This is a genomic window from Daejeonella sp. (genome assembly GCF_030695525.1).
Classification (GTDB): Bacteria; Bacteroidota; Bacteroidia; order Sphingobacteriales; family Sphingobacteriaceae; genus Daejeonella.
The window spans coordinates 115,343-230,685 of sequence record NZ_JAUYSS010000032.1 but is presented as its reverse complement, the minus strand read 5'-3'; the positions used below and the strand labels follow the sequence as shown (position 1 = coordinate 230,685).

Annotated in this window: 109 protein-coding genes, 3 tRNA genes, 1 pseudogene and 1 riboswitch; of the genes and pseudogenes, 60 read left to right on the top strand and 53 right to left on the bottom strand. The window is 37.6% G+C overall.

What is annotated here, in order from left to right:
* Window positions 1–131: 131 nt before the first annotated feature.
* From Q8S11_RS08105 to Q8S11_RS08075, 7 genes are all read left to right on the top strand, one after another.
* Entirely contained in the window at window positions 132–593 is a 462-nt protein-coding gene (locus tag Q8S11_RS08105; RefSeq protein ID WP_305661580.1) for a helix-turn-helix transcriptional regulator, read from the top strand.
* A gap of 145 nt (window positions 594–738) precedes the next feature.
* On the top strand, window positions 739–1,014 hold the full coding sequence (locus Q8S11_RS08100) for an AlpA family transcriptional regulator (RefSeq protein WP_305661579.1): 276 nt from the start codon (window positions 739–741) through the stop codon (window positions 1,012–1,014).
* A 288-nt stretch (window positions 1,015–1,302) separates the two neighbouring features.
* On the top strand, window positions 1,303–1,947 hold the full coding sequence (locus Q8S11_RS08095) for a DUF6266 family protein (RefSeq protein WP_305661578.1): 645 nt from the start codon (window positions 1,303–1,305) through the stop codon (window positions 1,945–1,947).
* 145 nt (window positions 1,948–2,092) lie between these two features.
* On the top strand, window positions 2,093–2,461 hold the full coding sequence (locus tag Q8S11_RS08090) for a hypothetical protein (RefSeq protein WP_305661577.1): 369 nt from the start codon (window positions 2,093–2,095) through the stop codon (window positions 2,459–2,461).
* A 27-nt stretch (window positions 2,462–2,488) separates the two neighbouring features.
* Window positions 2,489–3,127, top strand: coding sequence for a DUF6266 family protein (locus tag Q8S11_RS08085; protein WP_305661576.1), 639 nt, complete (start codon window positions 2,489–2,491; stop codon window positions 3,125–3,127).
* Between the two features lie 11 nt (window positions 3,128–3,138).
* The gene (locus tag Q8S11_RS08080) at window positions 3,139–3,795 is read left to right on the top strand and encodes a CHAP domain-containing protein (RefSeq protein WP_305661575.1); all 657 of its coding nucleotides are present in this window, start codon (window positions 3,139–3,141) and stop codon (window positions 3,793–3,795) included.
* Between the two features lie 657 nt (window positions 3,796–4,452).
* Window positions 4,453–4,950 (top strand): hypothetical protein, encoded by a 498-nt coding sequence (locus Q8S11_RS08075; RefSeq protein WP_305661574.1) that lies wholly within the window; start codon window positions 4,453–4,455, stop codon window positions 4,948–4,950.
* 240 nt (window positions 4,951–5,190) lie between these two features.
* Here the strand turns inward: Q8S11_RS08075 and Q8S11_RS08070 are convergent, their stop codons facing one another.
* Window positions 5,191–9,033: a hypothetical protein gene (locus tag Q8S11_RS08070; RefSeq protein WP_305661573.1), complete on the bottom strand. Its 3,843-nt coding sequence runs from the start codon at window positions 9,031–9,033 to the stop codon at window positions 5,191–5,193.
* Between the two features lie 949 nt (window positions 9,034–9,982).
* On the opposite strand from Q8S11_RS08070, the gene atpD reads away from it, so the two are divergent.
* The 11 genes and pseudogenes from atpD to Q8S11_RS17830 all read left to right on the top strand — a co-directional run.
* Window positions 9,983–11,401, top strand: a complete 1,419-nt coding sequence (gene atpD / locus Q8S11_RS08065) for a F0F1 ATP synthase subunit beta (protein ID WP_305661572.1) — start codon at window positions 9,983–9,985, stop codon at window positions 11,399–11,401.
* Window positions 11,401–11,787 (top strand): F0F1 ATP synthase subunit epsilon, encoded by a 387-nt coding sequence (locus Q8S11_RS08060; RefSeq protein ID WP_305661571.1) that lies wholly within the window; start codon window positions 11,401–11,403, stop codon window positions 11,785–11,787. The genes atpD and Q8S11_RS08060 overlap by 1 nt, the downstream gene beginning before the upstream one ends.
* A gap of 1 nt (window position 11,788) precedes the next feature.
* Complete coding sequence (locus Q8S11_RS08055) at window positions 11,789–12,115, top strand: AtpZ/AtpI family protein (protein ID WP_305661570.1); 327 nt, start codon at window positions 11,789–11,791, stop codon at window positions 12,113–12,115.
* On the top strand, window positions 12,108–12,422 hold the full coding sequence (locus Q8S11_RS08050) for an ATP synthase subunit I (RefSeq protein WP_305661569.1): 315 nt from the start codon (window positions 12,108–12,110) through the stop codon (window positions 12,420–12,422). Before Q8S11_RS08055 ends, Q8S11_RS08050 begins: the two co-directional genes overlap by 8 nt.
* Complete coding sequence (locus tag Q8S11_RS08045) at window positions 12,412–13,110, top strand: F0F1 ATP synthase subunit A (RefSeq protein ID WP_305661568.1); 699 nt, start codon at window positions 12,412–12,414, stop codon at window positions 13,108–13,110. Before Q8S11_RS08050 ends, Q8S11_RS08045 begins: the two co-directional genes overlap by 11 nt.
* A gap of 3 nt (window positions 13,111–13,113) precedes the next feature.
* Window positions 13,114–13,383: a F0F1 ATP synthase subunit C gene (locus tag Q8S11_RS08040; RefSeq protein WP_305661567.1), complete on the top strand. Its 270-nt coding sequence runs from the start codon at window positions 13,114–13,116 to the stop codon at window positions 13,381–13,383.
* 7 nt (window positions 13,384–13,390) lie between these two features.
* Window positions 13,391–14,173 carry a F0F1 ATP synthase subunit B gene (locus tag Q8S11_RS08035; protein ID WP_305661566.1) on the top strand — a complete coding sequence of 261 codons (783 nt, stop codon included), beginning with the start codon at window positions 13,391–13,393 and terminating at the stop codon, window positions 14,171–14,173.
* A 1-nt stretch (window position 14,174) separates the two neighbouring features.
* Window positions 14,175–15,716 carry an alternate F1F0 ATPase, F1 subunit alpha gene (locus Q8S11_RS08030; RefSeq protein ID WP_305661565.1) on the top strand — a complete coding sequence of 514 codons (1,542 nt, stop codon included), beginning with the start codon at window positions 14,175–14,177 and terminating at the stop codon, window positions 15,714–15,716.
* Window positions 15,716–16,600 carry a F0F1 ATP synthase subunit gamma gene (locus tag Q8S11_RS08025; protein WP_305661564.1) on the top strand — a complete coding sequence of 295 codons (885 nt, stop codon included), beginning with the start codon at window positions 15,716–15,718 and terminating at the stop codon, window positions 16,598–16,600. Before Q8S11_RS08030 ends, Q8S11_RS08025 begins: the two co-directional genes overlap by 1 nt.
* Before the next feature lie 209 nt (window positions 16,601–16,809).
* Window positions 16,810–16,950, top strand: coding sequence for a chemotaxis protein CheB (locus tag Q8S11_RS17835; RefSeq protein ID WP_371135138.1), 141 nt, complete (start codon window positions 16,810–16,812; stop codon window positions 16,948–16,950).
* Window positions 16,950–17,057 (top strand): annotated as a pseudogene (locus tag Q8S11_RS17830) (cupin domain-containing protein); the annotation flags it as partial. The gene Q8S11_RS17835 and the pseudogene Q8S11_RS17830, both read left to right, overlap by 1 nt.
* 49 nt (window positions 17,058–17,106) lie before the next feature.
* Here Q8S11_RS17830 and Q8S11_RS08020 read toward each other — a convergent pair.
* The 7 genes from Q8S11_RS08020 to Q8S11_RS07990 form a co-directional block, all read right to left on the bottom strand.
* Window positions 17,107–17,478 (bottom strand): PleD family two-component system response regulator, encoded by a 372-nt coding sequence (locus Q8S11_RS08020; protein WP_305661563.1) that lies wholly within the window; start codon window positions 17,476–17,478, stop codon window positions 17,107–17,109.
* Between the two features lie 152 nt (window positions 17,479–17,630).
* A complete protein-coding gene (locus Q8S11_RS08015) occupies window positions 17,631–18,173 on the bottom strand; it encodes an ORF6N domain-containing protein (protein WP_305661562.1) in 543 nt (180 codons plus the stop codon).
* A 51-nt stretch (window positions 18,174–18,224) separates the two neighbouring features.
* A complete protein-coding gene (locus tag Q8S11_RS08010) occupies window positions 18,225–18,551 on the bottom strand; it encodes a hypothetical protein (RefSeq protein WP_305661561.1) in 327 nt (108 codons plus the stop codon).
* Window positions 18,548–18,679, bottom strand: a complete 132-nt coding sequence (locus tag Q8S11_RS08005; RefSeq protein WP_305661560.1) for an ORF6N domain-containing protein — start codon at window positions 18,677–18,679, stop codon at window positions 18,548–18,550. The genes Q8S11_RS08010 and Q8S11_RS08005 overlap by 4 nt, the downstream gene beginning before the upstream one ends.
* A gap of 549 nt (window positions 18,680–19,228) precedes the next feature.
* Window positions 19,229–19,315, bottom strand: a tRNA-Ser gene (locus Q8S11_RS08000).
* A gap of 247 nt (window positions 19,316–19,562) precedes the next feature.
* Window positions 19,563–21,644 carry an HD family phosphohydrolase gene (locus Q8S11_RS07995; RefSeq protein ID WP_371135137.1) on the bottom strand — a complete coding sequence of 694 codons (2,082 nt, stop codon included), beginning with the start codon at window positions 21,642–21,644 and terminating at the stop codon, window positions 19,563–19,565.
* 148 nt (window positions 21,645–21,792) lie between these two features.
* Window positions 21,793–21,866 (bottom strand) — tRNA-Arg (locus tag Q8S11_RS07990).
* 673 nt (window positions 21,867–22,539) lie between these two features.
* Here Q8S11_RS07990 and Q8S11_RS07985 point away from each other — a divergent pair.
* Window positions 22,540–24,123 (top strand): M81 family metallopeptidase, encoded by a 1,584-nt coding sequence (locus tag Q8S11_RS07985; protein ID WP_305661559.1) that lies wholly within the window; start codon window positions 22,540–22,542, stop codon window positions 24,121–24,123.
* A 264-nt stretch (window positions 24,124–24,387) separates the two neighbouring features.
* Here Q8S11_RS07985 and Q8S11_RS07980 read toward each other — a convergent pair whose 3' ends face one another.
* A complete protein-coding gene (locus Q8S11_RS07980) occupies window positions 24,388–25,488 on the bottom strand; it encodes a bile acid:sodium symporter family protein (protein ID WP_305661558.1) in 1,101 nt (366 codons plus the stop codon).
* Window positions 25,489–25,711: 223 nt separating this feature from the next.
* Here Q8S11_RS07980 and Q8S11_RS07975 point away from each other — a divergent pair, with 223 nt between their 5' ends.
* From Q8S11_RS07975 to Q8S11_RS07950, 6 genes are all read left to right on the top strand, one after another.
* Complete coding sequence (locus tag Q8S11_RS07975) at window positions 25,712–28,936, top strand: DUF1553 domain-containing protein (RefSeq protein ID WP_305661557.1); 3,225 nt, start codon at window positions 25,712–25,714, stop codon at window positions 28,934–28,936.
* A 2-nt stretch (window positions 28,937–28,938) separates the two neighbouring features.
* A complete protein-coding gene (locus Q8S11_RS07970; protein ID WP_305661556.1) occupies window positions 28,939–30,459 on the top strand; it encodes a DUF1501 domain-containing protein in 1,521 nt (506 codons plus the stop codon).
* A gap of 219 nt (window positions 30,460–30,678) precedes the next feature.
* Complete coding sequence (locus Q8S11_RS07965) at window positions 30,679–31,788, top strand: twin-arginine translocation signal domain-containing protein (protein WP_305661555.1); 1,110 nt, start codon at window positions 30,679–30,681, stop codon at window positions 31,786–31,788.
* 3 nt (window positions 31,789–31,791) lie between these two features.
* The gene (locus Q8S11_RS07960) at window positions 31,792–33,123 is read left to right on the top strand and encodes a DUF2231 domain-containing protein (RefSeq protein WP_305661554.1); all 1,332 of its coding nucleotides are present in this window, start codon (window positions 31,792–31,794) and stop codon (window positions 33,121–33,123) included.
* 59 nt (window positions 33,124–33,182) lie between these two features.
* Window positions 33,183–33,572: a hypothetical protein gene (locus Q8S11_RS07955; protein WP_305661553.1), complete on the top strand. Its 390-nt coding sequence runs from the start codon at window positions 33,183–33,185 to the stop codon at window positions 33,570–33,572.
* A gap of 174 nt (window positions 33,573–33,746) precedes the next feature.
* Window positions 33,747–34,136: a hypothetical protein gene (locus Q8S11_RS07950; RefSeq protein ID WP_305661552.1), complete on the top strand. Its 390-nt coding sequence runs from the start codon at window positions 33,747–33,749 to the stop codon at window positions 34,134–34,136.
* Between the two features lie 222 nt (window positions 34,137–34,358).
* Here Q8S11_RS07950 and Q8S11_RS07945 read toward each other — a convergent pair.
* From Q8S11_RS07945 to Q8S11_RS07920, 6 genes are all read right to left on the bottom strand, one after another.
* Window positions 34,359–34,448: transfer RNA gene (locus Q8S11_RS07945), tRNA-Ser, on the bottom strand.
* A 108-nt stretch (window positions 34,449–34,556) separates the two neighbouring features.
* Window positions 34,557–35,549 carry a YihY/virulence factor BrkB family protein gene (locus tag Q8S11_RS07940; protein ID WP_305661551.1) on the bottom strand — a complete coding sequence of 331 codons (993 nt, stop codon included), beginning with the start codon at window positions 35,547–35,549 and terminating at the stop codon, window positions 34,557–34,559.
* Between the two features lie 9 nt (window positions 35,550–35,558).
* Window positions 35,559–35,966 carry a thioesterase family protein gene (locus Q8S11_RS07935; protein WP_305661550.1) on the bottom strand — a complete coding sequence of 136 codons (408 nt, stop codon included), beginning with the start codon at window positions 35,964–35,966 and terminating at the stop codon, window positions 35,559–35,561.
* Window positions 35,966–37,045, bottom strand: coding sequence for an endolytic transglycosylase MltG (gene mltG / locus Q8S11_RS07930; protein ID WP_371135136.1), 1,080 nt, complete (start codon window positions 37,043–37,045; stop codon window positions 35,966–35,968). Before mltG ends, Q8S11_RS07935 begins: the two co-directional genes overlap by 1 nt.
* Complete coding sequence (locus Q8S11_RS07925) at window positions 37,042–37,359, bottom strand: rhodanese-like domain-containing protein (RefSeq protein WP_305661549.1); 318 nt, start codon at window positions 37,357–37,359, stop codon at window positions 37,042–37,044. Before Q8S11_RS07925 ends, mltG begins: the two co-directional genes overlap by 4 nt.
* Window positions 37,346–38,110: a PASTA domain-containing protein gene (locus Q8S11_RS07920; protein ID WP_305661548.1), complete on the bottom strand. Its 765-nt coding sequence runs from the start codon at window positions 38,108–38,110 to the stop codon at window positions 37,346–37,348. The genes Q8S11_RS07925 and Q8S11_RS07920 overlap by 14 nt, the downstream gene beginning before the upstream one ends.
* Before the next feature lie 404 nt (window positions 38,111–38,514).
* Between Q8S11_RS07920 and Q8S11_RS07915 the strand changes: the two genes are divergently transcribed.
* Entirely contained in the window at window positions 38,515–39,510 is a 996-nt protein-coding gene (locus Q8S11_RS07915) for a D-alanine--D-alanine ligase (protein ID WP_305661547.1), read from the top strand.
* Here the strand turns inward: Q8S11_RS07915 and Q8S11_RS07910 are convergent.
* Window positions 39,507–39,929, bottom strand: coding sequence for a thioesterase family protein (locus Q8S11_RS07910; protein WP_305661546.1), 423 nt, complete (start codon window positions 39,927–39,929; stop codon window positions 39,507–39,509). The two genes, Q8S11_RS07915 and Q8S11_RS07910, sit on opposite strands and share 4 nt — an antisense overlap.
* A 330-nt stretch (window positions 39,930–40,259) precedes the next feature.
* On the opposite strand from Q8S11_RS07910, the gene rpsO reads away from it, so the two are divergent.
* From rpsO to Q8S11_RS07865, 9 genes are all read left to right on the top strand, one after another.
* A complete protein-coding gene (gene rpsO, locus Q8S11_RS07905) occupies window positions 40,260–40,538 on the top strand; it encodes a 30S ribosomal protein S15 (protein ID WP_305661545.1) in 279 nt (92 codons plus the stop codon).
* Window positions 40,539–40,661: 123 nt separating this feature from the next.
* Window positions 40,662–42,809, top strand: coding sequence for a polyribonucleotide nucleotidyltransferase (pnp, locus tag Q8S11_RS07900; RefSeq protein WP_305661544.1), 2,148 nt, complete (start codon window positions 40,662–40,664; stop codon window positions 42,807–42,809).
* Window positions 42,810–42,903: 94 nt separating this feature from the next.
* Window positions 42,904–43,086 carry a hypothetical protein gene (locus tag Q8S11_RS07895; protein ID WP_305661543.1) on the top strand — a complete coding sequence of 61 codons (183 nt, stop codon included), beginning with the start codon at window positions 42,904–42,906 and terminating at the stop codon, window positions 43,084–43,086.
* 6 nt (window positions 43,087–43,092) lie between these two features.
* Entirely contained in the window at window positions 43,093–43,584 is a 492-nt protein-coding gene (locus Q8S11_RS07890) for a nucleotidyltransferase (protein ID WP_305661542.1), read from the top strand.
* Window positions 43,585–43,638: 54 nt separating this feature from the next.
* Window positions 43,639–44,310 carry a ribulose-phosphate 3-epimerase gene (gene rpe, locus Q8S11_RS07885; RefSeq protein ID WP_305661541.1) on the top strand — a complete coding sequence of 224 codons (672 nt, stop codon included), beginning with the start codon at window positions 43,639–43,641 and terminating at the stop codon, window positions 44,308–44,310.
* 13 nt (window positions 44,311–44,323) lie between these two features.
* Window positions 44,324–46,819, top strand: a complete 2,496-nt coding sequence (locus Q8S11_RS07880) for a TonB-dependent receptor (RefSeq protein WP_305661540.1) — start codon at window positions 44,324–44,326, stop codon at window positions 46,817–46,819.
* 86 nt (window positions 46,820–46,905) lie between these two features.
* A complete protein-coding gene (gene serC / locus Q8S11_RS07875) occupies window positions 46,906–47,973 on the top strand; it encodes a 3-phosphoserine/phosphohydroxythreonine transaminase (protein ID WP_305661539.1) in 1,068 nt (355 codons plus the stop codon).
* Window positions 47,974–48,051: 78 nt separating this feature from the next.
* The gene (locus Q8S11_RS07870) at window positions 48,052–49,008 is read left to right on the top strand and encodes a D-2-hydroxyacid dehydrogenase (protein ID WP_305661538.1); all 957 of its coding nucleotides are present in this window, start codon (window positions 48,052–48,054) and stop codon (window positions 49,006–49,008) included.
* A 41-nt stretch (window positions 49,009–49,049) separates the two neighbouring features.
* Window positions 49,050–50,285: a DUF1015 domain-containing protein gene (locus Q8S11_RS07865; RefSeq protein ID WP_305661537.1), complete on the top strand. Its 1,236-nt coding sequence runs from the start codon at window positions 49,050–49,052 to the stop codon at window positions 50,283–50,285.
* Between the two features lie 4 nt (window positions 50,286–50,289).
* Here the strand turns inward: Q8S11_RS07865 and Q8S11_RS07860 are convergent, their stop codons facing one another.
* The 5 genes from Q8S11_RS07860 to Q8S11_RS07840 are packed head-to-tail and all read right to left on the bottom strand — an operon-like array spanning window position 50,290 to window position 55,262.
* Complete coding sequence (locus tag Q8S11_RS07860) at window positions 50,290–51,681, bottom strand: MBL fold metallo-hydrolase RNA specificity domain-containing protein (RefSeq protein WP_305661536.1); 1,392 nt, start codon at window positions 51,679–51,681, stop codon at window positions 50,290–50,292.
* A 39-nt stretch (window positions 51,682–51,720) separates the two neighbouring features.
* Window positions 51,721–53,598: an ABC transporter ATP-binding protein gene (locus Q8S11_RS07855; RefSeq protein WP_305661535.1), complete on the bottom strand. Its 1,878-nt coding sequence runs from the start codon at window positions 53,596–53,598 to the stop codon at window positions 51,721–51,723.
* Window positions 53,599–53,650: 52 nt separating this feature from the next.
* Window positions 53,651–54,190 (bottom strand): hypothetical protein, encoded by a 540-nt coding sequence (locus Q8S11_RS07850; protein WP_305661534.1) that lies wholly within the window; start codon window positions 54,188–54,190, stop codon window positions 53,651–53,653.
* Window positions 54,187–54,486: a putative quinol monooxygenase gene (locus Q8S11_RS07845; protein WP_305661533.1), complete on the bottom strand. Its 300-nt coding sequence runs from the start codon at window positions 54,484–54,486 to the stop codon at window positions 54,187–54,189. The genes Q8S11_RS07850 and Q8S11_RS07845 overlap by 4 nt, the downstream gene beginning before the upstream one ends.
* Entirely contained in the window at window positions 54,483–55,262 is a 780-nt protein-coding gene (locus Q8S11_RS07840; protein ID WP_305661532.1) for an S-adenosyl-l-methionine hydroxide adenosyltransferase family protein, read from the bottom strand. Before Q8S11_RS07840 ends, Q8S11_RS07845 begins: the two co-directional genes overlap by 4 nt.
* 104 nt (window positions 55,263–55,366) lie before the next feature.
* Here Q8S11_RS07840 and Q8S11_RS07835 point away from each other — a divergent pair, with 104 nt between their 5' ends.
* The 4 genes from Q8S11_RS07835 to Q8S11_RS07820 all read left to right on the top strand — a co-directional run bounded on the left by Q8S11_RS07835 (window position 55,367) and on the right by Q8S11_RS07820 (window position 58,689).
* Entirely contained in the window at window positions 55,367–56,329 is a 963-nt protein-coding gene (locus Q8S11_RS07835) for a PhoH family protein (RefSeq protein ID WP_305661531.1), read from the top strand.
* A gap of 64 nt (window positions 56,330–56,393) precedes the next feature.
* Window positions 56,394–57,341 (top strand): phosphoribosylaminoimidazolesuccinocarboxamide synthase, encoded by a 948-nt coding sequence (locus tag Q8S11_RS07830; protein ID WP_305661530.1) that lies wholly within the window; start codon window positions 56,394–56,396, stop codon window positions 57,339–57,341.
* Window positions 57,342–57,384: 43 nt separating this feature from the next.
* Complete coding sequence (locus Q8S11_RS07825; protein ID WP_305364498.1) at window positions 57,385–57,756, top strand: STAS domain-containing protein; 372 nt, start codon at window positions 57,385–57,387, stop codon at window positions 57,754–57,756.
* A gap of 21 nt (window positions 57,757–57,777) precedes the next feature.
* Window positions 57,778–58,689, top strand: coding sequence for a ribonuclease Z (locus tag Q8S11_RS07820; protein ID WP_305661529.1), 912 nt, complete (start codon window positions 57,778–57,780; stop codon window positions 58,687–58,689).
* Between the two features lies 1 nt (window position 58,690).
* Here the strand turns inward: Q8S11_RS07820 and Q8S11_RS07815 are convergent, their stop codons facing one another.
* Both Q8S11_RS07815 and Q8S11_RS07810 read right to left on the bottom strand, forming a co-directional pair.
* On the bottom strand, window positions 58,691–59,635 hold the full coding sequence (locus Q8S11_RS07815; protein WP_305661528.1) for an MlaD family protein: 945 nt from the start codon (window positions 59,633–59,635) through the stop codon (window positions 58,691–58,693).
* An 88-nt stretch (window positions 59,636–59,723) separates the two neighbouring features.
* Window positions 59,724–60,641: an N-acetylmuramoyl-L-alanine amidase gene (locus Q8S11_RS07810; protein WP_305661527.1), complete on the bottom strand. Its 918-nt coding sequence runs from the start codon at window positions 60,639–60,641 to the stop codon at window positions 59,724–59,726.
* A gap of 65 nt (window positions 60,642–60,706) precedes the next feature.
* Here Q8S11_RS07810 and Q8S11_RS07805 point away from each other — a divergent pair, with 65 nt between their 5' ends.
* Genes Q8S11_RS07805 through Q8S11_RS07790 form a run of 4 tightly spaced genes read left to right on the top strand, consistent with a single transcriptional unit; the run spans window position 60,707 to window position 66,603 of the window.
* Window positions 60,707–63,265: a putative LPS assembly protein LptD gene (locus tag Q8S11_RS07805; protein WP_305661526.1), complete on the top strand. Its 2,559-nt coding sequence runs from the start codon at window positions 60,707–60,709 to the stop codon at window positions 63,263–63,265.
* Window position 63,266: 1 nt separating this feature from the next.
* Window positions 63,267–64,517, top strand: a complete 1,251-nt coding sequence (locus Q8S11_RS07800; RefSeq protein ID WP_305661525.1) for a competence/damage-inducible protein A — start codon at window positions 63,267–63,269, stop codon at window positions 64,515–64,517.
* Between the two features lie 49 nt (window positions 64,518–64,566).
* Window positions 64,567–65,895, top strand: a complete 1,329-nt coding sequence (locus tag Q8S11_RS07795; protein WP_305661524.1) for a dihydrolipoamide acetyltransferase family protein — start codon at window positions 64,567–64,569, stop codon at window positions 65,893–65,895.
* 36 nt (window positions 65,896–65,931) lie between these two features.
* The gene (locus tag Q8S11_RS07790; protein ID WP_305661523.1) at window positions 65,932–66,603 is read left to right on the top strand and encodes a GDSL-type esterase/lipase family protein; all 672 of its coding nucleotides are present in this window, start codon (window positions 65,932–65,934) and stop codon (window positions 66,601–66,603) included.
* 55 nt (window positions 66,604–66,658) lie between these two features.
* Here the strand turns inward: Q8S11_RS07790 and Q8S11_RS07785 are convergent, their stop codons facing one another.
* The 4 genes from Q8S11_RS07785 to Q8S11_RS07770 form a co-directional block, all read right to left on the bottom strand.
* Complete coding sequence (locus Q8S11_RS07785) at window positions 66,659–67,891, bottom strand: homoserine dehydrogenase (RefSeq protein WP_305661522.1); 1,233 nt, start codon at window positions 67,889–67,891, stop codon at window positions 66,659–66,661.
* A 7-nt stretch (window positions 67,892–67,898) separates the two neighbouring features.
* Window positions 67,899–68,960, bottom strand: a complete 1,062-nt coding sequence (gene metX / locus Q8S11_RS07780; protein WP_305661521.1) for a homoserine O-acetyltransferase — start codon at window positions 68,958–68,960, stop codon at window positions 67,899–67,901.
* Between the two features lie 69 nt (window positions 68,961–69,029).
* Window positions 69,030–70,334, bottom strand: coding sequence for an O-acetylhomoserine aminocarboxypropyltransferase/cysteine synthase family protein (locus Q8S11_RS07775; RefSeq protein WP_305661520.1), 1,305 nt, complete (start codon window positions 70,332–70,334; stop codon window positions 69,030–69,032).
* Window positions 70,335–70,589: 255 nt separating this feature from the next.
* Window positions 70,590–70,695: riboswitch (SAM riboswitch) on the bottom strand.
* Window positions 70,696–70,834: 139 nt separating this feature from the next.
* Window positions 70,835–71,950 (bottom strand): PLP-dependent aspartate aminotransferase family protein, encoded by a 1,116-nt coding sequence (locus Q8S11_RS07770; RefSeq protein WP_305661519.1) that lies wholly within the window; start codon window positions 71,948–71,950, stop codon window positions 70,835–70,837.
* A 231-nt stretch (window positions 71,951–72,181) separates the two neighbouring features.
* On the opposite strand from Q8S11_RS07770, the gene mqnE reads away from it, so the two are divergent.
* The 3 genes from mqnE to Q8S11_RS07755 are packed head-to-tail and all read left to right on the top strand — an operon-like array spanning window position 72,182 to window position 74,714.
* Window positions 72,182–73,375: an aminofutalosine synthase MqnE gene (gene mqnE, locus Q8S11_RS07765; RefSeq protein WP_305661518.1), complete on the top strand. Its 1,194-nt coding sequence runs from the start codon at window positions 72,182–72,184 to the stop codon at window positions 73,373–73,375.
* Window positions 73,372–73,992, top strand: coding sequence for a histidine phosphatase family protein (locus Q8S11_RS07760; protein ID WP_305661517.1), 621 nt, complete (start codon window positions 73,372–73,374; stop codon window positions 73,990–73,992). The genes mqnE and Q8S11_RS07760 overlap by 4 nt, the downstream gene beginning before the upstream one ends.
* A 2-nt stretch (window positions 73,993–73,994) precedes the next feature.
* Window positions 73,995–74,714 carry a menaquinone biosynthetic enzyme MqnA/MqnD family protein gene (locus tag Q8S11_RS07755; protein WP_305661516.1) on the top strand — a complete coding sequence of 240 codons (720 nt, stop codon included), beginning with the start codon at window positions 73,995–73,997 and terminating at the stop codon, window positions 74,712–74,714.
* On the opposite strand, the gene Q8S11_RS07750 is transcribed toward Q8S11_RS07755, so the two are convergent.
* The 4 genes from Q8S11_RS07750 to ribD form a co-directional block, all read right to left on the bottom strand.
* A complete protein-coding gene (locus Q8S11_RS07750) occupies window positions 74,709–75,575 on the bottom strand; it encodes a nucleoside phosphorylase (RefSeq protein ID WP_305661515.1) in 867 nt (288 codons plus the stop codon). The genes Q8S11_RS07755 and Q8S11_RS07750 overlap by 6 nt on opposite strands.
* A gap of 102 nt (window positions 75,576–75,677) precedes the next feature.
* Window positions 75,678–76,277 (bottom strand): YigZ family protein, encoded by a 600-nt coding sequence (locus Q8S11_RS07745; RefSeq protein WP_305661514.1) that lies wholly within the window; start codon window positions 76,275–76,277, stop codon window positions 75,678–75,680.
* Between the two features lie 2 nt (window positions 76,278–76,279).
* Window positions 76,280–77,128 (bottom strand): EamA/RhaT family transporter, encoded by an 849-nt coding sequence (locus Q8S11_RS07740; protein WP_305661513.1) that lies wholly within the window; start codon window positions 77,126–77,128, stop codon window positions 76,280–76,282.
* 1 nt (window position 77,129) lies between these two features.
* A complete protein-coding gene (gene ribD, locus Q8S11_RS07735; protein WP_305661512.1) occupies window positions 77,130–78,179 on the bottom strand; it encodes a bifunctional diaminohydroxyphosphoribosylaminopyrimidine deaminase/5-amino-6-(5-phosphoribosylamino)uracil reductase RibD in 1,050 nt (349 codons plus the stop codon).
* 116 nt (window positions 78,180–78,295) lie between these two features.
* Between ribD and prmC the strand changes: the two genes are divergently transcribed.
* Both prmC and Q8S11_RS07725 read left to right on the top strand, forming a co-directional pair.
* Entirely contained in the window at window positions 78,296–79,165 is an 870-nt protein-coding gene (prmC, locus tag Q8S11_RS07730; protein WP_305661511.1) for a peptide chain release factor N(5)-glutamine methyltransferase, read from the top strand.
* A gap of 47 nt (window positions 79,166–79,212) precedes the next feature.
* Window positions 79,213–80,265 carry a nucleoid-associated protein gene (locus tag Q8S11_RS07725; protein ID WP_305661510.1) on the top strand — a complete coding sequence of 351 codons (1,053 nt, stop codon included), beginning with the start codon at window positions 79,213–79,215 and terminating at the stop codon, window positions 80,263–80,265.
* A 2-nt stretch (window positions 80,266–80,267) separates the two neighbouring features.
* Here Q8S11_RS07725 and xerD read toward each other — a convergent pair whose 3' ends face one another.
* Window positions 80,268–81,167: a site-specific tyrosine recombinase XerD gene (gene xerD / locus Q8S11_RS07720; RefSeq protein ID WP_305661509.1), complete on the bottom strand. Its 900-nt coding sequence runs from the start codon at window positions 81,165–81,167 to the stop codon at window positions 80,268–80,270.
* 73 nt (window positions 81,168–81,240) lie between these two features.
* Between xerD and aroQ the strand changes: the two genes are divergently transcribed.
* Complete coding sequence (gene aroQ / locus Q8S11_RS07715) at window positions 81,241–81,654, top strand: type II 3-dehydroquinate dehydratase (RefSeq protein ID WP_305661508.1); 414 nt, start codon at window positions 81,241–81,243, stop codon at window positions 81,652–81,654.
* Here aroQ and Q8S11_RS07710 read toward each other — a convergent pair.
* Window positions 81,637–82,665, bottom strand: a complete 1,029-nt coding sequence (locus Q8S11_RS07710) for a glycosyltransferase family 2 protein (RefSeq protein WP_305661507.1) — start codon at window positions 82,663–82,665, stop codon at window positions 81,637–81,639. The two genes, aroQ and Q8S11_RS07710, sit on opposite strands and share 18 nt — an antisense overlap.
* A complete protein-coding gene (locus tag Q8S11_RS07705) occupies window positions 82,658–83,542 on the bottom strand; it encodes a lysophospholipid acyltransferase family protein (protein WP_305661506.1) in 885 nt (294 codons plus the stop codon). The genes Q8S11_RS07710 and Q8S11_RS07705 overlap by 8 nt, the downstream gene beginning before the upstream one ends.
* Before the next feature lie 118 nt (window positions 83,543–83,660).
* Between Q8S11_RS07705 and Q8S11_RS07700 the strand changes: the two genes are divergently transcribed.
* The 4 genes from Q8S11_RS07700 (at window position 83,661) to bioB (ending at window position 87,912) form a co-directional block, all read left to right on the top strand.
* On the top strand, window positions 83,661–84,269 hold the full coding sequence (locus Q8S11_RS07700) for a WbqC family protein (protein WP_305661505.1): 609 nt from the start codon (window positions 83,661–83,663) through the stop codon (window positions 84,267–84,269).
* Between the two features lie 2 nt (window positions 84,270–84,271).
* Window positions 84,272–85,396, top strand: coding sequence for a magnesium/cobalt transporter CorA (corA, locus tag Q8S11_RS07695; protein WP_305661504.1), 1,125 nt, complete (start codon window positions 84,272–84,274; stop codon window positions 85,394–85,396).
* A gap of 103 nt (window positions 85,397–85,499) precedes the next feature.
* Window positions 85,500–86,849 carry a magnesium transporter gene (mgtE, locus tag Q8S11_RS07690; RefSeq protein WP_305661503.1) on the top strand — a complete coding sequence of 450 codons (1,350 nt, stop codon included), beginning with the start codon at window positions 85,500–85,502 and terminating at the stop codon, window positions 86,847–86,849.
* 73 nt (window positions 86,850–86,922) lie between these two features.
* The gene (gene bioB / locus Q8S11_RS07685; protein WP_305661502.1) at window positions 86,923–87,912 is read left to right on the top strand and encodes a biotin synthase BioB; all 990 of its coding nucleotides are present in this window, start codon (window positions 86,923–86,925) and stop codon (window positions 87,910–87,912) included.
* Between the two features lie 32 nt (window positions 87,913–87,944).
* Here bioB and Q8S11_RS07680 read toward each other — a convergent pair whose 3' ends face one another.
* Window positions 87,945–90,074 carry an FUSC family membrane protein gene (locus Q8S11_RS07680; protein WP_305661501.1) on the bottom strand — a complete coding sequence of 710 codons (2,130 nt, stop codon included), beginning with the start codon at window positions 90,072–90,074 and terminating at the stop codon, window positions 87,945–87,947.
* Between the two features lie 1,508 nt (window positions 90,075–91,582).
* Between Q8S11_RS07680 and Q8S11_RS07675 the strand changes: the two genes are divergently transcribed.
* A complete protein-coding gene (locus tag Q8S11_RS07675) occupies window positions 91,583–92,926 on the top strand; it encodes a PhoH family protein (RefSeq protein ID WP_305661500.1) in 1,344 nt (447 codons plus the stop codon).
* 79 nt (window positions 92,927–93,005) lie between these two features.
* Here the strand turns inward: Q8S11_RS07675 and Q8S11_RS07670 are convergent, their stop codons facing one another.
* The 15 genes from Q8S11_RS07670 to Q8S11_RS07600 form a co-directional block, all read right to left on the bottom strand.
* Window positions 93,006–93,206, bottom strand: a complete 201-nt coding sequence (locus tag Q8S11_RS07670; RefSeq protein ID WP_276362073.1) for a cold-shock protein — start codon at window positions 93,204–93,206, stop codon at window positions 93,006–93,008.
* Window positions 93,207–93,461: 255 nt separating this feature from the next.
* Window positions 93,462–94,637 carry a lipopolysaccharide assembly protein LapB gene (locus Q8S11_RS07665; RefSeq protein WP_305661499.1) on the bottom strand — a complete coding sequence of 392 codons (1,176 nt, stop codon included), beginning with the start codon at window positions 94,635–94,637 and terminating at the stop codon, window positions 93,462–93,464.
* A gap of 4 nt (window positions 94,638–94,641) precedes the next feature.
* On the bottom strand, window positions 94,642–95,760 hold the full coding sequence (locus Q8S11_RS07660; RefSeq protein WP_305661498.1) for a lipopolysaccharide assembly protein LapB: 1,119 nt from the start codon (window positions 95,758–95,760) through the stop codon (window positions 94,642–94,644).
* A gap of 6 nt (window positions 95,761–95,766) precedes the next feature.
* Window positions 95,767–98,322 (bottom strand): DNA gyrase subunit A, encoded by a 2,556-nt coding sequence (gyrA, locus tag Q8S11_RS07655; protein ID WP_305661497.1) that lies wholly within the window; start codon window positions 98,320–98,322, stop codon window positions 95,767–95,769.
* 241 nt (window positions 98,323–98,563) lie between these two features.
* Window positions 98,564–99,877 (bottom strand): deoxyribodipyrimidine photo-lyase, encoded by a 1,314-nt coding sequence (locus Q8S11_RS07650; protein WP_305661496.1) that lies wholly within the window; start codon window positions 99,875–99,877, stop codon window positions 98,564–98,566.
* Between the two features lie 24 nt (window positions 99,878–99,901).
* Window positions 99,902–100,828 carry a TIGR01777 family oxidoreductase gene (locus Q8S11_RS07645; protein WP_305661495.1) on the bottom strand — a complete coding sequence of 309 codons (927 nt, stop codon included), beginning with the start codon at window positions 100,826–100,828 and terminating at the stop codon, window positions 99,902–99,904.
* 38 nt (window positions 100,829–100,866) lie between these two features.
* Entirely contained in the window at window positions 100,867–101,328 is a 462-nt protein-coding gene (locus tag Q8S11_RS07640; protein ID WP_305661494.1) for an SRPBCC family protein, read from the bottom strand.
* Window positions 101,325–101,876, bottom strand: coding sequence for an isopentenyl-diphosphate Delta-isomerase (gene idi, locus Q8S11_RS07635; protein ID WP_305661493.1), 552 nt, complete (start codon window positions 101,874–101,876; stop codon window positions 101,325–101,327). Before idi ends, Q8S11_RS07640 begins: the two co-directional genes overlap by 4 nt.
* Window positions 101,876–102,298 carry a hypothetical protein gene (locus Q8S11_RS07630; protein ID WP_305661492.1) on the bottom strand — a complete coding sequence of 141 codons (423 nt, stop codon included), beginning with the start codon at window positions 102,296–102,298 and terminating at the stop codon, window positions 101,876–101,878. Before Q8S11_RS07630 ends, idi begins: the two co-directional genes overlap by 1 nt.
* Before the next feature lie 44 nt (window positions 102,299–102,342).
* Window positions 102,343–103,179, bottom strand: coding sequence for a phytoene/squalene synthase family protein (locus tag Q8S11_RS07625; RefSeq protein ID WP_305661491.1), 837 nt, complete (start codon window positions 103,177–103,179; stop codon window positions 102,343–102,345).
* Window positions 103,176–104,654, bottom strand: coding sequence for an NAD(P)/FAD-dependent oxidoreductase (locus Q8S11_RS07620; protein ID WP_305661490.1), 1,479 nt, complete (start codon window positions 104,652–104,654; stop codon window positions 103,176–103,178). Before Q8S11_RS07620 ends, Q8S11_RS07625 begins: the two co-directional genes overlap by 4 nt.
* Entirely contained in the window at window positions 104,654–105,565 is a 912-nt protein-coding gene (locus tag Q8S11_RS07615; RefSeq protein ID WP_305661489.1) for a MerR family transcriptional regulator, read from the bottom strand. The genes Q8S11_RS07620 and Q8S11_RS07615 overlap by 1 nt, the downstream gene beginning before the upstream one ends.
* Window positions 105,566–105,658: 93 nt before the next feature.
* Window positions 105,659–106,060: a hypothetical protein gene (locus tag Q8S11_RS07610; RefSeq protein ID WP_305661488.1), complete on the bottom strand. Its 402-nt coding sequence runs from the start codon at window positions 106,058–106,060 to the stop codon at window positions 105,659–105,661.
* 13 nt (window positions 106,061–106,073) lie between these two features.
* On the bottom strand, window positions 106,074–106,985 hold the full coding sequence (gene hemF, locus Q8S11_RS07605) for an oxygen-dependent coproporphyrinogen oxidase (protein ID WP_305661487.1): 912 nt from the start codon (window positions 106,983–106,985) through the stop codon (window positions 106,074–106,076).
* Window positions 106,986–107,048: 63 nt separating this feature from the next.
* Window positions 107,049–108,278 (bottom strand): MFS transporter, encoded by a 1,230-nt coding sequence (locus Q8S11_RS07600; protein ID WP_305661486.1) that lies wholly within the window; start codon window positions 108,276–108,278, stop codon window positions 107,049–107,051.
* 127 nt (window positions 108,279–108,405) lie between these two features.
* Between Q8S11_RS07600 and Q8S11_RS07595 the strand changes: the two genes are divergently transcribed.
* Genes Q8S11_RS07595 through Q8S11_RS07585 form a run of 3 tightly spaced genes read left to right on the top strand, consistent with a single transcriptional unit; the run spans window position 108,406 to window position 110,947 of the window.
* Window positions 108,406–108,891 carry a DUF4442 domain-containing protein gene (locus Q8S11_RS07595; RefSeq protein ID WP_305661485.1) on the top strand — a complete coding sequence of 162 codons (486 nt, stop codon included), beginning with the start codon at window positions 108,406–108,408 and terminating at the stop codon, window positions 108,889–108,891.
* On the top strand, window positions 108,836–109,528 hold the full coding sequence (locus tag Q8S11_RS07590) for an RNA-binding domain-containing protein (RefSeq protein ID WP_371135135.1): 693 nt from the start codon (window positions 108,836–108,838) through the stop codon (window positions 109,526–109,528). Before Q8S11_RS07595 ends, Q8S11_RS07590 begins: the two co-directional genes overlap by 56 nt.
* 54 nt (window positions 109,529–109,582) lie before the next feature.
* A complete protein-coding gene (locus tag Q8S11_RS07585; RefSeq protein WP_305661484.1) occupies window positions 109,583–110,947 on the top strand; it encodes an MATE family efflux transporter in 1,365 nt (454 codons plus the stop codon).
* Window positions 110,948–111,185: 238 nt separating this feature from the next.
* Here Q8S11_RS07585 and Q8S11_RS07580 read toward each other — a convergent pair whose 3' ends face one another.
* From Q8S11_RS07580 to Q8S11_RS07570, 3 genes are all read right to left on the bottom strand, one after another.
* Window positions 111,186–112,088, bottom strand: coding sequence for a histone deacetylase (locus tag Q8S11_RS07580; RefSeq protein ID WP_305661483.1), 903 nt, complete (start codon window positions 112,086–112,088; stop codon window positions 111,186–111,188).
* 5 nt (window positions 112,089–112,093) lie between these two features.
* Window positions 112,094–112,897: a hypothetical protein gene (locus Q8S11_RS07575; protein WP_305661482.1), complete on the bottom strand. Its 804-nt coding sequence runs from the start codon at window positions 112,895–112,897 to the stop codon at window positions 112,094–112,096.
* A 71-nt stretch (window positions 112,898–112,968) separates the two neighbouring features.
* Complete coding sequence (locus tag Q8S11_RS07570; RefSeq protein ID WP_305661481.1) at window positions 112,969–113,448, bottom strand: GAF domain-containing protein; 480 nt, start codon at window positions 113,446–113,448, stop codon at window positions 112,969–112,971.
* Window positions 113,449–113,640: 192 nt separating this feature from the next.
* On the opposite strand from Q8S11_RS07570, the gene Q8S11_RS07565 reads away from it, so the two are divergent.
* The 3 genes from Q8S11_RS07565 (at window position 113,641) to Q8S11_RS07555 (ending at window position 115,190) form a co-directional block, all read left to right on the top strand.
* Window positions 113,641–114,090 (top strand): hypothetical protein, encoded by a 450-nt coding sequence (locus Q8S11_RS07565; protein ID WP_305661480.1) that lies wholly within the window; start codon window positions 113,641–113,643, stop codon window positions 114,088–114,090.
* Window positions 114,091–114,213: 123 nt separating this feature from the next.
* A complete protein-coding gene (locus Q8S11_RS07560) occupies window positions 114,214–114,936 on the top strand; it encodes a DUF3291 domain-containing protein (RefSeq protein ID WP_305661479.1) in 723 nt (240 codons plus the stop codon).
* A complete protein-coding gene (locus Q8S11_RS07555; RefSeq protein WP_305661478.1) occupies window positions 114,933–115,190 on the top strand; it encodes a hypothetical protein in 258 nt (85 codons plus the stop codon). The genes Q8S11_RS07560 and Q8S11_RS07555 overlap by 4 nt, the downstream gene beginning before the upstream one ends.
* The last annotated feature ends 153 nt before the right edge of the window (window positions 115,191–115,343 follow it).

Sequence of the window (115,343 nt, the reverse complement as noted above, 5' to 3'; positions counted from 1 at the left end):
GGGTAGTTTTTATTGTTTCAATTTATCACACTAGTCGTAAACCAGGAAAAACAATACCTGGGCTTAATTCCGGCGTGCAGGCCGCTCAATACTCAATAAGTTTTTGATCCTTATTAAAAAAATGTAAGGCTATGAACCCCAAAAAACTCGAAGAGAAACTGTATCAAAGGCGTAAATTCCTTGGCTTAGATCAGGAATACATGGGCGCCAAAATGAATATGACCCAGTCGGGTTATTCATGGATTGAGAATGGGAAAGTTAAGTTCAGCGATGAATTGCTAAATAAAATAAAGGCCATTGATGGATTTGCTGATTTCGATGCTGAAACACCTGAACCAAAAGTAAAAGCAGGCCGATGGGAATTGATCCAACAGATTTGGCCCTGGAATATCCTTTCCTTATATTTTTTACTCTTTATTATAGTTGTGCTGCTTCTTGAGCAGGCCTATCGGATAGCTATTGTCAGTTACGAGGGTATCTACGCGGGATTTGGACCTGATCATACTGTAGATATTCCTTTATTACTTATTTTCCTCCTTCCATTTGCATTACTAACCTGGTATTACTGGCCAAAGAAAGCTGATAATCAATAATTGGTTTATTAGTGTGCAATGGGCGAATATGAGTGAATATGAGTGAATTACTCATGCGATTTTTTTCCCTTACTCATACTTTATGAGTGAATATGAGTAAGTTTTTTAGTTTGAGTATTGACATTTGTGCTGCAATTGTATCCTAATGTCAGATCTTGAACATATAAACCGGAAGCTTGATATCATCGGGACAAAGCAGGAAGAGATCCTGCGATTTCTCGATGAGCTTGCATTGGCTATTGAAGGCCATAATCCGGCCCTCTGGATAGACTCTCTTGAAGTAATGAAAATATTGCGCATCAGTACCAGCACCTTTTACCGCAGGCGTAAAAAAGGCGATCTGGTTCCCCACCCTGTTGGGGGAGGCAAACTCTACTATGCCCCCGATATCTACAGTAAAAGAAATCATTTCCTGAAATAACATTACACCATCTTCGTACCATGTTCGTACCAAGTAGTGTCCATGTTCGTACCATGTTCGTATAAGAGTGCCCTGGCGGTGGTCTGGAGGGGGTCTTGTACGAACATCGTACGAAGAAGGTACGAACAAAACCTAATGTTGGTATACACCTGTGTCAGATTTTGACCGGTTTTTCGGTCAATTTCGGTCAATTTCGGTCATTTTTTTGTCGACTAACCACTTCTCTTCAAGTTTGTGCTGTACCGGTACACAAGTAATTCAATGTTTCACTTTAAAAATTTATCAATTATGGGAAAATTCATTAAAGGACTAATGGGTGGTTTCTCCGGCAAGGTCGGAAATATCATCGGAAGCACCTGGAATGGGATCGACTACATGAGGAGTCTTCCAAGACCATCCTCCAAGGCACCCTCGGATCTTCAGCTCGTGCAACGTGCTAAGTTCGGCTTTGCCAATGGCTTCCTCGGCCCGGTCGGATCATTGATCAACCTGGGCTTTAGAACTCAGGCATCTAAGAAAACCGGATTTAACATGGCCATTGCTCATGTTATTGCCGAGGCAATCACCGGGACCTATCCCGACTTTGAACTCGACTACACCAAAGTGTTGTTCAGTAAGGGTTCATTGGAAGGGATCTGGAACATGGTAGGTTCGTCGACTGAAGCGGGGGAGATCAATTTTGTCTGGCAGAATAATACCGGAATCGGTACCGCCAAAGAAACAGATAAGGTTGTAATCCTGATGTACAATGCGGCTAAGTCGAAGTTCGTGTACAGCCTTGAAAACGCAGTGAACCGAAGTGCAGCAATGGTCAGCATTGCGGTTCCTGATTCATTTTCAGGGGATACACTACAGGTCTGGGTCGCTGCGATGACACCAGATAAAGCCAACTTCTCCACAAGCATTCATGCGGGTGAAATTGTTATGGCTTAAGTAAACAGGGGGGTATCAATATCCTCCTTTGCGGGAGCTGCAGCGAAGCAATCGGATTTGAGATTGCTTCGCTCGCCTCGCAAAAACAAATAAAGACCGGTACTAATTGATCCGGTCAATTCATCAAGCTTAAAAACCAATAAAAATGAAACTCATTCAAAAATATCAGCAACCCTTGTTTTTTCCTTTAAGAAAGGAATTTATGGGCATTATAATTTTAATAACTGTTTTTTTCCTGTTCCCATACCTTATCCGTCAACTGGATGTTAGCGCTGCAGCCATTGATCCGGGAATTATCAGTGCAGTTATCCTGGCGGCTATAGCCATCCTGGTATTTAAAGCCCTGACCTGGTGGCTTATCAAAGTGATCTGGCCTGTGTTTGCAGAATATTCAGAACAGCAGTTCGAAAGTAATTTCAGATCCATGCGAACAGGGCAGAAAGTGATCATCTACCTCAGCTTTTATTTGCTGATACTGTATGCATTCATTCTGGTACTGGCAGCGCTTATTTAATGAATCATTAACAAAAATTCAGAAATCATGGCACAACAATCAGGCATTCTATATCCGATATCCGGCAGGATAGGGGATAAAATCTACTGTAATCTAAACGGGAAAACCTATATAAGAAGCTTAGCAAAGAAATCAGGAAAAGCTCCAAGCGAAAAACAATTGATACAAAGGGCAAAATTCTCTTTGGTCTCAGGTTTCCTTTTTCCACTAATAAGGGTGATCAATGAATCTTACCGGAAAATAAACCCTAAGAAAATAGGGATGAAAATGGTCTTCGGTCCAATCTATTCGGATGCGATCCGGGGTGAATATCCGGACTTTGAACTTGATTATTCCAGGATCACTCTGATTCGTGGTAATCTGCAAAGGCCTTATTGCAGCATGAACTATGTCGCAGGGACAAATGAACTGGACTTTAGCTGGATTGTTGCTAATCCCGGCTATGAGGATGGAGGGGATGTATTATGGCCACTGATCCACTGCAGTGCGCTGAACGAATTTTGGTATGAACTTGACTCAGGCATTCGCCGGGACGATGAATTTTGTACCATCCGCATACCGCAGCTTTTTATAGGCCACGAAATTCAGGTATGGCTGGCTTATCGTTCAGCCAATGGAAAAGCCTTTTCTGACAGCTCTTACATCGGAAAAGTATTCACTCATTAATACCAGCGATCATGAAAAGATTCAAACCAAATCCCGACACATTGATCCTGCTTGGAATCATATTGTCTGTCTTTTACATGCTATGTCTCAGCGTAGTAAAGGGCAGTAATGCACAAGTGCAATCCGTTCCTTTTAACAGCACAATTAAGCTCAGCAATACTGTGCAGCATAAAATTCGCCTGATTTATACTTCCCAGATAGGTGTACGCGAAAAGCAATCAAATTCAGGACCAGCAATAGAAACATACCTCCGCTACGTCGGCCTTCCGAAAGGAAACCCCTGGTGTGCAGCTTTTGTCTGCTGGGTTTTAGGGCAGGCCGATGTCGATAATCCCAGGACAGGCTGGTCGCCCGCCCTGTTTCCCGAGAATAGAGTGATTTGGAAGAAGAATGAAAACCTTTACAACGAACCGGGAATCAGGAAGCAGGAATTATTCAGAACTGATAAGCGTGAAGCGCTGATTCCACGCACAGGGGATGTTTTTGGCATTTATTTTACCGATAAAAAGCGTATTGCCCATGTGGGTTTTGTGGATCAATGGTTAGGTGACTGGCTAATCACAGTGGAGGGCAATACCAATGATCCAGGCAGCAGGGAAGGGGATGGGGTGTACCGGAAGCGGAGGCAGGTTAGGTCGGTTTATCGGGTGGCGAGGTATGGGGAATGAGGTATGAGGCCTGAGGTATGAGGCAAGAAGAGCTATGCTTTGATGGTTTCTGCTTAGGCCTAGACAATTTTGCTGCACCTACTCCGGATGGCTATCGGGACGGAATAAAGGTTATTTATGGGGGCTGCTAGCGCCGCGTAAAATAAAAATATTTGGTGTCATTAGCAGGATATCATAGTTGTTTCGCCATCGCAAGCACATTCATATACTTTTTTTTGCGGCATTGGACAGGGCGGTAAATTCAGCTTTGCCAAAGCACCGACTTTAATAGCCCTGTACGCAGCCGTTGATGGATGAATATTCCTAAACCTCTAACGTTAATCTTAGCAACCTTCAAATCTTAATAAAGAGAAATTAATTTGAATGAATATGTATTCCCTGTGCGCTGGGAGGACAAAACGGCGGGCCGGGTGTATGGCCTCTAGTGGTGGGAGCTTCGTTTTGTCTTGATTTTTTGGTTACTTTTTCATCAAGGAAAAAGTGAATAGGCCTCCGCGGCTATGAGCGGTATAAATTTGAAAACACACGGAATAATTATACCTGGATAATTACAAAGTACTATATATTAAGTATTTAAAACGATCACTTAATGATATTGGGCTTTCGCCAGAATGACGCAGGGATCAGATACCCTGTCTGACAAAATAAAAACAGCAAATGAAAACACTAATTCAATTCGGAGCTATGGCTCTGATCATATTCTGCGGTGCTGCTTGCCATAGCAGCAAATTGATGAATCGGCAACAAGCGCGCTTAGCTTTAAAGGAGCAGTCCAATAGTAAAAGCCGGGTGCTGGAACACAATCAGTTCGAGCGCTTTGAATACCTGATAGACTCCAGCGGACATAGCTATCAGTTGAGCATTTTTCCTACCGATACATTCAAATTCTCCCTGCAGGAGGGTTTTATCGGGAAAGCTTCAAAAGTGCTTATCAAAGGCTCAGGTAATCAGGTTATACGTATAACTGATACTTCTAAGACCTCCGGAACGGTAAGTTCTGAGCTGGAGGAGAAGGTAAGGAATGAAGTCCTTGCGAAGAGCACCGAGCGATCTGTTTCGGTGGAACGAAAGGGGGGTTTATGGATCGGGATTGCAGCGGGATTGATTGTAGGGTTGGTTGTTGTAGGGGTGTGGTGGAGGGTTGGGAGAGGGTGAATTTAATATTGAATGTAAGAGATATTAGTTTCATTGATTCTGTTGGGGGAAGAGGGAATTGTACTCTATTATTTCGATGATGGTTTTGATATTTTAAGGGGGTGATACTTTACTCACCGAATTACCCACCACTCAATTTTTGCTATGGTATAGCTGCAGATGCTATACCTAAATGTACTGAATGTTAGTATATTATCAAATCAAAATACATTATTTAATCGGTAGTGGATGGTATGTTAATTACCTAAGTCGCATTTCCTGATCCCTAATTGTTTCTCTCTTAATATCCTCCAATAAATAATTAATTTTTTGAATTGCCCAATCTGAAACTAATGGTATAGGATGATCTTTAATCTGCTCCATCAGTTCTATCTGCATTTCATAATATGGCACTACACTTCCTGTCCAGGAGAACGTACCTAGATTAGCTGATAATTCTGATAACACATCTTCATAATTACCGAAATTATCAATCAGTCGCTTTGCAATGGGATGCCATGTAGGATGCCCATCTTCTGTTTTGTTCCCAAACACAGGAATAAGCTGAGCCAGTCTTTTTGGCGCCAAAGGGGCATTTTGATCGGCCCATTGAAACATGATATCAATATCTCCTGTAACTATTACGCCATTTCCCCTTCGACGTCTTCCAATAGACGATCCCAAAATATGTTTTAGTCCATAAAATTTAATATAATGCTCCTCATTTCCCAATAAATTAGCTGCAATTTCCGGCCAGACCACATCAAAATATTCATTTAATAGCAGTTCATATGTCCTCTCCATATCATGGTCCAGATGATACATATTTTCCCAAGTGATAGATTCAATAACAGCATGGTTTACAAGAGCAGCGAATTGAGAGTCATCTTGATCTTTTAGAATGGTGCGAACTAGTTCCCACCACTGATATTCATCTAGCTGGTTTCGTTGCTTAATAATTCCAAGTTCGACTATGCATTCCTTTAAAATCGGTAATGCCAGACTTTTTTTATCAGGTTCAAAAAACACAAAAGAGCTTAAAATTTTATATGCAACCATATATCCGTCGGTGCCGTACTCAAATAGTCTTTGACAAAATGAGATAATAACGTGAATATCCGTCCCTGAATAACCATATCGACTAAATACGACAAAATCACTAACCGGGGCTTTGCCTCGATCGACCAGTTGGAACAACACCTCTGTTTCTTCGTAGCCAGTTTTACTAAGAGATATAAGATAAAATAGGATATAGATCAGATCATCATGTTTGGCAACTTTCGAAAAAATGTAATCCCTGATTTCTTTATCCCCTTCAGCAAATATACCCCCTAAAACAGATTCATCCCTTTGTTCTTTTGGAATCGAAAGTAGTGTGTCAACAGATAGATCAATGAAGGACTGGATTCTTTCTTTGTCGGATTTCAACTGGTCGTAGATACCTTTTCCAAAATAAAAAGCGTAATACTGATTCTTGGAGAAAAACATAGGTATAGCTTTCTTCCAATCTACATCTGCAGTTACGAACTCATGTCCTAGTGCCTCTATTAGCTTTGTAATCTTTTCATGTGGAACAATTTCCAATACATCCATTTGCTGTTGCTGAAGCATTCGCTTATATCTCGAGAAAAAATCGTTCTTTGTAAGTTTTGAGAGCAAGCTTTTAAATTGTTCAATTTTTTCTTCAGTTAGAATTTTCTCCTCATATCGTAGTGTTTGTTTTAAGGGAACCAAAGCCTCGTCCCAGTCTTCGTTTTTATGTAAAGCGATTTTTGTAAGTATTGGCAATATCAATTGTGTATATCCAGCCCTAACAATGCCGCGTAGCGAACCTAAGAGAATTGAACTCGCTTTTTCTGAAAGAACAGACTCCGTTTTAACGAAGTCCAACAATTTGTTCAATATGTATGTCCAATATTGTTCAATCTCTTGGGAGGTAGGTACATTATCTTGTAGCACCTTCGTTCCCTGCAGTTCCGATCCCCCCATTCGTGTAAAATGCCCGAAGCTTAAACCTCGCTCCATTGCTAATAAAGCAAGGTCATGAAACCTACTGTCGTCTTTCGCTAAGCCCCATTCTATAATCTTGATGCGCTCTTGCAAAGGAGCTTCCGTGCCCGCAAGCATGATCTTAAACAAGTGTAAAAACTGACCTGTTGCATTATTTGTCCATGTTTCGTTTTCCGCGACCGCAAACGCATATAATACTTTTATTCCTTTTTCAAAAGTATTGCAATCAAAACACAGTTTTTCTAACACCCACACCAGATTTCTGCGTCCAGTCTTAATATTAATGGGGTTAACTGTAGCTCTCTCCAAAAAATTACGGTATAAATTGTTCGCAATAGCAACAGGGTTCACTTCAACAAACGCGCGGAAGAGGCGTGACCCAAGTTCTGTATTTAAAACTTCCGCATTGTCAAAAGGGCTTCCATTTCCCGTAATTCTTTCAACTATTTCGATGGCCTTGTCATCCCAGCCGAGATATTTCATCTGTTCGGCTAATGCTTCTGAAAGTTGCTTTCGATGTGGCTCTTCTAATTGTGCAATAGCAACAATCATATTAATCATTCTATCGGGAGTACACGTCATCAGCCATTCTTGAGCAAGATACATAGCTAAGGGGAAGGGCCGAATAGTAATTAACCGACCTTTTGGTTCAAAAATTTCCCTACTCAGATAGTGGTTTACTACTAGATGAAACTTGTCTACTATAACGTCCGGATTACTATTTGTGATAGTAATATCCTTATTAGTAGCAATAAAAGTTAACTGTGGAAGTAGTTCATCCTTATATCCGAAATAGTTAAACAGTGAACTTGACTTAAGTAAAGTTTTCGTCTCGGGATCTTTCGCAAAATCCCCTAAAAGACTGTCCAGCAAAAATTTATCATCAAGTCTGCCTATGAATTTCTCGCCTCTTTTGGCGCTATCGCCTAAGAGAACTGCCATCATTGGAATGCCCTGAGCAAACTCTTTGATCTTTTCAATACTCTCTCTGGAAAGATCTTTAAAATCCTCGCTTACAATCTCCTCAACTACACTAAACATATCTTCCTTCTTGATCACATAATACGATACATCTGATATTAAATTAGTCTCTGCTTCTTCGGGATTATTATCAATTGTAATGAGGGAGATCTTACTAGTCTTACTCTTAACCATTGGCTGGAGCTTTCTACATAAGCTTGCTGGACAGTTATCCAGAATTATAAAATGCTCGTCTCCAGAATTTACAACCTCTTCAATTTTAGCAACAATGGGATATGACGGATCAAGATTACAATCAAAATATAAAAGTCTAGCCGTTAGCATAGCAGATTGAGTATTATCTGCTATTGGCCTAAATAGCTCAAAAAGAATTCTTGTTTTGCCTAGCCCAGATAGCCCTAGCAGCCTAATTACAATTCTGTTCGTGGAAACAGCAGTTTTGATTACTTTTCCTATCTCGTTTATTTTCTCATTTGAGATATATCTCTGTGTTTGTGGAATAATAGCTTCCCATGAATCCCATACTAAGAGTGGATGATACTTTTGCTTATAATGATTAAGTGCATATACTGTTATATCTTTAATTGCAGTCCGCAGGTCATTTACGAAATTCTCTTGTATATCTGTCTTTTTGTGTTTGGAACTATAGTTAAATTCTATAGGAAAGCGGAGATGCTTGATATCAAAAGGTATATTATCTGGATTATCCTTCGGCGACCCGTAAGCTTTATTTAATACGCCTATCAACCTTTCATATTTAATTGCATCGAGGGCGACACCGTATTCCAGAATCACATTTGTATTTTGAGACGGTCGGTAAGGGAGCTTGAATTTTTTTAATATCCAGACAACAGGCGATGGCATCTTATTGGTTACAGAAAGGTCTGCAATAAAAATATCGCAATTCGGTATACGCTCATCGGTAATCTTCCCGGCGACTGGAGGTGAGCCGGGTTCGTTGGAAATTCCTTCTTGAAGAACATATTCAATGTCTTTTGTTTCAGGAATTTTTTTAAGTTTCCTAATGGCTTTTTCAATACTGTCCTGAATAAAATTCTTATTGTACTTCGTAGATGTAGAAGTTTGCCAAGAATAAAAAATTTTAATTTTCATGACCAAAATTAGTGATTGATTTTACCAATATAAGGACTATAGTCGGTGAAATAAATATTTCGCTAACAAGTGTTTAGAGTTCTTATACATCTCGATAGCTTCCTGCTTTTTTCCTAAAATGACCAATGCTTCACCATAAGTATTGAAATGCTGTGGGACCAGGAGTAAGTTAAGTTAAAAACCTATCCTTTTTCTTGGCTTGGGTTTTATTTTTCGCTCAATCAGTTCATCCAGATAGCGGAAAAAAATCTCCATATTTTTGCCCTGCCTATCCAGTTTGGTTTTGATCTTTTCGATCTCCAATCGTATTCTGTATTATCCATCAGCATTTGACGCATTCGGGTAAATGTGCCTAGATAGAATTGAGCCTTATTAAATTAAATTAAAATTTAGACATAATTAAGCTCAAGCAGCTCTTTCCCCAATTCCTTCAATCCGGCTGTTATTTTCTCCCTTTGTTTAACTGAAGGGTCCTTAATTCCCTTTACGTATTGATTTAATAATTGAGGATTGATTTTTATTCGCTTACTAAATGCTGACACATTGATTAATTGTAATATTCAAAAAATTGAGCCAGGTCAACCTGGATTTCGATATTCAAGACGTTTTACCTACTGAAAGGTAATTCTTATTTCTTTGCGTTCAAGTAAGGACTTTTTAAGGCCTGACTATTTTGTCGAGGCTTTTTTAGCTGCTTTATCATCGGAAATTGGTCAATGATAAAAACCAATATTCCTTTCCAACCCGGAATAGTTTTCTTATTTTGCAAGATGGTTTAATTGCTTAATAACAAAAGGGACAGATAATCAGGCATTTTTTGTTCAGCATAGAACCACGTTTCAAGAATAGAATTCTGTAGAAGAAAGAATTCTGAAGCATAGCCATATCCCAATCGGTTTTCATGTTCATTCGTGTCTTTCCGGGGATGGCTGATTTTATTAAATTAATAATGAAGACAATTTCAAACCAAAAATCAATTGCATTCACTCAGGGAAAAATTGTCTCTGTGCGCAGCAGCGTAGTGGATGTACGGTTTGAAAATAATCTTCCACCAATCAATTCATTGCTGCTTACGGGCAGGAATAAAGAAATTTTTATTGAAGTTCTTTCTCAGCTGGATCATAATCGGGTGCGTTGTATTGCTTTAACACCTACGCAGGGACTTGCCCGTGGCATGGTTGCAGAATCGCAGGGTAGAGAACTGACAGTACCAGTTGGCAAATCCATCCTGGGTCGTATGTTCGATGTGTTCGGCAATACAATTGATCAGAAGGAACCCTTAGCTAATATGGAGAGGCGTAACATCCATCAGTCTCCGCCGCATTTAACAAAACGTTCAACCAAGTCGGAAGTTTATGAAACCGGAATTAAGGCCATCGATGTACTGATTCCCTTAGAGCGTGGAGGAAAAGCGGGATTGTTTGGTGGGGCCGGTGTTGGTAAAACGGTTTTGCTCACTGAGATGATTCGCAACATGATAGGCGACAATAAAGGTGTAAGTATGTTTTGTGGTATTGGTGAAAGGTGCCGCGAAGGGCATGAATTATATCATGAGATGAAGGATGCTGGTGTTTTAAAAGATATGGTAATGATGTTCGGGCAGATGAATGAACCTCCCGGAGCACGCTTTCGGGTGGGTCATGCCGCTCTAACAATGGCTGAATATTTCAGGGATGATGAGCAGCGGGATGTGCTACTATTGATAGATAATGTATTTCGGTTTATTCAGGCAGGTATGGAAGTGTCAGGTTTGATGGGGCAAATGCCTTCCCGACTGGGATATCAGCCTACTATGTCAACAGAACTTTCGAAATTGCAGGAACGAATTGCTAATACCGATGCAGGAGCGATTACCTCTATCCAGGCAGTTTACGTACCGGCCGATGATCTGACAGATCCTGCAGCAGTTCATACCTTTTCACATTTATCAGCTTCAATTGTTCTTTCAAGAAAGAAAGCCAGTGAAGGTCTTTATCCCGCTATTGATTTGCTTCAATCTAATTCAAAAATGGCAACACCCACAACAATTGGGAAAAGACATTATGAAATAGCTCAGCAAACCCGTCAAACCCTGGCACAGTACGAGGAGCTAAAGGATATTATTTCTATGCTTGGATTGGAACAACTTTCATTGCAGGATCGCAATGTGGTAAATCGGGCAAGACGACTGGAAAGGTTTCTTACACAGCCTTTTATTGTTACTGAACAATTTAGTGGTATCCCGGGCAAAGAGGTCAGTTTGAATGATGCGCTAGATGGTTGTGAACGAATTTTGGCGGACGAATTTAAGGATTTGCCAGAAAGTTCTTTTTATATGATCGGAAAGATTGAGGAAGCTTTTGCAAAGAGTAATGAAAGAAAAACATAATGAACTTAAAAATTCTCCTTCCATTCAAAGTTTTTGCTGATATAAACAATGTCATCAGCATTATTATGGAGACCTCTGAGGGTTCATTTGGTTTATTGCCTCATCGGTTGGATTGTGTGGCTGCCCTGGTACCTGGAATATTAACTTATGAAACAGAATCGGGCACACATTATTTAGCCATTGATGAAGGTGTGTTAGTCAAAACAGACCAACAGGTATTGGTATCTGTTCGTAATGCTATTGGTGGAGCGGACCTCGGTAAACTTCATGAATTGATCGAGAAAGAATTTTTGAGTTTACATGAAAGTGAGACTAGCTTACGATCAGTAATGTCGAAGATAGAGGTGGGATTTATGTTCACGCTTGAAAAATTTCGCAAACAATAATATGGAATCAACAGAGTCAGAAAAATCAAAGTTGTTTATCCAACAAGTTGCTGAAAAAGAAAAGCGGAAACTAAAAGCACTACGTAATAATAAACGCAGTGTCTGGTATGGAATAAGTATGTTTGGAATGATTGGCTGGTCGGTAGCAGTGCCCACATTGCTTGGGACATTGTTAGGATTATGGTTAGATAAAAACTATCCGCAAACATTTTCATGGACGCTCTCTTTTATTGTACTCGGAATTGTAAGCGGTGGAATGGTAGCGGCTAACTGGATTTCAAAAGAAGATAAAGAAATACATCACTCTGACACAAAAGACAATGAATGAAGTATTGTATATGATCCTCGCCTTCGCAGCAGGAATAGTTTTAGGGACATTATTCTACGGTGGGCTCTGGCTTACGGTAAAAAGATCAATCAGTGCAAAAGTACCTGCAATATGGCTTATTGCCGGGTTTATAATTCGTGTCAGTATTACCCTCATTGGATTTTATTATATATCCAGGGGGAATTGGATGAGGCTGCTGATCTGTCTTTTAGGATTTATAGTAGCGCGTGTGCTGGTTTTTTGGATTACAAAAAAATACGAACAGAAAAAGATATCCATAAACATGAATACCGATTATGAAGCTTAGTCCTGACCAAACTATTTTTTGGGAGTATGGTTTCGTTACGATTAACCTAACCATTGTTACCACCTGGGCCTTGATCCTTGTGCTTGTCATTGCAGCCCGGTTGATTACAAAAAATTTAAAAACTGATATACATATTTCACGATGGCAGTGTTTTCTTGAAATGGTGGTAACCCTCATCAGTAATCAGATTAAAGAAGTTGGTTTAAAGAATCCCAGGGAATATATTGCATTCATCGGATCACTTTTTCTTTTCATCGCATTTGCCAATATCTGTATCATATTTCCATGGTATGTACCACCTACCGGATCACTTTCGACAACCGCTGCATTGGCTATCTCTGTATTCCTGGCGGTTCCGTTTTTTGGAATAATTAAGCTTGGGTTTCCGAGCTACCTCAAGTCGTACATTAAACCAACTTTCATTATGTTACCTTTTAACATAATCAGTGAAGTATCACGTACCCTTGCTTTAGCAATTCGATTATTTGGCAATGTAATGAGTGGGGGCATGATTGCAGGCATATTATTAAGTGTAGCACCTTTTGTATTTCCGGTTATTATGAATGCGCTCGGTTTACTTACAGGTATTGTACAAGCCTATATATTTAGCATTCTTGCCACTGTATATATAGCTGCGGCCGTGCAAGGGATAAAATCAGATGAAGAAAAATTAACAATAAATATATAAATTATGGATAGTATATCAATTATCGGAGTCGTTTCTATTATCACGGCAGGGTTCACCACAGCGATAGGAACCATGTTTCCAGCAATAGGCGAAGGAAAAGCAGTATCAACCGCATTAAGCTCACTGGCGCAGCAACCGGATGCTGCACCAACTATAACCAGAACACTTTTTGTTGGACTCGCCATGATTGAGTCAACTGCTATCTACTGTTTCGTTTTGTCGATGATTCTCATTTTCGCCAATCCATTCTGGAATCATGTTATAGGTAACTAACACAATCATGCAAATCAATTGGTTCACTGTCATCGCACAAGTTGTTAACTTCCTGATCCTGGTTTGGTTGCTCAGACGATTTCTGTATAAACCTATTCTTGATGCTATAGATGAAAGAGAAAATAAAATTAATTCCCAGCTAAACGAGGCAGAAGCAAAGCAAGCTGAAGCCATCAAAGCAAAAGAGGAATTTATTCATAAAAATAACTTGTTTGATCAGCAGAAAGAGGAACGCATGAATAGCGTAGTCAACGAAGTAAAGGAGACAAAAAGTAAACTGCTGGAGGAGGCCCGAAGCGAAGCAAATATCCTGCGTAAAAAACTGGAGGCTACGTATAAAGCCATGCAGGAAAGTGCGCATGGTGAGATTGCTCAAATGACTCAGCAGGAAGTATTTGACATTGCACGGAAAACACTTGCAGATCTGAGTACAGTGAGTTTGGAGGAACAGGCAACGCTTGTTTTTATCAGCAAGCTAAAAGATTTAAATACAAAAGAACGGGAACAATTTATCGAAGCCTTCAACACTGATGATCAGTCCATTCTAGTGCAAAGTACATTCGTCTTACCTGATCTGATGCAAGGTAATATTAAAGATACCGTTAACGAAATTCTGGGGCTTGAAACAACTATTCAGTTTCAAACATCCCCTAATTTAATCAGTGGTATTGAGCTAAGTACCAGCGGTTATAAAGTGGCCTGGAGTATCGACGAATATCTAAATTCTCTTGAAAATAGTATCTACAAAACAACGATGGAGAAAACTGAAGTAATTTCTGAAAATAAATAATATGGCCTCAGTTAAAGAGAACGATACCATTACAAATGCATTCGGGCAATTGCGGGAAAACAGGGAAATGCATAGTTTCTCGTTAAAACCCGTAGAAACCGGTACGGTCATCAGTGTATCAACGGGTATTGCAAATGTGTCGGGTTTACCTGGTGTCGGTTTTGAAGAACTGTTAAAATTTCCTAACGGATTATTTGGAATTGCCTATAATATTGATGAGGAAGAGATTGGTGTAATTCTTCTGGGGGAAGCCTCATTGCTAAATGCGGGAGATAAGGTAATACGAACAGGACGGGTAATGGATATACCGGTTGGAGATATATTGCTCGGACGCGTAATTAATCCATTGGGAGAGCCCATGGACAATAAGGGCCCTATTCCTCAGGGTCAGCGCCTTCCCATTGAACGACCCGCTGTGCCCATCATGGATCGTTCTGCAGTAAATGTTCCATTGCAAACCGGACTAAAAGTGATTGACACGCTCATTCCTATTGGTCGTGGGCAACGTGAACTGATTTTGGGAGATCGCCAGACCGGAAAAACTGCGATTGCTGTTGATACCATCATCAACCAACGTGATAAAAACGTACTGTGTATATATTGTGCTATTGGTCAACGGGCTGATTCGGTTGCTAAAGTAATTTCCATTCTCAAAGATCATAATGCACTGGAATACACTGTAGTAATGGTTACAGAGGGAAATAATGCACCGGGACTCAAATATATAGCACCTTACGCTTCCACTAGTATTGCTGAATATTTTATGGAGCAGGGGCACGATGTACTTATTGTATATGATGACCTTACGCATCATGCCCGTGCATATCGCGAACTTTCACTATTGTTGAGAAGACCACCGGGCAGGGAAGCATTTCCGGGTGACATTTTTTATATTCATTCCCGGCTGTTGGAAAGAGCTACCCATTTGAGTGAAGAACTTGGGGGAGGATCACTTACTGCTCTGCCCATCATTGAAACCGAAGCGCAAAATATTTCTGCCTATATTCCAACCAATCTTATTTCAATGACAGATGGTCAGATTTATTTATCACCTAAATTATTTGAGCTAGGAATTTTGCCGGCTGTAGATGTTGGTAAATCAGTATCACGGGTAGGAGGTAAGGCGCAATTGCCGGTATACCGGTCGATGGCTAATTTAAAACTTGAGTATGCTCAGTTTGAAGAACTCGAAACCTTTGCTCGTTTTGGTACCCGTTTAGATATACATACCCGAAAGGTTATTGAACATGGTAAGAGGATCCGTATTTGTCTGAAGCAACAGGAACTGAAACCCATGTCCGTTTCCGAACAGGTAATTGTTCTGCTATCCTTAACCAGCGGACTCTTTGATACTGTACCAATTGAAAAAATGTTTGAGGCTGAGATGGCTTTATTGCAACACCTGGAAGAGCTTCCTGATGAAATTGTACAGCGGCAATATTCGGGAAAAAAGCTTAGCGCTGAGGATCGTGAAACAATTTTATCAATTGTTATTAATGTCCTTAAACCTTTTCAGGATGAGCCTGATCAAATCAATAGATAGTGGAAACTTTAGAAAGTCTGCGAAGAAAACTTGATGGGGCATCTGATCTCAAGTCAGTTGTCAGTACCATGAAAGCTATGGCAGCTTCCAATATCCATCAGTATGAAATGGCAGTAATTGCACTGAGCGACTATTACCGAACCTTAAATCTGGGTATTGTCGCTTATTTCAGACAAGCTGAAATGGAAACTGTGACTATTAAAGAGACATTGCGAAAAAATATTGAACCGGTTACTTATGCAATCGTGTTCGGATCTGATCAGGGCCTGGTGGCACAGTTTAATGACTCACTCACTGAATTTGTATCGCATTCACTTCAATCTTTCCCAGGCACAAAGGAAATATGGACAGTAGGGGAACGTGTTGAATTACTATTGTCGGATGCAGGTTTTGCTACCACCCGTTCTTTTCATGTACCTCATTCAGTTCATGCAATTACACCTCTGGTAGCCGAAATCCTAAAGGAATGTTTGGAAAAAAATATGGATGAAAGTCAATTCTATATTTTTCATAATATGCCCAAAGAAAGGCGTGGATATGATCAGGTAATGCAAAAATTATTGCCTTTTGATAAAAAATGGATGGATTCCCTGAAATCTAATCCCTGGCCAACAAATAAAATACCACAGGTGGCTGGAAGTATGAAGTCAACATTAGAGGCTCTTATACGCGAGTATCTGTTTTTAGCCTTATATAAAGCATGTGCAGAATCATTGGCAAGTGAGAATGCCAGCCGTTTAGATGCTATGCAACGGGCAGAAAAAAGCATTGAAGAATTGCTGGAGGATTTGGGTTTCGAATTTCACCGCCTTCGACAAAGTTCCATTGATGAAGAGCTGTTTGATGTTGTTTCTGGATTTGAAACTTTGAGAAAAAATAGTTAAAAATTCGGGAATCAGGAATTCCGGACATGGATTGATTACCTGAATAGCGTATTTTTTTTAGGGCTAAGATAAACTATCTAATAGCTTTTCCCAGACTTTCGATCTAGGGTGGAGCGAACGCGATCTACAAAGCGCAAAGATAATTTATGGCAGTCATTAAAATGAAACGAATATGAAAAAGCTATTGGTCTTCAACGATTTTATAGCCCATGCCGCAAGAACCTTCAAGCGCCAAAGAGGAGAGTATGCCGCAAGAAGCGATTGATTCGGGGTACGCAGATTTTGTCCTAAACCCAAAACAGATGCCGGACCAGATAATTAAAATCGTTAAAGAGTTTGACAACAAGTAATCACAATAAAAGAAGAAATCGGGATCGAAACCCATGAAAAAAACGATCAATTCTTTCGGTTTGATAGTGGTATAGGTAAATGCATTATTGATGGCAATGAATATGAGGTTAAAGATGGTGATGCTGTAATTATTCCTGCAGGTGCAAAACACAATATCATAAATAAACTACCCTGTCCCCATCAACAAGGCAGACTGCATGGATCAGATCTTCAATACCAAATGGTTTGGCTATATAAGCGTCAGCATAACTGTCGTTCGCTATCGATGAAATTTCCGGATCTGTAGAGATGAGAACAATTGGAACATTCTCAAATAATGGGTTTGCCTTCAGTTCGCTGCATAATTCCGCTCCGGATCCGCTCCTTAGCCTGTGGTCAATGAGTATGATGTCAGGATTGATCCCAATAATCTGATTGACCGGAATGATATCAGAAAATGAAACCACTTGATAACCCACATCCTCAAGAATGTATTTGATCATCATTAGGGCATCACAAACATCTTCTAATAGCAACGTCACCTTCATAATTAGGATTTTAAATACCTTGTATATTTTAAAGAACCTTATAAACGCTTGCAGCAATTATTATGTTAACAGGAAATTATTAATTAAATATAGGGAACAGGTCGAAAAAATTTAATGACGCTGATCACTATGAAAGCTGTTTTCCGTCATAATTATAAATCATCGGATTTAAAGCCAATCCTTTTCCTTGGTTTTGGTTCTGCTTTTCGTTCAATCAGTTCATCCAGATAGCGGAAAACAAGCTCTATATTTTTGCCCTGTTTATCCAGTTTGGTTTTGATCTTATCGATCTCCAATCGTAATTCTGTATTGTCTACCAGCATTTGACGGATGCGTGTGAATATCCGGATGATCTGAATGTTTACTTTTATCGCTCTGCTGCTGTTTAATACGCTGGATAACATGGCTACCCCTTGCTCGCAAAATGCCATTGGAAGATACTTAGTGTGTTCACCTCTCTTTAAGGTGCCAATTTGGCTCCTTAAAGAATTGTACTCTTCTGGAGTTAATTCAAACATGAAATCCTCGGGAAAACGTTCTGCATTTCGTCTTACCTGTCTTTTAAGCTGCTTGGTTTCTACCTCATAAAGTGCTGCCAGGTCGGTATCCAACATCACTTTCTGACCACGGATATAATAAATCTGGTTCATTATTATTTCATCTGGTATTGCCGGGTGAGATGATAGATTGCTCATGCTTGGTGCGTTAATTATAATATTGATTAGAATACAAGGAACAAGTTTGCTTCATAAATCATCCGATTTGTAACCGATGCGCTTTCTTGGTAAGGGTTCTATTTTTCGCTCAATCAATTCATCCAGATAGCGGAAAATAATCTCCATATTTTTGCCCTGGCTATCCAGTTTGGTTTTAATCTTTTCGATCTCCAATCGTAACTCTGTATTATCCATCAGCATTTGACGGATTCGGGTAAATATCCGGATGATCTGAATGTTAACATTTAGTGCCTGCTGCTGCTCAATACACTGGATAACATGGCTACTCCTTGTTCGGAAAATGCCTTTGGAACCTTTCTTCTGCCTCCCCAAATGATTCACAAATTGTGACTTCATTTGGACCATTCCTGCTCATCTAATTGAAACATGAAATCGGTTGGAAACCTCTCGAAATTTCTACAAATGGCTTGGTTTAATACCTTCGTTTCTACACCATAAAGTTCAGCCAAATCACTATCCAGCATAACTTTTTGCTCCCGTATATAGTAGATTTTGTTTATCACTCATTCATCAGGAATGATGAATGAGGTCTTTTCTTTCATGTTTTATCCTTTAATTTATCATTCTTATTTAAGAGACCTTATAAAGAGGCTTTGCTGCAAAAGCTCTTCCTGATCCGGATTTGAGATATCGTTCGAATTCATAGGCATTAACTTGGTCGGGAAAGGAACATGACCAAACTAGTTTAGTTGGGCTTTGGTGGCCGGGACATGACCTTTTGAATGACCTGAATATCTTTATGTGATTGAAAATAATACTCTTAAGTTTGATAGAAATCAAAACTTAGTATGCGGATGCTTTAAATGAAGGAACGGTTATTGTTATAAGTGGCGGCTGAAAGCGGGGTTTTATGGGATTAATTTCATTGATCCACAATGGGGGAACCAGCAAAGAAATGCTGCCGCTTCGTTGCACTTCGCTACCGGCATTTTTTGCTCCCGGCTTTTACGAGCTAAGGCTCGTAACGCTAGAAACAAAAAATGCCGCCCGCTTAGGCGGGCAGCATTTCTTTGCGGAGAGAGAGGGATTCGAACCCTCGGTACCGTTGCCAGTACGACAGTTTAGCAAACTGTTCCTTTCGGCCACTCAGGCATCTCTCCGTATTATTATTTACTCCATTGTGGATACTTGCTTTGATTGACAGTTTAGTCCCGAACTTTCGGGATTCCTTTCGGCCAACAGGCATCTCTCCGTTAAAATAAAAAACCCTCTTTCGAGGACTGCAAATATAGTAATTCACACAGGCTGTCAAAAAATATTTTCAATGAATCTGCTTTTTATTTATTGTTTAAGATGCAGTACTTTCTGATGGCTATATAAAGCTTTGAATTGCAGGCAGATGCAGAATTAATTATCTAAAACATATTCGATCCTCACATGGTAAATACCCATGAGCATGGTCTTAAAAATCATTTTGATTGTATTAATATCTTTTAGGGTGATGTCGCTGTCGATTAACTGATCCTGGTTTAGTTTATAATCGATGATTCGCTCCACAAGATCACTGATACTGAGTGCATCAGGCTCTTTCAGACTCCTTGATGCTGCTTCAACCGAATCGGCCAGCATCAATACTGCTGTTTCTTTTGAAAATGGGATGGGGCCCGGGTATCTGAAGATGTTTTCATCAACAAACTTTTCAGGAAAATTCTTTAAAAATGACTGATAGAAATAATCTACCCTGGTATTTCCATGATGGGTTCGGATGAAATCGATTAGCATCTCAGGAATTTGATGCTTTCGGGCAATCTCTATTCCCTGATTAACGTGCTGAATAATGATCTGGGCACTTTGCTCATAAGAAATAGAATCGTGAGGGTTGATACCCCTTATCTGGTTCTCAATGAAGAATTGGGGATTCACGGTTTTTCCAATATCATGATACAGGGCCCCAGCTCTTACAAGCAATGTATTTCCGCCAATTTTAAAAATTGCTGCTTCAGCCAGATTGGCTACCTGCAGGGAATGCTGAAAAGTGCCGGGAGCTTTAAATGCCAGATCCCTCAATAGTTTGGAATTGGTATTGGTCAGTTCCATTAATGTAACATCTGAAGTTATTCCAAACAAACGCTCAAAGGCATAAATCAGGGGATAAGCCAGGAGTGATAATAACACACTAAATATAAAAGGCACAAAATTCAGCCATTCAATGGCAGTAAATGAACCATCTCTGATCAATGAAATACCCAGGAAGACAATAAAATAGTTTAGCAGAATTAATAAAGCCGAAATCAGGAACTGCTCCCTTTTAATCAGATTTTTAATACTATAAATGGCAACCATACCTGCCGAAATCTGCAAAAATGCAAATTCAAAACTATTCGGGACAAAAAAACCGGCAATCAGAACTACAAGTAGATGAATGTTTAAGGCCAGACGGGTATCAAACAATATCCTGATTATGATTGGGACAATACAGAATGGTATATAATAAACACTTGGAGCTTTTATTCTGATAGCCCAGGATAAGGTTATCAGCATCCCGGTTATGACCAATAGGATCAGTGAAATTTGCCGGTTATCAGCGTATATGTCTTTCCTGAACAGGTAGAGAAAAACCATTAGCAAGGATATGATCAGACCTGCCAGTAAGAATTGTCCAAATAATACAAGTCTTCTGTCGCCCGCCACCTTGGCATCCTCTTCATAAGCAGCTCTCAAAGATTCCAGTTTCTGGTAGATCCCAGCATTTACCATCGTTCCTTTGGCAACAACCAATTCACCTTTCTGAACCATTCCTCTGGTTGTTGAGATACTTCTTAAGGCACTTTCTTCGAGTTTATCAGTTAGAATATCATTGTAAACGTAATTTGCCTTCAAATGGTTGGTAATCAGCCTTAACAGCCAGTCAGCGTTCTTAATCTGGTTATCATTCTGAATTTGCTCCTTGATATATTTTAATGCACTGCTTGTATTGTAGGCATCAGCAGTATTTAATTGTGTAGATATGTTATTATTTAGCAGACTGAAATTATAATTAGGGCCATTGCGCTGATATTTTACAACCGGATTAATTAAACCCCGGGTATAAATTGCCTGAAGTAGATTATTCCCTAATGACTGATATCGTTCTTTCTGATTGTCGTCTATCCCCGAGCCATTCCATTTTGATTCAAATTCGGAATTGTATGCTTCGATTGAACTAAGTGCAAGTTCAGTATCATTCTGATAGATTGGCAATACTGAGTTAAGAACCTCATTTTTGTCCTCATCAATTTCCTCATTAGTCTTTTGGATAGCAAAATTATAGGGTGAATAAAGGTCTTTTTGCATCCAGGTTTTGCCTTTTTCGTATTCAAACCTGAATCTGGCTTGTTTAGGGAGGAAAAGTGTGACAAAAAATACACATAAAGCCATCATCACAAACTTCAGGCTTGAACTGTATTTGCGGTATAATATGAGATGTAGTTTTTTCTTAAATCTGGCCAACGTACTGATTTTATGCCCAAATTTAGCAAATTATTGAGATGACTCAAGTGAAGCTTAATGATTAAAGGGTAAAAAAACCGGAGGAACTATTATATCTGCCTTAAAATAAAAAAGACTTCCCTTTTTTTAGGAAGCCTTATTTATTTTGTACGCCCATTAGGATTCGAACCTAAGACCTACGGTTTAGAAAACCGTTGCTCTATCCAGCTGAGCTATGGGCGCATTCTGCGACAAAAGTATGAAAACATAGCAAAATCTCAAACTAAACAGAAAATTTAGTTTTTTATTTAGTTTGGGGATAAACAGGCTTTTATGAAATATGGAAATTATCCAAACCAATCGAATAATCTTGCTTCAGTTCACTCAAATTGTCTGAACTATGATTATTACATGAAATTCATTATAGCAAAAATGCTACAGCTGCCACCACCTTAGGTTTATTTCAAATGGTTGATGGTCCTTTTGCCGGGCTGTCTGTCCCAATGAAAAACAGCTCCGGGTAAAATAAACCTTGCTGGAGGAGGTGGCTTCCGGCTGTAGCTAATTTGATATAGAATGCGATTTCTTGCCGGAACTAACCGGAAGAAAGGGCTGAACTAAGCTATAAGACACAGGTATTGGTTTCAAAAATCAAATTATTTGGCTCCAAAACCTTAATAAACGTATTTTTTTCTCTTTCTTATACCGAACTCAGGTTGATAAGAATAACTATTTACATCGAAGTCAAATTTCCAGGTATCATTCTATCCCCCTTTTTGGGCTGGAGTGTGACGCTTTCCATTCAATAATTTATAAAAATTAAAATATCCATTTCCACTGATTTTTTATAACCTGATTTTGTTAGTTCATTTTTTTATATAGTTTTATGTATCATTTCATTAAAACAATTAAAACCATGATTCACAATTTTTTAAAGAAACTTCTGGGACTATTTTTAGTATCGGTATTCACATCAGTCTCAGGTTTTTCTCAGAATAAACCAATTATTGGGGTTGCTGGCATTTCGCACGAATCCAACAGCTTCAACATAAAAAAAACTGACCTTGAAGACTTTAGTGTAACCATAGGCGAAAGTCAGCAGGAGAGAGCTAAACGATTTTTTGCTGGTTCTACAGCAAAGACCACCAGTGCCGGTTACATAGCCGGGGCCAAACAGTTTGGCCTCGAGCTTTATCCAACACTGGTTACAGGGGCTTCACCCAGGGGTCCTGTAACCGATCGGGCATTCAATGCGATGATGAATGAGATTATTAGCGGACTAAAAGCTGGACCAAAACTTCAGGGAATACTTTTAAATCTGCATGGTGCAATGGTGGTTGAAAGTTACCCGAGTGGGGATGAAGAGATTGTAAGAAGAGTAAGAAATGCATTCGGACCAGCTATGCCAATTATTGTTACGCATGATTTCCATGCGAATATCACGCCCAAAATGGTTGAATTGTGCAATGTGCTGATCACTTTTAAGGAAAACCCACACCTGGATACTTATGACCGCGGACTACAGGCTGCTGACATCATGGCCAAAATGGTAAGCGGAAAAGTAAAACCTGTTCAAAGTATCGTAAAAGCTCCAATGGTTTATAATATTGCCTTTCAACATACATACTCAGAACCACTCTTGCCGATCACTACTGAAAGCAAAAATGTAGAAAAGCAGCCGGGAGTATTGGCAGTCAGTGTTTCAGGCGGATATCAATATGCTGACGTTCCATGGATGGGACCTTCTGTGGTTGTTGTTACCGATAATAATAAGGCACTAGCTGATAAGGAAGCCAACAGACTTTCTCAAATGCTTTGGGATACTAGGGAAAAAACCAGAATTAGTAATCCTAAACCTGCTGAATCTGTGAAGCAGGCCATGGAACATCCCGGACGTCCTGTGGTATTGATTGATATGGGCGATAATATTGGTGGTGGTTCAACCGGCGACAGTTCATTCTTGCTTGAAGAATTAGTTAAGCAGGGAGCACAAGGATGGGCAATGGTAATTTATGACCCTGAAGGATATAAAACTGCGGAACGCGCCGGTGTTGGAAAAGCTTTTGATTTTGCCGTTGGTGGTAAGATGGATGATATGCATGGTAAACCCGTACGTATAAAAGGAGAAGTTCGCTCATTAAATGTGGGTCGCTATTTGGAGACTGAGATTCGTCATGGTGGTGGAAGATACTGGAATATGGGCAATACAGCTGTTATACAGGTTGAAGGATCTACTTTAGATGAGCCAAATCTGCTCTTAATAACTACTAAAACCGCTAGCCCAAATAGTGCTCATATTTTCATTTCCAATGGAGTTTATGTTGAGCGTCAGAAAATCCTGGTAGTGAAAGGCGCTATTGCTCCACGAGTTGCATATGAGCCATTTGCTTCCAAAATAATCTCTGTTGACAGTCCTGGTGCAACTGCTATTAACCCTGAATGGTTTAAATACTATAATATTCGTGAAGGCTTGTTTGGGATTGAAAAATCTAAGAAATAATATTTGCGAACGCTGATATTGGCTTTCGCCGGCATGACAATCTTCAATTAAACAATAAAAAATCCCTGAATGATTTAACTTTTCAGGGATTTTTCTGTTTTTACAAGCTATCTATATACTATTTCACTTTCCCTAATTCTCAACTCTCCATTCTTAACTATCAACTTGTTAGCTAAGTTCCCTCCCGTGTCGGCATTGCCTGCCGGCAGGGATGACAGCGTTTTAGAGTGTAGGATTACGTTTTCAACTGTCAATTTTCAACTGTCAATTGTCAACTAATTTTTCGTCATCCACCGGGTTTTTCCTCCACCAGTTGGCAAGAAAACTCCCTGATATATCCATCCATGTTCCGAATATGGCCGGGTAAAGACCCATTGTAGCAGCTCTTCCTAATTCATAGGCAATACCTGCAGCCATTCCACCATTTTGAAGTCCCACCTCAATCGCGACCGTTCGGCTGTCACGTTTATTCATTTTAAACAGTCTGCTACCCCAATAACCTAAGAGGAATCCCATCGCATTGTGAATTACTGCAGCTAGAAACAATAAAAAACCAATGGTTAACAAACTGTCTCTTCCAGCTGCTACAATAACCGCAATGATAAACACATTCGCTGCCATAGCAACCAAAGGCATTGCAGCATTCAGCCATGCAACCCTATTTCCGAATATTCTGTTAAAAATTATTCCTGCAATCAATGGCGCGAAGATCATTTTGCTAATGCTGATAATCATTGCAAAAACATCAATTGGAATCAACTGACCTGCTAATTTCTCCATTAATATTGGTGTAACAAAAGGAGCCATTAAGGTTGCAATAGAGGTCAATGTGATTGATAAAGCGAGATTACCTTTGGAGAGAAAATTTAAAATATTCGATGATACTCCACAGGGTACACAACCAATTAAAATTACTCCTGCGGCAATTTCAGGTGGAAAGCTAAATAAAACCGTTAAATTATAGGCAATTAAAGGCATTATTGTGAACTGTAGTACCAGACCGATAATTACACCTTTAGGCATTTTTAGAACACCAACAAAGTCTTTTATCCCCATTGTAGTACCCATTCCAAACATAATGAGTTGTATCAGAGGAACAATCAGGACTTCTGTTTTGAATCCACCAACATCAGTAACGTAGGATGGAAATATCATGCTTAAAGTTGCGGCTGCAATCACCCAAATTGTAAAGGAAAATCCCTTCATAAAGTCTGAAGCATTTATACCTGCCAGAAGAAAAACAAAGAAAATGCAGGTCAATACTTTGGCTTCTGTTTCAAAGTTAAACTGGTAAAGGGTTATAATTACTAAAAAGGTTAATAAGGAAAGCCAAAGTAAAGACTGTAATATCTTTTGCACATTCATGTATTTATTTTTTTGATTGTTTGTAAAAATTATTTTTCAAGACCATAAAATTCGGAAAACTAAAAATATAAAAATTTTGATTGTTTGGCTTGTTTTTAAAATGAATGAAATTGAGATAGCAGGAAAAGAATATTTTGATTTAAATTTATTAGTCAGAGTCCTGAAATGATTTTTGTCTTTGAAAGGCAAGATGGTTTTAATACCTTGTTAATCAGATCCTGTAATGAGTAATTTGAATAGATTATCCATTTTTATAGCCATAAAGCTTACCATTTTCTTCATGGTATCTTGCTCTCCCGACTTGCCAGAGGATGTTGAATTGGCATATACAAACCTCCCGGAGGAAGTAGATTATAATATCCATGTAAAGCCAATTCTTTCTGATAAATGTTTCTCCTGCCATGGTCCTGATAAGGCTAAGCAAGAGGCGGGACTGAGATTGGATATCGCATCTTTCGCATTTGATGATCTTCCTGAAAGTCCCGGAAAAGTTGCGATTGATCCCGGAGACCTGAATGGGAGTGAACTATTTCACAGAATCTTATCTGATGATCCTGAATACAAAATGCCTAATAAAAAGTCAAATCTTAGCCTTTCTCCAAAAGAAAAAGCAATTCTTATAAAATGGATAAAGGAAGGAGCAGAGTATAAACCTCACTGGGCTTTTGTAAATCCTGAAAAACCTGATATTCCGGATAATAAGGATGATAAATGGATAATTAATCCCATTGATAATTTCATTGGCAGAAGGCTTGAACTTGAAAAATTAAAGCCTTCCATGCAGGCAAAAAAGGAAATCTTGCTAAGAAGGCTTTCCCTTGACTTAACCGGACTTCCGCCAACACTTGCTGAAATAAATACCTTTTTAAAGGATAACTCTCCAAATGCTTATGAAAAGCAGGTGGATCGACTATTGAAATCACCTCATTATGGTGAAAAGATGGCCTTGAACTGGCTTGATCTGGCACGATTCTCAGATTCGCATGGCTATACAGTCGACAGACTCATCGACATGTCTCCCTATCGTGATTGGGTTATCAAGGCCTATAATCAGAACTTACCCTATGATAAATTTATACAATGGCAATTGGCAGGTGATCTGATGCCTAATGTCAGCAAGGAAATGCGGATCGCTACAGCATTTAACAGAATACATCAGCAAAATATGGAGGGGGGAATTATTGAGGAAGAATTCCAGACTGAGTATGTTATTGACCGTGTGAATACCACAGGAGTGGCGGTAATGGGTATTCCATTGGGTTGTGCAAGATGTCATGATCATAAATATGATCCCATTTCACAAAAGAACTATTATGAACTATATGGTTTCTTTAACAGAGTAAAAGAGGCCGGACAAATTTCATGGGATGATGCCATGCCTTCTCCAACCATGTTGCTGCCAACAGCACAGCAGGATAAGATCCTGAATTATATAAAAAGCAAAATTTCTAATCAGGAGAATATCTTAATAAAGACGAAAAGCGATTCGCGAATTGCATTTCAAAAATGGATTAAGGAAAAAAGGTATAAAGTCTTATCAACAGAACCAATTCCAAAAGAAGGATTGCAGGCACATTACAATTTTCCTGTTGCCTCCCTAAAGGCTGCCTATCCTGGGCCTTCAGGTAATACCCTAATTAGCTCATCAATTGATAAACCCGTCTTCGCAGACAGAAATAATGGTAAAGCATTAGTTTTAAACGGAGATCAGTGGTTTGAGTTGAAGAACGTTGGCGTGTTCAGAAAATCAGATCCCTTTAGCATAAATATTAGCGTATTTATTCCCAAAGATTTCAAAGAAGGGGTCTTGTTTCACAAATGTGTTTCAGAACGTTTGTATAATTTCAGGGGTTATCATTTGTATCTTAAGGATAACCGTCTGACAGTAAATATGTCGCATGCAGCACCTTCAAACGCTATTTCAAGAATAACTCAGAAACCTGTCATACGAAATCAATGGGTACAGCTTACCATGACTTATGATGGATCTGCGAAAGCCGGAGGACTGAAATTGTATGAAAATGGTGCAGAACAGAAGCTTGTTACAACGATGTGTCAGCTTAGTAAAGACATACTGATGTATTCTAAGGAACAGCCCGGATTGCAGATTGGAGCCTGGGATCGCGGACTCGGATTTAAAGGAGGGCAGGTGGATGATATCATGGTTTATAACCGTGAATTAACTGATTATGAAGTTAAGATTATTGGTAAAAAAGCTTCCTGGTCATCAGTCGTTAATAAAGAACCTGGTCAATTAACACAAGTTGAATTAGATCTGCTCAACAAATACTATACTTCTGTTCTTGATCCGGAAGTGAAATCAGAAGCAAGGAAATTACAAGCTATACGAACTGAGCTGGCGGATTCTGTGAATAAAATCAGGGAATTAATGGTTATGCAGGATTCGCCTCAGCCCAAAAAGACCTTCATTTTAAACAGGGGCAATTATGATAGTCCGGGGGAAGAGGTATTTCCCAATACACCGTCTTCTATTCTTCCTTTCCCTGATAATCTCCCAAAAAACAGATATGGTTTGGCTCTATGGTTAACAGATGACAAGCATCCGCTTACGGCAAGAGTTGCAGTAAACAGATACTGGCAAAACTTCTTTGGAACCGGCCTCGTTAAAACATCAGAAGATTTTGGGAATCAGGGTGAACTACCAAGTCATCCTGAATTATTGGATTGGTTAGCAATTAGCTTTAAAAAAAGTGGGTGGGATACAAAGAAATTATGCAAACTGATTGTTATGTCTGCTACTTACAGGCAGGATTCCAAAGCCAGTTCAGATGTGAAATTAAAAGATCCTGAAAACAGATTTCTTTCTCATGGACCATCACGTCGAATGGAGGCCGAAATGATACGGGATAATGCCTTAATGGCCAGTGGCCTACTCAATAATAGAATTGGAGGCAAGAGTGTTAAGCCTTATCAGCCCCAGGGTTTATGGGAAATTAATAATACAAGTTATACGGCCGATACCGGTGCTGCAGTTTACAGACGCAGTTTGTATGTTCTGGTTAAACGTTCTGTACCCAATCCCACATTAAATACCTTCGATGCGACAGAAAGAAGCTATTGTGTAGTACGCCGACAAAGCACTAATACCCCTTTACAGGCACTTGTTTTGTTGAATGATCCCACATTTGTTGAAGCATCAAAAGTTTTTGGTCAGCAAATAACCTCCTCAAATAACCAGTCAACTGCCATTATCGATGTTTACAGAAAACTAACCGGTATTAGTCCGGCGAAAGCAGAACTGAAATTATTACAATCCCTTCAAAATGAAGAACTTAAAAAATTCAGAGCAGATGTAAATAGAACTAAGGGCTGGCTTGCAGCAGGACAATTTAAAGTAAATAAAGATCTGGAGCCTGCAATGGTAGCTGCAAATGCAGTTTTGGCAAGTGTAATTTTAAATTCAGATGCAACTTTAACTAAGCGATAAGTATGAGCGATCATGATCATAAAGAACCTTTCAAATTAAATACACCTGAATTTGATCGTTTAAATAAAGGTTGGGACAGGCGTAATTTCCTGACCAAAACATCCCTGGGAATTGGTACATTGGCACTGAGCTCATTAATTGGGAAATCTGTATTGGGTGAATTGGCTGGTACCCTTGCAAATGAAAGTTCATCCGCAAGCCTGGAACAGGAAATTCTAAAGGCTTTACCACATTTCGCTCCCAAGGCAAAAAGAGTTGTCTATTTATTTATGAGCGGTGGACCATCTCAGTTTGAAACTTTTGATTACAAGCCTAAGCTTGTCGATTTATTCGGGCAGGAACTCCCTGATTCAATACGTCAGGGACAGCGATTAACTGGTATGAGTGGCAGTCAAAGCACATTGCCAGTCGTTCCTTCCATATTTAAATTTAATCAGCACGGCAATTCCAGAACCTGGGTAAGCGAACTCTTACCCCATACCGCCCAGGTTGTGGATGATTTATGCATAATAAAATCAATTCATTCGGAAGCAATAAACCACGATCCGGCATTAACGTTTTTTCAAACCGGGAATCAATTGCCCGGAAGGGCATCAATTGGTTCCTGGCTTAGCTATGGGTTGGGATCGGATAATAGCAATCTGCCGACATTTATTGTATTGGTTTCAAAAAATGCAGCTAAAGATCAGCCACTGTATGCTCGTTTATGGGGAAATGGTTTTCTGCCTTCTGAACATCAGGGAGTGCAGTTCAGGGCTGGTAAAGATCCGGTTCTGTTTCTGGATAATCCTGAAGGATATGAGGGAAAAGACCGGAAGGATATGCTTGAATATCTTAATAAATTAAATAAGCTTCAAAATGATGCATATGGCGATCCTGAAGTTGATGCCCGAATTGCACAGTATGAAATGGCTTATCGGATGCAGACATCCATACCTGAAGTGATGTCTACCGCAGATGAAACAGATGAGGTTTTTGACCTTTATGGCCCTGATAGCCGTGATCCCGGGACTTATGCAGCAAACTGTATTCTGGCGAGAAAATTATTGGAAAAGGATGTAAAATTTGTTCAGCTCTATCATCAGGGATGGGATCATCATGGTAATCTACCTGAAAATATGGTGAAACAATGTAAGGATACCGACCAGGCGACGGCTGCTTTTATAAAAGATCTGAAAAGGAGAGGATTACTGGAGGATACCCTTGTAATATGGGGTGGGGAGTTTGGACGTACAGTTTACTCTCAGGGAAAGCTATTGCCAACAAATTATGGCCGGGATCATCATCCGCGCTGCTTTACGATGTGGATGGCAGGTGCAGGTGTTAAAGCTGGGATCAGTTATGGTGAGACCGATGATTTTAGTTATAATATCGTAAAAGATCCGGTCCATGTACATGATTTTCATGCTACACTGATGCATATTATGGGAATAGATCATGAAAGACTCACTTATAAATTCCAGGGCAGACGTTTCCGTTTAACGGATGTGGAAGGAAAAGTGGTTAAAGATATTTTAAGTTAAGGTGATTTTGAAATATAAATATCTAACCACATAATTTGAATTATTTTATGCTTTAAAGGAAACATAGTTTGAAACTTTACATCGCATTTAGCTAAACTTCAAGGCTATCTGTGTCTATTAAATAGCTATGTTTCCCTGCCTGCCAGCAGGCAGGTATGTGGTTTTAAATATTATGTCGGGTTCACGTTACTATTATAAGCTAAAACTAAAATATAACATATGATTTCCAGAAGAAATTTTCTTAAGAATACAGGAATGGCAACTGCACTGAGTTTGGCCGGTACTGGAGCAGCTTTATCACACCCAATTGCAAATAATCTTTTCGAAGAAGATACAATAGGTCATGGCGATTTTAAATATAAAGTGGATAAAGCCTGGGCAAAGATAAGTGTAAACAGCAATCCGCTCTTTAATTGCCATGAAATGGTTCAGGATAGCAAAGGAAGGCTCATCATGCTTGGAGATCATACCCAAAACAATATTTTAATATTTGACAAATCAGGGAAACTGCTGGATAGTTGGGGAACAGCCTGGCCAGGAGGGCATGGTTTATCGATCAGCAAGGAAGGTGGGGAGGATTTTCTAATGATTGTGGATTGCGGATGGTATCAAAATAAATCAGGCGCATGGAACGCTCAGGCCGGACAGGTTATAAAAACTGATTTAAATGGAAGGATAATTTTTTCTATTGGGCACCCGAAAACAATTGGTGTTTACAAAGACGATGAAAAGTTTATGCCTACTGAAACAGCCATCGGACCCAATGGTGATATTTATCTTGCTGACGGTTATGGTTCTGACTATATTATCCAATACAACAGTAAAGGTCAATATATCAGGCATTTTGCCGGTAGAAAAAATGCAAATCCTGATTGGAATCTGCGTTGCGCTCATGGTGTGGCTATAGATTACAGAAACAAAAATAATCCGACCTTGATTTGTACTTCCAGAGAGGAAAATTGCTTTAAAGTATTTACACTGGATGGCAAATTTCTGCATCGCATTGATATGCCGGGGATGCATGTTTGCCGGCCGGTACTGGATGGAGAAAATTTGTATGCCGGAGTATGCTGGTCGAATGATGAGGCCGGTAAAATGATTGGAGGCAACAGTGGTTTTGTAACCATTTTAGATGCTTCAAATAAGGTTATTTCCAATCCGGGAGGAAATGCGCCCCTTTACAAAAACAATGTTCTGCAAGCTACGCTGCAAGCACCTGGTCAGATGTTTCAGCATTGCCATGATGTTTGTATCGATGAGGATAAAAACATTTATGTATGCCAGTGGAATGCAAATAATACAGCTCCTGTTAAATTAAGCCGGGTATAAGCAATGCTATTAGATATAGCCATTTTTACGGGTAGACTGCATCCACTGGTCGTTCATTTACCAATTGGATTCCTTTTACTGGCTACAGTATTTGAGTTGTTCTCCTATTCAAAGAAATATGAACACCTCAAAGCTTCAGTATCATTCACATTACTACTGGGCTTCATTTCTGCAGTATTGGCCTGTATTTTTGGTTATATCTTATCATTAAGTGGCGATTACGATAGCACTGCACTTAATGATCATAAAATTTCAGGTATTGCTTTGGCATTGATTTCTGGATTATTATTTCTGATAAGTGATGGAACATTCAAAAAATTACTATCAATTAAACGCTCTGCCTTTACCGCTCTATGTGTTTTAACCATGGCCCTGATGAGCTATACCGGGCATCAGGGAGGTACATTGACCCATGGTGCAGAATACCTGTCAATAGAGGTGCTGACCCAACAGGAAAGAATTAAACCTGCCAGTGTTGAACAGGCGATGATTTTTGAAGATGTTGTACATCCGATTTTAATCCAGCGCTGTTCCCAATGTCACAGAGCCGGTAAAATGAAAGGTGAGCTCTCTATGAAATCTATGGCTGATTTGCAAAAAGGAGGGAAAACTGGTCCGGCAATTGTCGCGGGTTCATTAAAGGAGAGTGAATTGTATAAGCGGATTACTCTGGATCCTGAACATGAGGATTATATGCCAACTGATGGAAAAACACCTTTGACCAAATCAGAAGTTGAAATCATTCAATGGTGGATTGAAAAGGGCAAGGCAGTTACTGGTAAAAGGATGTCTGAATTGGAAAATACCCAGTTAATTACTCCCTTCATTTCGAGCTATTTAAAAATTGGTGAAACTGGGATAAGTGATGAATCGGCCGATCCTGATTACCCTGTGTCTAATCCGGATATTCCGGTTTTTACTAACCTGAAATTACTGGATAGCCTTAGAAACAAGGGTTTGAATATCAGAGTAATGCAGCATAAACCGCTAAAGCTGGATATTACCCTGCCTGAAGGGAATGGCAAACAAATTGCTTTAATCAAACCCGGAATTAAATCAATCGCAAACAATGTGGTTTGGCTAAATTTATCAGGTAATAATCTGACTGATCAGGACCTTGATTTTTTGCCATTATTAATCAATCTTGAAAAGCTTCGACTTGAGAAAAATCCAGTTACTGATAAACTTATTCCGCTCATTGCTGATTTAAAACACCTCGAAGCTGTTAATTTAAATGAAACGGGTCTGAGTAGAGCAGGAGTGGAGCAATTGAAGAAGATGCCTTCTGTTAAAAGGGTTTATGAGTGGAAAATTGCCACTGTTGGAGATAAATAAATAGTTTTCTGATGGGAGGCTCTAATTTGCAAAGAATTAAATAAAATGTATATTGGATTATGAAACAAACCTTAACTCTCTTCTTACTTCTCATTGGGATTGCATCCTTCGCCCAAACAAAAATTGCAACAACAGATGCCTGGAAGCACATTGGGGATTCAGTACTAATCCAAGATCAGGTTTACTCTGTCAAAGTATTAGATAACGGGATGACAATGTTAAACCTTGGCGGTAACTTCCCAAATCATTTGCTCGTTGTTATGATACCAGCAAAATTAAATGCGTTGTTTCCCGGCAAGCCCGACGATGTAAATGGAAACATAATTACCATAACGGGGAAGCTAATCAACTATAACGGCAAGCCGGAGATTATCGTTAGTAATCAACTGCAAATTGAGTTTATACCCCTAGTTAAAGATAGTAAAGGCAAGCGACCTACAGGCGGTTAGATATAATTTAACTGTCCTAATGAAAAGAATATTGCTAATAATTCTGATTCTGCCAGCTTACGCAATGTCGCAAACCGGATACAAGAAGTTGCAGTCGCATACCTTACAGCTTAGATAAATTTGGGAATGAATAGCTATGGGACACACCTCTTTCTGGCGTAGACTATTTAAAGTATGGTTACTTTCCTATTCGATACCACAAATATCTCAAGCAAGGTAAGACGGATCATTACCTTGCCTGAAGGAAATGGCAAACAAATTGCTTTAATCAAACCCGGACTTAAATCAATCGCAAACAATGTGATTTGGCTAAATTTATCAGGTAATAATCTGACTGATCAGGATCTTGATTTTTTGCCATTATTAATCAATCTTGAAAAGCTTCGACTTGAGAAAAATCCAGTTACTGATAAACTTATTCCGCTCATTGCTGATTTAAAACACCTCGAAGCTGTTAATTTTAATGAAACGGGTCTGAGTAGAGCAGGAGTGGAGCAATTGAAGAAGATGCCTTCTGTTAAAAGGGTTTATGAGTGGAAGATTACTTCTGGAGGGGATGATTAAATTGATTCGGGAGGAGGCATTACGGTCGATCCAAAACAAAAAATATCCTTGGAGTATACATTTGAGAGTTGGGATTAGCTACGCTGTTCCCAGAGGGGGAGGCTATAGCCAAAATGCTGTCGCTTTCGCTCCTGGCATTTTTTATTTTAGCGCTTCCCGGAATACATTCCGGTCGCTCCAAAATAAAAAATGCCGTCCGCCTGTGGCGGACAGCATTTTGTCTGGCGGAGAGCTAGGGATTCGAACCCCAGGAACCTGTAACAGTTCAACAGTTTTCAAGACTGCCGCAATCGACCACTCTGCCAGCTCTCCGAGGGCAAAAGTACAAAACCGTGCTTAATCTGCAAACAAAAATCAGCTTTTTTGAATTATTAAAGATAACTCTCAGTAAGTGAGTAAGAAAGAGTGATAAATACCTCCTTATTTAGCTTTTTTTTCCAGTTTTTCTTCAACTGGCTGGTTCTTAAACCTGTTATAAACTGGCTGAACTATTTTAATGCTTCGTTTTGAAAGGTCTATACTGGCGTTTAATTCAAAGCCAATCAGAATGATAAGGGAATTAAGATACAGCCAGATCATCAGGACTAAAAGCGTTCCAATTGAACCGTATAATTTATTATAATTTCCAAAATTGTTAATATAATATGAGAAGCCCCAGAAGGTAAGGATCGCTAAAATCGTAGACATCCAGGAGCCAGCACTAAAAAATTTCCATTTTTTTGCATTTGCTGGCCCATATCGATATAGAAGTGCAATAGTGACAAAATAGAGGAGGATAATTATGGACCACCTAGCAAAACTAAGTATGTATAGCCATAATGAATCCTGGAAACCCAGTTCTGTTTTTAACAGATTTAGTATATACTCTCCAATAGTCATTACTACCAGAGCAAAAACCAAGGCAAATAAAATGAGTAAAGTAAGATACAGTGCCACTAGCCTTTGTTTTATCCATGACCTCGTTTCTATAATCAGGGAAGACTTATTAAATGCTTCCATCAGATTATGTACCCCGTTTGTTGAAAAGATTAGGGCGAATACAAAACCAAATGACAGAAGTTTTGAGTTTTGATTTTTTACAATATCGAAAAGGGTCGACTGTACTGCGGTATAAGCCTCAATGGGTAAAACAAGGGCTATCAAACTCATTAGCTGTTCCTGGAAGTTATCCATGGGAACGTAGGGAATCAGGGTAAAAAGGAAGATGATAGCAGGAAATATTGCCAGCATAAAACTGTAAGCAAGTGAAGATGCTTTATTGATGAGTTCATCTTTTCCTATCTCCTGAAAGAAAAATGAAGCTACAGTATATAGGGGCAGGGGACTAAATCCGGGCAGGATAATGGTTTTAGTCCGCTCAACCAATATAAAATAGGGTTTGAATCTCAATAGAATGTGGTGCAGCCAGATCATTTTTTATGCTTAATCAAAATATACACTGAGTTTCTCAAAAAATTCCTTAGATGGTAAACAGGGTTTTTTCTTTTCCTTGTCTATAAAAACGAGGGTAGTCTCACCCATATTGATTAAATCGTCACTTTCATCATATAGTTCATACCTGAAATGAATACGGAGAGAGGGCATTTTATCTATGATAACCTTTACAGTAATCTCCTCATCATATAATGCCGGTTTGATATACCTGCATTTTAATTCAGTAACCGGCATGATTATACCCGATTCTTCCATTGATTTATAGGTTAAACCTAAACTTCTAAGCATTTCTACACGACCCACTTCATAAAATTCGGCATAATTACCATAATACATGTATCCCATCTGATCTGTGTCAGCATATCTTACACGAATTTTTGTGATATGGCTAAACATTATTTCTTAATATTTCGCTCATTTAAAGCCTCTTGAAATTTCCTTGCATTTCTAAGGTGCTCCATTAAATTTGTTGCATAATTATGATATCCTGAAAAATCTTCCTTGGCACACATATAGATATAATCATGCTTTTCGAAATTTAAAACTGCATCGATTGCATTTATGCTCGGCATTGTAATCGGTCCGGGAGGTAGTCCTCTATTTAAATACGTATTGTATGGTGAGTTGATCCTCAAATGCTTATTCAGTACCCTGCGGATAGTGAAATCATTCGCCGCATATATGACTGTAGGATCGGCTTCGAGGCGCATGCCCTTTTGTAGCCTGTTCATATACAAACCTGCGATACGAGGCATTTCTGAATCATTCAAAGCTTCAGAATCAACTATAGATGCAAGGATACTTACTTCCGACTGGCTAAGATCAATTGCGGCTGCTTTAGCTTTGCGATCGGCATTCCAGAATTTCAAATACTCAGCATGCATCCTGATAAAGAACTTTTCTGCGGTCGAATTCCAGTAAATTTCATATGAATTTGGAATGAACATGGTATACACATTATCGGTATTAAAGCCATATTTCTGAACGAATGCGGTTGAATCCAAAAGCTTTGAAATCGATGCAGAATCGGTTTCAATCTTTTTAGATATCATTCCTGCAAGGGTGTATTTTAATCTGACATTTTGAAAGGAAATTTTTACCGGCTCCTGGTTACCGGCTTTAAGCATATTGATCAGAGAGCGGTTACTCATATCTTTTGTCAGGCGGTACCTTCCTGCCCTAACTTTGACCGGATAGTCCATGTTTTGAGCTGCATTCAGAAAAGAAAGTGTGTCTTTCACCATGTTTTCTGAGCTGATAATTGAATAGACGTCTTTAAAATCAGAACCCGTAGGTATAAAAAGATATTCTTTATTCCCTGTTACATTTGGCTTAAAATACTTGAGGTAGTAATTAATGCTGGTGCCTGCAAGTACAAGCACCAGCAGTGCAAGCATCGCAAAGAAAACCTTTGCTTTAAAACTTATCTTATTTGATTTTTTTGCTACCATTCTAAAACCTATTCTTATTTTCAATAATTTAATTTTCTCAGGGCCATAATCCCACCGAACAGATTTCTGACATTATTGAATCCATTCCTATGCAAAAACCTCCTGGCAGTTTCACTACGTAAGCCATGTTGGCAAATTACAATGACTTCCTTATTTTTCCACTCGTCCAAATCACCGGGCATTTTTAAAAGAATACCCAGAGGAATATTATGACCTCCAAAGTTAAATGTTTGAAATTCAAGCTCTTCCCTTACATCAATGATCATAAAAGGTAGTGGCTCAATATTTCGCTTTATGAACTCAAACGGACTAATATCTGTTTTCTTAAATTCCTCCACCCAAAACTACATCAATGGGTGTTCCAATACTAACCTTACTTAGCGTATCGCTAATGGCAGGAAATTGTTTGATAACCCTGGAATTTACAGTATCTGATGTACCTTCAAAGCTAACATTACCTAAGGTCAGGGATGATCCCATGATAGCCATTTTGGCTTCACTGAGGTCTAAACCAAGTAAATTTGGTATATCCACTTCGCTGGCACCCAAGCCATCGCCTAAAATGAGGTTTATACTGGAGCCTTTAGGAATGGACTGTCCTTTTGTAATTGTATTACCTCCAAAAATTGCTTCTAAAAGTACATCTTTCGCTACATCTGATCTGTAGGTAGTATCGCCAACTTTTAACTGATAATTATTAAGAATGGACCGAACTTCAAGAAATGTTCTTCCCAGGATGTCAGGGAATTTAATATTAGGTGCGTCTCTGGTAATGATCAGATAAATAGTGCGGTTTGTTTTAACATTAGTATTTGGGTCAGGATCTTGTTCCACAACCATACCAGGTTGCTGATCGATCAGGAAAATTGAATCATTTATCTGATATCTTAAACCCTTATCTTCCAGTAATTCTACCGCTTTTTCAATCGTTAAACCCTTTAGTTTTGGAACCGGCATGCCTTCACCATGATGTGTATAAAATCCCAGGCTATAAAAGATGACTATTAGGAAGATTAAAATGGATCCTGTTGCTATAATGAGGTTTTTCCGAAATGTTTTTGTACGTAAATAGTCAATAAATTTGCTCATTATGATCTGCTTATAGTGTAATTATCGGGTAGATGCCTGAAAAAGAGACATATATTTATTCATTCTTCAGATTTCTCAGATTGGTTAATTGCAATTATCCTCAAAAATAATTATTAGTTCGGCATTAACGAAGATAATTTTTAGCATGACTATTATTCCATTGTTTTAAAATTTATCTTTGAAACCAGGAAATTTCATGATTTTGATTTGAGCAGATTAAAATTTTGTTTGAATAAGAACGCTTATTCCAGGAAATATGATTCAAAATGTTTCGTGTTTCTGACCTGACAATATCACTAATAAGAAACCTGCATGAGCCTAGCTGCCGAAGGCGGGCTTACCAGTAATTAAGGCAGGAATGATAGCATATTAATCCCGCACATGCAGGAAAAAAAAATACACTAATGAAAAAAACAATTGCCCTGGTTACAGGTGGATTTACTGGTGAATCAGTAGTTTCTTTTAAGAGCGCAAATTTCGTTGAAAGCAAGATTGACAGAAACAAATATGATGTCTTTAAAATAGTGATTTTAAAGGATGAATGGTATTATTCCGATAGCGGCTCTGCAAAGCATGTTGTAGATAAAAATAATTTTTCCATTACGATTGGCGGAACAAAAATTGTTTTTGATCTCGCTTTTATTATGCTTCATGGTTCTCCGGGCGAAGACGGTAAGCTTCAGGCATATTTTGACTTGATGAATATCCCTTACACCAGCTGCGATGCGCTGACATCTGCCTTAACAATGAATAAAGCTTATTCTAAGGCCATTGTTGATGGCATTAAAGACCTGCATATTGCAAAGTCGGTCCAGTTATTTGATGACTCATCCGCTGCTGGCCAGCATCTCCTTGATTTGCTTGTACTACCCTTATTTATAAAACCGAATAATGGTGGAAGCAGTATTGGAATGAGTAAGGTTAAAACCTCTGATGAATTAGCTGATGCACTTGTTAAAGCTTTTAATGAAGATAGTCAGGTATTGGTAGAGGAATTTATACAAGGCAGGGAATTTTCAATTGGAGTATACAATGGACATCAGGGAATTCGTGTATTACCAAGTACTGAGGTGATTCCTTCCAATGATTTTTTTGATTTCGAAGCAAAATATACACCTGGTGCTACAGAAGAAATAACTCCCGGTAGAATGTCAGAAGAAGAAAAGGAAAGGGTAGAACGGATCGTTTCTGATATATATCATAAACTGAACTGCAGGGGTATGGTTCGTATAGATTACTTCCTTCAGGATTTGAGTTCCGATTTTTATTTTATTGAAATCAATACAATTCCGGGACAAACCGAGCAGAGTTTTATTCCGCAGCAGGTAAAGGCTGCCGGACTTGATATTACTGAATTCTATGGTGAACTGATAGAAATGGCTCTTGCAGGCAAAGGCTAGATAGAATAAGTCAGAATCATTTCTTCGGATACTTTTACACTTTTGCCGTCAGCAATATTGATCATAACATAGTCAAACCAGCCGTCGCAAGCAACTTTTCCGGTTTTAGTAATTTTGATCTCAAATTTTACCCTGCAACCTTTTGAGTTGATTGTTTCTATTCCTGTTTGTACTGTAAATGTGTCACCAAGGCCAAGTGCTCTTTTATAATCCACAAATGCTGACCTGACAACCCATCCCAAACCCATCTTTAGGAAGTCTTCCATAGGCATTTTATAACAAGTTTCCATTTGTTCATACCTGGCTGCCAACACATAATCAAAATAGGTGCTGTTATGAACATGATTAAACATATCAATATCATCAGGCCTGACTTTGAACTGAGATATAAAACTGCTGTATTTTGGCTTTGATTCCATGTTGCGAAATTCGGGCAATTATGTGAGAAAAGGAAATGATTTGATTGTTAGAAGTTGGTAATTGGTTTGTTAGTTGCTGGTTTGTTAGTGATTTTATGATTCATTGAAAATAAGAGATATTAGTTAAAATTTAGACACTAACACAATTTATAGATGTCAAGGCGATAGAAAATTGTCGCTATAACTACATTATTTCCAATTTAGTAGAATTTACTAACAAACCAACTACTAACAACTAACAAACTAATTCATATTTGCAATTAACCTTTCATTACCCTATCTTTGCAAGCAATTAAAATAATTATAAACCACTTTAATATTATTCAGGTAATGTATTTAAGTACAGAGTACAAGGCAGACATTTTTGCCAAACACGGAAAAGGTGCAACAGACACCGGTTCTGCAGAGGGTCAGGTAGCATTATTTACCGCTCGGATTGCTCATTTAACGGGGCATTTGAAACAAAATAAGAAGGATTTTTCTACACAACTATCCCTTCAGAAATTAGTAGGTAAGCGCCGTGCAATACTTGCATATCTTTACAAAAAAGATATCAACAGGTATCGTGCAATTATCAAAGCATTAGAGTTAAGGGATATTATAAAATAAACTTAGCAAAATCATGCGAAGCCATCCTCTTATTTGTAGGATGGCTTTTTTTCTTTCAAAAAATAAAATCAAAATAAAAGAAGATGTGCTCAAAAGAGGAAAAGTACATCGCCATTAAATCAAATGAGTTATAACGCAATTAAAAAAACCTTCGATCTGGGCGATGGCCGTATGATCGAAATCGAAACCGGAAAACTAGCCAAACAAGCTGATGGATCTGTTGTTGTAAGAATGGGTGATACCATGCTTTTAGCTACCGTAGTATCTACTGTTGGTGCTAAGCCTGGAACTGATTTTTTACCATTATCAGTAGATTATCAGGAGAAATATGCTTCTACAGGACGTATCCCGGGTGGATTTTTACGTCGTGAAGCCAGATTATCCGATTATGAAGTACTTATTTCACGTCTGGTAGATCGTGCTTTACGTCCGATGTTCCCTGAAGATTATCATGCTGACGTACAGGTGATGATCTCATTGATCTCTGCCGACAAAAATATTATGCCTGATTGCCTTGCAGGTCTTGCAGCATCTGCAGCAATTGCTGTTTCAGATATTCCTTTTAATGGTCCTATCTCTGAAGTCCGTGTTGCTAGAATTGATGGTAAACTGGTTATCAATCCTTATCTGAGTGACCTTGAACGTGCAACTATTGATCTTTTAGTTGCCGGTACAGAGCATGATATCGTGATGGTTGAAGGTGAAGGTGATGAAATTTCTGAAGAAGAAATGGTAGAAGCAATCGAGTTTGCGCACAAAGCAATTATTATTCAGGTTCAGGCTCAAAAAGAACTTGCTATTCTGGTTGGAAAAACCGAAAAGCGTGTTTACAGCCATGAAATCCATGACCTTGATTTGAAGGAAAAGGTTTTTGCAGCAACCTACGATAAAGTATATGCTATTGCCAAATCAAAATCTTCTAAGCATGATCGCAGCGATAAATTTACTGAAGTAATTAATGGGTTTATCCTTGATTTAGGTGAGGGAGTTGAAGAAATTACTATTTCACTGGCAAAAAAATACTTCCATGATGTGCAATATGATGCAATCCGTAACCTGGTCTTAGATGAAGGGATTCGTTTAGATGGGCGGGATTCACGCACTGTACGCCCGATTTGGTCAGAAGTTGGTTATTTGCCAACTGCCCATGGTTCTTCTATTTTTACCCGTGGTGAAACACAATCGCTAACAACAGTAACTCTGGGTGCTAAGTCTGATGAGCAATTAATTGATGGTGCATTCTTCAACGGTTACCAAAAATTCTTATTACACTATAATTTTCCGGCTTTCTCTACTGGTGAGGCTCGCCCTAACCGTGGAACCGGCCGTCGTGAGATCGGACACGGAAATCTGGCCATGCGTTCCTTAAAAAAGGTATTGCCTGGTGACGATAATCCTTACACGATCCGTATAGTTTCAGATATTTTGGAATCAAATGGTTCATCTTCTATGGCTACGGTTTGTGCAGGTACACTTGCGCTGATGGATGCCGGTATTAAGATCAAATCACCGGTTTCAGGTATTGCTATGGGATTGATCTCTGATGAAAAAACAGGCAAGTACGCAATTTTGACTGATATTCTCGGTGATGAAGATCATTTGGGCGATATGGACTTTAAAGTAACCGGTACTGAAAAAGGTATTGTTGCTTGTCAGATGGACTTAAAAATTCATGGTTTAAAGTGGGAAGTATTGACTGCTGCTTTAAAACAGGCCAATGAAGCCCGTCTTCATATCTTAAATGAGATGAAAAAGACCATGGCTGCTCCACGTGAGGATTATAAACCACATGCTCCACGTATTGTTACCCTGAAAATTGATAAAGAATTCATTGGTGCAATCATTGGCCCTGGTGGTAAGATCATTCAGGAAATGCAACGTGAAACAGGTGCTACTATCGCTATCGAAGAGAAAGATAACTTAGGTATCATTCAGATCTTTGCTGATAATAAAGAAGCAATCGACAAAGCTGTTAGCCGTATCAAAGCAATCGCTTCAAAACCAGAAGTTGGCGAGATCTATGAAGGTAAAGTAAAAACAATTATGCCTTTTGGTGCATTTGTTGAGATTATGCCTGGTAAAGATGGTCTGTTGCATATTTCAGAGATTGACTGGAAACGTTATGAAACAATGGATGGAGTGCTGAATGTGGGTGATATCGTTCAGGTTAAGCTTCTTGAAGTAGATAAGCAGGGTAAATTAAAACTTTCACGTAAAACTTTATTGCCAAGACCTCCGCGTCCTGAGGATTCAAAACCTGCAGCTGAATAATTTATAGAATTTAATTCTTTAAAAACCTGTCTTGCTTCGGCATAGACAGGTTTTGTATTTTAAGCCTGATTTATTAAATTGCATTTATCAGATTATGAAAAAGCAAGAAAAACATATCATGGAGGAACCTTCACCTGATTATGAAAAAGCTGAACTGGATTTACTAAAAACAGCTTTGAAACGATCCTATACAGAGCGATTTCATACTATGACCAAACTTATGAAAATGAATATCATGTTCAGACAAGCTCAGATAAAGCATAAACCTTCCCATTAATTTATTATGGATGTGTTCGACGAAGAATTGCTTCGTTTTTGGAAAATTGCTAATCAGCTAAATCTACAATATATCATGATAGGGGGTGTTGCTACGAACCTCCATGGCTATCAGCGAACTACAGAAGATATTAACCTGTGGATTAAAGATACACAACAGAATAAAGTTATATTAAAGGATGTGTTCCGTGAGTATGGAATGGGGGACTTTAAAACATTACCGGATATGCAGTTCATTCCTGGATGGACATACTTTCACCTTGATAATGGGCTTAGGCTTGATATAATGACTTCAGTTAAGGGCCTGGATAATTCAAACTTTGACTCATTGCTAATATCTGCATCTATTGCGACCATCTATGGGGTCGAAATACCATTTCTGCATTTAAATGCACTGATTATAACAAAAAAAGCAGCTAATAGACCTAAGGATCAACTTGACCTGATAGAACTTGAAAGAATTAAGAAAATCATTGAGGAAGAAGGCTCCAAACAATAATCATATAGCTGCCATTAAAACTGAATATTGTAATACAATTTGTAATTTTGTAATATGAAACACCTTATAGCCCCTTCCGTTTTATCTGCTGATTTTGCAAACCTGCAAACTGATATAGAAATGATTAACCGCAGTCAGGCTGATTGGTTTCATATTGATATAATGGATGGTGTATTTGTTCCAAATATTTCATTCGGATTTCCGGTATTGAAAGCTATTCAAAAGCATGCCAGTAAACCCCTGGATGTACATCTGATGATTGTTGATCCGGATCGTTATCTGCTGGATTTTAAAAAAGCGGGTGCAGAAAATATTACTGTTCATATCGAAGCCTGTACACATCTGCATAGAACCCTTCATGCAATAAAAGATCTTGGCTGCAGGGCTGGAGTTGCAGTAAATCCACATACACCGGTAACATTACTTGAGGATATTCTAGAGGATATTGACCTGATTTGTCTGATGTCGGTCAATCCCGGTTTTGGCGGACAAAAGTTCATTGAAAATACTTATAAAAAAATACGTACTCTCCGCTCGATGGCTTCAGGCAGAAATGATACCTTATTAATTGAAATAGATGGTGGTGTATCTAATCAGAATGCCCTGAAATTAATTCATGCGGGAGCCGATGTGCTGGTTGCAGGTAATGCTGTATTTTCTGCTACGGATCCAATTTCAGAGATCTCCGCTCTTAAAAATCTTAATCCAGAATTAATAGGTTCATGACTATCATGTTAATGTGAAGCAGGAAAATCTATCATCAGCTAAATTCTTCACTATCAAGCCGAATAGGAGGGGGAAATCTTCTCTTTCAATTTCAATATTTCCGATTCTTATTCTATTCTTAATTTCTGATTCACTTTGGGCTCAGGAATATGGCAGTATTAAAGGTTTGATCACGTCTGAAAAGGGAGAATTATTAAGTGGTGTTACTGTGCAGGTTCTAAATACCCGATTAATCACACAATCTAATAGGGAAGGCGAGTATAAGCTGGAAAATGTTCCTCTCAGCACAAGGCTTTTATTCAGTCGTCTGGGCTACAAAAATCAGCAATTAGTTCTGGGATTAATTGCCGACACTGAAAATATTCAAAATATTATACTAATATCTGACATACAAGCACTTGATGAAGTTTACATAACTGAAAGGTTTAATACAAGCAATTTGAAAACCATTGATGCTGCAGCCTTCAATGTTTATCCACAAACTTCTGGTAGTTTTGAGAATTTTATAAAAAGTATGCCCGGAGTTTCAGGAAATAATGAATTAAGTTCTCAGTATTCAGTAAGGGGAGGAAATTTCGATGAAAATCTAATCTATTTAAATGATATAGAAATTTACCGGCCTATGCAAATTTATACCGGTCAGCAGGAGGGACTGGGGTTTATCAATCCCAATCTTGCAAGCAGTACAAGATTTTCGGCTGGTGGTTTTGAAGCCAGATATGGGGATAAAATGGCCTCAATTCTTGATGTGAGGTATAGTAAACCTGATTCATTATCGCTTGATGCTCAAATTGGATTTCTTTCCAGTTCAGCAGCCCTAAAAGTTCCATTCAAGAATAGTTATATCCTTGCAGGAGTTAGAAATAAAAAAAACCAGAGTCTGCTTGGAACACAAAACCTTGATGGGGATTACATTTCAGGTTTTTCTGATTATCAGTTTTTGTTCAGGCATGACTTAGGTTCAAAATTAAATTTATCGGTTTTTGGAAATTATAATAAGGGAGATCTGAACATCAGCCCTAACCGTCGTTTAACTGAGTTCGGAACATCCGATGAAGTCTTAAGGCTGAATGTAAATTACGACGGAAAGGAAAACAGTGAGTATAAATCTCTTATGGCTGCAATAACTCTGGCCTATAATGCATCAAATTCTTTAAATTTTAAATGGATTAGTTCATTTTCAAGTATCAACGAACAAGAAAAGGTAGATCTCCTTGGCTGGTACGCATTCAATGAAAAAAATGGAGGATTAGACCCTGGAAATACCGGTTCATTTCTGGGATTGGGCTCGAATCACACTTACAGAGATAACTTTTTGAATACAATGATCCTGAATACCGAATTCAGAATGTACAAACAGGTAAGGAAATCATTCATTGAAATGGGAATCCGGTTTCAGGCTGATAGAATAAAGGATAAAATTGAGGAATTTAACGGAGTAGATACAACTGGTTATTCATTAAGAACTTCCGGCAACTGGAATTTTTCGGAAATAATTAACCATCAGCATATTCAGGAGATTGGCAGGATAAGCGGATTTATTCAAAATACATTCAATTTTAGGTCTAACCTGACTATGGCAGCAGGTATCAGGGCTAATTACAATTCTTATTCAAATGAAAATCTGATCAGTCCGCGTGTTTCCTTAATTTATTCACCAGGGTATACCGATAATTTTCATATCAGGTTTTCAATTGGGGCATACGCACAGTCGCCATTTTACAGGGAGATAAAAAGATACGATGGCAGCCTTAACCCTGATGCCCGTGCCCAACGCTCATATCATATCATCACAGGGACTGATTATGAATTTAATGGTTTGGGTACAAGATTAAAGTTCAGCACTGAACTATATTATAAAATGTTAAGCCGGATTACACCTTATAAGATTGAGGATCTCAATATCCGTTACCTTTCTGAAAGCAACGCTAAAGGTTATGCAACTGGTGCTGACTTAAGTCTGAGCGGGAATTTTGCAGGTGACCTTTTATCAACTTTCAGATTTTCAATTATGCAGACTAAAGAGGACATTAAGAATGACTCTTATCAGACCACCGACAATACCGGGAATCAGATGACCATCTACCCGGGCTATTTAAAACGTCCTTCAGACCAGTTATTTAATATTGGAATGATGTTTCAGGACAGACTAATGCAGAATCCAACTTACAAAGTACACCTTAATTTGATTTATTCTTCTTCACTTCCTACAGGCCCTCCTGGACCAGATAGATTTACAGACTTATTTAAAATTCCCGATTATAAGCGGGTGGACATCGGTTTTTCAAAAGATCTGGCTGATCCTTTGAGCAGGAAAGCTTCAGTCTTTGTAAAAAAGTATTTTCAATCCCTCAGCCTTCATGCTGAACTATTCAATCTTTTAAATTTTAAAAACACAGCCTCCTATCTTTGGTTAAACGACAAAAATGCCAATCAATATGCTGTGCCAAATTATCTGACATTCAGAAAACTCAATTTCAGGGTTATTGCTAAACTCAAAAGCAGATAAAGTATAAATTTCAATGTCAATAAGGGTTTAAAATCCTCCCGTGTCTCAAATTATTGTCTTATTTTTGGGCAATAAATTTAAAAATTATGATATACAATTTTGGTGCAGGTCCTTGCATCCTGCCTCAGGAAGTTTTTAAACAAGCCTCACAGGCAGTTCTGGAATTTAATGGTACCGGTTTATCAATTTTAGAGATATCACACCGTACCCCGGAGTTTGAGGCTGTTGTAGAAGAAACCGTCCGTTTAATTAAGGAACTTTTAAATGTACCAGAAGGTTATTCTGTTATATTATTACAGGGTGGGGCCAGTTTACAATTTTCAATGGTTCCGATGAACTTACTTGGTGAGGGTCAGACAGCTGCCTACCTTGATACAGGAGTATGGGCTTCAAAAGCATTGAAGGAAGCAAAGATTTTCGGAAATGTAAATGTTGTGGCATCATCAAAAGACCAGAATTATACTTACATACCTAAAGACATCGTAATTCCAAAGGATTCGGCCTATTTCCATTTCACCTCAAATAACACCATTTATGGTACTGAATTATTTGAAGTTCCAAAAACAAATGTTCCTGTGGTTTGTGATATGTCTTCCGATATATTAAGCCGGGTGATCAATGTGTCAGAGTTCGATTTGATCTATGCCGGTGCACAGAAAAATATGGGTCCTGCAGGTGTTACAGTAGCAATTGTTAAGAATGATATTTTGGGCAAGGTTGACCGTAAAATTCCATCGATGCTTGATTACAAAGTCCAGATTGATGGCGAATCAATGTACAATACCCCACCGGTGTTTGCGATATATGTTTCGATGTTAAATCTTAGATGGTTAAAATCTAAAGGAGGAGTTGCTGAAATTGAAAAGGAAAATATTTCTAAATCAGAAGCACTTTATAAAGAAATTGACCGTAATCCATTATTTAAAGGAACTTGCAGAGTGGAAGACCGTTCAAGAATGAATATCTGCTTCGTAATGGAAAACCCTGAACTTGAAAAGCCTTTCCTGAAGTTTGCAGAAGATCGCGACATCATTGGCATTAAAGGGCATAGAAGTGTTGGTGGTTTCCGTGCATCGATTTATAATGGTTTGCCGATAACCAGCGTTCATGTATTAATTGATGCTATGCAGGATTTTGCTGAAAAACATCGATAACGCAATAATTTGTATCCTGATGGGCAGTTTACTTTCATTTTTCATTAATAAACATTTGCAAATTAAAATTTAAATTTTATGTTTCGTATACTCGCCAACGATGGCATTGACCCAATAGGTAAAGAATTATTAGAGAAAGCGGGATTTCAGGTAGATACCACTCATATTCCACAGGATCAGCTTTCTGAAGGCCTAAAAAATTATGATGGCATCACTGTTCGAAGTGCTACAAAAGTTAGAAAGGAGTTGATTGATGCTTGTCCTAATATTAAACTGATTGGCCGGGGTGGAGTTGGTATGGACAATATTGATGTTGATTATGCAAGAAGTAAAGGACTTGCTGTTGTAAATACCCCTGCAGCATCTTCCCTTTCAGTTGCTGAGCTTGTTTTTGCACATTTATTTACTGGTATCCGTTTTCTTCAGGATTCAAACCGTAAAATGCCAGTTGAAGGAAATACTAAATTCAACGATCTAAAAAAAGCCTATGCTAAAGGCATAGAACTTAGAGGTAAAAAAATTGGAATCATAGGATTCGGCCGGATTGGACGTGAAACTGCCAAAGTTGCACTAGGCCTGGGAATGGAAGTTCTTGCCTATGATCTTTTTGAAATTCCTAATGAATTAGAAGTAATTATTGGAACTGATATTCGTGTAAATTGTCCAATAAAGGTTGTATCGGTAGAGCAATTAATTAAAGAATCAGACTTTATCAGCCTACATGTGCCATTCTCTGAAAAACCTATTTTAGGCCAGAAAGAGTTTGAATCAATGAAAAATGGGGTAGGTGTAGTCAATTGTTCACGTGGCGGAACAATTGATGAAGATGCCCTGATACAGGCCTTAAATTCAGGAAAATTGGCATTTGCCGGTTTAGATGTATTTGACAACGAACCAAGTCCTCGTCAGGATCTTTTGACCCATCCAAAAGTGTCTTTAACGCCACATATCGGGGCTTCTACCAACGAGGCCCAGGAGCGGATTGGAACCGAACTGGCCAACCTTATTATTGACTTTTTTAAATCAGTCAAATAAGTCTATTTTACAGGTTTGATACAGCTGTTAATATAAATTAAATGCCAAAAATCAAACCTTTCAGGGGAATACATCCTGGTAAAAACTTTGCCGGGAAGGTTGTACTCAATATGGAGAATTTAAGCCTTAGTGATGCTAAGCTTATCCGGCAGAAAAATCCATATTCCTATGTGAATATGCTTGTTCCAAAGCTGGATAACCATTTTTTATTGGGTTCTAAAAATGAATTAGCCTATAAAAAAATTAACGAGAATTTTGAAGATTTTATTGATAATGGTATTCTTGTAAAAGATCCGGAACCCTCAATTTATATCTATCAGATCAATCATGAAGGCTATTCTCAAACCGGTATCTGGACTACTACCTCAATAGATGATTATCTGAATAATGAAGTTAAAAAACATGAACTAACCAGGGCCGACAGGGAACAAGCGCTTATCAACTATTTGCAACAAACCGGAATAGATGCAAATCCGGTCTTAATTACCTACAGGGCAGTTCCACAGATTGAGCGTATTTTAGCTGATACTGTCCAGAGTAAACCGGATATAAGTTATTCAAAAGGAAATTCTGAACATAACCTGTGGATTATTAATCAGAAAGATGTTATTGATTCGATTGTATTTGCATTTGCAGACCTTCCCGCGACATATATTGCTGATGGACATCATAGAGCTGCTGCAGCCTCATTATATGGTATACAGCGTCGCAAATTAAATTTAAAGCATAGGGGAGAGGAAGATTATAATTTCTTTACATCGGTCTATATGAGTACAGATCAATTAAGAATCTATGGATTTAACCGCTTGATAAAAGATTTAAAGGGTCTTTCTGTACCCGATTTCCTTAAGAAACTGGAATTGTATTTCAATATCACAGCTTCTGAAAAAGTGGTTGTTCCTGAAAACAGACATGAGTTCGGAGTATACCTGGCAAAAAAGTGGTATCTGATCCGATTGAAACCTGAATTTTTAAGAAGTGAAAGCCCGGTTGAAGAACTTGATGTCAGCATACTTCAGGAGTACATATTTTTAAGGATACTAAATATCTCAGATCCACGTACAGATCCTTCCATTGATTTTATGGCTGGGCCATTACCAATTAATGATTTGATTAGTAAAGTTGATCAGAATACATTTGCACTTGCTTTTATATTGTATCCAACAAGCATTGATCAGCTGATTCGGGTTGCAGAGGAAGGAGAGGTAATGCCGCCTAAATCAACCTGGTTTGAACCTAAATTTGATGTAGGACTATTGATACATCATATCAACTAGGTTCTTAATCAAGCTGATAGGTTTTACCTTTTTCAGCGATCTCTACTGCATAATTTTCTTCACATAAGGCAACTTGCAAAGCTTCCATTGAGTTGATTTCTCCATGAACGAGAAATACCTTTTTTATTTGCTTTGGATTTTGCTGTTTTACGAAATTGACCAGATCACTTTGGTCTCCATGTCCACTGAAAATATCCGTTTGTTTTATCGTTGCAAATACCGACAATTCGCGGTGCCTTAAATTAATAACCGGGTCACCACGAAGAAGTCGATGACCTAATGTACCTTTTGCACAATATCCAATAAAGAGAATGGTACAGTAGTAATTAGAAATATTATAATATAAATGATCCTGAATACGGCCTCCTTCAAGCATACCTGCAGAAGAAATAATAATACAGGGTTCATAATAGTTTGATATTGCCTTGCTGGCATTCATATCCTGAATATATTCAAGGTTTTCAAATTCAAACTCATCGCCGAGTTTATTATAAAAGTCCTGAGCCTCCTCATTAAGTAATGCATGATGTTTTCTGAATACGTCAGTGGCATAACCGGCTAGTGGACTGTCTACAAATACCTTTATTCTAGGAAGAAGCCCCTTACTAAATATCCTGTTGAGGGAATATACCAAAGCCTGGGTTCTGCCAATGCTGAAAGCAGGTATAATCAACCTGCCCGGTGATTTGATACAGGCTTCATTAACTGTCTCAGTTAAAAGTTCATCGACACTTTGGCTGGATTTATGATTACGCCCGCCATATGTAGATTCACAGATAAGATAATCCACATCCGGGAGTGGTTCCGGATCCTGTAAAACCGGATAATTTTTCCTGCCGATATCACCACTAAAGCCAATTTTTTTTGTAATCCCGTGCTCTTCAATACTTAACACTGCGGCAGCAGCCCCTAAAAGGTGGCCGACCGGAATGAAAGTGAGGCTGACTTGTCCATTAATTTTAAAGGATTTATTAAATCCGATAGTCACAAAGCGATCAACGGTTTCCATTACATGCTTCTGAAGATACAATGGTTTTGGGCCATCTGAAAATCCACGTTTACCTCTGCGCTTTTTTCGCTGCTTACTGAGGAAAATATTGACCGAATCCAATAATAGCAGTTCTGTAAGGTCAGCAGTAGCCGGAGTACATAATATCTGTCCCTCAAATCCAAAACGTACCAGGGTTGGAAGATTCCCGGAATGATCAATATGTGCATGAGTGAGGATGACCAGGTCAATATCTGCCGGGGAAAACGGGAAAGCTTCATTCTCTTCAATCCAGGTATCCCGTTCATAATCTAATCCGCAATCTACCAGAATATTATAGTTATCGGTTTGAAGAAGGTGCATACTTCCGGTTACCTGTCGGGCAGCACCCCAAATAGTTAATTTCATAAATGTCTAAAACGCTGGTACTTTATAAAATTCAGCAGCTTAAATGATATTTTTTTCTTCTGGTTCCTGAATTTCGAGTTGTAACTGACTCAGATAACGGTATAATCCACCTTCATTTTTCATCAACTCAGCATGATTTCCGCTTTCCACAACTTTGCCTTTTTCCAGTACAATAATCTTATCAGCTTCACGTATAGTTGAAAGCCGATGTGCAATTATTATGGAAGTACGGTTCTTCATTAACTCCTCCAATGCTTCCTGCACCAGCCGTTCTGATTCTGAATCCAGTGATGAAGTAGCTTCATCCAGGATCAGTAAAGCAGGATCTTTCAAAAGCGCCCGGGCTATCGCAATTCTCTGACGTTGTCCTCCGGAAAGTTTCACTCCCCGTTCACCAACCAGCGTATCATATCCTTCAGGAAAGCCGCTGATAAACTCATGGGCATTTGCCCGACTTGCTGCCATAAGAATATCTTCTTCATTGGCATTTAATCTTCCATAAGCAATATTTTCACGTATTGTACCTCCAAATAATAAGACATCCTGAGGCACAATAGCTACCTGATTTCGAATATCAGTCAGTGAAAATTCAGTCGATGGAATACCATCAAACAGTAATGAGCCCGATTGAGTTTCATAAAAGCGCAGGATTAACCCTGCAATAGTAGATTTTCCTGCACCGCTTGGTCCAATGATTGCTACTTTTTCGCCTTTTCTGGCTTCAAAAGATACGCCATTTAATACGGTAATCTCTTTTCTCGACGGATAGGAAAACACAACATTCTGAAAATCAAGATTTCCGGATATTCTTTGATGAATAGCATTGTTTTCATCATTCATTGAAATAGGTTCATTCTCTTCAGCAAGTATTTCCAAAACACGCTCACTTGCCCCAAAGGCCTTTTGCATCGTAGCATACAATTCAGGGAAGCTGCCCATAGCTGCTCCAACAAATGTGGAAAGCAAGATAAACGTGAACATACTTGCGATACTGATTTCACCGGTTTGAACCAGATGTGAACCATACCATACCACAGAAACAATTGTTCCAAACAGACAAAAAACTATAAACGAAGCAAAAATACCACGGAATTTTGCCCCGCGCATGGCGATCTTTACAACTTCCCGAACACTCTTATTATATCTTCCAACCTCAAAAGACTCGTTTACAAAAGCCTTAACATTAGAAATGCCCTGAAGGGTTTCTTCAACAATAGTATTTGATTCAGCCAGTTTATCCTGTGCCTGCCTGGAAATTTTTCTAATAAACTTCCCAAAGGTAACTGCAATAACTACCAGAATAGGAAGTACCGCCAAAAGCATAAGAGTCAATTTGCCTGAAACCAGAATCAGGAATGTAATTCCGCCAATAAAAATGATGATTTGTCTGATCATCTCAGCTAAAGTGGTTGTTATAGCATCCTGTATCTGGGAAAGATCAGCAGACAGGCGACTGTTTAACTCTCCCACACGCCTTTGGGAGAAAAAATTCATGGGTAGCGTGATGAGTTTATGATAGGTATCCCGGCGAATATCAGCAAGACCTTTTTCTGCTACTTCAACAAACCAATTGATCCTGAAATATGAAAAGATAGCCTGAATAAATAATACCGCCAATAGAGTAAGGGCCACGGTGTTAATATCAGAGGGGAAAATATCCAGAATCTCATTTGGAACTATCTTTCCACCTTGTTCTGCCTGGGCACCAGTCCCAATCAATCTTCCCATTAAAAGTGGAAACAAAAATGAACTGGCACTTGAAAGTATCAGGCATGCTAAACCCAGAAAAAATTTCGTACGATAGGGTTTGAGATAACTTAATAATCTCATTACCTGTTTAATACTTTCTTTATTAATTTTTGCCTTGGGGAGTTCTTCAGCCTGAGCGTTTCCGCTGTTTAATCGAGCACGTGCCATCTTTTCGTAATAGTAATTTCACCTTTCACCGGAATTCCAAAAGTAACTTTATTTAAGCACTCTTTGTTGACGACATATCAATCTTGGGTAATTTTTTCAGTTTATATATATACCATATTGATGCAATAAGAGAGATAATGAGTAGAATCAAATAATTTGTTAGCCTGTCATAATCGGCAATGTTTTTCTCTGACTGAGTCCTTAATTTTTCATTTTCCTGCTGCAGTCGGGTAATCGTTAACTGAAATCTATCGATGCGTCCTTCAACTGTTTCGGCTCTTGTCTCAACCTGCTCTTTTTCAAGGTCCTTATAATCAAGAAGTATCTTAAGTTCAGAAAATATATCATTGTCTGTCAATACTATTTGGCGAAGAATATCATTGGAAAATTGCATATCTTTTTTTGTTTTTAAACCAAATATTCCGCTTCGCTTTCCCAGGCTACCTTCGTATTGTCCAAATCTATTGCTTCGTTCATCGAGCAGCTGGTTAATTTTCTTACGTTGTGTTTCATAGGCTAAGCTGTCATTCTGTGCGTTAACCTGACTTATTGAAATGATTAAAAGAACAATGATTGCCCCAATTTGCTTCATATTGATTTGTTTTGATTGAGAGACAAACTCCAGGCTTCTGCTTTTTCAGAAAACAGGGGCTTTACTTTTGACCAGGTATTGATAAAAAGATAGGAATATCTGTAGTTATCTAAATCCTCCTCACTAGTCCAGTAACTCAACGTAAAAAATGTACATTCATTATTGATGTCATTCATCAGATCGACACGAATACATCCTTCAAAAGCTAGGATTTGCTTTTGGGAAGCATAAAAAATCTCTTTAAAACCTTGCACACTCTCAGGCTTAAAGGTCAGTTTAACTATTCTTGTAATCATGATTTGAATTCAATTCTGACGATATCATTCAGATTCAGTCCCAGCAATCCGCTGGCGTTTCCCTTATTGATCGCTATTTCAAGATGGTTACTTATCCCGAACAGACAAAGTTTTTCACCTTCAGGAACTTCATTGTAGTGCCAGCTTAATTGCGAGATTGACTCATTTCTTTTAAAATAAAGCGTAAAACCACGATTTTGCTGAACCCTGGTAAATATTTCTTTGGTGATATTGGTTATAATGTTCTGAAACGAGTCTATATAGATCACACTTCCGCGGATAATATCCCTCTCGATTACAGGCTGCAGGGTCATCTTTTCTTCTATACCTGACACCGGGATTCCAATATCCTGTAATTTACCTCCTTTTGCCAGATGGCTGGCTGCTTTTGGAAATATATCTGAAAGTGGGAAATGAAGGTATTTTAGATCCTGCAAAATATTGAGCTCCACAATTTCTGAAGGATCTTCATCAAACAACAATGAGAATATACCATTGTCTGAACCTATGAAATAATGATCACGGTACTTTAGAGCCAGGTACTTTGTCTTTTCGTTAAATACAGAATCTATCCCAATCAGGTGTACTGTTCCCTTTGGAAAATAATGAAAAGAATTTTTTAATATGAAAGCTGCCTGAGGAATATTGAAGGCTGAAATGTCATGACTAATATCCACAATATTGGCTGTTGCAAACTGGCTAAGTATACTTCCTTTAAGGGCAGCCTGATAAAAATCTTTATAACCTAAATCAGTAGTTAAAGTAATTATTGCCATTTAAAATGTGAATATTTATTGTTATTCTTGCGATAGATAATAACGGTACAAATATTGAATTTTAATCTCAAATAATTACCCTCTGTACTAAAAATAAGCGCAACTTGAACGAACTGAACCTTAACATCGATAATGTTGACCCTGTTGTTATATGGGGGGCAAATAATGAGTATTTCGAAATAATCAAGAAGCATTTTCCAAAAATCAAGATTGTAGCAAGGGGTAACGATGTAAAAGTACTGGGTGACGTTAAGGAATTGGATCTGTTTTCACAAAAATTTCAGGAAATAATTAATCATATTGATAAATTCCAGACTCTGACCATCAGTAATCTTGAACAGCTTCTGGGTACAAGTATTCAAATTGTTCAGGATTCTGAAAGTACAGGTTCCAAAAGTGGTGCCGGTGCAGAAGCGATTGTTTTTGGCCCAAACGGTATAGTTGTTAAAGCAAGAACTGCCAATCAGCGCAAAATGGTTGACAGTATCAGTAAAAATGATATCATATTCGCAATTGGACCAGCAGGAACAGGAAAAACCTATACAGCAGTAGCATTGGCTGTTAGAGCCTTGAAAAACAAAGAAATAAAGCGAATTATATTAACAAGACCTGCAGTTGAAGCAGGGGAGAACCTGGGTTTTCTTCCCGGCGACCTTAAGGAAAAGATAGATCCTTACCTGCGCCCGCTTTATGATGCTCTCGACGATATGATTCCTGCTGATAAACTTAAGGTCTTTCTAGAAAACAGGACTATCGAGATCGCTCCACTGGCATTTATGCGGGGCCGAACACTGGATAATTGTTTTGTCATTCTGGATGAAGCACAAAATGCGACTGATCTTCAATTAAAAATGTTCCTGACCCGTATGGGGCCGACCGCCAAATTTATAGTCACAGGTGATGTCACTCAGATTGATTTACCCAGAAAGCAACAATCAGGTCTTAATACTGCTTTGAGAATTCTTGGAGATATAAAGGGCATAGAAATTATCTATCTTAACGGGGATGATGTAGTCAGGCATAAACTCGTAAAAAATATTCTTAGAGCCTACGGGGATATCCAGTAATTAAATTTCGGGGATTAGGTTTATTTTTCTGATTTTTACATCCTAAAATAAATAAGTCATTTAGATGAGTGCTATTCAAGAAACACACTTTAATTTGCCGGGTCAAAGCAAGTTTTATAAAGGTAAGGTCCGTGATGTTTATACCATTGAAGATAATTTTTTGGTAATGGTTGTTACCGATAGAATCTCGGCATTCGATGTAGTACTTCCTGAAGCTATTCCGTTTAAAGGTCAGGTTCTGAATCAAATTGCAGCTAAATTCCTGGCTGCTACTCAGGATATAGTACCTAACTGGGTACTTGATATTCCTGATCCCAATGTAACCATAGGTAAAATATGCGATCCCTTTAAAGTGGAAATGGTGATAAGAGGCTATCTTGCCGGGCATGCATGGCGTGAATATCAGACGGGGAAACATTCTGTATGCGGGGTTTCACTACCTGGAGGACTTAAAGAGAATGATAAATTACCAGTACCTATTATTACACCTACTACAAAAGCATCAATAGGACATGATGAAGATATTTCGAGAGAGGAGATCATTAGCCGAAATATTGTATCAGAAGATGACTATCTTCAACTTGAAAAATATACCCGTGCATTGTTCCAGAGAGGAACTGAGATGGCTTCAGATCAGGGATTAATACTAGTTGATACCAAGTATGAATTTGGTAAGGCGGATGGTAAAATTCACCTTATTGATGAAATCCATACCCCCGATTCTTCACGTTATTTTTATAAGGAAGGTTACGAAGAACGTCAGAATAAGAATGAACCACAAAAACAATTATCAAAGGAGTTTGTGCGTAAATGGTTGATTGACAATGGATTTCAAGGCAAGGAAGATCAATTGATCCCTGAAATGACACCTGAATTTGTTAAGTCAATCTCTGATAGATATATCGAACTATACGAACAAATTACTGGCGATAAATTCATTAAGCATTCCGATTCAAATGCGCTTAAAAGAGTTGAGAAAAACATAATTGAGGCTCTTAAAAGGTTGAGTTAATTATTATATTGTATTTAACTATTGTTTAGTTAACTTTAAAACTATGAAATTCACTGTCGATAAACACGAAAAATACGTTTTGATCAAGTTGAATGAGAATAAATTAAACAGTTTAATCTCACCTCAGCTTAAATCTGAGCTAATCCTTAGTAATACAGAAGGTCAGCGAAATATCATTCTGGACCTTTCTAATGTTAAATATTCTGATTCTTCCGGTTTGAGTAGCTTATTGGTAGGACATAGAATATGTAAAAACTCGGATGGTATTTTTATTCTGACAGGAATCAATGAAAATATTTCAAGATTAATAGCTATTTCACAGCTTGAGAATATTCTGAATATCGTTGGATCTGTCGATGAAGGTATTGATCTTATTTTTATGGAGGAGATTGAAAAAGAATTGAAAAGGAACTAAAAATATAGTCAATAACTGCTCATGAAATTTGAAGTAACTATTTTGGGCAGCAGTTCTTCAACCCCGATTTTCACCCGGAATCCTTCAGCCCAATTATTAAATGTGAATGAGAAGTATATTCTCATCGATTGCGGAGAAGCCACACAAAATCAGTTATTAAACTTTGGTCTTAAGGCTAACCGTATAGACCAGATTTTTATCAGCCATTTACACGGTGATCATTACCTTGGACTTGTTGGCCTGTTGTCCTCCCTTCATTTAAACGGACGTACCAAGCCTATGGATATTTTTGGGCCAGCCGAATTAAAGGAAATAATAGATCTTCAATTTAAACACTCCCAGACATCACTCAGGTACCAGATAAATTTCAGGCCTACTACCGATGATAAACGAAACCGAATATTTGAGAGTTATGATGTAGTGGTCGACAGCTTTCCTCTGGATCATCGTATACCTTGTACCGGGTTTTTATTTGCTGAAAAACAAAGATTGAGAAAAATGATCAAATCAAAGATTGATGATTTGTCAATTCCTTCAGAAATGATACCTCTTATTAAAAAAGGCCAGAGTTTTACGGATAATAAAGGTAATATACATCTTTCAGAAGAATTAACTACAGAAGCTGATCAGCCTAAAATATATGCCTATTGCTCTGATACAATTTGTAGCTGGAAATATTTAGAATATATCTCGAATGTGGATTTGTTATATCATGAAGCAACTTTTATGAATGATATGCTCGAAAGGGCGGAGGAAACCTTTCATACTACAGCTTTGCAGGCTGGGGAAATTGCCATGAAAGCAAATGTAAAAAAACTGCTGGTAGGTCATTTTTCGGCCCGGTATCGGGAGCTTGAACCTTTACTGGAGGAAGCAAAAAGCATATTTCCTGAAACTTCACTCGCAGTTGAAGGGCAAACTTTCCAAATCTAGATTAATCTTTCTTCCCGCCAAAAACTGAAAAGCTCACATAACGTTTTGGGTTTGCTTTAAGGTCGATCATTAGATTATCCAGGTTTGCAGCAGCGTTAGTAAGGTTATTGTACATCCGCTCATCATTGATCAGTTGTCCCAATGTACCGTTTCCTGAATTTACCTTATTTATTACGGTCTGAAGATCAGCCACTGCTTTATTGGCTTCAGTAATGGTTTGTGCAAAATTTGCTTTTGCTACTTCATCAGATACCTTTTCGAAATTGCTAACAATAGCAGTAATTTTTGAATTGTTATTCTTAAAATTAGCCGAAATGGATTCAAGATTGGTCATAATGCCCGATATTTTCGAACTTTGATTGCTGACAAGGCCATCAACTGTCCGTGTGGTTTTCTCCAATGTCTCCAGAGTACTTGCAATACTTGCAAAGCTCCGGTCGAAATTCCGTTGAAATTCCGGATTCAGGGTATTATTTACAGAAGTTAAGACCGAATCCATTCTGGCAATGATTTGTTCAGCTTTCTTTTGAACAGGCTCAACCTGATCCATCAAATCCCTTTTAACATTGGCGTTTAGAGTATCCCCATCTGCAGCAAAATCACTACCAGTCCCTAGTTCAAAAACAATTGCTTTACCCCCAAGAAGATCAGTACTTTCTAACTTGGCTATGGTATTTTTGGGAATCGCATATTCAGGGTCAACTTTAAACTGAACAAGTATTTGTCCATCAGGCTGTAAGGTTAAATTAGAGACCCGTCCAATCTGGTATCCATTTACCAATACCGGCTTTGAAACAGTCAAACCGTCAACCCTTGTATAAATGGCATAAAATTCATTCTCTCGTGAAAATACATCGTTGCCTTTAAGAAAGCTATAACCTACAATTAATACTGTTATGGCAACTGCAGCCAATACACCTACTTTGGTTTCGTTTGTAATTTTCATTAATATTTTATTGTTTTATCTGGATTCATTTTTACCAGGATTATAATATTCTGTGACAATCATTTGAATATACCTATTTTGCAATTAATCATTCAAGCTCAGCTTGTTTTTTATAGGTCTGAATCGCTTTCAATAAATTTCCAACGATTTCATTTTGTCCTGATTCAGAATTCATATATTCCTCTTCTTCAGGATTTGAAACAAAACCAATTTCTGTCAGAACTGCCGGCATTCCCGCTTTGGCTAAAACTGCCAGACTTTGTTCTTTAACGCCTCTGTCAATTCTACCACTAAGAATATATTCATCCTGCATAAAAGATGCCAACTTTATACTTTGTTCCCTGAAGGCATTTTTCATCAAAGATAATAGAATTATACTTTCAGGATCTTTTGGATCATAACCCTCATAATTGTCCTTATAATCTTTCTCGAGCAGGATGGATTCATTTTCACGCATAACAACATCCTGTTCATCCAGGCGTCCAAAACCTGAAACAAAAGTTTCTACCCCCTTTGTAGATGTACTTTGCACTGTCTTATAAATAGGAATTCGGCGACCACGACTGTCCTTCCGGTAACCACTGATTACTTTTTTTATTGGCATTGAATTACAGTGAATGGAAATGAACAAATCTGCTTTATTTCGATTAGCTATACCAATTCGTTCATAAAGCGGAACAAAAACATCAGATGTACGCGTATATATTACTTTAACGTCTTTTAAATTTTCCTCAATTGCTTTTCCCAAACGAAGTGTTACTTGGAGTGCAATATCTTTTTCCCTCGAAAATACCCCCTTAGTTGCACCATCATGACCACCATGCCCTGCATCAAGAACAATGGTTTTAATACGATAGGGTGTATCACTGAGAGAATTAGCAAAAGAAAATTGACCTGAGGCAATAAGGACAGCCAGTATTACGTAAATGTATCTTATCAATGCTATATTTTTGATTAATTTTGGACGCATATTATTATCTATCATTGCAAAAATAGTATTCATCATCGAATTTGAAATTTATTAGATCCATTTTTATCTATTTTTTTGCAGCTATACTATTTGCTGTTTCCATGAATGGGTCGGTTTATGCTCAGCAATCTGTTCTGCGATCTGATAACGCTTCCCCAGATACAACATTGCCTTCATCAAGCTCAAAAATAGATACTGTAACAAAAAAAATAAATAGTTCAGGATCATTAACATCTAAGGTAATCTATGGGGCTGTAGATTCAACAAACTTCGATATGATCAACAATATAGTCTTTTTGTATGGAAAAGCCCATGTAAAGTATGAAGATTTTGAAATTGAAGCCGACTATATCCGCCTTGATCAGAAAAACAACAGCATTTTTGCTAAAGGCAGGGTCAACCCTGTAAATAAAAGATACATCGGAAAACCATTGGTTATGCAAGGTGCAGAACCACCATTAAGTACAGATTCACTGTTTTTTAATTATAAAACCAAAAAGGGGAAGTCTTACGGCGTTTTTACTGATGTTGAAGGCGGCTTTCTTCAGGCACAGCAATTTAAGAAGAATCAATATGATGAAGGATTCTTCAAAAGAGGAATTTACAGTACCTGTAATTTACCACACCCTCATTTCGGAATTCACATAAGCAGGGGAATTGCTACAGATAAACAGATTATCACAGGTCCGGCATATCTTGTAATAGAGGATGTACCATTACCATTGGGTGTACCGTTTGGTTTTTTTCCAAAACCCAATAAAAGGTCAGGGGGGCTTCTTTTTCCAACATTTGGAGAAGATACCAGGGGCTTTTTTATGCGTGATTTAGGGTATTATCTCGGTTTAAGCGATTATTGGGACCTTTCAACAAGAGGCACGCTTTATTCAAAGGGATCTTATGAATTAGGAACAGCAGCACGATACCGAAAAAATTACAAATACGACGGGGGATTAAATTTCAGGTTTGCTTCAACAAAAAATGGTATTGAAGGTACACCATCCTATAAAACACCCAATAAAGATTTTAACTTAACGTGGAGTCATTCGCAAAGTCCGCTGGCAAATCCGGGTACAACATTCAGTGCATCAGTGAATGCAGGAACAGGATCATATTTTCAAAATACCGGTGCGGCTGGTACCTATAACCCTACCGAAATAGCAAGAAATACCCTTTCATCAAGTATCAGTTATGGTAAGGTTTTCGGAAATGGTCTGTTTAACTTTTCATCCAGTCTTTCACATTCACAGGATATCGAACAACAGACAGTATTCCTGGATCTTCCCCGCTTTAGTTTAAATATGACAACCCTGAATCCATTTGATTCAAAGGACAGGGCAGGAGAACAAAAATGGTATCAAAGGTTGAGTGTTGGATACAGTATGCAGGGAAGCAATTCAATCAATACAAAAGAATATGATCTCTTTAAAAAAGAATCATTAAGAGATTTTAGAAATGGCATACAGCATGATATCCCGATCAATTTATCCCTGAATATCCTGAAATACTTTCAATTCAATTCCGGGATGCAATACAGTGAAAAATGGTATTTGCAAACCATCCGAAAAAGGCTTGCTCCGGTTGCCTCAGGCTTTACACCACTTACCGATACCATTCAAGGATTCAGCAGAGTTTATGATTATAATGTAAATACAGGATTAGCAACTAAGCTATACGGCAAATTCAATTTTAAAAAGGGGAATTTAATTGCATTAAGGCATATAATGACCCCTTCAGTCAATTTTAACTACCGTCCCGATTTCGGCGCTGACCGCTATGGCTATTTTCGCAATCTGCAGGGAGATACATCTTTAATAAAAACGAGGTATTCAATTTATGATAATGCTGTTTTTGGTTCACCATCAGCTGGCAAGGTAGCCGGAATTGGCTTTAGTTTTGATAATAATATTGAGGCAAAGGTTAAGTCTACCGCAGACTCTTCCAAGAATTCCGTTAATATCCCGATCCTGCAAAGTCTAACTTTTTCGGGAAATTATAACTTTGCTGCTGAAATCTTCAAACTTTCTACTATCGGCTTTTCAGGCAGAACAGCCTTTTTCAAAGAAAAAATAGGGATTAATTTCTATGGAACCCTTGATCCTTATGCAATTGATAAGGATGGTAACAGAATCGATGACTTCGCACTAAAATCTGGAAAACTCTCCAGATTAACCAATTTTGGATTATCAACTGATTTTAGCTTTAACTCAAATGCTGCCAAAAACAGAAATCAAAATTTAAATCAGATCGATAAGTCAAAGCAAAACCTCTCTTCACAACAGCAGGAAGAGTTAAATGCCATTAGCAGGGATCCAAATGCATTTGTTGATTTTAATATCCCATGGAATGTCAGTGCAGCCTATAGTTTTAATTATTCAGTTAATGGACTCCAATCAAGCATATCAAATACACTTAACGTATTCGGAGATTTTAATGTTACTCCGAAATGGAAGGTTCAGTACACGTCCGGTTACGATTTTCAGTCAAATAAACTTAGTTTAACCCAATTTTCTATCTATCGTGACCTCCATTGCTGGGATCTTTCATTCAGATGGTCTCCAATTGGAAATTTTAAATTTTACAGCGTTGATTTGAGAGTTAAAGCTTCAATCCTCCAGGATCTTAAGCTCAGCAAACGCAGAGATGCCTGGAACAACTTTTAATATGAGAGCAGAAATTATAACTATTGGTGATGAGATTCTGATCGGGCAGATAGTGGATACAAACTCTGCCTGGATGGCACAAAAACTTAATCTGGCAGGAATAAAGGTTAAACAGATCTCATCAGTCTCAGACGACCGTCAGCATATTCTCGAGGCATTAAATGAATCAAAAGGCAGGGCAGACCTTATTCTGATCACCGGGGGTCTGGGACCTACCAAAGATGATATCACTAAGAAAACCCTTGCTGAATATTTTAATACCGGATTTCGATTGGATCAGGATGCATTAGAAAACGTAAGGCGAATCTTCTCAAAATATAAAGCCCCTTTACTTGAAAGCAATATTAAGCAGGCAGAAGTCCTGGAAAACTGCATTACCTTACTCAATTTAAACGGGACAGCTCCCGGTATGTGGATCGAGCATGAGGATAGGATATTTGTTTCAATGCCCGGGGTTCCTTTTGAAATGATGTATATGATGGAAGAACTAGTCATTCCAAAAATCAAAAAGACATTCAAATTGCCCGTAATTGTACATCATACCATTCTGACGGCTGGAATAGGTGAATCAATCCTTGCAGAAAAGATTGCATCTGTTGAAGACTCACTTCCGGCACATATAAAGCTGGCTTATCTGCCCAAGCTGGGAACTGTTCGTATTCGTTTAAGTGGTAATGGACAGAATGAAGAACTTTTAAAAAATGAAATCAGCGTTTATGTAAAAAGAATTACTGATTTGGTATCTGAATTTGTAATGGCAGAAAAGGATACCCCGATAGAAAAAGTAGTTATGGATTATATGGAGTCCAGAAAGCTGACCTTATCAGTTGCAGAAAGCTGTACCGGTGGTTACATTTCCCATCAATTAACACAACACCCAGGCAGCAGTAAAGTATTTCTAGGTGCTGCTGTTACCTATTCCAATGAACTAAAAATTAGCATGTTGGGGGTTTTGGAAGAGACTCTTAGGAATTATGGTGCCGTAAGCGAGGAAACTGTAAAAGAAATGGCCAAGGGGGCACATTCAGCCTTTCATTCTGATTATTCAATTGCAGTCAGTGGTATTGCCGGCCCGGATGGAGGAACTGAAGAAAAACCTGTGGGAACAATTTGGATCGCCATTACTGGTAGATCAAAGACTATATCAAGAAAGTACAATTTTGGCAATAAAAGAATCCAGAATATTGAACGATCAGCAACTACAGCCCTTATAATGCTATATAAATTAATGAACCAGGAACAGGTTTGTTGAAAAAGTTTAATTTTGCATTTTAATAACCAATTCTCCAAAATACGCTAATATGGCTTTATTCGAATTAGTACTTCCAAAAATGGGTGAGAGTGTTGCTGAAGCTACCATCATTAAATGGGTTAAACAGCCCGGCGACCAGATAGATATTGATGAATCTGTATTGGAAATTGCAACGGATAAGGTAGATTCAGAAGTTCCATCACCGGTATCAGGCAAACTGCTCAAAGTTTTTTTTAAGGAAGATGATGTAGTTCAGGTAGGTGCGGTAATCGCTACCATCGAAACAGGGCAGCCAGAAAATGCTCCATCAGAACAGGAATTTACTCCTGATTTACCAATGGAAATTGAAGAGCATGTTCAAAGGGATGGAATTCCGGATTTAGAGGCTCAGAATCCTGAAGAAAGTATAAAACCAGTTGATTTCAGTAATTCAAGCCGATTTTATTCTCCACTGGTAAAAAGCATGGCCGCAGAAGAGGGTATTAGTATTGCCGACCTGGATAAAATAAAAGGAACAGGTTCTGAAGGCCGTGTTACCAAGAAAGATATCATCGATTTTATAAATTCGGGCAAAACTGGACAAACTGAATCAAAAGAAATGGAAGTACCTTTACTTCCGACTGCACCTGAACCGGTTCAGGAGAAAAAAACTTCTTCAGTTGTTTCAGCCGGGGATGAGATTATAGAAATGGACCGTATGCGTAAGCTGATTGCTGATCATATGGTAATGAGTAAACAGACCTCAGCCCATGTAACTTCCTTTGTTGAAGCCGATGTTACTAATCTAGTACAATGGCGTGATCGCATAAAAAGTTCATTTGAGAAACGTGAAGGAGAGAAGATTACTTTTACGCCAATCTTTATTGAAGTTCTTGCCAAAGCAATAAAAGATCTTCCCATGATCAATATTTCTGTCAGTGGAACACAGATCATCAAAAAACGTGATATTAATATTGGAATGGCTGCTGCACTTCCCAATGGCAATCTGATTGTACCGGTGATAAAGAATGCAGATCAGTTAAATCTATATGGTATTACCAAGGCAGTGAATGATCTGGCGAGCAGGTCCCGACTTTCAAAATTAAAGCCTGATGAAACTCAAGGCGGGACATTCACTCTGACCAATTTGGGAAGTTTTGGTAATATTATGGGCACACCAATTATCAATCAACCTCAGGTTGCAGTATTGGCAGTTGGAGCTATTAAAAAGAAACCTGCGGTAATAGAAACTGAATTTGGTGATGTAATTGCGATCAGGCATATGATGTTTCTTTCTCTGTCATACGATCACCGTGTTGTAGATGGCTCCCTCGGAGGTTCATTCGTTCGCAGAGTCGCTGATTATCTTGAAGCATGGGATGTTAATCGTGAATTATAAGTATTTGATTTAGTTCATAAGAATATATATTGCGGCATGAAAAAGCAGATAGTTTATATACTGGCCTTTGTTCTATTGCTAACGAATGGAACTCCAGCATTTTCCCAGCAAAAATTACCATTCAAGGCACAAATTGACGCTTTCTTAGTGCAGGATAGCTTAAATTTTCCTCCAAAAGATGCCATACTTTTGGTTGGCAGCTCCTCTTTTACAAACTGGAAAGATGTACAGGAATATTTTCCTAAGCACAAAATTATAAATCGTGGATTTGGTGGATCCAGTCTCCCTGATGTGATTCGTTATGCACCAAACATTATTTATCCCTACAAACCAGCCCAAGTATTGATCTATTGTGGTGAAAACGACTTCCCCTCAGGAATAAATACAACTGCAGATACTATTTTTAATCGTTTTACCCGCTTGCATGGAATGATCAGATCGGCGCTTCCTAAAACCGAGATCATCTATATCTCGATGAAGCCTAGTGTGTCAAGATTAAAATATCTTCCTGAAATGCGTCGGGCGAATGAAATGATCAGAAAATTTCAAAAAAAGCATAGAAGGTCCGGATATATAGATGTTTACTCCAAAATGATATTGGCCGATGGAAGTCCAATGCCGGATATTTTTCTGAAAGATCAGCTTCATATGAATAAGAATGGGTATCTGATCTGGCAAAAGGCTATAAAACCATATCTTAAGAAATAAAAAAAGGTCCTTCACATTGTGAAGGACCTTTTTTTTAGTATTGAATCCAAATCGATTAAGCTTTTTCAAGCTTTATCCTTTTTAATTCCTCAAATTTTTCAGTTAATGCACCAGCCTGAGCTAAAAATGCACTATCATTCAGTATATCTTGTTTTTTAGCAATTAATTCACTGATTTTTACACCACCTAACACATAATTAAGTTCAATACTTTTGTGCTGTTCTGCTATAAACTCAAAATGAATATCCTTGATCAAATTTTCATTATTGTACCGTATGTACACTGGAATGATATGATCATTTTGGAGCCTTAATTTCTTATCATGATGGTATTTTTTGTACTCATAGCGATAATCATAACGTAAAGCAGCAACATCTGATAAAACGGCAGACCCGGTTGGATGGCCTCCGGCACCTTTTCCATAAAATAATTGCTGGTCTGCGAATGCAGCCTTTACAGATACCGCATTGTATTCATTCTCAACATTATAAAGGAAATCACTTTTAGGAACAAGCTTAGGTATAACATATAAGGCAAGCTCCTTATCGTCAAGTTTCTTTGCTGTTGGAACAAGTTTAATCTTTAACTGATGTTCCTGAGCAAAATGGAGATCTGCGGCTGAAAAATTCTGAATACCGATATTTAATACTTCCTCAGGCTTTACAAAAACTCCATAGGCATGGGCTGCTGCAATAACAAGCTTGTACTTGGCATCATAACCACCTACATCAAGAATAGGATCCTTTTCAGCAAAACCCAGTTCCTGAGCCTGTTTTAAGGCCTCTGAATATTCCAGGCCTTCATTGGCAATTTTTGAAAGAATAAAATTCGAAGATCCGTTAAAAATACCGCTGATGGAATGAAGTAATTCATTGTCATAGTACTCTTCCAGATTTCGAATGATTGGAATACTTCCGCATACTGCTCCTTCATATAAGAGCGATACATTGTACTTTTCTTGAATATGGACCAACTCTTCGAGATGTTCCGCGATCATCTTCTTATTCGCGGAAACTACATTTTTCCCGCTTTTTAAAGCCCTGCTAACAATTTCATAAGCTGCATCTGCATCATTTATTAATTCTATGACAGTATTAATGTCCGAATCATTCAGAATATCATCCTGATTAGTAGTAAATAGGTGATCCGGTAGAATACGTTCCTTCTCAGGATTTTTGATCGCAATTGTTTTGATCTCAATATTGAGATCCTTTGTACTTATAATATCATGTAAACCCTGGCCAACTACGCCAAAGCCAAATAATCCAATGGTCAGTCTTTTACTCATATTTTTATTATGCTATTTTATGCATATTTATTACACTATTATCAGTGTCAGCAGCCCTGAAAAAATTCCCTATTTCCTGTGTTAAAATTTCGGTTTCTACTAAAAATCCGTCATGACCATAGAATGAATTTAGCTCTGAAAAACGGGCATTCGGGATTTGGTTTGCCAGAAACTGTTGTTCTTCTATTGGGAAAAGAACATCGTTCTTAATGCCAATAACCAATGTTTTTGCCTGAATTAACTTTAGTGCATCTTCGACCGATTTTCTTTTACGACCCACATGATGACTGTCCATAGCCTTGGTCAGATACCAGTAGCTGTAGGCATTAAAACGGTTCACCAGTTTCTCGCCCTGATAGTTCTGATAGGATGATGCCTTAAAATCACTTAGCTTATCAGGATTTACTTCCATTTGAGTCGTGGCATAGGTCCCATAAGTCCGGTACGACAGTAAAGCAAAACTGCGCGCTACTTTAAGTCCCGTTTTACCACCATCCGGAGATTGTGCATAAAAAGTACGGTCTGCAGTAATTGCCAGCCGCTGACTTTCATTAAAGGCAATTCCCCAGGCTGAATGCTGGGCATTTGTAGCGATTAAAACCAGTTTTTTAATTCTTTGTGGCTCCAAAATAGCCCATTCCATTGCCTGCTGTCCGCCCAATGAACCCCCAATTAATAATCCAATTTTCGGCAGGCCAAGATGATCAGCCAAAAGCTTATGTGCTGCTGCAAGATCACGAACTGTAAAATCAGGGAAGGAAAGAAAATAGGGCAGTCCGGTTGCACTGTTAATGCTCAGAGGGCTAGTGCTGCCGTAATGTGAGCCAATTACATTTGCACAAACAATATAGTGCTCCTTTGGATTAAACAGACAATTATCACCAAAAAGTCCTTTCCACCAGTCGAAAACGTCCGAATTTGCTGTCAGAGCATGACAAACCCAAATCACATTATCCTTTTTAGCATTTAAAGCACCAAAAGTGTGATAAGCGATCTCAAGATCCTTTAACTTTTGGCCACTTTCAAGCAGAAATGGCTTTTTGTGTTTATAAATAACTTCTTTATTCATATTATTTTGACCTCTCCAATCTTTATAAGAGATCGGGGAGGTCTTTTTTATCAATTTATAACCTTATTATTATTTTATAGCTGCAAATGCCTGTTCCAAATCAGCTTTGATATCATCAATATGCTCAATACCTACTGAAACCCTTAACGATGATGGTTTAACTCCTGCTGCCAATTGTTCGGCATCACTTAATTGCTGATGCGTGGTAGCACTTGGCTGAATGATCAGTGTTTTGGTATCACCAACATTGGCCAGGTGACTGATCAGCTTCAGATTATCCACAAATTTAATAGCAGCTTCTTTTCCACCCTTTACTTCAAATGAAAGCACCGCACCAAAACCATTTTTAAGATATTTCTTAGCTCTTTCATGTGTTGGGCTGCTTGCTAATCCCGGATATTCAACTTTTTCAACCTGAGGATGGTTCTCTAGCCATTTAGCGAGTTCCAGGGCATTATCTACGTGGCGTTGAACACGAAGAGATAATGTTTCCAGACCCTGAATTAGTAGAAATGAGTTAAATGGTGATTGTGAAGGTCCAAAATCACGCAATCCTTCCACACGTGCACGAATGATAAACTGTATGTTTCCAAAAGGACCACCGATACCAAATACACTGTTGAATACTAAACCATGATAACCCTCAGAAGGCTCAGTAAATTGAGGGAATTTACCGTTGCCCCAGTCATAATTTCCACCGTCAACAATTACACCGCCAATACTTGTTCCATGACCGCCAATCCATTTTGTTGCGGATTGTACAACCACATTAGCCCCATGCTCAAGCGGACGGAATAAATATCCGGCTGCACCAAAAGTATTATCTACAATTAATGGGAGATCGTGCTTTTTAGCGATCTCTGCAATTTTTTCAAAATCAGGAATACTGAAACTTGGATTTCCAATTGTTTCAAGATAGATGGCTTTTGTTTTATCATTGATTAATGAATCGATACTTTGTGGATCATCTCCATTCGCAAAACGAGCTTCAATGCCTAATCTTTTAAAAGCAACTTTGAACTGATTATATGAACCTCCATATAAGAATGAAGAAGTGACGAAATTATCACCGGCCTGCAAAATATTATTCAATGCAATGAACTGGGCAGCCTGTCCTGAAGCAACGCCTAGTGCCGCAACTCCACCTTCAAGAGCTGCTACCCTTTTTTCGAACACATCAGTGGTCGGGTTCATTAAACGGGTGTAAATATTTCCAAATTCTTTTAATGCAAAGAGATTCGCACCATGTTCTGAACTGTTAAAAACATAAGAAGTAGTTTGATAAATAGGAACAGCACGGGATCCGGTGGTTGGATCAGCTTCCTGACCTGCATGAATTTGTAGAGTTTCGAATTTTAAATTGTGAGCTGACATAATTATTGAATGTTAGGTTTAATTATTAACTAAATTAAAATATTATAAAAGAGATTTAAAAATATCTAAAATTGTTGTTTTACCTTAATATAAGGCAGTTAACCTTTGAAAAGGATTTAACAACAAAGATTTAAATTCATACACATACAACAATACCTTGATGATGCAGAATAAAAAGTAACTTGAGATGGGATTTTAAGTTCCGGTTTCGGAAATACAGGAACTGCAGATTGGTCTTTTTTCATTTTCAATATAAATTTATTTTTCCCTTTCGGGACAGGAATTGGCACCTTCCCCGAAACCGATCGGGGGGTTGTCAGTGGGTCAAAGAGCCTGATCTCTCGCCACTTCTGTATAAATCAATAAAGTAAATTTATTGAAGACAGATTGGTATTGCTACCAAATATTGTTTCAAATATAGTAGTATGAATATGTTTAAACCAAATTAAATTTTTATTGTTTTTGTAATGTATTGATTTTCAATGTATTATTTTTATTGTTTATCCCAATGCCTGATCCAGATCCTGAATCAGATCCTCAGAATTCTCCAAACCAACAGAAATACGAATCAGATTTTGAGGAGTTTTTGTACCCGGACCTTCAATGGATGCACGGTGCTCAATCAGACTCTCAACACCTCCCAGACTAGTTGCTTGTGTAAAGATTTTTACCGAGTTGACAAATTTCCTGGCTTCATCGGCACCACCTTTTACCAGAAATGATACCATTCCACCATAATCACTCATTTGGCTTTTCGCAATTTCATGACCAGGATGTTCTTTTAAACCCGGATAGAAGACTTTTTCAACCTGATTATGGGAATCTAAAAACGCAGCAACCTTTGCTGCATTGTGTGCATGTCCGCGCATGCGATAAGGAAGCGTTTTAATTCCCCTGACTGTTAAATAGCAATCAAAAGGCGAGGGGACAGCCCCGGATAATACCTGCACATTCTTAATTTTCTTCCATAGTTCATCATTTTTTTTGCAAGCCAAAACTCCTCCGATTACATCACTATGACCTCCAAAATATTTAGTGGATGAATGCATAACCAAATCACAGCCTAAATCCAGTGGTTTTTGGAATACCGGAGTACTGAAAGTATTATCACATGCTACAAGAATACCCCTGGCTTTAGCCAGTTCACTGATCGCTTTCAGATCACTGATCTTTAATAGCGGATTTGAAGGGCTTTCTACCCAAATCAGACGGGTATTTTGTTTAATAGCATTATTTATCGCATTAATATTGGCCAGATCAATAAAACTAACTTCAATAATTCCTTCAAAAACCTGTAATAATTGATTCCGCAGTCCATGGTACATATCAGCAGGAGCAATGATATGTGCACCTGCACCTAATGCCTGAAAAACTGCAGCACCTGCGGCATTTCCGGATGAAAAGGCGGCAGCATCTTCAGCACCCTCAAGTTTAGCGACTACATTTTCGAGTGATTTTCTGTTGGGATTATCTATTCTTGAATAAATGAATCCTCCGGGATATCCGCCATCGTCGCCCCGTTCAAAAGTTGACGATAAAGTAATGGGCTGAATAGCAGCCCCTGTGTTTCCATCTATTTTATTGCCTGCATGGATAGCTATGGTCTCTATCTTCATTATTTTATGTTTTGATTCTTAGCGTCCCGCATTGTGGGATTAAGATCTGAATGTCTCGTCAAATTTTGCTCAAGTTAATTAAAGAATAAAAATTGGACTCAATTTTTCACATTTAATTACAAAAGCGTGTATTTTATTGCCTTGAAGGAATAATATGGATATATTTTTAATGCTTTTACCTCTAAATGATAATGAATCTATACATTTCCGTATTTTTGTACAAAGAAAATAATGAACACCGAATTAAACCTGAATCTGCTTTTACTGGACAAGAACCTTTCTGCTGAATTGAGAACAATCGCAGAAAAAGTTAAGCTAAATAAACGAATTTCCTTTGAAGAAGGTATTCTGCTTTATGAAAAAGGTGAGTTGGGTTATTTGGGTGTTCTCGCCAATTATATCCGCGAAAAGCGTCATGGCGATAAAACATATTTTAACCGCAATTTCCATATAGAGCCTACAAATCTCTGTATTTACGACTGTAAATTCTGTTCCTATTCTGTTCTGATTAAGGAAAGATCACAAGGTTGGGAATATACAATGGAAGAAATGATGGAAATTGTCAGGAAATATGATTCTGAACCGGTGACAGAAGTTCATCTGGTTGGTGGAGTGTTGCCTCAATACGATCTTAAATTTTATTCGGAGCTCTTTACAGCAATACATAAGCATCGTCCTGAGCTTCATGTCAAAGCTTTAACTCCGGTTGAATACCATTATATCTTTAAGAAAGCGAAGATTGATTATGCATCCGGAATGAAATTAATGAAAGAAGCCGGTCTGGATTCTATCCCTGGTGGTGGTGCCGAAATATTCCATCCTGAGATCAGAGAACAGATTGCTAAGGATAAATGTACAGGTGAACAATGGCTGCAAATTCATGAGGAATGGCATAAATTAGGAATGCGCTCCAATGCAACCATGCTTTACGGACATATTGAAGAGTTTAAGCATCGGGTAGACCATTTAGAACACTTACGCTCGTTACAGGACAGGTCCGGTGGTTTTCAAACTTTTATCCCTTTAAAATTCCGAAATCAGGATAACCAAATGTCTCATGTTCCTGAGGTTTCAGTTATTGAAGATCTTAGAAATTATGCAGTCTCGCGCATTTATCTTGACAATTTTGATCATATAAAAGCCTATTGGGCAATGATCAGTCGTAGTACTGCTCAGTTATCCTTAAATTTTGGTGTAGATGATATTGATGGCACGCTGGATGATACTACAAAGATTTATTCTATGGCAGGTGCTGAAGAGCAAAATCCTGCCATGAGCACTCAGGAATTGGTTGAACTGATTAAACAGGTTGGCAGACACCCGATTGAGCGCGATACCCTTTATAATATGATTACTGACTATAAAGATCATCAGTTCCCGGAAGATGAAAAGCCGAAATTTTATAAGTTACCCGTTCTGAATTGAAGAAAACAATATACATTATCCGTCACGGTGAAACAGACCTGAACAAGCTGGGAATAGTTCAGGGCAGAGGGATGGACACCAGTTTGAATGAAAAAGGACAGGAGCAGGCTGAAGCCTTCTATCAGGCCTATAAGCACATTCCCTTTGATAAGATTTATACATCCAGCTTAAAAAGAACTCACCAAACAGTACAAAAATTTATAGATTCTAACATACCATGGGTGCAATATACGGGTCTCGACGAGCTGGGATGGGGTATTCACGAGGGACAGGAGAGTACTGAAGAATTAACATCGCATTTGCATACCTTGTTAACTCAATGGCGGGCAGGTGAACTTTTTCATAAATTTGAAAAAGGTGAAAGTCCAATGGAGGTTAAGGAAAGACAATTAATAGTCCTTGAGCACCTGATCGAAGAGAATAGTGATCAGAACATTCTGATTTGCATGCATGGTCGTGCAATGCGTTTATTTCTTTGCCTTCTAACGAATCGTCCCCTTGCCGAAATGGATGAATTTCCGCACTCCAACACCACGCTTTATAAATTGGGATATGATGGAAAGGAATTTCATATCCTTGAATTTAATAAGACAAACCATTTAAACAAACTATCTTAGTTTTGACTAAAATAAAAGTTTCTGCTGTTAGCTATACAAACTCAAAACCATTTGTCTACGGAATTATGCATTCAGGCATATTGGATCAAATTGATTTAAGCTTAGATATCCCTTCAGTTTGTGCTAATAAACTAATTGAAAATCAAGTAGATATAGGTTTAGTTCCTGTTGCGGCTTTACTACATATTAAGGATTATCAGATCATTTCTAATTACTGTATAGGAGCCAATGGAAACGTCGATTCTGTCTTTATTTTCAGCAACAAACCTATTCAGGAAATAAGCAGTTTACAGCTAGATGCCCAATCCCGTACCTCCAACAATCTGTCAAAAGTATTACTGAAATATCATTGGAAAATTTCTCCTGAATTGCTTGTTACCGACCAGGCTGATGCATTTGTTCAGATAGGCGACCGGACTTTCTCAAACAGGGATCATTATCCATATCAGTATGATCTTGCTGCTGAATGGTTTAAATTCACTGGATTACCCTTTGTTTTCGCTGTTTGGGCTTCCAATAAACCTATTCCTGAAGATTTTAAAAATGCCTTTAATACTGCCTTGAAATATGGTCTCGATCACCGAAAGGAGGTTATTGCAGATTTGGAAAAGGTTGAGAATCTTGATCTTGAAGATTATCTTATGAGGAAGATTGATTTTAACCTCGATGAAGATAAACTCGTAGCCTTAGCGAAATTCCTCGAATTGATCAGGACATTATAACCTGCTCAAAACAAGCTCAATAGCTTGATTTATGATTTTCGCAGGATTTGAGGAAAATTCTAACTTGAACCTGCTTGCCAGTATTGCATTTACAGATAAGGCTTTATGTCCCAGTACCCTTGATAAAGCATAAATACCAGCTGTCTCCATCTCAAGGTTCGTAATTCTGTGTTTTCCAGAAGAAAATGATCTGATATCATCAATTAATCCTGGAAAAGAAGCTTTAGCCCGGACCTGTCTGCCCTGTGGTGCATAAAATCCGGGAGCGGTTACAGTTATTCCGCGACTCAGGCCTTTACCTATAGTTTCAATTAAGCCAGGGTCTGCAGCCGTGATGTATGGCGAAATACCTTTAAAATGATGGAAATGTGATTTTATAGCATCCAGAATCATATGCTCATCGCCTGAAAGCTGGTGCATATAGTAATGCATCAGGGAATCTAATCCTAAACCATACTCCGAAACCATGATACTTCCAAGCGGAATATCTTCCTGGACCGCACCTGAGGTTCCTACCCGAATAATATTCAAACTTTTGAGAACTGGCTTTACCTGTCTGGAGTTAAAGTCAATGTTGACAAGGGCGTCAAGCTCATTGAACACAATGTCAATATTATCTGTACCGATTCCTGTAGAAAGAACGCTAATTCTGCGGGAGCCCAGGTAACCGGTATGTGTGATAAATTCACGTTTTCCTTTCTTTAATTCAATACGATCAAAATGTTTACTAACTTCAGCTACCCGATCCGGATCACCAACGGTAATTACAGTATCAGCAATATCTTCAGGCAATAAATTCAAATGGTAAATACTTCCATCAGGATTTATTATCAAATCAGCCTCTGAAATTTTGTTATTCATAGCATTATGTTTTATGATTTATAAGCCATAAATAATAGCTTATTGAGGATCACCAGTAATTGAACGTTTTAATTCGTTTTCAAGTGTAGGTTCATCCATACACTATTTCCACTTCAAGCCATCAACTTTTTCGAGCTTCCCTAGCACTTTATTGACTTTTGATTGTCTGATCTCCAGCAAAAATGAACAGCTCAGATCAAAATTCTGATTATTTATTGTAAGTTCCTCTTCTTTTACAATTTTCATCACTTCATTCATTTGAGGATGACTAAATTCAATTCTGAATACTGAATTCACAGTTTTCTCGATAATTTTGGCATTATTAACTGCCTCTATTGTCGCTGATTTATAGGCATTGATCAAGCCGGGAACCCCTAATAATGTTCCACCAAAATATCTGACTACCACTGCCAGAATATTAGTTAATTCATTGGATAACAAAGTATTAAGAATTGGTCTTCCGGCTGTTCCTGATGGTTCGCCATCGTCATTCAAACGAAATACAGTTTTGTCGGGACTCAAACGCAAAGCCCAGCAATGGTGCCTGGCTTTGGGGTGCTCAGATTTTAAAGCATTTATAAGATCTTTTATATCATTTTCAGAACTAACAGGGTAGAGATAGGATATAAATTTACTACCCTTATCACGGTATATTCCTTCTGATAGCTCCTGAATGGTTTTATAAGTATCGTCAAAAAGCATTATTATGCCAGGCTAAGGATTAAAATTGAAATAAGTGCCAAAACTATTCCGGCATAGTTTAAGCGACTTAGTTTTTCTTTGAAAATCAGAACACCTACTGCTGACCCAAGCAGAATCACACCGATATTCATTGAAGAAAATACCACAGAAGGCTTTTCCGATAAGGTCTGATGAGCCTTCAGGTAAAATACGATATTTCCAAAATTGGCAATTCCGAGAATCCAGCCACAAATTAAATTGATTATGGTCAATTTCAATCCCTTAACCAGAATCTCATATAATAGGTACAGAATGGAAAGAATAAATGCCAGAATAAATACTACCAGAAGCGAAGAAGTGAATGGGATATTTTCAGTTTTGGCAATTTGTTTGAATAGTATATCGATAATTCCCATACCAATGAAAACAATCAGGGGGTATAGCCAGTAGGAATGTGAAGTTTCAGTTTGTTTTTGCCAGGGAAGAGAAAAAATTATCGCAATAAAAGCAATTACGATTCCTGCAATTTTCATCAATGAAAAAAGTTCTCCAAAGACCAGAAATGCTGCCAGCACAGGAATAAAAAGAGATAAACGCTGAGCGATATCGGTTTTAACAATCCCTGTATACCTTACAGATAAGGCCAGAACTATAAATATTGTGGGCAATAACAGGCCCAGAGCAATGTAAACTGGATATATCGTTTCAGTAAACCGCGGAATCTCCGGCTTAAAAATGAGCCAGGTTAGTAAACCGGCTATAGAATAATTCCATGCAATAGCTTGTCGGATATCTATTTCATAACGCTTTGCCAGTTTCAGTAAGACCGATACCAATACGCTGCAACAAACACTCAGGAAAATAAAAATCATATTATTCCTTATTAAACCAAATGTTTAGCATATCAGGTCCTATCGTTTGTGATTCACCTTGCTGACCGAATAATATGGGTGCTGGAATACCTGAATTCCAGTTTTGTGGGCCATGAAATACACGTGCTTCATCCCATAATCCAGCTTTTATGAACAGGTTTAGTGTTTCTGCACCGCCTTCAACAATCAAAGATTGAACATCCATCAGGTAAAGCTGATAGGCAATTAATTGAGGTAGTAAATTATCAAAATCTTCCAGTTCCAGGTATTTTATTCTGTCGACCAGATCAGTTTTTTGCTCATTAAAGATGATGGTATCCTGACTCTGATCAAAAACATTGAGATCTTTTGGCAGTTCCAGTCGCCTGTCAATTACAATACGAATTGGATTCCTTCCCGGCCATTCCCGGCTGTTTAATCGGGGATTATCTGCTAAAACTGTATTCTTACCAACTAATACCGCGTCTTCTTCAGTCCTCCATTGATGGACTAATTGTCTTGCACTTTGTGAACTTATCCATTTCTGAGACCTGTCGGCAGGCGCAAAAAATCCATCCGCTGTTTGCGCCCATTTTAAAATAATATATGGCCTTTGCTTCTGAATACGGGTAAAAAATCGTTTGTTGAGATCAATGCATTGTTCAGTCATGATCCCTTCCACAACATCAATTCCGGCATTCTTTAATTTTTCGACTCCATTCCCATTTATCTGCTCAAAAGGATCACGGCAACCTATTACTGCTCTTGGAATTTCGTTGGAAATTATGAGATCTGCACATGGCGGAGTCTTGCCAAAATGGGAGCAAGGCTCGAGACTAATGTAAATGGTTGATCGCTTTAAAAGTTCCTTTGCATTGGTATGGCTTTCAAAAACCTGATTAATTGCATTTACCTCGGCATGTGCCTGACCAAAAACTTTATGATATCCTTCCCCGATAATTTTATCATCACAAACTATTACAGATCCTACCATTGGGTTCGGACTAACAGAACCGGCTCCAAGGCGGGCGAGATCAATACAACGCTGGAGATAGTTTTGATGGGAGTGCATGCTGCAAAAATAAGTATGAATTGCGTAAAATCATTCAAGGCTCATTTATTTATATTCAATCGCTCAGATTACCTGCATTCTGTTTATTTTTCAGCTGAATTGGCTTACTTTGCGGAATGACTTTCAGAGCAGCCGAAAAGATTTTTATTGATAGCTTAATATCTGTTTGCAGCAGGCAGGAAGCCGGTAGTATGGCCTGGTTAAGTATCAGCCATGTTTGCAAAATTGGGCGGACAGAGTACCTGAATTTAAAGGATACAGAAATCCCTCCTGATAAATATGAATCATTATTAAAAATCCTGCAAGAATTAAAAACCGGAAGACCGCTGCAATACGTTATTGGTGAAACAGAGTTTTATGGATTGACCTTTAAAGTTAATCCCTCAGTGCTCATTCCAAGACCTGAGACAGAAGAACTGGTTGAATGGATACTCTCAGACGTTCGTAACTCCAAAGCATCGATAGAGGGGCTAAAAATCATTGATATCGGAACAGGAAGTGGCTGCATTCCAATATCCCTGAAAAAAAATCTACCTGAAGCTCAGATTTATGCCCTGGATATTTCTCCTGAAGCATTGGGTGTTTCTAAACAAAATGCAGTTTTAAATCAAACCATGGTAAATTTTATTCAGGATGATATATTGAATCTTTTAAACGAACAGCTAACAGATGAGAAATTCGGAATTATTGTAAGCAATCCACCATATGTTAAAGATTCAGAAAAACAACAAATGCTGCCTAATGTACTTCAGCATGAACCACATCTCGCATTATTCGTCCCTGATAATGATCCGCTTATTTTCTACAAAGCGATCGCTGAATTCGCAATAAAACATTCAGATGCAAATGGGTTTTTATACCTGGAGATAAACGAGAACCTGGCAGAGGAGACAGTACAATTATTAAAACAAATGGGGTTTAAAAATATTGAATTAAGACAGGATCTTAGCGGAAAAGACAGAATGATCCGTAGCCAAATATATTAACTATAAATTTATACTAATTATTATAATAATCTTATTATAAACATATTATGATTTCATATTTTGAAGCTTCATTAGATCTTCTTTCCGTTCACAGGCTTGGAAATAAGGTTCAAAATGAGTTTTACATTTTATCAGAGCAGCCACTAGATATCACAGATGAAGTTTTAAAGAACCTACTGTTAAAGTATTTTTTGTCTCCATTTGAAAAAGCAAATGAGGTTTACAGACTTACACATTCAAGCGACGATCTTAATCTTAATGAATTGTTCCATTTTAGTTCCATGATATTTTCTGATGAAGGCAGCTTTCATGAAATGAGTGGGAACATATCTAAATACCTGTATGAAAGCTCAAATCATCCCAAAATTAAGGCAGGGGAGCTTTATATAGCCTTGTTTAAAGATTTACAACAGGAAGGTGAATTGCTTGATGCCATTGGCATTTTTAAATCCGAGAGCAAGGAAAGTTATTTGAAAGTTAGTCCCGAAAAAGGTGGTTTTGCACTTAGCTATGAGGAAGACGCCATCAATATCCAGAAACTGGATAAAGGCTGTCTCATTTTCAATACTGAAAAGGAGGAAGGATACCGGGTGATGGTGATTGATCAGACCAACAGAACTGATGCTGCTTACTGGAAAGATGAGTTCTTACAATTAAAGATCAGAAATGATAGTTTCAACAAGACCAATACAACATTGGGAGTTTATAAAAACTTCATTACCAGTAAAATAGACGATGATTTTGATATTTCAAAAGCTGATAAGATTGACCTGTTGAACCGTTCAATGAAATATTTCAAGGAGAAAGATAGTTATGATATAGATGAATTTTCGGAAGAAGTGATCGAAAATCCCAAAGCGATTGAATCATTTAAAAAATTCAGCAGGGAGTACAACGAGGAATTTGATGCCGGCATTGATCAGCCCTTTGATATTTCGGGAGCTGCAGTTAAAAAACAATCGAAGGTATTCAAGAGTGTTTTAAAACTTGACAGGAACTTTCATATCTATATACATGGAAATAAGGAACTGATTGAAAAAGGCTTTGATGATGATAAATCGATGAATTATTACAAGGTTTATTTTAAGGAAGAACAATAAGATCAGCTTCGTGGATGATACTGAATAATGGTATCCCGCAAATAATCCCGGTCTAAATGAGTGTAAATTTCGGTCGTGGTAATACTTTCATGTCCAAGCATTTCCTGAACGGCTCTAAGGTCGGCACCGCCTTCAATCAAATGCGTTGCAAAAGAGTGTCTGAAGGTATGCGGACTAATACTTTTATTGATGCCAGCTTTTTTTGCCAAATCCTTAATGATCAGAAATACCATAACTCTTGAAATCGGATTTCCACGCATGTTTAAAAACACAAAATCCTCTTTCCCTGGTTTCACAGCTATATGAACCCGCACTTCCTCAATAAATATTCTGATAAATTTTATAGCCTCTGATCCGATCGGAACCAATCGCTCTTTATCCCCCTTTCCCAGAATCTTAATAAAGTCGATATCTAAAAAAAGATTCGAAATTTTAAGGCTTGTAAGTTCAGATACCCTTAAACCGCAGCCATATAAAATTTCCAGCATAGCCTTATTTCGCATTCCTTCAGCTTTTGAAAGATCAATGGCATCTATCAATTTATTGATTTCTAATATACTGAGTGTGTCGGGTAGTTTTCTGCTCGTTTTAGGACTCTCAATTAGTGCTGAAGGATCATTTTTAATCTGATTATCTAAAACCAGATATTTAAAAAAGGCTTTTAAGCCAGATAAAACCCTGGCCTGAGTCGGAGGGAGCATCCCAAGTTCATTTATCCAAATCAGGAAATCCTTCAAATCATTAGCTGAAACTTCGGATAGCTCTTTTTTAAGAGATTTGCCTTTAAGAAACTGTATCAGCATACCCACATCATGCAAATATGCCTCAATTGTATTTGCCGATAATGAACGCTCTAATCTTAAATACGATTTAAAGCCAATAAGTCCTGTTTGCCAGTCCAATTTATTTTTTATGTTTGATAATGAAACGCCATTTGGTATTCATAATTTTGAAATCATAAATCACAAATAATCGATGAAAATACAGATAATTAACGGACCAAACTTAAATTTACTGGGTGTACGTGAGAAATCTATCTATGGTGATAGTAGCTTTGATACTTATTTTGAAGAATTAAAATCTAAATACAGTTCTGTTCAGATTGATTATTTTCAGAGTAATGTTGAAGGCGAAATCATTAACAAATTACATGAAGTTGGATTTAGTTATGATGGTATTATTTTGAATGGTGGAGGTTATACACACACCTCTGTGGCCATTTCAGATGCAATTGCCGCGATCAAAACTCCTGTAGTTGAGGTACATATATCCAATATTTATTCGCGTGAAGAATACCGGCACATATCTCTGACAGGAAAAAACTGTAAAGGTGTTTTAACCGGTTTTGGTCTGGCCGGCTACAAAATGGCACTAGATAGTTTTCTTTAAACTGCTGAATGTTTTTTTCTTTCGGATAAAATACTGCCAAACGATGCTTTCCTTATAAAGTCCGGTTGCATTAAATCTTGAAACATTTATCTCACGGGCCTTTTTTATATTCCTGATAAGATGACCAAGAAAATAGAAATGAGCCTTGCTAATTGCCAGAGCATTTCCGGGTTTACCATCAACAAGATATTTAATTAATGATATTAGATCCAGCCAAAAACGAATAAAGATGACTAGAATTGCCTTGCTGAAGGGTAGATTCTTTTGAAGTAAAACGAGATTGTTTCTAAAATTCAAATAGGTCTTAAAAGGGCTTTCTGCATTCAATGTACCACCTCCAACATGATACACTTTTGATTGCGGACAAAATACGATCATGTAACCTTTATTCTTGAGTCGCCAGCAAAGATCAATTTCTTCCATATGGGCGAAGAAATCCGGATCCAGGCCTCCAACTTCTATCCAGTATTTTCTTTTAATAAATAAGGCAGCACCAGAGGCCCAGAAAATTTCAGATTGATCATCATACTGTCCAAGGTCTTCTTCAACTGTATCAAAAATTCTGCCCCTGCAAAAAGGATAACCCAAAGCATCAATGTAGCCACCAGCAGCCCCTGCATATTCAAAATGGTCTTTTTTTGAATAGGAAAGAATTTTTGGCTGTGCGGCTGCAATGTACATTTCTGATTCCATCATATGAATCATTGGTTCTATCCAGTCAGGGGAGACTTCAACATCCGAATTAAGTAGAATATAATACTCGGCATCAATCTGTTCGAATATCCTGTTATAACCAGCTGCAAAACCATAATTCTTGTCATTTTGAATTATTCTTACAGTCGGATAATTTATTTGCAGGAATTCAATAGAATTATCTGTTGAAGCATTGTCTCCAACCACAATTTCCAGGTTTGGATAGGTACTGCCTATAACAGATGGAAGAAAGCTTTCAAGATAGCTTCTTCCATTCCAGTTCAGTATTACCGCTGCTACTTTTGGAACCTTAGTCATTATTTAAATTTTCCGGACTAAATTTCCATCTTTTATGTGACCATAACCAATATTCTGGTTGAAAACAGATATTATTTTCAAGTTCTTTGGTATGAGCCTCAGTAATTTCGTATTCTTTTGTGAGTTCAGGGTTTTCTATTAAAGGTTTAATTACACATTCGTAATAGCCTCGTTTTATTCTATTTATGCTAAAATAAACAATCGGGGTTTTTAGTTTCAGGGCTATTTTTTCAACACCCAGAAATACAGCTGTCTGCTGATTCAAAAAGCTGGTAAAGTATCTGGATTCTTCACGGGTGGGGGTTTGATCTCCCACGAGTACCAACACATTCGGATCATTTTTATGCTCATTAACTTTCCTTAAAGTTTGTTTCATCGGCACCATCATGGATCCAAAACGGGAACGCATGGAAGTTATTAGTACTTCAAATCGCTTATCTGACAATGGCTTGTAAACTATGAGTGCTTTATCCTTCAATTGAAGACCGATCGCTACCGTTCCCCATTCCCAATTACCATAATGTCCTGAAACAGCAATAAGAGATTTGCCATTTCGAATGTATGTTTTCATAATTTCAAGATTTTTGAAAACAAACCTTTTTTTTATCTCTTTGGCACTGATTGATATGGTCTTAACTGATTCCAGAATTAAATCAGCCAGATAGCGATAAAATCGCTTTTCTATCTGTTCCAGCTCAGATTTTGATTTTTCAGGAAAGGAGTTTGAAAGATTGTCGGCAACAACTTTTCTTCTGTATTTAATAATATAGTATAATATGATGTATAGGGTATCTGAAAGAAAATATAAGACAGGGAATGGAAGCAGGGAAATGAGATATAACAGACAAGAAATAACACGGAATGTAACTTTATTCATTAATGTGTTAAATAATGGATTGGAATAGAATATTCATTACCCGGCTTATAATTACATTCTTGGAGCAGGGCCGTTTAATTACTAATTTCGGCAAAGTTCTACAAACTTAACTTATACGATGGAAAAAGGTGCAGTATTCCCTTTATTTTATCTTCCCAATATTGAGTATTTTAATAAAATACTTAAACATAAAGATAATCTCATAATAGAAAATGCAGAAAATTTTCGAAAACAAAGTTATCGAAACAGAGCAACCATACATTCCCCAAATGGAACCTTAGATTTGATTGTGCCTGTCATTAGAGGTTCCAAGAATCATACTCTTGTTAAGAATGTCAAAATTAGTTACGACTTCAAATGGCAAAGACTGCATTGGTTGAGTTTACAAACTTCTTACAGAAGCTCAGCCTATTTTGAGTACTACGAAGATGAACTAATCACATTTTATGAAAAAAAATGGGATTTTCTATATGATTACAATGAGGAATTGTTGCATCTGATATTTCGGTTCCTAAAAATTAATATCACTTACACTTATACCAATAGCTTCCAAACAACTTATCCGGAACTCGAAGATTTTCGGGAAAGTATACATCCAAAGCATGATTCTGAAATCAATTTCAAACCATATTTTCAGGTTTTTGAGGAAAGAAATGGGTTTTTACCTAATTTAAGCATAGTTGACCTCATATTTAATCAGGGACCACAAAGTATTAAATACCTTTAATTATGGCCAGAATTCGAAGAATAAGTTTAAAGTCAAAAAAATATGTTCCTGTTTCAGGAACCAGTCCGGGTTCTGTTCAACTCTACGAAGGTGCATTAGAACCAAAAATCACTGTTTATTCCTTTAAAGAAGAAGAATTTCATAGCGTGAATATTAAATCTTATAAGGAAATTGAAATTGAGATTGAATCGAAAAAAGACTTTAATTACTGGATTGATATTCGCGGTATTGGAGATCTCAAACTACTGGAATATCTGAAAACAAAATTCAGTATTAATCAGCTGGTAATGGAGGATATTACTGACTGCAGGCAAAGACCTAAGCTTGATGAATATAGTGATTTCATTTTTACCGTAAGTAGAAATATGTATGTAAATAAGGACCTGGAAATTGAAAATGAACAAGTATCATTTATTTTATTACCTCATATACTCATCAGCTTTCAGGAGAGCTATAGTTTAACTTTTGACCCGGTAATTCACCGTCTTGAAGGAGGAAAAGGTAATATCCGGACAGGGGAAACCTCCTATTTATTGTATGCCTTACTTGATATAATAGTAGATAATTATTTCACACTCATTTATAAATTAGGTGATGAGCTGGAAACGATTGAACAGTTATTATACCGTAAAGCAGATAAAGCGCTCATGTTTCAAACTCAAAATATAAAGAGGGAAATGATTATGATTCGCAGGGCAGCCTGGCCTGAACGGGATAAAATTAATGATCTTATCAGAAGTGAATCCAGGCTGATCACTAAGACAACCAAAACCTTTCTTAGAGACACTTATGATCATTGCATGCAGATAATCGACCTTGTTGAAACCTATAAAGAATTGACAACCAGTCTCATAGACATGAATTTATCTCTGATAAGCCATAGAATGAATGAGATTATGAAAGTTTTGACTATCATTTCTTCCATATTCATTCCACTTACTTTTATTGCCGGAATTTACGGGATGAATTTTGCGAAACAAGATCCCGAAACTGGTGAATTACTTCACAATAATATGCCTGAACTTTACATGGAACATGGTTATATCTATACCATTTTGGGAATGCTGCTTATTGCAATCATTCAAATGATATTCTTCTGGAGAAAAGGCTGGCTCAATAAAAGCTGATTTTTTTCATGGCTGAATTTTAAAATTGCTCACATTCAATATTATCCAATCCTTATAATACAAAATCTGGTCATTTCTCATCTCTATTACCTACTTTTATAATATGCAGTCTTTCGAATTAGATAAAACAGACCTTATTAAGATCAAGCGGGCACTTGAACAGGATGACTTGGTGTTGAAAGAACTCATATCTGAATACCATACTTCAGAAATAGCTATACTTTTTGAAAGTTTACCCCAGGAATCAAGAGAGCGTATAATTAGTATTTTGCCTGCAGAACTTGCATCTGAAGTTATTTCTGAAATGGATGCAGAATTTCATCCTGAAAGATTGCTTGAAAACCTGCACCCTGACCGGCGTTCAGAAATTGTTGAAGAGCTTGATTATGATGATGCTACCGATATTATCAGCCAATTACCGGAAGATCAGCAGCAGGAAATACTTCTGGGACTTGATGAAGAGGATGCCTCAAACATCCGCTCCCTGCTAAAATACGAGGAAGATACTGCCGGGGGCCTGATGAATACTCAGGTTATTAAGATCCATGAAGATTTGCAAAAAAAAGAAGCCATTGAAGAAATTATTCGCCAGTCGGAAGAGATGGAAGAGTTCTATACTATCAATGTAATTGATAAACACAATATTTTAAAGGGTATTGTTTCATTAAAGGATATAATAAAAGCCAGAAATAATGTCAATATCAGTCAATTAATTATTTCTGATTTTGTTTATGTTAAGGCAGATACAGATCAGGAAGAGGTAGCCAAATTAATTTCTCAATATAACTTAACCAGCATTCCTGTCGTTGATGATCAGATGCATCTGCTTGGACGAATAACTTTTGATGATGTGATTGATGTTATGGAAGAAGAAAATACGGAAGATATATTGAAAATATCCGGTGTATCCGAGGATGAAGAGCTTGCAGGTAACTGGAAAGAAGCGGTAAAAAGTCGTTTACCATGGCTTGTAATAAATCTTGGTACAGCCTTTCTTGCAGCCTCTATCATACGCTATTATGAAAGTGTAATTGCAGGCTTGGGTTTACTGGCAGGCTATATGATTATTATTGCAGGAATGGGTGGAAATGCTGCTACTCAGGCACTTGCAGTAACAGTAAGACGTATTTCACTGAATGACCTTACTGATAATCAGGCTTACAGAACAGTATTAAAGGAATTTACTGTCGGATTGATCAATGGAGCGGTGATTGGCAGTATAATATTTCTTTTTGCATTGCTTTATGACCATAATACGATGTTAGGTCTTGTAATCTTTATTGCAATGACCGGAAACCTCGTAATAGCAGGAATTTCAGGATCAGCAATTCCTCTAATTCTCAAAAGAGTGGGGATAGACCCAGCCGTGGCATCTTCAATCATTATTACAACATTTACCGATGTTTTTGGCTTCCTGATTTTATTAGGTTTAGCGAGTAACCTTTTACTCTGATTTCTATAATTTACATTTTCAGGCTGCTAATTTTATTCTAAATTTGTTTTGCCCAAACACATGCCCAATCAATATGACCGAGATTAGAAATAACTGGACAAAAGAAGAAATAGCAGAGATATATCACAGCCCGCTACTCGATTTAATTTACAATGCCGCAACTGTTCACAGAGAAAACAAAGATTATTCAGAAGTTCAGATTAGTAGTCTATTATCTATAAAGACGGGTGGCTGTCCGGAGGATTGTGCATATTGTCCGCAGGCTGCAAGGTATCAGACTGATCTTGAAGTTCAGGCGCTTATGTCAGTTGAACAAGTAACCGAAGCAGCAAAAAAAGCTAAAGATGCAGGTGCATCCCGTTTATGTATGGGTGCTGCATGGCGGGAAGTAAGGGATAACAGGGATTTTGATCGTGTGATTGAAATGGTTAGCTCAGTTAATGCTCTGGAAATGGAAGTTTGTTGTACTTTGGGAATGCTTTCTGAATCTCAGGCACAGCGTTTGGCAGATGCCGGTCTTTATGCCTATAACCATAATCTGGACACATCGGAAGACGATTATAAGCGTATTATCACTACAAGAACTTACGAAGATCGCTTAAAAACAATTGATCATGCGAGAAAAGCTAAGCTCACCGTTTGCAGTGGTGGAATAATAGGCCTTGGCGAAACAGTCAACGACCGTATTGCAATGCTAAAAACCTTATCAAATATGTCAAAACATCCCGAGTCTGTACCAGTTAATGCACTTGTTCCTGTTAAGGGAACACCATTGGCTGATCAACCCAGGGTTTCAATTTGGGAGATGGTTCGAATGATAGCTACTGCACGTATTATTATGCCCAAAACTGTAGTACGTTTGTCTGCAGGTAGAACGGAAATGAGCTTAACTGATCAGGCTTTATGTTTTATGGCCGGTGCAAATTCAATTTTTGCCGGCGATAAATTACTGACCACACCAAATCCGGCATTTAGTGAAGACATGAAAATGTTTGAAATACTAGGCCTGAAACCCCGTGAAGCATTCAAATATGGTCGAAAAGAGAAACAGACTGAAATATAATTCAAGAGGGGTTTACCCATTTTTTCTATTTTCTATACCTGATTTTGACCAATCTTTTGGAGATCAATAATCAATTTATTCACCAGTTCAAGCTGCTCTGATAACAAATCTGATTCATTAGATTTTTTATACAGATATTTTGAGTCGGATCCATTGATTTCAATATCTTCTAATTCCACATCTTTCATACTTTTTATTACTTCAGATAAAGTATATAAAGATCTTTTAATCAGTTTAATATGATAATCATTTACTTCTAAAGAGCTCTTCTGCAGCAGGGTAGTCATTAACGTAGCTGTGTAGGAAGACAACATGTGATTCAGGACAACAAATTTATGAAGTTCCTTACTGTTTTGCTGTTTACTTTTCGGTTCTGAGAGCATTCTCTGAAAAGCACTGCCCAGATTGGCTGAACTTACATAAACATTCTTTCGCGCCAATTTATAGGCAGTTATATCTATCTCATTTCCTGAAAGAAGACTGGCAACCTTTTGAAGGTATTGATAATTCGCAATCAGGATTTCCCCCATAAAGTACTTAAAATTATGAGACTCCCAGTTAGGAAGTACAAGGTAGCTGGCAGACAATGCTATAAAGGATCCAATAAAAGTATCAATGATTCTTTCCTGAGCTAAATTGATATTATTCTCGCCCATAAAACTAAATAGAATCAGAATGTAAGGTGTCATGAAAAGAACACTTACAACATAATTAAGTCTTTGAAAACTATAAGCAGCGACCATAAATATAAGCAGGAATACAAATAAAGCAGTTTGATCCTTTATAGAATAGAGAATAAGTGCACCGGCAATTCCTCCGATAATAGTACCAATCAGTCGTTCGATGTTTCTTTGTTTAGTCAGACTGTAAGCCGGTTTAAGAAGAACAAGAATTGTTAGCAGGATCCAATAACTATGGTAACCCACAGGGAACAGCTTAGAAACCAGGTAACCGAAGAGACACATAAGTGCTACACGGACTGAATGCCGAAAGATGGATGATTTCGGACTGAGGTTCTCTTTCAGAATCTTGAAATCAAAATTTTGATGTGAAACAAACTTACTCAAATCGACCTCGTTTTTTATTTCCTGTCCTGATAAATGCTTTTGACTAAAAATGGTATAAATTTTATCTACGCGACTGACCATATTTCGAATGTTGATCAGAATCTTTTTAAGCACAAAAGCATTAGTCCCGGTTTCTTCAACTTTATCGATACAGATTTTTAACCTTTCAAGCTCAGATTTGAAGTTTGTTAGCCGCTGTGGCATTTCATTACTAATAATATAATAACTTAAATTTTCAAGCTCCTCTGAAAGTTTAATTATGATGGATCTGAATTCCTTCAGCGATTTCGATTTTCCATAAGTTTTATGAAGGGTTTGGTAATCATAATGAGTTGCCATAGTTTGTTCAAACAAATCTATAATGTCAACAAATACAAGAATAAGCAGTCTCCCCATTAAAGTTGACTCTTTTACCAACAGCCTGGTTTTGAACAATAATTCCCTGACAGAGTCCTGTTGCTCATGTACGATTACCTGCTGAGATATCAATTTTTTATAGTTTTCGTCAAAATCTGTTTCATTATCATAAAAATCAGCCTTTAGCCTTACATATTCTGCGACCTCCCGGATACATTCACCCATGGCCTGTTGGGCAAGTCTGTATGGCCTGAACTGTGCAAGGGAGAGACTAAGTAACATATACCATATACCACCAGATAAAATATACAGGGCATGCCCTAAAGCTCCCTGTGAAGCTGTTACATCATGGTCTATTGACAGAATCATTACAAGTAATGCAGCCATTCCAATTGAAGATGCACGGTTCCCATAAAGAGAAAACATGGAATAAAAGAAACATAAAATAAGTATTTCCAAACCAATGAGGAAAGGGTACTTATTTATAGAACCGGTTAATAATGTTGTAAGAAAAATTAAAATACTACAAAAAAGCATTCCATTTCGCTTATGTGTAATTGGGCCTTGATTATCTGCAATGCTAACACAAAATGCTCCCAATGAAATTGTTAACCCTAAAGAAGGTTGATCCAATTGAAAAAAAACCAAAGAGGGGAGAAGTACACCAAACGTTATACGTAATCCTTCTGAAAAGTACTGGCTGAAAATAAATGTTTTAATCTCCCGGGATTGTTTCATTACAGTAAAGCCCAGATAAATTCTGAGTGTTTAACAAAAATACCTATTCTGAACGATTTAAGATTGGCATATAGGCTAAATAGAACTTTAATAAGAACGAGTAATGATCTGATTTTCCATGGATGATTTTTAATGTTTTGCTGTCCGGAATCTGAAATCAGAATATTTGTCATGGATTATATACTCAATAAAACAAACAAATGTGGAATATTAACCTGGCTAAAAATGTTGATTACTCAATCAATCTATAATTAAATTAGAAATACATCCAATAGCAATAGAAAATGAGAAGCAGTTACTGTTAATAACAGTTGAATTTATGTTAAAACTTTGTTAATAAATAACATCATAATTATTTGCATAGTTTTACACTGGTTGCTACATTAGTGTTAATAAGAACGAAGTATTTTGACAGCCTGAAAAAAATCCTTAAAATCTATTAGTCCTCGGACTTCTAAAGATTCAGGATAGAATAAACAAAGTCTGTACAACACAATATCGAAAGATAGAGTGTTTAAAGACTGAGTTCCAAAAGACAGGTATTACTTAATTCGCATACAATTCACGGATTGCCTGCAAATATGAGTAAGAAGTTACGGGTACCCGAGTCTGAAAAGGCAAAGGACAACGAACTGGTTAAATTCTGAAAGCTTATGCTTTTGAGCGATTAAGGTCGCAAAAAAAGTTGAAACGGGAGCCCGAATCGCAAGAGGAAGGTTCCCGTTTTCTTTTGTAAACAAAGCAAAAGTATCGGATCAGGGATCAGGTTCAATAGTTATGTAGATCGGATCAAAAAACCTTAATCTGTAGTCAGCCCAATTGGTAATCTCTATTTTTCCAGCAAATTTATTTCCAAAGTTTTTTCCTTATTTTAAACTTGAATTCAATTTTCAGGGAAGAAACCAGCTCGTTGTTATTCCTTTTCTAATTCTGTTGTTAATAAAATTAAAAATATTAAATGTCAATAAGTCAATATTTTTATTTTAACAACCTGAAATAAAGTTGATTACAAAATATTTTATGTTGAAAAAGTACCTCAAAAAGTTAATAAAGTGTGAGGAATTTTGTAACGGTTTCACTTGACAAACGGGGTTTTGTTCGTATATTAGTATTGTTAAGTCGGAAGTACTTTGATAGCCTGAAACAATATCCTTAAAATCCGAAGCCCCCGGGCTTCATCAGATTTTGGATAATTTAATTTTCAATTCAGACCGGAAATCGTGAGATCATGGCTGGAGGACAAGATCGAAAAGACAGGCATTACCTATTTTGCAGACGTTCTACGGAACGGATGTGATGATAAAGTAATAAGTTTCGGATGCTGAAAGTTTGAAAAGACTGAAGAGACGTACTGATCATAGTAATGAAAACTTAATACTTTTGAGCAATTACGGTTGCGAAAAAAGTGAAAACGGAGATCCGAATCGCAAGAAGAAGGTCTCCGTTTTCGTTTTTACATAATTTGGGTTCTCCATTCAGATTCGGGCAAATTTCTTTATTTTTGATCAATGGCGAAAGATAATAATACAGTTTCTGACAAAAAGATCTTTGTTCTGGATACCTCAGTTATTCTATATGATCATAATGCATTCCAGAATTTCCAGGAACATGATGTAGCCATTCCGATACAGGTTTTAGAGGAGCTTGATAATCTAAAAAGTGGCAATGACACCAGAAATTATGAAGCAAGAAGCTTTATCAGGCTAATGGATGAACTTTCCAGAAATAAGTTAATCAATCAATGGTCACCATTAAAAGGAAAGGGCAGGGGAAGCTATAAGGTTGTAATGGACGATATTCCAATGCAAGTTAATGCTGAAAAGATTTTCGGAGAAGGTAAATTTGACCATCGTATCCTCAATTCTGCCCTTAGTTTACAGGAACAATTCCCGCAAAAAAAAATAGTGCTCGTGTCAAAAGACATTTGCCTCCGTTTAAAAGCAAAAGCACTCAATCTGTATTCTGAAGATTATCAAACGGGTAAGATCAAAAATGTTGAGGAATTATATACCGGTAAAACTGTAGAAGAGAAAGTGTCCAATAAGCTGATAGACGAAATAATAAGAAAAAAAAGTATTCCCGTTTCAATTTCTGGGATAAAGACAAATCACGAGAATCATTTTTTCATACTAAATGGCAGGAATAAAACTGCTGCAGCTTACTATAATCCAAGAAAAAAGGAACTGGAATATATACCGCATCAATCTGTCTATAATATTGAACCCAGAAATCCTGAACAGGCATTTGCCATTCATGCTTTATTAAACCCAGAGATTAAACTAGTGACAATTCAGGGAAATGCCGGTACAGGAAAAACCTTACTTGCATTGGCAAGCGCACTGGAACGGAGAAAAAATTACCGTCAGATATTTGTTACAAGACCAATAGTTCCTCTAAGCAATAAAGACATTGGATTTCTTCCTGGGGATATTAAGTCAAAGATAGACCCATATATGGCTCCAATATGGGACAATTTAAAATTTATTAAGGATCAGCTGGTTGATGAAAAGGCTCAGGACAAAATAGATGAACTGGTTTCAAATGAAAAAATTTCAATTGCTCCACTAGCCTATATAAGAGGAAGAACACTCACAAAAATTTTCTTTATTGTGGATGAAGCTCAGAATCTTACTCCACATGAGATTAAGACTATTATTTCAAGAGCCGGAGAAGATACAAAAATTGTTTTTACCGGTGATATATATCAAATCGATACACCATACCTGGATGCTGAAAGTAATGGTTTGTCCTATCTGATAGATAAGGCTAAGAATCACCCCTTATATGCGCATATTACTCTTCAGAAGGGCGAACGCAGTGAATTGGCTAATCTTGCTAATGAATTATTATAGCTGTTTTTAAGAATAGCCTGAAAACAAGAAAAGCATATCTCACGACATGCTTTTCTTTGTTAAAATGGTTTATGTTGATTTAGTAAACAACTTTCACATTAACAGCGTTAAGGCCTTTTTTGCCACGCTCAACTTCGTATTGAACTTTATCGTTTTCACGAATTTGATCAATTAGACCAGATGAATGAACGAATACATCCTCATCACCTGATTCTGCGGGTACGATAAACCCGAATCCTTTAGTTTCATTAAAAAACTTTACTGTACCTTCTTTTTGCATTGTGTTATTTATTAATATAATATCAAAGGTACTCAAATAGATTGAAACAATTAAATTATTTTTTTTAGTTCCTCATTATAATCAATTCATGAAGCATCTAATTTAATACCTGGTTTTCATAATATAATTACTTGTCTTATAATTAATATTATGTTAAATAGATTTTCACTACATCACTATTAGAATTCAATATGATTAAAACAAAAAAAGCCTAAACAGTTCCCTGTTTAGGCTAGATCTTATCAATTAATGATTTTAAAGGCTGTCTAGGATAGCTGTGATTTCATTAACCTTATCCTGATTCTTCTTAATTATATAATAGGTCTTCAGGTTTTCAAGGGCTATACGGGATTTAGGATCTAATTCAATGGATTTAGTTAAAAAAGGAAGTGCCTTTTCAAGCTCTGCATCACCGAGCTTAATCATTGCCTCGTATTCCTTTTGCTGATTTTGAGGTAACTGGTTTGCTTGGGTATAAAAAGTTATACCTTTATTTAAAACAATACCTCCAATATTAGTATTTGCATCAGCAAAGTTGGGATCAATCTTCAATGCCTCTAAATAAGCCTCCTCTGCTTTAGATGATTCTCCAATAGTACTGTAAGCAATACCTAAATAATATGGATATAATTTATTTCCAGGATTTTTTTGTGACTGCTCAGTAATTTTAGTTATAACTTCCTTCTGTTTACCTGACATTAGACTTAGTTCAATCTCCTGTGTTGCCAACTGGGTGTCATTATACTTTGTTGCACCTTCGGATGCCACTGCAATTGCTCTTGCAGTATCACCCTCCATCGTATATAGACGGGATAAATCAAGATATATTTGATTATTAGCCGAAAAATTGGTCTTAATCAATGACTCATAACTTTGAATTCCTGCCTTGTAATTTTTGGAATTAATAGCCGATAATCCTGCATAATATGTAATGGTAGTATCGCCGGGGCGGTAGTTCAAAGCATTATTGAACGCAGTGTAAGCATCAGCAAAATTACTTGTTTGATAGGCCTTGACACCTTGATTTAGTTCATACTGACTAAAAATTGTAGAATTTGCATTTTCAAGATTAGCCTTATTATCACCAGCTTTGTCTAGTTCCTTTGCTTTTTTATGTGCGACCTTAGCCTCTTCCATTAGTGGTTTTGATGTCTCCGGCACTGTATCTAATAAAGCAAGTTCGCCATAGATAAGTGATTTGTAGGTCCATGCAGCAGGATCTTCAAGCGTTTTAGCATGCACAACTGCCTTATCAATGGATGTTTTTGCATTCTTAAGATTCGGGATTGCCAGCAACATTGAGTTGGCATCTTTTAATCCCAAAAACTTTTCATAATTAGTTCTGGCACTAGATACTTCCCCTTTCTGTGCAAAAACCATAAGGGAGGAGCCTGAAAATACAGCAGCCAAAATGAAAGATTTAATTTTCATGTTTTTAATTTAATTTGAGTTGGTTTATTCTATTGTTAATTTTTTGTAATTCTGTTTTTTCACCTGTATTCTTGTATAATATTGATAATGAAGTGAGTGTTTTTAATTCATTAGGATCAATTTCATTAGCTTTATTTAAATAATATTTTGAAATATACATCATACCACTCTGCTCCTTATCTTTAAGATATTGATTAAGATAAAGCAATCCTAACGCAAAATTCGCTTCATAATTATTCGGGTTGATAGTTAAAATTACTTTATAATGCTCTTCAGCTTTCGCCACATCACCAGTCATTTCATGCGAAAACCCTGCCAGATAGTTCAAATTGATGTTATTCTCATCTAATTTAAGTGCCTGACTTGTAAATTTAATTATTTCCTGATAATCATTTTTTATCAATAAAATATTCAAAAGTTTAAAAACAAGATCACGATTTGCAGGATATTGTCTGCTTCCCTCGGTTAATATCCTAACCGTATTTTTTTCATCATTTAACGACTCATACAAATTCGCCAGCATCATAAAATACTCCGGCTTGGGTCGTTTAACAATTAATTTCTCATAATATCCAACAGATCTAAAATAGTTACCAGTTTCCTGACTAAGAAGTGCAAGGTTGTGTGTAACAGAAATATTGTCCTGATCAATTGTATCGAGGATAGTAAAATATTTCAAAGCCTGGGAATAGTCCCGGTTTTTGAAGCTGGTATTTGCCCTGTATAAATAGGTTAGTTTTATCTGATTTTCGATGTATAAAATCTGATCTTTGACGTCTTCTGCAAATTTGGAGCCATACACCTTCTTCATTGAAAACAGAGTTTCCTCTAAAGGATCCTTCTTATAGGTATATTTTAAATTTGAGTCTACCCTGGCAAGCGTAGCATAAACTAAACTTCTTACAAGGTTATTTCGGAAGGCTGCAGAATCGGATTTAGTTTTATAAGAATTGTCTATTTGCTTACGGGCATTTTCAAGATTCTTTATATCCCTGGTAGAAGAATATTGAGCAAAACTATTCATTGCCTCTTTTAGAATAAGAGCCTGATTCCGGGTCTGTGCATTAGCACTAAAAAGAATCAGAAGAGAATTGAATAAAAGAAGTATATATACCTTATTCATGCCTTATTATTCAGTTTCCGGACCCTGTTCTTCTGGGTTCAAATCAATGTCAGTTTCATTCTCTGTAGTTTCTGTGTCATCAGCTTCCTCATCTTCGTGTTCAACTTTTGCAATGGATGCGATAGAATCATCCCCTTTAAATGTGATCAGGCGAACTCCTTGAGTGGCACGACCCATTACTCGCAAATCACTCACCCCTATTCTGATAACAATTCCTGATTTATTAATGATCATCAGATCATCAATGTCTGTCACATCTTTAATAGCAACCAGTTCACCGGTTTTTTCAGTAACATTGATTGTTTTTACACCTTTTCCTCCCCTATTGGTTACGCGATAATCATCGATATCAGTACGCTTGCCATATCCCTTTTCAGAAACAACTAAAACAGTTACTTCCGGATTGTTAACACTAATCATACCAACAACTTCATCATTAACATTGGCCAGTGTAATTCCCCGCACTCCCGTAGCAGTACGACCCATTGGACGAACCGTAGATTCATTAAATCTGATGGCCCTTCCAGAACGCAAAGCCATCACGATTTCACTTGTTCCGGTTGTTAAACATGCTTCAAGCAGTTGATCACCCTCATTTATATTAATAGCATTGATTCCGTTTGCTCTTGGGCGTGAATAAGCTTCAAGGGAAGTCTTTTTGATCGTGCCCTTCTTAGTGCACATGATTATAAAGTTATTTTCAAGGTAATCCTGATCTTTCAGGTTAACTACTTTAATATAAGCTTTTATATTCTCTTCTTTTGGAATATTAATTACATTCTGTATGGCTCTACCTTTACTGGTTCGGGTTCCTTCAGGAATCTCAAACACCCTTAACCAGAAACATTTACCTGTTTCAGTAAAGAAAAGCATGTAGTTATGATTTGTGGCGATCAGAATATGTTCAATAAAATCCTTATCTCTGGATTGGGAACCCATTGATCCTTTTCCACCTCTGCCCTGTTTACGGTATTCAGTTAAAGGTGTTCGTTTAATATATCCTTCATGAGATATAGTAATAACAACTTCTTCGTCAACGATAAAATCCTCCATCCGCATATCCTCTGCTGAATGTGTGATCGAAGTACGTCGCTCATCCCCGAATTTATCACGTATCTCCGTTAATTCATCAGTAATAATCTGCATACGTAAGCCTTCATCCGCCAAAACTGATTTCAAATACTCTATGGTATTCATTAACTCAGCATATTCTTCTTTGATCTTATCCCGTTCGAGACCTGTTAAACGACGGAGAGTCATGTCAAGAATAGCTCTTGCCTGAATATCCGATAGACTGAAGCTATCCATTAAGCTAATGCGCGCGTCATCTGGACTATTTGAAGCGCGGATTAACTTAATAACCTCATCCAGATGATCAAGTGCAATTAATAACCCTTCAAGGATATGAGCTCTTTTCTCGGCTTCGGCAAGGTCAAATTTAGTCCTGCGTATTACAACCTCGTGACGATGATCAACAAAATGCCTGATCAGATCTTTGAGATTTAACATCATCGGACGACCATTCACCAGGGCAATATTATTGACACTAAAAGATGTTTGAAGCGCGGTATATTTAAAGAGGTTATTCAATACAACTGAGGCATTGGCATCACGTTTGATTTCATAAACGATGCGCATTCCATCTCTGTCAGACTCATCCCTGATTTCAGAAATCCCCTCTATTTTTTTATCATTAACAAGACCGGCAGTTTGCTCGATCATATTTGCTTTGTTAACCTGATATGGAATTTCGTTTACTATTATACGTTCGCGATCGCCCTTATGTAGTTCAATTTCAGCTTTAGCACGCATAACAATTCTGCCTCTGCCTGTTTCAAATGCTTCCTGAACTCCGGAATAACCATAGATAATACCACCGGTTGGGAAATCAGGGGCTTTAACATACTGCATTAAATCAGCAATAGTAACATCTTTATTTTCAATGTAAGCTATGGTGGCATTAACTACCTCAGTTAAATTATGTGGTGGCATATTTGTAGCCATTCCCACTGCAATACCTGAAGCACCATTGACCAGTAAATTTGGAATACGAGATGGAAGAACAGTAGGTTCCTGCAGTGTATCATCAAAATTAAGCTGAAAATCAACTGTTTCCTTATTGATATCAGCCAGCATTTCTTCTGCAAGCTTTTTTAATCTTGCCTCTGTATAACGCATTGCTGCAGGTGAATCTCCATCAATGGACCCAAAGTTACCTTGCCCGTCAACCATTGGATAACGCAAACTCCAGTCCTGAGCCATACGAACCATCGCAAAATAAACTGAAGAATCACCATGCGGATGATATTTACCTAAAACATCCCCTACAATACGAGCTGATTTCTTATGAGGCTTGGTACTAGTTACTCCAAGATCAAGCATTCCATAGAGTACACGGCGATGTACTGGCTTAAGACCATCACGAACATCCGGCAAGGCACGGGAAACAATAACAGACATCGAATAATCGATGTATGCTGACTTCATTTCCTCCTCTATATTAATTGGTATTATTCTATCGTTCTGGGGTACCAAATTATCGTTTTCTGTATCTTCAGCCATGTTTTACCTAAATTCTGATTAATTAATTTTAATATTAAAACAGTAATAACTATCTGTTAAAATAAAACCGCTTTTTAGCCTTGCGAAGTTAATAAATTTCACGGTTTAAAGAGGTAGTTTCGAAAAATATTACATTGATATCTGCACATTTGGCAGCGCCTGAGGTTGAGTAAAAATTTAGATGCTGAGGCTATGAAAAATTAAACTATTTAAGTCATATTACATCAAAATGGATATGAAACTAATTATTAAACGTCTCATTTACTGCCCTTTTATAGGTTTCCAGAGCACGTTTTCTAGCAAATTCATGCTGAACAATAGGCATCATGTAATCCATTTTGAAATCTCTGATCCAGGTTTTTATATAAATTAGTTTGGGATCAAATTTGAGGGTTTGAGCTGTTGGGTTAAATATCCTGAAATATGGTGCTGAATCACAACCACTACCTGAAGCCCATTGCCAGTTACCATTATTGGAAGAAAGTTCATAATCGAAGAGTTTCCCCGCAAAATAGGCCTCTCCCCATCTCCAGTCTATCAATAAATGCTTGCAAAGAAAACTGGCAACGATCATCCGAACCCTGTTATGCATGAGTCCTGTTTCATTTAACTGCCGCATACCAGCATCCACAAAAGGATAACCGGTTTCTCCCCTGCACCAGGATTCAAATTCTTTTTCATTATTTATCCATTGAATCTGATCATACTTTTTCTTGAAACTGTTGTTTACAACATGAGGGTAATGAAACAAAATCATCATAAAAAATTCCCTCCAGATCAATTCATTTAACCAATGTTCATTCCATTGAATACCCAGTTTTACAAGATGACGTACACTTATTGTTCCAAAACGCAAATGCACACTAACCTGACTGGTACCAACTACTGATGGCAGGTTTCGTGTTAAATGATAATTCCTTATCAATTCCTCTTCTATGTGGATTCCCGGTAAAATAACCTTCGAAGTTTTAAAACCAATATCCTCAAGCTCAGGGATAGTTAAAGGCTCAAGCTGAATGCATTTTGACAAATATCTTTCTGATGGGTACTCTGGTATTTCCAGTTTCGAAAGTGCTTCCCTCCAACGCCTCGAATATGGTGTAAAAACGGTATAGGGTGATCCGTCAGACTTCATGATATCTGTCTTCTCAAATATTACCTGATCCTTGAAAGTAAAAAATGAAATGCCATTTCCGGATAAAAATTCTGCAACTTTTTTATCTCGATCTATTGCGTAAGGTTCATAATCATGGTTGGTATAAACTTCCTTAAGATTAAATTGTTTGCTTAATTTCTCAAATGCTGGTATAACCTGATCATGTTTTACCAACAAAGATGAACCATTTATAATGAGTTCATCATTCAGCTTATTAAGCTGATGGTGAATAAAAGAAAGTCTTTTGTCATTTATATCGGGGAGTTTATCAAGAATTTCAGGATCAAAAATAAAAATCACTAAAACAGGATAATTGCTCATCAATGCATGATATAAAGCAGCATGATCGTTTAATCTTAAATCCCTTCTTAACCAACAAATACTTAATTCCTGCCTCATTAATCTAATGTAATTTTCATTTGATTAATGGGAGTAAATTTCAGATAAAGCGGCATCAAGCCCTTGATAACGGAAATGAAAGCCCATGTCCATCAGTTTCTGAGGAGAAGTTCTGTTACTGTTTAAAATAACTGAACTCATTTCCCCAAGCATAGCTTTCAGGATGAATTCAGGAACATTAACAGGCCATACCGGTCGAAAAAGTTTATTTGCAAGTATTTTTGTAAACTCATAATTAGTGACAGGAAATGGAGTGCTGGCATTAAAAGTTCCTGTAAAATCAGGATTTTCAATTGCTTTTTCAAAAATAGATACCAGATCTGTAAGATGAATCCAGGGCATCCATTGCTTTCCTGATCCCAAAGGAGTACCAATAAAAAAATTTACTGGCCTGGCTAATTCTGAGAGTGCACCGCCATGTTTTGAAAGTACCATCCCGATCCTTAATTTAACTACCCTAATTCCTGATTTTAATCCTTCATCTACAGCGGCTTCCCATTGCTTGCAACAATCTGCTAAAAATCCTGAGCCAGCTTCACTCCATTCATAAAGTATTTCATCATTTCGATCTCCATAATAACCTACTGCTGAAGCAGATATGATAGTTTTAATTGGAGCATTGATGGCCTCAATTGTATGGTATAATAATTGGGTTGACCTAACTCTGCTATTAATAATTTCCTGTTTACGTTGTTTGGTCCATCGTTTATCAGCAATCCCGGCTCCAGCAAGATGAATAATAGTATCAATCCCATCGAAGGCATTCAGATCAATCAATTGCCGCTCTACATCCCAGTTAAATACTGTAATACCTTTGATACCCGAAGACTGCCTGGAAAGAATAGAAACTTTATGTCCTTTTTCCAGTAGGTTCTTAATAAGTCGGGTACCTATGAGGCCACTTGCACCGGTTATCAGTATATTTTTATTGGAAATAGTTTCAGGATTCATAATGTATTTATCTATTTACTAAAGAAACTAAAATTTCCCTAACAAACACCGAAAATTTTTTCGAGAGCTTTCTTACGGAATCTAAAGATATCTTCTACCCTTTTCCTGACAAATATAGCATGGGCTAACTGTCCCAGTATACCAAGCGGAATTTGATATTTTATTTCATCTTTCATCAGAATTCCATTTTCTTTTTGGATAAATATATGAGTATGCTCCCATATTTTATAAGGTCCCTTCAATTGCCTGTCTGAAAAACTATAAGGTTTATTGACATTGAAAATCTCAGTTTGCCAGTTCAAAGGAATTCCAAATACGGGCTTGACAGTATAATCAATTAACATTCCCTCATAAATCTCTTTGGTATCAAGGCTGCTCAAAATCTTAAAATCCATTTCAGGTGGAGTGATAAGAGCCAGATTTTTTGCGGATGAAAAAAAGTCCCAAGCCTGATCAATTTTTACTGGTAAAAGATGTTCGGTTTTAAAATAATATATCATGATTTGAATGGATAACATTTTATCGACTCAAGTAGCTTGGGGAAGCAAATCTTAAGCCATTCTGTAAATTTTTCAGGCTGTGATTCTATCTCTTTTTCGAGATCCCTGAGATTAACGTATCGCCAGTTTTTAACTTCCATTTTATTCAATAGAGGTAAGTCATCAGTTTTACCAACATAAACATGATCAAATTCATGCTCAGTTAGTCCATTGGGAAACTTACACCTGTACATAAAACTAAAATTAAACTCCAGATTACATGTCATACCCATTTCCTCCATTAATCTGCGATTACATGCATCTATTGTCATCTCCCCTGGTTTGGGATGGCTACAACAGGTATTTGTCCAAAGTCCCGGGGAATGATATTTACCATCAGCTCTTTGCTGAAGGATAAGTTCATGCTTAGAATTAAAAACAAACACTGAAAACGCCCTATGCAGAAGTCCGAGTTGATGGACCGAAAGCTTATCCTGAACACCTGTCTCATTATCCTGTTTATCAACAAGTATCACTAACTCATTTGCTCCTTCAAAAGTCTCTTTCATTATTGGCTTGCTTTTTTAAGATAAGCGCTGATTATATTCTTAAGCATTTGATCATTCACTTTATTTAGTGACTGAAGCAAAAACACCTTGTCATTTTCCTTGTTGTGACTATAGTTCAGGAATGAAGGCACATTGGTTTGAATAGTATACCTTAAGAACCTCAACTCTACATTCCTCTGGTCGAATTGAATCGCATTTTCAAGCATCAGTTTACCCTTCTTAAAATATGATAATTTACTAAACGGGTTAAGCGAATGTTTGGCCATCAGCATTGTTGCACCTGCTTTGTATCCATAAAACAATGCATTATTGTTTTCATTATAGGGCTCTAAGAGTTCAATCAGTTCAACGCAGACCTTTTGAGAAGATTCTGCCCTATGAAATAACAGGCGCACATCTTCAATCTCAGGAGTTTTTGCCATGCTCACTAAGCTCTGCAACAGAAAAAAACATAGCAGGAAAGACTTCACACCCAGTTTAATTTGTTCTGAACCATACAGTTTATCATAATTCCAAGTTTCTTTCCATTGTTTATTCTTACCCTTTCGGTTAAAACTTTTTTTGGCGGAAGTTTCTTGATCTTATTAAACAATGCTTTATAATAAACATACGCAAGATAAACTCCGCCTCTTGAAGTACTAGGAAGTAATTTTATACCTTGTAATGCTAGCCGAAAATCATTTTCTATATCCTGCTCTATCTGTTCCTTGGCAGCAGATGTGAACTCAGAAATATCTACATCCGGAAAATAGGTTCTCCCTAAAATCAAATAATCATCTTTCATGTCCCGTAGAAAATTCACTTTTTGAAAGGCAGAACCAAGCTTCATTGCATAAGGTTTAAGCTTATTAAATAGAGTCAGATTACCCCCTGTAAACACATGAAGGCACATCAGCCCTACCACTTCAGCAGATCCTAATATATACTGCTGATACTTTTCAGCGGTATAATCAACCTTCTCCAGATCCATTTCCATGCTTCTTAAAAAGGTTTCAACCAAATCCAACCCGATATTATTCTCATGAACTGCATGCTGAAAGGAATTCAGGATCGGATTCAGCGAAATACGGTTTTCGATTGCTTCATACGTTTCTGTTTTAAATTTTGACAGTAGCTCCTTTTTATTAAAACCCTCAAAGCTGTCAACAATTTCATCAGCAAGACGCACAAATCCATATATTGAATAGACAGCATCTCTCAAACTGTGATTCAAACAATATATACCCAGTGAAAAGCTTGTGCTGTATGCACGGGTAGTCATTTTACTGATTTTAACGGAAAGATTATCGAACAGTTCTTTCATCTCAAGCTTGTTAAATGTTTAATCAACTGTCCGGCAGCTACTTTACCGGAAATTATAGATGGTGGCACACCTGGACCAGGAACTGTAAGCTGGCCAGTATAAAACAGGTTTTTTACGACCTTATTTCTGATACTGGGCTTTAAATTGGCCGTTTGTAATAATGTATTTGCAAGACCATAGGCATTCCCTTTATATGCATGATAATCGGTTTTGAAATCACTGACACAATAAGATTTTTTATAAGTAATGGCCTTGCTGATATCTTCCTGAATATGCTTATTAAATCTTGTGATCATATGGTTAAAATATTTTTCCCGAAGTTCCTCTGTATCTGTAAGACCCGGAGCTAATGGCATTAGAAAAAATAAGTTTTCATGGTCTTCCGGTGCAATATTGTCATCTGTCTTTGATGGGCAGCAAACATAAAAAAGTGGTTTTGAAGGCCATTTAGGTTCTTTATAAATCTCAATGGCATGTTGCTCCAGATCTTCATCAAAAAAAAGTGTGTGGTGGCTGAGCTTATTAATCTTCTTATTCAATCCGATATAGAAAATAAGACATGAAGGAGCAAAGACCTTCTTTTTCCAATAAGTTTCATCATAATTCCGGTATTTTTGATCCAGTAAAATACTTTCCACATGATGATAATCTGCGGATGCGATTATCGCATCACAATTTATCCTCTTACCGTTCACCATTATTCCTGTTGCCTTGTTGTTTTCAACAATTATCTTTTCAACTGGTGAATCCAAATGAATATTTGAACCATTTCGTTTGGCAACCTCCAAAAAAGCATCTATTACTTTTCCAAAACCTCCATCAGGGTACCAGGTTCCGAGTTTAAGTCCTGCATAATTCATTAAACTGTATAAGGCAGGGGTGTCCTGTGGCATTGCACCTAGAAAAAGAACCGGAAACTCCATCAAGGCAATCAATCTGGGATCACTGAAGAACTTTCTGACATGTTTTCTAAAAGAGCTAAAAACCTGAAGCCGGAAAGTACCTTTCATTAGATCAAGATCAGCAAACTCCATCAATGACAGTCCGGGTTTGTATACCAAACTGCCCATGCCTGTATTATATTTGAATTGGGCCTCTTGCATAAACTTATCAAGTTTCAGCGAACTGCCTTTTTCAATAGATTCAAACATGATCGAAAGCTCAGCATATTTTTCTGGCACACTCATGATCTCAGAGTCAGGGAATACGATATCAAAAGATGGATTCAGAAGCTTTAAACTATAAAAGTCGGAAACCTTATAACCGAAATCAGAGAAAAATTTTTCAAACACGTCAGGCATCCAATACCAGCTAGGACCCATGTCAAAAACATACCCATTTTCCTTTAATTGCCTTGCCCGACCACCAGGCTGGGCATTTTTTTCATAGATATGAACCTCGTGACCTGCCGCAGATAGATAAGAAGCGGAACTTAAACCCGAAAAACCTGACCCGATGACAATAATTTTTGACATTATCTACTTAAATTATTGCTTAAAACTTCATTCAATCCTAGTATTCTTTCAATATCTACCACTGAAGACAGGTATTCTGCATTCTGAGGATATTTTATGCTGGTTATCAATTTATGATTACCAGCAAGAAATATTTTATCACCTGTAAAGTACTCATTTATACCTTCGATATCTTTTTGAATCTGTTCAGGCAGATCAAAATGAATCAGGAACATCAATAAATAATCTGGTCTGGTATCTATAATAGGCGATTTCAAGGATTTTACAGGGACATTACTTCCCAGATAAATCACTTTATGGCCTGAAAGCCTGATTAAAAAATTAGCATATAATAATGGTAATTCATGAAATTCATTTTCAGGAAGGAAAAGTAACCAGGTTTTCTTTGTTGAATCAGGCAAAGGCAATGAATCGATAGCTGCCGATAATTTTTGATGAAATATATTGCTGATAAAATGTTCACTGGTAGTAGGCAGGATATCACTCGCCCAAAGTAAACCTATCCGATTCATTAAGGGATATATTACTGTTTTATAAGTGTCTCTAATTCCATAGGCCGAAAAACTTAAAGAAAGAATATGTTCAAAATGGCCGGAATCAAAAGACATCCCGGCAGCAATTAACTGATTTATATAGTATTCTGCGGTTTCACCTGAATCGATTCTTCCGGAATCATGAATCATTGAGAATAAAGTTTCATCACTCATGGAACATAATTGGGAAACTTTATGCCCTTGTTCCATGAGACTAACAATATTTAGTAAACGTCTTAACTGTATATCGTCATAATACCGGGTATTTCCTTCTGAACGCTCAGGCTTTAAGGCATTATATCTCTGCTCCCATATTCTGATTGTATGGGCTTTGATTCCTGAAAATTGGGACAGTTGTGAAATAGAAAACAAATTCATTGTTTAAATTTATGATAAAAAATTTAAACAAAATAATTAATACAGCAATTTTACAATAATATGTGAAAATGCAGGGTATAAGGATTTGAGAAACTATTTAATCCTTTTCCAATATTCCTCGACAATCATTCCATTAGGTAAAACACCATTGATAGTGAGTTTATCAATATCAATTGCAAATTTATAGGCGATAGTCACATCGGTATTTTGGGAGGGTCTGCTACTGAACTTACTGGTAATGAATAAACTATCACCTTTTATCTCATAAATACCTGAATTATATAATTCCGGAGGATTGTTGCCTTCGAGCATAAATGCTTCATAAGTATCAGCGTTATAGATTCTTTGCATTTGAAACTCAGTAGAGGCTTTTTGGGATCTGCCGTCATAAACCCCTCCATCATACTGCCAGGTTCCTTTCAGAGGACCAGTACTGCATGAGGGTATTAAAACTAAGCACATGAGTGCAAACGAAACATTGAAAAATTTCTTCATGAGATTTATTTTATCAGGAAACCCAATTTATTTCTTTTTTTAACAATTTCAGAGTCTTTTCTTCCTCAGAACCTATAGATGCTTTAAAATCATAAATCCAGTTAGCCTGGGGCGGAAGGCTCATAAGAATAGACTCGATTCTACCGTTGGTTTCCAGTCCGAATTTAGTTCCTGCGTCATATACCAGGTTAAACTCCACATATCGGCTTCGGCGCTGCATTTGCCATTTTTTTTGTTCATCGTTAAAAGATTTGTTTCTATTTCTTCGAATAAGTTCGGGATAAACTGATAAAAAAGTTCTTCCTACAGCCAAGGAAAACTCAAAAATATCATCCCAATCCAGGCCTGTTGTCTGAGGATTTAAGCGGTCATAAAAAATGCCTCCTATACCCCTTGTCTCTCCCCGGTGTTTGATAAAGAAATAATCATCGGCCCAATTTTTAAATTTGGTATAAAATTCAGACTGAAAGCGGTCGCAGGTTTGTTTTAAGGCAGAATGAAAAAAACGTGCGTCATCTTCAATCACATAATGCGGCGTAAGGTCAATTCCACCTCCAAACCATCTCAAATCCTTTCCGGATTCACCAGTCATTTCAAAGTACCGGATATTCATATGAATAATCGGTACCCATGGATGATTCGGATGAATAACAATTGACACACCCGTTGCAAAAAAATCATCCTCTGTCACTCCAAAAGCTTTTTTTATATTTTCAGGAAGCTTGCCATAGACTGCAGAAAAATTCACCCCACCCTTCTCAATGACGCTTCCACTTTGAATTATTCGGGTACGGCCGCCCCCGCCCCCATTCCTTTGCCATAACTCTTCCTGAAATTTAGCTGAACCATCAGATATTTCAAGTCCCGTACATATTTCATCCTGAATTAGTTGATAAGCCTCAGCTATCTTCTCTTTCGTAATCATTCTTCAAAAATGATGATTATTTAATTAGATCATGAAAGTAATTCTCAAAATACTCAATTCGGATCAGCTTATTTCCAGGTAATCCAGATCCTTACCAAAGGTTTCCTTAAGCTGGGATAATGCAATTAAGGCTATTAAAAGCGACACAAATCCCACAACTAAAGCACTATTAATGATACCCAAACTACCTTTTAAAGCCGTAAATGAAAGCGTTGCCAGTACCAGAGATCCCCTTACAAAATTGGGTACAGTAGTAGTTACTGTAGCTCTGAGGTTCGTTCCAAACTGCTCTGATGCTATTGTAACAAAGGTTGCCCAATATCCCGATGAGAAACCAAGGAACAATACAAGCCATATAAACTGTTGTGAATTCATACCCTCGGCGTTCAGATAAACTACAATGCTGACTCCTGTAAGCAATAGAAAAACGAGCATAACTTTTTTTCTTGAGCGCCACATCTGGCTCAAAAAGCCTGCAACTATATCTCCGATGGCTATTCCTATGTAACAATACATAATTCCGGTCCCGGCCGAAAGAGGTTCTGTTGCATTTAATTCCTTACCAAATTCAGGCGAAAATGTAACAAGCACTCCTACTACAAACCAAAGTGGAATTCCAATTAATATACAGCTCAGATACTTTTTAAATCGCTTCCAGTCTGAAAAGAGCATAAAAATATTTCCTCTGCTCACGCCATCGTTTTTTAAATTTTTAAACATCCCGGACTCCGCCAGGCCAACACGCATTCCAAGCAGCAATAGTCCCATGATCCCCCCTATGATATAGGATGTTTCCCATGCATAATTTTCGCCAACAATTGCAGCAGCAACTGCCCCCATGAGGCCTACCCCTGCGACAATCATAGTGCCATAGCCTCGATTTTCCTTGCTCATCGTTTCGGTAACGAGGGTAATACCGGCACCCAGCTCACCTGCAAGACCTATTCCGGCAATAAAGCGTATGATTGCATATTGTTCAACAGTTGTGACAAAACCATTGGCAAGATTTGCTGCAGAGTATAAAAGTATAGAACCGAAAAGTACACTTAAGCGTCCCTTTTTATCACCCAACACACCCCATAAAATTCCCCCAATCAACATTCCAAACATTTGGCTGTTAATCAGCATGGTACCAACATCCAGCAAATCACTTTCCGGAACCCCCAGTCCCTTTAAACTTTTAATACGAATAACTGAAAAAAGGATCAGGTCATATATATCTACAAAATAGCCTAATGCGGCTACGATAATGATTAATTTAACATTTTTCTTATTTACAGCATCCTGATCCATATGAATTATTTTATCTCCCAATCTACAAACAAAATTGAAAAACCAAAACAATAGCTTTATTCATTTTAAGCAGTCAGATTCAATCGAAATTTTTTAATATCAAGTCAATTTGCGGATATTTGCAAGGATGGTATTATCAGAAAACATGCTCAAATGGGCAATGCGTTTTTATCCCCCGCTATTTTTTCAAAGAATCTGGGTTATTAAGTTTGATAAGGGCTTTACAGGAGTACATGTCAAGATTGCGAAAAGCTTTTGGAATATCAATTATAACCGAACCATCTTTGGGGGAACCATATTCAGCGCTTCAGATCCTTTCTTTGCCCTGCTTTTTGATCAGATACTTCAAAGAAGAGGGATAAAATGTCGGGTTTGGCTTAAAAGTGCTGAAATTAAGTATATAAAACCCGGGGCAACTAATCTGTTTTTTACCATTTCAATTAGTGAAGAGCAAATTATGGAGGCTAAAACCACACTGGATACTGTTGGCAAATTTGTAAAAGCGTATCCAATGAATATATTTAATGCGGATGGAGTACTTTGCGCAACGGTAATCAATGAAGTTTATATTCGTAACCTGTATAAGGGCGAAGAACAAACAATTGCCTACTAAAGATTTAATGGACATGAACATCAGGAGACTAATTTTAGATGGAGAGGGCGTCACACAGGATTTTAAAAAAAAAATCACCAGCTGTGAAAAAATCGCTAAAACAATGGTTTCATTTGCAAATAATAAGGGAGGAAGACTTTTAGTAGGGGTATCTGATGATGGAACTATTAGTGGGGTTAAATCTGAAGATGAAGAGAAATATATGATTACCCGGGCAGCCCATTTTTATTGTAAACCCGCTATCGAACCTAAATTTGAAGAGGTCTATCTTGATGATAAAACAATTCTCGTTGCTGAAATAAATAAGAGTGAAATGAAACCCCATTATGCTCTGGGTGAAGATAAAAAATGGTGGGTCTATATTCGGGTCAAGGATAAAAGTGTGCTGGCCAGTAAAATTGTAATTGATGTTCTGAAGCGCGAAAACAATGAAAATGGTGTTCTAATTGAATATTCTTCAAAAGAAAAAGCCCTCCTGGAATATCTGAATGAACATGAACGAATCACCTCTCGCGAATATAGCCTGATGCTTAATCTTTCAAGAAGAAGAACCCATCGCATTCTTGTCAACCTGGTACTTTCCGGTGTAATCAGACTACATACGACGGAAAAAGAGGAATACTATACTGCTTCTTAGAAAAAAATAGTTTAAAAACTATTTTACCACAAACAAATTTTATTAAAATTTCATTTGAAACGCATATACCATAAATACAAATACCATTATCAAAGCAATCTTACCCTGGCAATACCTGTTGTTATTTCGCAACTTGGGCATACGCTGGTACACACTGCTGACAGTATTATTGTAGGCCATTTTGCAGGTACAATTCCCTTAGCTGCAGTCTCTCTGGTCAATAGTATGTTTATTGTAGCTCTTGTTATTGGCATGGGCATTTCCTATGGGCTTACTCCGCTAATTGCCCAGGAAAGTGGAAAAAATAACAATCGGGAGTGTGGCAAGCTTCTGGTAAACAGTTTATTAATTAATGCAATATTTGGGATACTGCTGTTCATACTCATCTATTACGGGTCTCTCCTGTTTATTCATAGAATGGATCAGGATCCAAAGGTAGTAGAACAGGCAATACCCTATCTGGGTTTGCTGGGTTTTTCAATAGTGCCATTGATGATTTTCATGACATTTAAACAATTCGCCGAAGGACTTGGTTTCACCAAGCAGGCAATGATGATTTCTTTATGGGGTAATCTCATCAATGTATGTCTGGGGCTCATTTTTGTTAAAGGCATGTTTGGAATTGCACCTATGGGCGTTAATGGAGTAGGCTGGAGTACACTAATTGACCGTACTATAATGGCTATTGTTATGTGTATTTATGTATTAAGGTCAAAATATTTTAAGGTTTATCTGCAATCATTTACCCACAAATCGATTGATAAAATAAGGTCTTTAAAAATCCTGAGGATTGGCACACCGGTGGCGCTTCAATATACGTTTGAAGTAAGTGCATTTAGTGCATCAGCCATTCTGATTGGAACTATTGGTGCTGTAGAACAGGCTGCCCATCTGGTAGCAATTAATTTAGCAGCAATTACATATATGATGGCGAGTGGAATTTCTGCTGCTGCAACCATTAAAACCGGCAATAATTTCGGAAGAGAGGATTTTTTGAATCTCAGACTATCGGCTATATCAAGTTATCATATAGTACTGATCTTTATGGCTATTGCGGCTTTATTATTCGCTGGTTTAAATGAATACTTACCTTGGATATATACTTCAGATGAAGAAGTAATAAATATTGCAGCTCAGTTACTTATAATTGCAGCATTTTTCCAGTTGTTCGATGGAACGCAAATTGTTGGATTAGGTATACTACGCGGAATCGGAGACGTTAATATACCAACATTGATCACTTTTGTAGCCTACTGGGTCATTGGTATACCCGCAGGTTATTATCTCGGAATAATAATGGGATGGGGTGCTAATGGAATCTGGTATGGCCTTACTCTTGGCTTACTTGTTTCAGCCGGACTGCTCTTTACCAGATTCCATTATTTTTCTAAGAAACTGGTTCGGCAAGCTCATATATAATTGATGCCACCGGAATTCTAATCTCATTAAAAATCTGAGATTGCATTTTTTTCAATCTATCGTTATGATCTTCAAGGCGATCATTTATGTTCATATATCTGATTAAATCGCCAGTTCTTGAATCAATGAACCTGTAACGGGTAAAATGTTGCTTTTCCATACTGCAAATTTACACTAAATTTATTGAAAATCAGTATTTTACGCAATCAAAGAATTGTAAAATTTAAAAACTATATATTTAGAAGTAAATATCATGTGCAACCCGATAGGTATTACAGTGGGCTTCAACGATATCTGAAATTTTGGGTGAATAGCCTCCACCCATACTTATTTGAACCGGCAGTCTCAAACTTCGGCACTTATCTATCACCAGTTCATCCCTTTGTTTGCATCCGGCTATAGTAAGATTAAGCTTTCCTAATGTATCAGTTGCGAGGACATCCACACCTGCCAAATAAAAAATAAAATCAGGTTTAAAGGATTCAAAAATATAGTTCAGGTTCTGAGAAAGCAATTTAAGGTATTCTTTATCAGTAGTTCCATCAGCCAAACCGACATCAAGATCAGAAGGTTCTTTTCTAAAAGGAAAATTCTTTTCTGCATGCATAGAAAAAGTAAAAACCCTTTTTTCATTATTGAATATTTCAGCAGTTCCATTTCCCTGATGAACGTCTAAGTCAATGATTAATATACGTTGAGCTAATGAATTACTTAACAAATAATTAGCCGCGATAGCCTGATCATTTAACAGACAAAATCCTTCTCCCCAGCAAGAACCTGCATGATGGGTACCTCCTGCTACATTAAAGGCAATACCATGTTCTAAAGCATGGATACAGCCATCAACTGTACCACGCGCAATTCTGATTTCACGTTCTATCAAAGAAGCAGATAATGGAAAGCCTGTGCGGCGGATTTCAGCATCACTCAGCCTCAAATCCCTGAGTCTTTCCCAGTAATTCTGCTCATGTGTCAGCAAAATAACATCTTCATCCAGCTTCTCAGGTGAAAACAACGATTCACTGCTGATTAAACCTTCATATATAAGTTGTTCAGGAACGAGTTCATACTTTAGCATTGGGAAGCGATGCGCTACCGGCAAAGGATGAATATAAATAGGATCAAATGCAATATAAAGCAAGGAAATCAATAATTAAGCGATGATTTTGGGTTATCGGTTTTAAATATTCTGATAATCAACGCAACCAATATGATCGCAAAAGCTGCATAAGCGGCATTGATCACGTCTTCAAATAATAAAGCATCGACTTCTTTTCGTTTTAAAATGATGCCATATAATGCCCAGAGGACAACAAAACCGAAAGGTATATTCCTCCTGACCAGAACAACAAACAAGGAAAGAAGAGCTGCTAGGCCTATCAGGATGATAACCCAATAGCTTTCAGAAATTCCCATTCCATTCCATGCGCTTGACTTTAGCCAGGCGCTGATATTCGCTATACTAGCAATACAAATCCAGCCAAAGTAAATGCTCAGGGGAAATTGTGTAAATATCTTTGTTTGGATTGGACGATTAGGATTGGAAATATGGGCTTTAATACTGATTTTAATGAGAGTGAAAAGCTGGATCAGAATCAAAATGACTGATAAAAATAGTTGCGCATTGACCCAGGCTATCAACCATAGCCCGGTAGCTATATTGTTGAGGATAAATAACCATCCCATATTGTGGGTATCCTGATTTGTTTGACAGCTTGATGATTTCGAAAATGCTTTGTATAAATGGAATACACAAAGTGCAATAAGGGAAATGTAAATTAGTCCCCAAATAGCGAATGTAATCCCAGCCGGTGCAAAAACGGTATCATATCTGGCGGAGACCTGCCCTACATCCTGAGATGAAAATGTTTTTAATTGAACGAGATATGCAATCAGCAGTTGAAAAGCAAGTGTTATCAAATTCAGAATTGCCAATAATCTTGTTTTCATGTTTGATTAATAAAATATGGGTAAGAAATGTTCTTAGCCCAATACAAAAGTCCTGATTATTTAAGTTAAATTCAGGAATTAAATTCAATAAGTTCAAGAATCTGAGCAAGATATGCTGCATCAGTTTCATCAAAACTATTTAGTTCTGCACTGTCAACATCCAGAACACCAATTACATTCCCTTGTTTGATTATAGGTATTACTATTTCAGACTTTGAAGCAGCGCTGCAGGCGATATGCCCTGGAAATGCCTCCACATCAGGAACAATCAGGGTTTGAGCCTGCTCCCAAGAGGTACCGCAAACTCCCTTTCCTTTCTTAATCCTGGTGCAGGCCACCGGTCCCTGAAATGGGCCTAAAACCAGATCTCCTCCATTTACCATATAAAAACCGACCCAAAAGAAGTTAAACTGCTCTTTTAGGGCAGCACACACATTAGCCATATTGGCAATCTTATCATTTTCTCCTTCAAGTAAAGCAGAAATCTGAGGCAATAATGAATGATATTGCTTCTCCTTGCTCCCTCCAGCTATTTTTAAATCTTCTGCCATGGTGCAAAATTACAATTGAATTAAGAAAGTCAGCATTATATAAAATATTATCTTCATCATATCTTCATGTTCATTGACAAATTTTGTTTTGAAAGATAAGGAACAATCGAAATATAGCATTGTAAATTAGTTGTGTTGTAGTATAATATACTAAGATTTATCCTTAAAAGAGTTCAAAAAAAAGAAACAGCTATGAAAAAATTAATCATCCTGGCAATCCTCTTTGCAGCATTGGGGACTACCAAAACACAGGCCCAATACCGACAGGTACAAACAGTATGGGGTCAAACTGACCAAAAGGTTTACAGAGATAATCGTGGCGAATACCGTTATGAAATTCGTGAGAGACGGGTTTGGATCCCTGAGTATCGAACTGCCGGCATATTTGGGATAGGAAGCCGAAGAGTACCCGGACATTATGAAATGAGAAATGAACGTGTAAGGGTATATACACGTCAAAATAGAAATCAGCATCCGCATGGAATGCCTCCGGGACAAAGAAAAAAATCTAATAACAATTATGATCAAAGGTACGGGCGTGACAAACACGATGATAATTATGGGGACAGAAACCAGAATGGCCGTTATGATAATCGAAGGAATCAAAAAGGCCATGGCAAAGGGAACAATGACCGTTATTAAGAATTTTAATTTTAAGAATCAAAGTCTTCCTATAACAGGGAAGACTTTTCTTTTTTATGACCTTAAGAATACATTTTGATAAATTACCTTTGAGACCTGAGAAAGAAATCATTAAGATCAACTATGTTAGTTTCAATAAGTATAGTAAGATACAGACCATTATTCGTTCCGCTGGCCGTCCTTGCTATGGCTATTCACCGTATTCCGCTTGCCTTAAATAAATCCTGTACTTTCTGGAAATTGATGGGTTGTGGTAAAAATGGATCATTTGATCTCCAGCCCGACTGGCAGCAATGGGCATTATTGGCAGTTTGGACTTCAGAAGAGGACTTTAAGAGATTTAATGAAAGCTCATTTATAGCATGGTGGTGGAAGAAATTTACAAAAGAACAGTGGACAGTATTAAGTATTCCATTAGCAAGTCATGGCAAATGGGATGGTAAGGATCCATTTAAGATGGATAATTACGAAGCGAATTACAATGGACCGGTTGCAGTTTTAACCAGAGCTACGATACGTTTGAATAAATTAAGCCAATTCTGGGCCAATGTAGAACCTGTAGCAGAAATCATGACTAAAGCTCCCGGCTATATCTGCTCTATTGGAATTGGTGAAGCTCCATACTTCAGACAAGCTACCCTTTCAATCTGGAAAAATATGGAAAGTATGAAAGCATTCGCTTATGGCTCTGCTAAACATGCTGAAGTGATAAGGAAGACCAGAAAATTAGATTGGTATAGTGAGGAGCTTTTTGCACGTTTCCGATTGCTATCGGGAAAGGGAAGCAATAAAGGAATAGACCCGATAAAAGAAATTCAACAAGATTTATTAAAAGCTAAACAATGAGAGTAATAGCAGAACTGCCACATCCGGATTGTAAGATCACCTTATTCTCCATGAATCAAAAGTATATTATAAAACTGGAGAAGGGGATCTTTGAACAGATCTATAAAATACCAGAACTTGATATCCCCGAAGGAGTGAACGGAGTCTTTCAATTACTTGATTCAGAATTTATAAAATCAGCAGCTGAACGATTTAACCAAATGAGGGTTGATTTCAATCAGGCATACAAAAGATATGATAATAATATATCATAAGTATTTGATAAACAGTATATTAAATAGCAAAACAGAATTATATTTGGTTTTTATCACTATTTTTAATCGAAAAGTATAATTAAATATAAAATATTACTTAATATTAAGTATAATAACTAATTGATTTACAAATATTTATAATATCAAACAAAA

Excerpts from the sequence above, each read along its gene's own strand:
- Q8S11_RS07710 (WP_305661507.1), bottom strand. The coding sequence starts at position 82,665 with ATGACTAAGGTTCCAAAAGTAGCAGCGGTAATACTGAACTGGAATGGA.
- rpsO (WP_305661545.1), top strand. The coding sequence starts at position 40,260 with ATGTATTTAAGTACAGAGTACAAGGCAGACATTTTTGCCAAACACGGA.
- Q8S11_RS07750 (WP_305661515.1), bottom strand. The coding sequence starts at position 75,575 with ATGAATAACAAAATTTCAGAGGCTGATTTGATAATAAATCCTGATGGA.
- Q8S11_RS07650 (WP_305661496.1), bottom strand. The coding sequence starts at position 99,877 with ATGAGGCAGGAATTAAGTATTTGTTGGTTAAGAAGGGATTTAAGATTA.
- Q8S11_RS07805 (WP_305661526.1), top strand. The coding sequence starts at position 60,707 with ATGAATGGGTCGGTTTATGCTCAGCAATCTGTTCTGCGATCTGATAAC.
- Q8S11_RS07625 (WP_305661491.1), bottom strand. The coding sequence starts at position 103,179 with ATGAAAGAACTGTTCGATAATCTTTCCGTTAAAATCAGTAAAATGACT.
- Q8S11_RS07865 (WP_305661537.1), top strand. The coding sequence starts at position 49,050 with ATGCCAAAAATCAAACCTTTCAGGGGAATACATCCTGGTAAAAACTTT.
- Q8S11_RS07570 (WP_305661481.1), bottom strand. The coding sequence starts at position 113,448 with ATGGCAGAAGATTTAAAAATAGCTGGAGGGAGCAAGGAGAAGCAATAT.
- Q8S11_RS08100 (WP_305661579.1), top strand. The coding sequence starts at position 739 with ATGTCAGATCTTGAACATATAAACCGGAAGCTTGATATCATCGGGACA.
- Q8S11_RS07890 (WP_305661542.1), top strand. The coding sequence starts at position 43,093 with ATGGATGTGTTCGACGAAGAATTGCTTCGTTTTTGGAAAATTGCTAAT.
- Q8S11_RS07860 (WP_305661536.1), bottom strand. The coding sequence starts at position 51,681 with ATGAAATTAACTATTTGGGGTGCTGCCCGACAGGTAACCGGAAGTATG.
- Q8S11_RS07675 (WP_305661500.1), top strand. The coding sequence starts at position 91,583 with ATGGCGAAAGATAATAATACAGTTTCTGACAAAAAGATCTTTGTTCTG.
- serC (WP_305661539.1), top strand. The coding sequence starts at position 46,906 with ATGATATACAATTTTGGTGCAGGTCCTTGCATCCTGCCTCAGGAAGTT.
- Q8S11_RS07670 (WP_276362073.1), bottom strand. The coding sequence starts at position 93,206 with ATGCAAAAAGAAGGTACAGTAAAGTTTTTTAATGAAACTAAAGGATTC.
- idi (WP_305661493.1), bottom strand. The coding sequence starts at position 101,876 with ATGAAAGAGACTTTTGAAGGAGCAAATGAGTTAGTGATACTTGTTGAT.
- Q8S11_RS07620 (WP_305661490.1), bottom strand. The coding sequence starts at position 104,654 with ATGTCAAAAATTATTGTCATCGGGTCAGGTTTTTCGGGTTTAAGTTCC.
- Q8S11_RS07870 (WP_305661538.1), top strand. The coding sequence starts at position 48,052 with ATGTTTCGTATACTCGCCAACGATGGCATTGACCCAATAGGTAAAGAA.
- aroQ (WP_305661508.1), top strand. The coding sequence starts at position 81,241 with ATGAAAATACAGATAATTAACGGACCAAACTTAAATTTACTGGGTGTA.
- Q8S11_RS07660 (WP_305661498.1), bottom strand. The coding sequence starts at position 95,760 with ATGAATAAGGTATATATACTTCTTTTATTCAATTCTCTTCTGATTCTT.
- Q8S11_RS07700 (WP_305661505.1), top strand. The coding sequence starts at position 83,661 with ATGGAAAAAGGTGCAGTATTCCCTTTATTTTATCTTCCCAATATTGAG.
- Q8S11_RS17835 (WP_371135138.1), top strand. The coding sequence starts at position 16,810 with ATGCCGCAAGAACCTTCAAGCGCCAAAGAGGAGAGTATGCCGCAAGAA.
- Q8S11_RS08040 (WP_305661567.1), top strand. The coding sequence starts at position 13,114 with ATGGATAGTATATCAATTATCGGAGTCGTTTCTATTATCACGGCAGGG.
- Q8S11_RS08030 (WP_305661565.1), top strand. The coding sequence starts at position 14,175 with ATGGCCTCAGTTAAAGAGAACGATACCATTACAAATGCATTCGGGCAA.
- atpD (WP_305661572.1), top strand. The coding sequence starts at position 9,983 with ATGAAGACAATTTCAAACCAAAAATCAATTGCATTCACTCAGGGAAAA.
- mgtE (WP_305661503.1), top strand. The coding sequence starts at position 85,500 with ATGCAGTCTTTCGAATTAGATAAAACAGACCTTATTAAGATCAAGCGG.
- Q8S11_RS08095 (WP_305661578.1), top strand. The coding sequence starts at position 1,303 with ATGGGAAAATTCATTAAAGGACTAATGGGTGGTTTCTCCGGCAAGGTC.
- Q8S11_RS07950 (WP_305661552.1), top strand. The coding sequence starts at position 33,747 with ATGGTTACTTTCCTATTCGATACCACAAATATCTCAAGCAAGGTAAGA.
- Q8S11_RS07725 (WP_305661510.1), top strand. The coding sequence starts at position 79,213 with ATGATTTCATATTTTGAAGCTTCATTAGATCTTCTTTCCGTTCACAGG.
- Q8S11_RS08020 (WP_305661563.1), bottom strand. The coding sequence starts at position 17,478 with ATGAAGGTGACGTTGCTATTAGAAGATGTTTGTGATGCCCTAATGATG.
- Q8S11_RS07915 (WP_305661547.1), top strand. The coding sequence starts at position 38,515 with ATGAAAAAAACAATTGCCCTGGTTACAGGTGGATTTACTGGTGAATCA.
- Q8S11_RS07680 (WP_305661501.1), bottom strand. The coding sequence starts at position 90,074 with ATGAAACAATCCCGGGAGATTAAAACATTTATTTTCAGCCAGTACTTT.
- Q8S11_RS07560 (WP_305661479.1), top strand. The coding sequence starts at position 114,214 with ATGTTAGTTTCAATAAGTATAGTAAGATACAGACCATTATTCGTTCCG.
- Q8S11_RS07630 (WP_305661492.1), bottom strand. The coding sequence starts at position 102,298 with ATGGCAAAAACTCCTGAGATTGAAGATGTGCGCCTGTTATTTCATAGG.
- Q8S11_RS07575 (WP_305661482.1), bottom strand. The coding sequence starts at position 112,897 with ATGAAAACAAGATTATTGGCAATTCTGAATTTGATAACACTTGCTTTT.
- Q8S11_RS07980 (WP_305661558.1), bottom strand. The coding sequence starts at position 25,488 with ATGAATGTGCAAAAGATATTACAGTCTTTACTTTGGCTTTCCTTATTA.
- Q8S11_RS08005 (WP_305661560.1), bottom strand. The coding sequence starts at position 18,679 with ATGCTGGATAGTGATTTGGCTGAACTTTATGGTGTAGAAACGAAGGTA.
- Q8S11_RS07770 (WP_305661519.1), bottom strand. The coding sequence starts at position 71,950 with ATGAAGATAGAGACCATAGCTATCCATGCAGGCAATAAAATAGATGGA.
- Q8S11_RS07830 (WP_305661530.1), top strand. The coding sequence starts at position 56,394 with ATGAGTGCTATTCAAGAAACACACTTTAATTTGCCGGGTCAAAGCAAG.
- Q8S11_RS07815 (WP_305661528.1), bottom strand. The coding sequence starts at position 59,635 with ATGAAAATTACAAACGAAACCAAAGTAGGTGTATTGGCTGCAGTTGCC.
- Q8S11_RS07840 (WP_305661532.1), bottom strand. The coding sequence starts at position 55,262 with ATGGCAATAATTACTTTAACTACTGATTTAGGTTATAAAGATTTTTAT.
- Q8S11_RS07940 (WP_305661551.1), bottom strand. The coding sequence starts at position 35,549 with ATGATCTGGCTGCACCACATTCTATTGAGATTCAAACCCTATTTTATA.
- Q8S11_RS07850 (WP_305661534.1), bottom strand. The coding sequence starts at position 54,190 with ATGAAGCAAATTGGGGCAATCATTGTTCTTTTAATCATTTCAATAAGT.
- Q8S11_RS07975 (WP_305661557.1), top strand. The coding sequence starts at position 25,712 with ATGAGTAATTTGAATAGATTATCCATTTTTATAGCCATAAAGCTTACC.
- Q8S11_RS07855 (WP_305661535.1), bottom strand. The coding sequence starts at position 53,598 with ATGGCACGTGCTCGATTAAACAGCGGAAACGCTCAGGCTGAAGAACTC.
- mqnE (WP_305661518.1), top strand. The coding sequence starts at position 72,182 with ATGAACACCGAATTAAACCTGAATCTGCTTTTACTGGACAAGAACCTT.
- Q8S11_RS07895 (WP_305661543.1), top strand. The coding sequence starts at position 42,904 with ATGAAAAAGCAAGAAAAACATATCATGGAGGAACCTTCACCTGATTAT.
- Q8S11_RS08085 (WP_305661576.1), top strand. The coding sequence starts at position 2,489 with ATGGCACAACAATCAGGCATTCTATATCCGATATCCGGCAGGATAGGG.
- Q8S11_RS07610 (WP_305661488.1), bottom strand. The coding sequence starts at position 106,060 with ATGAAGAAATTTTTCAATGTTTCGTTTGCACTCATGTGCTTAGTTTTA.
- Q8S11_RS08080 (WP_305661575.1), top strand. The coding sequence starts at position 3,139 with ATGAAAAGATTCAAACCAAATCCCGACACATTGATCCTGCTTGGAATC.
- prmC (WP_305661511.1), top strand. The coding sequence starts at position 78,296 with ATGACTTTCAGAGCAGCCGAAAAGATTTTTATTGATAGCTTAATATCT.
- pnp (WP_305661544.1), top strand. The coding sequence starts at position 40,662 with ATGAGTTATAACGCAATTAAAAAAACCTTCGATCTGGGCGATGGCCGT.
- Q8S11_RS08060 (WP_305661571.1), top strand. The coding sequence starts at position 11,401 with ATGAACTTAAAAATTCTCCTTCCATTCAAAGTTTTTGCTGATATAAAC.
- Q8S11_RS08035 (WP_305661566.1), top strand. The coding sequence starts at position 13,391 with ATGCAAATCAATTGGTTCACTGTCATCGCACAAGTTGTTAACTTCCTG.
- Q8S11_RS08105 (WP_305661580.1), top strand. The coding sequence starts at position 132 with ATGAACCCCAAAAAACTCGAAGAGAAACTGTATCAAAGGCGTAAATTC.
- Q8S11_RS07740 (WP_305661513.1), bottom strand. The coding sequence starts at position 77,128 with ATGATTTTTATTTTCCTGAGTGTTTGTTGCAGCGTATTGGTATCGGTC.
- Q8S11_RS07935 (WP_305661550.1), bottom strand. The coding sequence starts at position 35,966 with ATGTTTAGCCATATCACAAAAATTCGTGTAAGATATGCTGACACAGAT.
- Q8S11_RS08015 (WP_305661562.1), bottom strand. The coding sequence starts at position 18,173 with ATGAGCAATCTATCATCTCACCCGGCAATACCAGATGAAATAATAATG.
- Q8S11_RS07970 (WP_305661556.1), top strand. The coding sequence starts at position 28,939 with ATGAGCGATCATGATCATAAAGAACCTTTCAAATTAAATACACCTGAA.
- Q8S11_RS07845 (WP_305661533.1), bottom strand. The coding sequence starts at position 54,486 with ATGATTACAAGAATAGTTAAACTGACCTTTAAGCCTGAGAGTGTGCAA.
- Q8S11_RS08010 (WP_305661561.1), bottom strand. The coding sequence starts at position 18,551 with ATGAAGTCACAATTTGTGAATCATTTGGGGAGGCAGAAGAAAGGTTCC.
- Q8S11_RS07600 (WP_305661486.1), bottom strand. The coding sequence starts at position 108,278 with ATGGATCAGGATGCTGTAAATAAGAAAAATGTTAAATTAATCATTATC.
- Q8S11_RS07820 (WP_305661529.1), top strand. The coding sequence starts at position 57,778 with ATGAAATTTGAAGTAACTATTTTGGGCAGCAGTTCTTCAACCCCGATT.
- rpe (WP_305661541.1), top strand. The coding sequence starts at position 43,639 with ATGAAACACCTTATAGCCCCTTCCGTTTTATCTGCTGATTTTGCAAAC.
- Q8S11_RS07800 (WP_305661525.1), top strand. The coding sequence starts at position 63,267 with ATGAGAGCAGAAATTATAACTATTGGTGATGAGATTCTGATCGGGCAG.
- Q8S11_RS08090 (WP_305661577.1), top strand. The coding sequence starts at position 2,093 with ATGAAACTCATTCAAAAATATCAGCAACCCTTGTTTTTTCCTTTAAGA.
- Q8S11_RS07785 (WP_305661522.1), bottom strand. The coding sequence starts at position 67,891 with ATGAGTAAAAGACTGACCATTGGATTATTTGGCTTTGGCGTAGTTGGC.
- Q8S11_RS07705 (WP_305661506.1), bottom strand. The coding sequence starts at position 83,542 with ATGAATAAAGTTACATTCCGTGTTATTTCTTGTCTGTTATATCTCATT.
- Q8S11_RS07985 (WP_305661559.1), top strand. The coding sequence starts at position 22,540 with ATGATTCACAATTTTTTAAAGAAACTTCTGGGACTATTTTTAGTATCG.
- Q8S11_RS07645 (WP_305661495.1), bottom strand. The coding sequence starts at position 100,828 with ATGAATCCTGAAACTATTTCCAATAAAAATATACTGATAACCGGTGCA.
- Q8S11_RS07795 (WP_305661524.1), top strand. The coding sequence starts at position 64,567 with ATGGCTTTATTCGAATTAGTACTTCCAAAAATGGGTGAGAGTGTTGCT.
- Q8S11_RS08050 (WP_305661569.1), top strand. The coding sequence starts at position 12,108 with ATGAATGAAGTATTGTATATGATCCTCGCCTTCGCAGCAGGAATAGTT.
- Q8S11_RS07920 (WP_305661548.1), bottom strand. The coding sequence starts at position 38,110 with ATGAGCAAATTTATTGACTATTTACGTACAAAAACATTTCGGAAAAAC.
- Q8S11_RS07615 (WP_305661489.1), bottom strand. The coding sequence starts at position 105,565 with ATGAATTTGTTTTCTATTTCACAACTGTCCCAATTTTCAGGAATCAAA.
- Q8S11_RS07960 (WP_305661554.1), top strand. The coding sequence starts at position 31,792 with ATGCTATTAGATATAGCCATTTTTACGGGTAGACTGCATCCACTGGTC.
- Q8S11_RS08045 (WP_305661568.1), top strand. The coding sequence starts at position 12,412 with ATGAAGCTTAGTCCTGACCAAACTATTTTTTGGGAGTATGGTTTCGTT.
- Q8S11_RS07825 (WP_305364498.1), top strand. The coding sequence starts at position 57,385 with ATGAAATTCACTGTCGATAAACACGAAAAATACGTTTTGATCAAGTTG.
- Q8S11_RS07665 (WP_305661499.1), bottom strand. The coding sequence starts at position 94,637 with ATGAAAATTAAATCTTTCATTTTGGCTGCTGTATTTTCAGGCTCCTCC.
- Q8S11_RS08055 (WP_305661570.1), top strand. The coding sequence starts at position 11,789 with ATGGAATCAACAGAGTCAGAAAAATCAAAGTTGTTTATCCAACAAGTT.
- Q8S11_RS07595 (WP_305661485.1), top strand. The coding sequence starts at position 108,406 with ATGGTATTATCAGAAAACATGCTCAAATGGGCAATGCGTTTTTATCCC.
- Q8S11_RS07790 (WP_305661523.1), top strand. The coding sequence starts at position 65,932 with ATGAAAAAGCAGATAGTTTATATACTGGCCTTTGTTCTATTGCTAACG.
- bioB (WP_305661502.1), top strand. The coding sequence starts at position 86,923 with ATGACCGAGATTAGAAATAACTGGACAAAAGAAGAAATAGCAGAGATA.
- Q8S11_RS07565 (WP_305661480.1), top strand. The coding sequence starts at position 113,641 with ATGAAAAAATTAATCATCCTGGCAATCCTCTTTGCAGCATTGGGGACT.
- Q8S11_RS08070 (WP_305661573.1), bottom strand. The coding sequence starts at position 9,033 with ATGAAAATTAAAATTTTTTATTCTTGGCAAACTTCTACATCTACGAAG.
- Q8S11_RS08075 (WP_305661574.1), top strand. The coding sequence starts at position 4,453 with ATGAAAACACTAATTCAATTCGGAGCTATGGCTCTGATCATATTCTGC.
- hemF (WP_305661487.1), bottom strand. The coding sequence starts at position 106,985 with ATGATTACGAAAGAGAAGATAGCTGAGGCTTATCAACTAATTCAGGAT.
- ribD (WP_305661512.1), bottom strand. The coding sequence starts at position 78,179 with ATGCACTCCCATCAAAACTATCTCCAGCGTTGTATTGATCTCGCCCGC.
- Q8S11_RS07910 (WP_305661546.1), bottom strand. The coding sequence starts at position 39,929 with ATGGAATCAAAGCCAAAATACAGCAGTTTTATATCTCAGTTCAAAGTC.
- gyrA (WP_305661497.1), bottom strand. The coding sequence starts at position 98,322 with ATGGCTGAAGATACAGAAAACGATAATTTGGTACCCCAGAACGATAGA.
- Q8S11_RS07640 (WP_305661494.1), bottom strand. The coding sequence starts at position 101,328 with ATGATATATTATTTTAAAACCGAACATCTTTTACCAGTAAAAATTGAT.
- Q8S11_RS07590 (WP_371135135.1), top strand. The coding sequence starts at position 108,836 with ATGAAGTTTATATTCGTAACCTGTATAAGGGCGAAGAACAAACAATTG.
- corA (WP_305661504.1), top strand. The coding sequence starts at position 84,272 with ATGGCCAGAATTCGAAGAATAAGTTTAAAGTCAAAAAAATATGTTCCT.
- Q8S11_RS07810 (WP_305661527.1), bottom strand. The coding sequence starts at position 60,641 with ATGATGAATACTATTTTTGCAATGATAGATAATAATATGCGTCCAAAA.
- Q8S11_RS07555 (WP_305661478.1), top strand. The coding sequence starts at position 114,933 with ATGAGAGTAATAGCAGAACTGCCACATCCGGATTGTAAGATCACCTTA.
- metX (WP_305661521.1), bottom strand. The coding sequence starts at position 68,960 with ATGAATAAAGAAGTTATTTATAAACACAAAAAGCCATTTCTGCTTGAA.
- Q8S11_RS07775 (WP_305661520.1), bottom strand. The coding sequence starts at position 70,334 with ATGTCAGCTCACAATTTAAAATTCGAAACTCTACAAATTCATGCAGGT.
- Q8S11_RS07745 (WP_305661514.1), bottom strand. The coding sequence starts at position 76,277 with ATGCTTTTTGACGATACTTATAAAACCATTCAGGAGCTATCAGAAGGA.
- Q8S11_RS07965 (WP_305661555.1), top strand. The coding sequence starts at position 30,679 with ATGATTTCCAGAAGAAATTTTCTTAAGAATACAGGAATGGCAACTGCA.
- Q8S11_RS07955 (WP_305661553.1), top strand. The coding sequence starts at position 33,183 with ATGAAACAAACCTTAACTCTCTTCTTACTTCTCATTGGGATTGCATCC.